The sequence below is a fragment of the Pseudorhizobium sp. NPDC055634 genome (assembly GCF_053618655.1).
The window spans coordinates 1-108697 of record NZ_JBSHHW010000010.1 but is presented as its reverse complement, the minus strand read 5'-3'; the positions used below and the strand labels follow the sequence as shown (position 1 = coordinate 108697).

Annotated in this window: 113 protein-coding genes and 2 pseudogenes (1 of these 115 cut by a window edge); 54 read left to right on the top strand and 61 right to left on the bottom strand. The window is 65.1% G+C overall.

What is annotated here, in order from left to right:
• On the top strand, positions 1-1264 hold the 3' portion of the coding sequence (gene bacA, locus ACWGPT_RS16495; protein WP_452606714.1) for a bacteroid development protein BacA. The gene continues 14 nt to the left of window position 1, outside the view; only the last 1264 of its 1278 coding nucleotides appear in the window; its start codon lies off the left edge, out of view; its stop codon occupies positions 1262-1264.
• Between the two features lie 345 nt (positions 1265-1609).
• Here bacA and ACWGPT_RS16490 read toward each other — a convergent pair whose 3' ends face one another.
• Positions 1610-2596, bottom strand: coding sequence for a polysaccharide deacetylase (locus ACWGPT_RS16490; RefSeq protein ID WP_452606713.1), 987 nt, complete (start codon positions 2594-2596; stop codon positions 1610-1612).
• 127 nt (positions 2597-2723) lie between these two features.
• On the opposite strand from ACWGPT_RS16490, the gene ACWGPT_RS16485 reads away from it, so the two are divergent.
• The 3 genes from ACWGPT_RS16485 (at position 2724) to der (ending at position 5542) form a co-directional block, all read left to right on the top strand.
• Positions 2724-3308: an NnrU family protein gene (locus ACWGPT_RS16485; protein WP_452606712.1), complete on the top strand. Its 585-nt coding sequence runs from the start codon at positions 2724-2726 to the stop codon at positions 3306-3308.
• Between the two features lie 98 nt (positions 3309-3406).
• Positions 3407-4078, top strand: a complete 672-nt coding sequence (locus tag ACWGPT_RS16480; protein WP_452606711.1) for a tetratricopeptide repeat protein — start codon at positions 3407-3409, stop codon at positions 4076-4078.
• A gap of 36 nt (positions 4079-4114) precedes the next feature.
• Entirely contained in the window at positions 4115-5542 is a 1428-nt protein-coding gene (gene der, locus ACWGPT_RS16475; RefSeq protein ID WP_452606710.1) for a ribosome biogenesis GTPase Der, read from the top strand.
• Positions 5543-5554: 12 nt separating this feature from the next.
• Here der and ACWGPT_RS16470 read toward each other — a convergent pair whose 3' ends face one another.
• The 3 genes from ACWGPT_RS16470 to ACWGPT_RS16460 form a co-directional block, all read right to left on the bottom strand.
• Positions 5555-6616: a glycosyltransferase family 4 protein gene (locus tag ACWGPT_RS16470; protein WP_452606709.1), complete on the bottom strand. Its 1062-nt coding sequence runs from the start codon at positions 6614-6616 to the stop codon at positions 5555-5557.
• Positions 6617-6799: 183 nt separating this feature from the next.
• Positions 6800-7117, bottom strand: a complete 318-nt coding sequence (locus ACWGPT_RS16465) for a hypothetical protein (RefSeq protein WP_452606708.1) — start codon at positions 7115-7117, stop codon at positions 6800-6802.
• 90 nt (positions 7118-7207) lie between these two features.
• Positions 7208-8119: a sugar kinase gene (locus ACWGPT_RS16460; protein WP_452606707.1), complete on the bottom strand. Its 912-nt coding sequence runs from the start codon at positions 8117-8119 to the stop codon at positions 7208-7210.
• Positions 8120-8280: 161 nt separating this feature from the next.
• Between ACWGPT_RS16460 and bglA the strand changes: the two genes are divergently transcribed.
• The 4 genes from bglA to ACWGPT_RS16440 all read left to right on the top strand — a co-directional run bounded on the left by bglA (position 8281) and on the right by ACWGPT_RS16440 (position 11571).
• A complete protein-coding gene (gene bglA / locus ACWGPT_RS16455) occupies positions 8281-9933 on the top strand; it encodes a beta-galactosidase BglA (protein ID WP_452606706.1) in 1653 nt (550 codons plus the stop codon).
• Between the two features lie 84 nt (positions 9934-10017).
• Positions 10018-10233 (top strand): tautomerase family protein, encoded by a 216-nt coding sequence (locus ACWGPT_RS16450; RefSeq protein WP_452606705.1) that lies wholly within the window; start codon positions 10018-10020, stop codon positions 10231-10233.
• A gap of 171 nt (positions 10234-10404) precedes the next feature.
• Complete coding sequence (locus ACWGPT_RS16445) at positions 10405-10800, top strand: (R)-mandelonitrile lyase (RefSeq protein ID WP_452606704.1); 396 nt, start codon at positions 10405-10407, stop codon at positions 10798-10800.
• A 27-nt stretch (positions 10801-10827) separates the two neighbouring features.
• Positions 10828-11571: an SDR family oxidoreductase gene (locus tag ACWGPT_RS16440; protein ID WP_452606703.1), complete on the top strand. Its 744-nt coding sequence runs from the start codon at positions 10828-10830 to the stop codon at positions 11569-11571.
• 15 nt (positions 11572-11586) lie between these two features.
• On the opposite strand, the gene ACWGPT_RS16435 is transcribed toward ACWGPT_RS16440, so the two are convergent.
• Entirely contained in the window at positions 11587-12186 is a 600-nt protein-coding gene (locus ACWGPT_RS16435; RefSeq protein WP_452606702.1) for a TetR/AcrR family transcriptional regulator, read from the bottom strand.
• A 73-nt stretch (positions 12187-12259) separates the two neighbouring features.
• Between ACWGPT_RS16435 and bdcA the strand changes: the two genes are divergently transcribed.
• The gene (bdcA, locus tag ACWGPT_RS16430; RefSeq protein ID WP_452606701.1) at positions 12260-12973 is read left to right on the top strand and encodes an SDR family oxidoreductase; all 714 of its coding nucleotides are present in this window, start codon (positions 12260-12262) and stop codon (positions 12971-12973) included.
• Positions 12974-13072: 99 nt separating this feature from the next.
• Here the strand turns inward: bdcA and ACWGPT_RS16425 are convergent, their stop codons facing one another.
• From ACWGPT_RS16425 to ade, 3 genes are read right to left on the bottom strand one after another with little or no spacing between them, the layout of a single operon-like run.
• On the bottom strand, positions 13073-13606 hold the full coding sequence (locus tag ACWGPT_RS16425; protein ID WP_452606700.1) for an SRPBCC family protein: 534 nt from the start codon (positions 13604-13606) through the stop codon (positions 13073-13075).
• The gene (locus tag ACWGPT_RS16420) at positions 13603-14013 is read right to left on the bottom strand and encodes an ArsR/SmtB family transcription factor (RefSeq protein WP_452606699.1); all 411 of its coding nucleotides are present in this window, start codon (positions 14011-14013) and stop codon (positions 13603-13605) included. Before ACWGPT_RS16420 ends, ACWGPT_RS16425 begins: the two co-directional genes overlap by 4 nt.
• 54 nt (positions 14014-14067) lie before the next feature.
• The gene (ade, locus tag ACWGPT_RS16415) at positions 14068-15762 is read right to left on the bottom strand and encodes an adenine deaminase (protein WP_452606698.1); all 1695 of its coding nucleotides are present in this window, start codon (positions 15760-15762) and stop codon (positions 14068-14070) included.
• Between the two features lie 129 nt (positions 15763-15891).
• On the opposite strand from ade, the gene ACWGPT_RS16410 reads away from it, so the two are divergent.
• Together ACWGPT_RS16410 and ACWGPT_RS16405 are read left to right on the top strand one after the other, a co-directional pair.
• Positions 15892-16137 carry a DUF982 domain-containing protein gene (locus ACWGPT_RS16410; protein WP_452606697.1) on the top strand — a complete coding sequence of 82 codons (246 nt, stop codon included), beginning with the start codon at positions 15892-15894 and terminating at the stop codon, positions 16135-16137.
• Between the two features lie 91 nt (positions 16138-16228).
• Complete coding sequence (locus ACWGPT_RS16405) at positions 16229-16906, top strand: SDR family oxidoreductase (protein ID WP_452606696.1); 678 nt, start codon at positions 16229-16231, stop codon at positions 16904-16906.
• Between the two features lie 118 nt (positions 16907-17024).
• Here the strand turns inward: ACWGPT_RS16405 and ACWGPT_RS16400 are convergent, their stop codons facing one another.
• Positions 17025-18131, bottom strand: coding sequence for a branched-chain amino acid ABC transporter substrate-binding protein (locus tag ACWGPT_RS16400; protein ID WP_452606695.1), 1107 nt, complete (start codon positions 18129-18131; stop codon positions 17025-17027).
• A 260-nt stretch (positions 18132-18391) separates the two neighbouring features.
• Entirely contained in the window at positions 18392-18832 is a 441-nt protein-coding gene (locus ACWGPT_RS16395; RefSeq protein WP_452606694.1) for a MarR family winged helix-turn-helix transcriptional regulator, read from the bottom strand.
• 238 nt (positions 18833-19070) lie between these two features.
• On the opposite strand from ACWGPT_RS16395, the gene ACWGPT_RS16390 reads away from it, so the two are divergent.
• Positions 19071-19910 carry an alpha/beta fold hydrolase gene (locus tag ACWGPT_RS16390; protein ID WP_452606693.1) on the top strand — a complete coding sequence of 280 codons (840 nt, stop codon included), beginning with the start codon at positions 19071-19073 and terminating at the stop codon, positions 19908-19910.
• A gap of 73 nt (positions 19911-19983) precedes the next feature.
• On the opposite strand, the gene ACWGPT_RS16385 is transcribed toward ACWGPT_RS16390, so the two are convergent.
• The 8 genes and pseudogenes from ACWGPT_RS16385 to ACWGPT_RS16350 all read right to left on the bottom strand — a co-directional run bounded on the left by ACWGPT_RS16385 (position 19984) and on the right by ACWGPT_RS16350 (position 27078).
• Entirely contained in the window at positions 19984-20400 is a 417-nt protein-coding gene (locus tag ACWGPT_RS16385; protein WP_452606692.1) for a carboxymuconolactone decarboxylase family protein, read from the bottom strand.
• A 12-nt stretch (positions 20401-20412) separates the two neighbouring features.
• A complete protein-coding gene (locus ACWGPT_RS16380) occupies positions 20413-21225 on the bottom strand; it encodes a cyclase family protein (protein WP_452606691.1) in 813 nt (270 codons plus the stop codon).
• A 209-nt stretch (positions 21226-21434) separates the two neighbouring features.
• Positions 21435-22763 (bottom strand): aminotransferase class III-fold pyridoxal phosphate-dependent enzyme, encoded by a 1329-nt coding sequence (locus ACWGPT_RS16375; protein ID WP_452606690.1) that lies wholly within the window; start codon positions 22761-22763, stop codon positions 21435-21437.
• Between the two features lie 166 nt (positions 22764-22929).
• The gene (locus ACWGPT_RS16370; protein WP_452606689.1) at positions 22930-23250 is read right to left on the bottom strand and encodes an ArsR/SmtB family transcription factor; all 321 of its coding nucleotides are present in this window, start codon (positions 23248-23250) and stop codon (positions 22930-22932) included.
• A 95-nt stretch (positions 23251-23345) separates the two neighbouring features.
• A pseudogene (locus ACWGPT_RS16365) lies at positions 23346-24115 on the bottom strand (HugZ family pyridoxamine 5'-phosphate oxidase).
• Positions 24112-25200: a choline ABC transporter ATP-binding protein gene (gene choV / locus ACWGPT_RS16360; RefSeq protein WP_452606688.1), complete on the bottom strand. Its 1089-nt coding sequence runs from the start codon at positions 25198-25200 to the stop codon at positions 24112-24114. Before choV ends, ACWGPT_RS16365 begins: the two are co-directional and overlap by 4 nt.
• The gene (gene choW / locus ACWGPT_RS16355) at positions 25197-26057 is read right to left on the bottom strand and encodes a choline ABC transporter permease subunit (RefSeq protein WP_452606687.1); all 861 of its coding nucleotides are present in this window, start codon (positions 26055-26057) and stop codon (positions 25197-25199) included. The genes choV and choW overlap by 4 nt, the downstream gene beginning before the upstream one ends.
• Before the next feature lie 73 nt (positions 26058-26130).
• Entirely contained in the window at positions 26131-27078 is a 948-nt protein-coding gene (locus tag ACWGPT_RS16350) for a choline ABC transporter substrate-binding protein (RefSeq protein WP_452606686.1), read from the bottom strand.
• A 191-nt stretch (positions 27079-27269) separates the two neighbouring features.
• On the opposite strand from ACWGPT_RS16350, the gene ACWGPT_RS16345 reads away from it, so the two are divergent.
• The 4 genes from ACWGPT_RS16345 to ACWGPT_RS16330 all read left to right on the top strand — a co-directional run bounded on the left by ACWGPT_RS16345 (position 27270) and on the right by ACWGPT_RS16330 (position 30493).
• Entirely contained in the window at positions 27270-27860 is a 591-nt protein-coding gene (locus ACWGPT_RS16345; RefSeq protein WP_452606685.1) for a thymidine kinase, read from the top strand.
• A 77-nt stretch (positions 27861-27937) separates the two neighbouring features.
• On the top strand, positions 27938-28390 hold the full coding sequence (locus ACWGPT_RS16340) for a pseudoazurin (protein WP_452606684.1): 453 nt from the start codon (positions 27938-27940) through the stop codon (positions 28388-28390).
• A 77-nt stretch (positions 28391-28467) separates the two neighbouring features.
• The gene (locus ACWGPT_RS16335; protein ID WP_452606683.1) at positions 28468-29361 is read left to right on the top strand and encodes a hypothetical protein; all 894 of its coding nucleotides are present in this window, start codon (positions 28468-28470) and stop codon (positions 29359-29361) included.
• Positions 29354-30493 (top strand): DUF2333 family protein, encoded by a 1140-nt coding sequence (locus ACWGPT_RS16330; RefSeq protein ID WP_452606682.1) that lies wholly within the window; start codon positions 29354-29356, stop codon positions 30491-30493. The genes ACWGPT_RS16335 and ACWGPT_RS16330 overlap by 8 nt, the downstream gene beginning before the upstream one ends.
• A gap of 39 nt (positions 30494-30532) precedes the next feature.
• Here ACWGPT_RS16330 and ACWGPT_RS16325 read toward each other — a convergent pair whose 3' ends face one another.
• Positions 30533-31258 carry a response regulator transcription factor gene (locus ACWGPT_RS16325; RefSeq protein ID WP_452606681.1) on the bottom strand — a complete coding sequence of 242 codons (726 nt, stop codon included), beginning with the start codon at positions 31256-31258 and terminating at the stop codon, positions 30533-30535.
• Positions 31259-31486: 228 nt separating this feature from the next.
• Here ACWGPT_RS16325 and ACWGPT_RS16320 point away from each other — a divergent pair.
• Positions 31487-32014 (top strand): annotated as a pseudogene (locus ACWGPT_RS16320) (TonB-dependent receptor plug domain-containing protein); the annotation flags it as partial.
• 110 nt (positions 32015-32124) lie between these two features.
• Positions 32125-33831, top strand: coding sequence for a TonB-dependent receptor domain-containing protein (locus ACWGPT_RS16315; RefSeq protein WP_452606793.1), 1707 nt, complete (start codon positions 32125-32127; stop codon positions 33829-33831).
• 66 nt (positions 33832-33897) lie between these two features.
• Here ACWGPT_RS16315 and ACWGPT_RS16310 read toward each other — a convergent pair whose 3' ends face one another.
• Complete coding sequence (locus ACWGPT_RS16310; RefSeq protein ID WP_452606680.1) at positions 33898-35448, bottom strand: DUF2235 domain-containing protein; 1551 nt, start codon at positions 35446-35448, stop codon at positions 33898-33900.
• A gap of 186 nt (positions 35449-35634) precedes the next feature.
• On the opposite strand from ACWGPT_RS16310, the gene ACWGPT_RS16305 reads away from it, so the two are divergent.
• Positions 35635-37305, top strand: a complete 1671-nt coding sequence (locus ACWGPT_RS16305) for a formate--tetrahydrofolate ligase (RefSeq protein ID WP_452606679.1) — start codon at positions 35635-35637, stop codon at positions 37303-37305.
• 835 nt (positions 37306-38140) lie between these two features.
• On the opposite strand, the gene ACWGPT_RS16300 is transcribed toward ACWGPT_RS16305, so the two are convergent.
• The 3 genes from ACWGPT_RS16300 to ACWGPT_RS16290 form a co-directional block, all read right to left on the bottom strand.
• On the bottom strand, positions 38141-38314 hold the full coding sequence (locus ACWGPT_RS16300; RefSeq protein WP_452606678.1) for a hypothetical protein: 174 nt from the start codon (positions 38312-38314) through the stop codon (positions 38141-38143).
• Between the two features lie 89 nt (positions 38315-38403).
• The gene (locus ACWGPT_RS16295; RefSeq protein ID WP_452606677.1) at positions 38404-38673 is read right to left on the bottom strand and encodes a hypothetical protein; all 270 of its coding nucleotides are present in this window, start codon (positions 38671-38673) and stop codon (positions 38404-38406) included.
• A 109-nt stretch (positions 38674-38782) separates the two neighbouring features.
• Positions 38783-39433, bottom strand: a complete 651-nt coding sequence (locus ACWGPT_RS16290; protein WP_452606676.1) for a hypothetical protein — start codon at positions 39431-39433, stop codon at positions 38783-38785.
• Positions 39434-39885: 452 nt separating this feature from the next.
• Between ACWGPT_RS16290 and ACWGPT_RS16285 the strand changes: the two genes are divergently transcribed.
• Positions 39886-40245 carry a hypothetical protein gene (locus tag ACWGPT_RS16285; RefSeq protein ID WP_452606675.1) on the top strand — a complete coding sequence of 120 codons (360 nt, stop codon included), beginning with the start codon at positions 39886-39888 and terminating at the stop codon, positions 40243-40245.
• Between the two features lie 41 nt (positions 40246-40286).
• Here the strand turns inward: ACWGPT_RS16285 and ACWGPT_RS16280 are convergent, their stop codons facing one another.
• Positions 40287-40799, bottom strand: a complete 513-nt coding sequence (locus tag ACWGPT_RS16280; RefSeq protein WP_452606674.1) for an AAA family ATPase — start codon at positions 40797-40799, stop codon at positions 40287-40289.
• A gap of 162 nt (positions 40800-40961) precedes the next feature.
• On the opposite strand from ACWGPT_RS16280, the gene ACWGPT_RS16275 reads away from it, so the two are divergent.
• A complete protein-coding gene (locus ACWGPT_RS16275; protein ID WP_452606673.1) occupies positions 40962-41474 on the top strand; it encodes a GNAT family N-acetyltransferase in 513 nt (170 codons plus the stop codon).
• Positions 41475-41662: 188 nt separating this feature from the next.
• Here the strand turns inward: ACWGPT_RS16275 and ACWGPT_RS16270 are convergent, their stop codons facing one another.
• Entirely contained in the window at positions 41663-42760 is a 1098-nt protein-coding gene (locus tag ACWGPT_RS16270) for an extensin-like domain-containing protein (RefSeq protein WP_452606672.1), read from the bottom strand.
• Between the two features lie 263 nt (positions 42761-43023).
• On the opposite strand from ACWGPT_RS16270, the gene ACWGPT_RS16265 reads away from it, so the two are divergent.
• The 5 genes from ACWGPT_RS16265 (at position 43024) to queF (ending at position 47404) form a co-directional block, all read left to right on the top strand.
• Positions 43024-45213 (top strand): anthranilate synthase, encoded by a 2190-nt coding sequence (locus ACWGPT_RS16265; RefSeq protein WP_452606671.1) that lies wholly within the window; start codon positions 43024-43026, stop codon positions 45211-45213.
• Positions 45214-45283: 70 nt separating this feature from the next.
• Entirely contained in the window at positions 45284-45430 is a 147-nt protein-coding gene (locus ACWGPT_RS16260; RefSeq protein ID WP_452606670.1) for a hypothetical protein, read from the top strand.
• A gap of 137 nt (positions 45431-45567) precedes the next feature.
• A complete protein-coding gene (locus ACWGPT_RS16255) occupies positions 45568-45870 on the top strand; it encodes a HigA family addiction module antitoxin (RefSeq protein WP_452606669.1) in 303 nt (100 codons plus the stop codon).
• Positions 45871-46025: 155 nt separating this feature from the next.
• Positions 46026-46943, top strand: a complete 918-nt coding sequence (locus ACWGPT_RS16250; RefSeq protein ID WP_452606668.1) for a cation diffusion facilitator family transporter — start codon at positions 46026-46028, stop codon at positions 46941-46943.
• Positions 46940-47404, top strand: coding sequence for a preQ(1) synthase (queF, locus tag ACWGPT_RS16245; RefSeq protein WP_452606667.1), 465 nt, complete (start codon positions 46940-46942; stop codon positions 47402-47404). The genes ACWGPT_RS16250 and queF overlap by 4 nt, the downstream gene beginning before the upstream one ends.
• Positions 47405-47470: 66 nt before the next feature.
• Here queF and ACWGPT_RS16240 read toward each other — a convergent pair whose 3' ends face one another.
• The gene (locus tag ACWGPT_RS16240) at positions 47471-48058 is read right to left on the bottom strand and encodes a HupE/UreJ family protein (protein WP_452606666.1); all 588 of its coding nucleotides are present in this window, start codon (positions 48056-48058) and stop codon (positions 47471-47473) included.
• 214 nt (positions 48059-48272) lie between these two features.
• Here ACWGPT_RS16240 and ACWGPT_RS16235 point away from each other — a divergent pair, with 214 nt between their 5' ends.
• The 6 genes from ACWGPT_RS16235 to ACWGPT_RS16210 all read left to right on the top strand — a co-directional run bounded on the left by ACWGPT_RS16235 (position 48273) and on the right by ACWGPT_RS16210 (position 53587).
• The gene (locus ACWGPT_RS16235) at positions 48273-48860 is read left to right on the top strand and encodes an ATP-dependent Clp protease proteolytic subunit (RefSeq protein ID WP_452606665.1); all 588 of its coding nucleotides are present in this window, start codon (positions 48273-48275) and stop codon (positions 48858-48860) included.
• Between the two features lie 206 nt (positions 48861-49066).
• The gene (locus tag ACWGPT_RS16230; RefSeq protein WP_452606664.1) at positions 49067-50260 is read left to right on the top strand and encodes a benzoate/H(+) symporter BenE family transporter; all 1194 of its coding nucleotides are present in this window, start codon (positions 49067-49069) and stop codon (positions 50258-50260) included.
• Between the two features lie 28 nt (positions 50261-50288).
• Positions 50289-50561, top strand: coding sequence for a BrnT family toxin (locus ACWGPT_RS16225; protein ID WP_452606663.1), 273 nt, complete (start codon positions 50289-50291; stop codon positions 50559-50561).
• Positions 50539-50778 (top strand): type II toxin-antitoxin system BrnA family antitoxin, encoded by a 240-nt coding sequence (brnA, locus tag ACWGPT_RS16220; protein ID WP_452606662.1) that lies wholly within the window; start codon positions 50539-50541, stop codon positions 50776-50778. Before ACWGPT_RS16225 ends, brnA begins: the two co-directional genes overlap by 23 nt.
• Before the next feature lie 311 nt (positions 50779-51089).
• A complete protein-coding gene (gene leuA, locus ACWGPT_RS16215; protein WP_452606661.1) occupies positions 51090-52808 on the top strand; it encodes a 2-isopropylmalate synthase in 1719 nt (572 codons plus the stop codon).
• A gap of 44 nt (positions 52809-52852) precedes the next feature.
• Complete coding sequence (locus ACWGPT_RS16210) at positions 52853-53587, top strand: alpha/beta fold hydrolase (protein WP_452606660.1); 735 nt, start codon at positions 52853-52855, stop codon at positions 53585-53587.
• Between the two features lie 7 nt (positions 53588-53594).
• Here ACWGPT_RS16210 and ACWGPT_RS16205 read toward each other — a convergent pair whose 3' ends face one another.
• The 3 genes from ACWGPT_RS16205 to ACWGPT_RS16195 all read right to left on the bottom strand — a co-directional run bounded on the left by ACWGPT_RS16205 (position 53595) and on the right by ACWGPT_RS16195 (position 55895).
• The gene (locus ACWGPT_RS16205) at positions 53595-54404 is read right to left on the bottom strand and encodes an anti-sigma factor family protein (RefSeq protein ID WP_452606659.1); all 810 of its coding nucleotides are present in this window, start codon (positions 54402-54404) and stop codon (positions 53595-53597) included.
• Complete coding sequence (locus ACWGPT_RS16200; RefSeq protein WP_452606658.1) at positions 54401-54856, bottom strand: sigma factor-like helix-turn-helix DNA-binding protein; 456 nt, start codon at positions 54854-54856, stop codon at positions 54401-54403. Before ACWGPT_RS16200 ends, ACWGPT_RS16205 begins: the two co-directional genes overlap by 4 nt.
• 85 nt (positions 54857-54941) lie before the next feature.
• The gene (locus ACWGPT_RS16195) at positions 54942-55895 is read right to left on the bottom strand and encodes a metallophosphoesterase family protein (protein ID WP_452606792.1); all 954 of its coding nucleotides are present in this window, start codon (positions 55893-55895) and stop codon (positions 54942-54944) included.
• A 64-nt stretch (positions 55896-55959) separates the two neighbouring features.
• On the opposite strand from ACWGPT_RS16195, the gene ACWGPT_RS16190 reads away from it, so the two are divergent.
• Positions 55960-56448 carry an NUDIX domain-containing protein gene (locus tag ACWGPT_RS16190; RefSeq protein WP_452606657.1) on the top strand — a complete coding sequence of 163 codons (489 nt, stop codon included), beginning with the start codon at positions 55960-55962 and terminating at the stop codon, positions 56446-56448.
• A 1-nt stretch (position 56449) separates the two neighbouring features.
• On the opposite strand, the gene ACWGPT_RS16185 is transcribed toward ACWGPT_RS16190, so the two are convergent.
• On the bottom strand, positions 56450-57442 hold the full coding sequence (locus tag ACWGPT_RS16185; RefSeq protein ID WP_452606656.1) for a glutathione S-transferase family protein: 993 nt from the start codon (positions 57440-57442) through the stop codon (positions 56450-56452).
• 242 nt (positions 57443-57684) lie between these two features.
• On the opposite strand from ACWGPT_RS16185, the gene ACWGPT_RS16180 reads away from it, so the two are divergent.
• The gene (locus tag ACWGPT_RS16180; protein WP_452606655.1) at positions 57685-58224 is read left to right on the top strand and encodes a GNAT family N-acetyltransferase; all 540 of its coding nucleotides are present in this window, start codon (positions 57685-57687) and stop codon (positions 58222-58224) included.
• A 45-nt stretch (positions 58225-58269) separates the two neighbouring features.
• Positions 58270-59583, top strand: coding sequence for an MFS transporter (locus ACWGPT_RS16175; RefSeq protein WP_452606654.1), 1314 nt, complete (start codon positions 58270-58272; stop codon positions 59581-59583).
• Positions 59584-59589: 6 nt separating this feature from the next.
• Here ACWGPT_RS16175 and ACWGPT_RS16170 read toward each other — a convergent pair whose 3' ends face one another.
• The 5 genes from ACWGPT_RS16170 to ACWGPT_RS16150 all read right to left on the bottom strand — a co-directional run bounded on the left by ACWGPT_RS16170 (position 59590) and on the right by ACWGPT_RS16150 (position 66931).
• Positions 59590-60009, bottom strand: a complete 420-nt coding sequence (locus ACWGPT_RS16170; protein WP_452606653.1) for a GNAT family N-acetyltransferase — start codon at positions 60007-60009, stop codon at positions 59590-59592.
• A 77-nt stretch (positions 60010-60086) separates the two neighbouring features.
• Positions 60087-62153 (bottom strand): hypothetical protein, encoded by a 2067-nt coding sequence (locus ACWGPT_RS16165; protein ID WP_452606652.1) that lies wholly within the window; start codon positions 62151-62153, stop codon positions 60087-60089.
• A 10-nt stretch (positions 62154-62163) separates the two neighbouring features.
• Positions 62164-64974 (bottom strand): DUF4159 domain-containing protein, encoded by a 2811-nt coding sequence (locus tag ACWGPT_RS16160; protein ID WP_452606651.1) that lies wholly within the window; start codon positions 64972-64974, stop codon positions 62164-62166.
• Complete coding sequence (locus ACWGPT_RS16155; RefSeq protein ID WP_452606650.1) at positions 64971-65891, bottom strand: DUF58 domain-containing protein; 921 nt, start codon at positions 65889-65891, stop codon at positions 64971-64973. Before ACWGPT_RS16155 ends, ACWGPT_RS16160 begins: the two co-directional genes overlap by 4 nt.
• A 26-nt stretch (positions 65892-65917) precedes the next feature.
• Positions 65918-66931, bottom strand: a complete 1014-nt coding sequence (locus ACWGPT_RS16150; protein ID WP_452606649.1) for an AAA family ATPase — start codon at positions 66929-66931, stop codon at positions 65918-65920.
• A 168-nt stretch (positions 66932-67099) separates the two neighbouring features.
• Between ACWGPT_RS16150 and ACWGPT_RS16145 the strand changes: the two genes are divergently transcribed.
• From ACWGPT_RS16145 to ACWGPT_RS16135, 3 genes are read left to right on the top strand one after another with little or no spacing between them, the layout of a single operon-like run.
• Positions 67100-67726 (top strand): DUF1285 domain-containing protein, encoded by a 627-nt coding sequence (locus ACWGPT_RS16145; RefSeq protein ID WP_452606648.1) that lies wholly within the window; start codon positions 67100-67102, stop codon positions 67724-67726.
• Complete coding sequence (locus tag ACWGPT_RS16140; protein ID WP_452606647.1) at positions 67719-68354, top strand: CoA pyrophosphatase; 636 nt, start codon at positions 67719-67721, stop codon at positions 68352-68354. The genes ACWGPT_RS16145 and ACWGPT_RS16140 overlap by 8 nt, the downstream gene beginning before the upstream one ends.
• The gene (locus ACWGPT_RS16135) at positions 68351-69613 is read left to right on the top strand and encodes a CCA tRNA nucleotidyltransferase (protein WP_452606646.1); all 1263 of its coding nucleotides are present in this window, start codon (positions 68351-68353) and stop codon (positions 69611-69613) included. The genes ACWGPT_RS16140 and ACWGPT_RS16135 overlap by 4 nt, the downstream gene beginning before the upstream one ends.
• Here the strand turns inward: ACWGPT_RS16135 and ACWGPT_RS16130 are convergent.
• The 3 genes from ACWGPT_RS16130 to hemF form a co-directional block, all read right to left on the bottom strand.
• Positions 69610-69807: a DUF1059 domain-containing protein gene (locus ACWGPT_RS16130; RefSeq protein WP_452606645.1), complete on the bottom strand. Its 198-nt coding sequence runs from the start codon at positions 69805-69807 to the stop codon at positions 69610-69612. The genes ACWGPT_RS16135 and ACWGPT_RS16130 overlap by 4 nt on opposite strands.
• A gap of 84 nt (positions 69808-69891) precedes the next feature.
• Positions 69892-70179 (bottom strand): hypothetical protein, encoded by a 288-nt coding sequence (locus tag ACWGPT_RS16125; RefSeq protein ID WP_452606644.1) that lies wholly within the window; start codon positions 70177-70179, stop codon positions 69892-69894.
• A gap of 136 nt (positions 70180-70315) precedes the next feature.
• Positions 70316-71230: an oxygen-dependent coproporphyrinogen oxidase gene (gene hemF / locus ACWGPT_RS16120; RefSeq protein WP_452606643.1), complete on the bottom strand. Its 915-nt coding sequence runs from the start codon at positions 71228-71230 to the stop codon at positions 70316-70318.
• Between the two features lie 151 nt (positions 71231-71381).
• Here hemF and ACWGPT_RS16115 point away from each other — a divergent pair, with 151 nt between their 5' ends.
• Positions 71382-71636 carry a hypothetical protein gene (locus tag ACWGPT_RS16115; protein WP_452606642.1) on the top strand — a complete coding sequence of 85 codons (255 nt, stop codon included), beginning with the start codon at positions 71382-71384 and terminating at the stop codon, positions 71634-71636.
• A 9-nt stretch (positions 71637-71645) separates the two neighbouring features.
• Here ACWGPT_RS16115 and ACWGPT_RS16110 read toward each other — a convergent pair whose 3' ends face one another.
• Positions 71646-73298 carry a Na/Pi cotransporter family protein gene (locus ACWGPT_RS16110; RefSeq protein ID WP_452606641.1) on the bottom strand — a complete coding sequence of 551 codons (1653 nt, stop codon included), beginning with the start codon at positions 73296-73298 and terminating at the stop codon, positions 71646-71648.
• Between the two features lie 116 nt (positions 73299-73414).
• On the bottom strand, positions 73415-73876 hold the full coding sequence (locus tag ACWGPT_RS16105) for a tRNA (cytidine(34)-2'-O)-methyltransferase (RefSeq protein WP_452606640.1): 462 nt from the start codon (positions 73874-73876) through the stop codon (positions 73415-73417).
• Between the two features lie 386 nt (positions 73877-74262).
• Here ACWGPT_RS16105 and ACWGPT_RS16100 point away from each other — a divergent pair, with 386 nt between their 5' ends.
• Together ACWGPT_RS16100 and ACWGPT_RS16095 are read left to right on the top strand one after the other, a co-directional pair.
• Positions 74263-76116, top strand: a complete 1854-nt coding sequence (locus ACWGPT_RS16100; RefSeq protein ID WP_452606639.1) for an ABC transporter ATP-binding protein — start codon at positions 74263-74265, stop codon at positions 76114-76116.
• A gap of 48 nt (positions 76117-76164) precedes the next feature.
• Entirely contained in the window at positions 76165-78036 is a 1872-nt protein-coding gene (locus ACWGPT_RS16095; RefSeq protein ID WP_452606638.1) for an ABC transporter ATP-binding protein, read from the top strand.
• A 6-nt stretch (positions 78037-78042) separates the two neighbouring features.
• Here the strand turns inward: ACWGPT_RS16095 and ACWGPT_RS16090 are convergent, their stop codons facing one another.
• The gene (locus ACWGPT_RS16090; RefSeq protein WP_452606637.1) at positions 78043-78978 is read right to left on the bottom strand and encodes an endonuclease/exonuclease/phosphatase family protein; all 936 of its coding nucleotides are present in this window, start codon (positions 78976-78978) and stop codon (positions 78043-78045) included.
• 345 nt (positions 78979-79323) lie between these two features.
• Between ACWGPT_RS16090 and petA the strand changes: the two genes are divergently transcribed.
• From petA to ACWGPT_RS16070, 4 genes are all read left to right on the top strand, one after another.
• Positions 79324-79902 carry a ubiquinol-cytochrome c reductase iron-sulfur subunit gene (petA, locus tag ACWGPT_RS16085; RefSeq protein WP_452606636.1) on the top strand — a complete coding sequence of 193 codons (579 nt, stop codon included), beginning with the start codon at positions 79324-79326 and terminating at the stop codon, positions 79900-79902.
• Positions 79903-79915: 13 nt separating this feature from the next.
• Complete coding sequence (locus ACWGPT_RS16080; RefSeq protein WP_452606635.1) at positions 79916-81208, top strand: cytochrome b; 1293 nt, start codon at positions 79916-79918, stop codon at positions 81206-81208.
• 26 nt (positions 81209-81234) lie between these two features.
• A complete protein-coding gene (locus tag ACWGPT_RS16075; RefSeq protein WP_452606634.1) occupies positions 81235-82092 on the top strand; it encodes a cytochrome c1 in 858 nt (285 codons plus the stop codon).
• 118 nt (positions 82093-82210) lie between these two features.
• Positions 82211-82750, top strand: a complete 540-nt coding sequence (locus ACWGPT_RS16070) for an adenine phosphoribosyltransferase (RefSeq protein WP_452606633.1) — start codon at positions 82211-82213, stop codon at positions 82748-82750.
• Between the two features lie 22 nt (positions 82751-82772).
• Here the strand turns inward: ACWGPT_RS16070 and ACWGPT_RS16065 are convergent, their stop codons facing one another.
• From ACWGPT_RS16065 to ychF, 3 genes are all read right to left on the bottom strand, one after another.
• Positions 82773-83240 carry a MaoC family dehydratase gene (locus tag ACWGPT_RS16065; RefSeq protein WP_452606632.1) on the bottom strand — a complete coding sequence of 156 codons (468 nt, stop codon included), beginning with the start codon at positions 83238-83240 and terminating at the stop codon, positions 82773-82775.
• A complete protein-coding gene (locus tag ACWGPT_RS16060) occupies positions 83237-83707 on the bottom strand; it encodes a MaoC family dehydratase (protein ID WP_452606631.1) in 471 nt (156 codons plus the stop codon). Before ACWGPT_RS16060 ends, ACWGPT_RS16065 begins: the two co-directional genes overlap by 4 nt.
• A 121-nt stretch (positions 83708-83828) precedes the next feature.
• The gene (gene ychF, locus ACWGPT_RS16055; protein WP_452606630.1) at positions 83829-84932 is read right to left on the bottom strand and encodes a redox-regulated ATPase YchF; all 1104 of its coding nucleotides are present in this window, start codon (positions 84930-84932) and stop codon (positions 83829-83831) included.
• A gap of 152 nt (positions 84933-85084) precedes the next feature.
• Here ychF and clpS point away from each other — a divergent pair, with 152 nt between their 5' ends.
• Positions 85085-85399, top strand: a complete 315-nt coding sequence (gene clpS / locus ACWGPT_RS16050; protein ID WP_452606629.1) for an ATP-dependent Clp protease adapter ClpS — start codon at positions 85085-85087, stop codon at positions 85397-85399.
• On the opposite strand, the gene ACWGPT_RS16045 is transcribed toward clpS, so the two are convergent.
• From ACWGPT_RS16045 to ACWGPT_RS16035, 3 genes are all read right to left on the bottom strand, one after another.
• Positions 85400-86323, bottom strand: coding sequence for an oxygenase MpaB family protein (locus tag ACWGPT_RS16045; protein WP_452606628.1), 924 nt, complete (start codon positions 86321-86323; stop codon positions 85400-85402). It lies immediately after the preceding gene.
• A 47-nt stretch (positions 86324-86370) separates the two neighbouring features.
• Positions 86371-87114 carry an aminoacyl-tRNA hydrolase gene (gene pth / locus ACWGPT_RS16040; protein WP_452606627.1) on the bottom strand — a complete coding sequence of 248 codons (744 nt, stop codon included), beginning with the start codon at positions 87112-87114 and terminating at the stop codon, positions 86371-86373.
• A 160-nt stretch (positions 87115-87274) separates the two neighbouring features.
• Positions 87275-87883, bottom strand: coding sequence for a 50S ribosomal protein L25/general stress protein Ctc (locus ACWGPT_RS16035; protein ID WP_452606626.1), 609 nt, complete (start codon positions 87881-87883; stop codon positions 87275-87277).
• Between the two features lie 261 nt (positions 87884-88144).
• Between ACWGPT_RS16035 and ACWGPT_RS16030 the strand changes: the two genes are divergently transcribed.
• Entirely contained in the window at positions 88145-90199 is a 2055-nt protein-coding gene (locus ACWGPT_RS16030) for a putative bifunctional diguanylate cyclase/phosphodiesterase (protein WP_452606625.1), read from the top strand.
• Between the two features lie 10 nt (positions 90200-90209).
• Here the strand turns inward: ACWGPT_RS16030 and ACWGPT_RS16025 are convergent, their stop codons facing one another.
• From ACWGPT_RS16025 to lgt, 8 genes are all read right to left on the bottom strand, one after another.
• The gene (locus ACWGPT_RS16025; protein ID WP_452606624.1) at positions 90210-90464 is read right to left on the bottom strand and encodes a hypothetical protein; all 255 of its coding nucleotides are present in this window, start codon (positions 90462-90464) and stop codon (positions 90210-90212) included.
• A 147-nt stretch (positions 90465-90611) separates the two neighbouring features.
• Entirely contained in the window at positions 90612-92885 is a 2274-nt protein-coding gene (locus ACWGPT_RS16020) for a methyl-accepting chemotaxis protein (RefSeq protein ID WP_452606623.1), read from the bottom strand.
• A gap of 110 nt (positions 92886-92995) precedes the next feature.
• Positions 92996-93928, bottom strand: a complete 933-nt coding sequence (locus ACWGPT_RS16015; protein ID WP_452606622.1) for a ribose-phosphate pyrophosphokinase — start codon at positions 93926-93928, stop codon at positions 92996-92998.
• A 110-nt stretch (positions 93929-94038) separates the two neighbouring features.
• Positions 94039-94791 (bottom strand): hypothetical protein, encoded by a 753-nt coding sequence (locus ACWGPT_RS16010; protein WP_452606621.1) that lies wholly within the window; start codon positions 94789-94791, stop codon positions 94039-94041.
• Positions 94792-94869: 78 nt separating this feature from the next.
• A complete protein-coding gene (locus ACWGPT_RS16005; protein WP_452606620.1) occupies positions 94870-96021 on the bottom strand; it encodes a M24 family metallopeptidase in 1152 nt (383 codons plus the stop codon).
• A 1-nt stretch (position 96022) separates the two neighbouring features.
• Positions 96023-96817 carry a peptidoglycan editing factor PgeF gene (gene pgeF, locus ACWGPT_RS16000; protein ID WP_452606619.1) on the bottom strand — a complete coding sequence of 265 codons (795 nt, stop codon included), beginning with the start codon at positions 96815-96817 and terminating at the stop codon, positions 96023-96025.
• Between the two features lie 171 nt (positions 96818-96988).
• The gene (locus ACWGPT_RS15995; protein ID WP_452606618.1) at positions 96989-98089 is read right to left on the bottom strand and encodes a class I SAM-dependent methyltransferase; all 1101 of its coding nucleotides are present in this window, start codon (positions 98087-98089) and stop codon (positions 96989-96991) included.
• Between the two features lie 18 nt (positions 98090-98107).
• Positions 98108-98914 carry a prolipoprotein diacylglyceryl transferase gene (gene lgt / locus ACWGPT_RS15990; RefSeq protein WP_452606791.1) on the bottom strand — a complete coding sequence of 269 codons (807 nt, stop codon included), beginning with the start codon at positions 98912-98914 and terminating at the stop codon, positions 98108-98110.
• Between the two features lie 184 nt (positions 98915-99098).
• Here lgt and ACWGPT_RS15985 point away from each other — a divergent pair, with 184 nt between their 5' ends.
• The 4 genes from ACWGPT_RS15985 (at position 99099) to ACWGPT_RS15970 (ending at position 101416) form a co-directional block, all read left to right on the top strand.
• On the top strand, positions 99099-99356 hold the full coding sequence (locus tag ACWGPT_RS15985) for an accessory factor UbiK family protein (RefSeq protein ID WP_452606617.1): 258 nt from the start codon (positions 99099-99101) through the stop codon (positions 99354-99356).
• A 391-nt stretch (positions 99357-99747) separates the two neighbouring features.
• A complete protein-coding gene (locus ACWGPT_RS15980) occupies positions 99748-100248 on the top strand; it encodes a YbjN domain-containing protein (protein WP_452606616.1) in 501 nt (166 codons plus the stop codon).
• Entirely contained in the window at positions 100245-101066 is an 822-nt protein-coding gene (gene proC / locus ACWGPT_RS15975) for a pyrroline-5-carboxylate reductase (protein ID WP_452606615.1), read from the top strand. The genes ACWGPT_RS15980 and proC overlap by 4 nt, the downstream gene beginning before the upstream one ends.
• An 8-nt stretch (positions 101067-101074) precedes the next feature.
• On the top strand, positions 101075-101416 hold the full coding sequence (locus tag ACWGPT_RS15970) for a tRNA-binding protein (protein ID WP_452606614.1): 342 nt from the start codon (positions 101075-101077) through the stop codon (positions 101414-101416).
• A gap of 48 nt (positions 101417-101464) precedes the next feature.
• On the opposite strand, the gene ACWGPT_RS15965 is transcribed toward ACWGPT_RS15970, so the two are convergent.
• From ACWGPT_RS15965 to ACWGPT_RS15955, 3 genes are read right to left on the bottom strand one after another with little or no spacing between them, the layout of a single operon-like run.
• Entirely contained in the window at positions 101465-102841 is a 1377-nt protein-coding gene (locus tag ACWGPT_RS15965; protein ID WP_452606790.1) for an ATP-binding protein, read from the bottom strand.
• Between the two features lie 33 nt (positions 102842-102874).
• Complete coding sequence (locus ACWGPT_RS15960) at positions 102875-103570, bottom strand: response regulator (RefSeq protein ID WP_452606613.1); 696 nt, start codon at positions 103568-103570, stop codon at positions 102875-102877.
• The gene (locus ACWGPT_RS15955; RefSeq protein ID WP_452606789.1) at positions 103570-104115 is read right to left on the bottom strand and encodes a MarR family winged helix-turn-helix transcriptional regulator; all 546 of its coding nucleotides are present in this window, start codon (positions 104113-104115) and stop codon (positions 103570-103572) included. The genes ACWGPT_RS15960 and ACWGPT_RS15955 overlap by 1 nt, the downstream gene beginning before the upstream one ends.
• A gap of 209 nt (positions 104116-104324) precedes the next feature.
• On the opposite strand from ACWGPT_RS15955, the gene ACWGPT_RS15950 reads away from it, so the two are divergent.
• Together ACWGPT_RS15950 and ACWGPT_RS15945 are read left to right on the top strand one after the other, a co-directional pair.
• Positions 104325-104510, top strand: coding sequence for a hypothetical protein (locus ACWGPT_RS15950; protein WP_452606612.1), 186 nt, complete (start codon positions 104325-104327; stop codon positions 104508-104510).
• Between the two features lie 64 nt (positions 104511-104574).
• Entirely contained in the window at positions 104575-105267 is a 693-nt protein-coding gene (locus ACWGPT_RS15945; protein WP_452606611.1) for an MBL fold metallo-hydrolase, read from the top strand.
• A 13-nt stretch (positions 105268-105280) separates the two neighbouring features.
• Here ACWGPT_RS15945 and ACWGPT_RS15940 read toward each other — a convergent pair whose 3' ends face one another.
• From ACWGPT_RS15940 to ACWGPT_RS15930, 3 genes are all read right to left on the bottom strand, one after another.
• Positions 105281-105496 (bottom strand): cold-shock protein, encoded by a 216-nt coding sequence (locus ACWGPT_RS15940; RefSeq protein WP_046633016.1) that lies wholly within the window; start codon positions 105494-105496, stop codon positions 105281-105283.
• Between the two features lie 426 nt (positions 105497-105922).
• Complete coding sequence (locus tag ACWGPT_RS15935; RefSeq protein WP_452606610.1) at positions 105923-106834, bottom strand: DMT family transporter; 912 nt, start codon at positions 106832-106834, stop codon at positions 105923-105925.
• A gap of 94 nt (positions 106835-106928) precedes the next feature.
• Positions 106929-107243 carry a hypothetical protein gene (locus ACWGPT_RS15930; protein WP_452606609.1) on the bottom strand — a complete coding sequence of 105 codons (315 nt, stop codon included), beginning with the start codon at positions 107241-107243 and terminating at the stop codon, positions 106929-106931.
• A 224-nt stretch (positions 107244-107467) separates the two neighbouring features.
• Between ACWGPT_RS15930 and ACWGPT_RS15925 the strand changes: the two genes are divergently transcribed.
• Positions 107468-108670, top strand: coding sequence for a pyridoxal phosphate-dependent aminotransferase (locus ACWGPT_RS15925; RefSeq protein ID WP_452606608.1), 1203 nt, complete (start codon positions 107468-107470; stop codon positions 108668-108670).
• The last annotated feature ends 27 nt before the right edge of the window (positions 108671-108697 follow it).

The window sequence follows — 108697 nt, the reverse complement described above, 5'->3', positions numbered from 1 at the left end:
CTTTCCGCAACCGAAGCTCTTCTTTCCTTCCGCGCTGATATGGGCAGGGATATGCATACTCCTCTGGTATGGAGGCGCGCGGGAGTTCGGCGCCATCATAGGGCTGCCGCCGCTGGGTCCCGACGAGCAGCCGACGGTCGGCGTCTCGGTCTTCTGGTCGGCGCCGTTCCTGTGGTTCTATCTCTATTATGCGGCGGCATCCGCGCTGTTCGTTGCCTTCTGGTTCGTGTTCAGCCCCCATCGCTGGCAGATGTGGTCGGTGCTCGGCAGCGCCATCATCATCTTCGCCACCTATTTCTCGGTGCAGGTGAGCGTCGCCATCAATGCGTGGTACGGCCCTTACTACGATCTCATCCAGCAGGCGCTCGCCCGGACGGCGCCGGTCACGGCGGATCAACTCTATCTCGGGATGCTCGGATTTGCCGGCATCGCCTTCGTGTCGATCACGGTCGGGGTCCTGAACCTCTTCTTCGTCAGCCACTATATCTTCCGGTGGCGCACGGCGATGAACGAGTACTACATGTCCCACTGGCCGAAGCTGCGCCACATCGAGGGCGCCTCGCAGCGTGTCCAGGAAGACACGATGCGGTTTTCCTCGACGGTCGAGGGGCTCGGCGTCGGCTTCGTGCGGGCCATCATGACCCTGATCGCCTTCCTGCCGGTGCTCTTCACCTTCTCCCAGACGATCACGGAACTGCCGATCATCGGCGAGATCCCGCATGCGCTGGTGTGGGCGGCGGTCGTCTGGTCGCTGTTCGGCACCGGTTTCCTGGCTCTCGTCGGGATCAAGCTGCCGGGGCTCGAATTCCGCAACCAGCGGGTGGAGGCGGCCTATCGAAAGGAACTGGTCTACGGCGAGGACCATGAGGACCGGGCCGAGCCGATCACGGTCGCGGAACTGTTCGACAACGTCCGGAAGAACTATTTCCGGCTCTATTTCCACTACCTCTATTTCAACATCGCGCGCATCTTCTACCTGCAGGCGGACAACATCTACGGCACGCTGGTGCTGATCCCGTCGATCGTCGCCGGAAAGGTGACGCTCGGGCTGATGAACCAGGTCCTCAACGTCTTCGAGCAGGTGCGCAGTTCCTTCCAGTACCTGATCAATTCGTGGACGACGATCGTCGAGCTGATGTCGATCTACAAGCGCCTGCGCGCCTTCGAGGCGGCGATCGACGACGAGCCTCTGCCGGTGATCGACCAGCACTACCTGGAGCGGGAGGCCGCCGGCGGCGAACTGGAGGCGGACCGGCCCTACTGACGGGATGAGCGCAGCACTTCTGCCCGCGCCGGGGAAATCCGGGCGGTGAGACGGGGAGAGGGCAGGCGGTGGCATCATGGGGTTGGTGTTTCAGGCGTTCCGCCTGCCCCGGCCCTGGTTCTGTCGGAAATCGTCCCTGCAATTCCGGCAGTGCCTCGGGCATCACCGGTGCCGAGTCTCGACCCAAGCGGGTGACCGGTTCGCGACCCGGCATCCCCTTCCGATGACGCAGCCATTATCGCAGCATTGACGCCCGCGGGGATGAACGGCAAGGCGGACGGGCGTCATGTCATTGAAAGTGCAGGGGCGAAAATTTCCGGAGCGGGAAAATCATCCCCGCTTCGGTCAGGGGCCCGAGCCCTCGGCCTCGCCGCGCAACTGGAGTTCGCGGATCGCCTCCGCATAGGTGACGCAGCCGACGTCGGCCCGGGTGCAGACCTCGGCGACGAGGCGCTCCATGGCGCGCCAGTAGGCGCCGCCGTTCATCTCTACGAAATGCAGGCCGATCTGGAGCGGGATGCGGTCGCCCTCGTACTGGCGGTCGAAGGCGGCGCGGAAGGCGGCATAGGCGCGTTCCTCGAATTCCGCCGAGCGACTCCTGTTCTCGACGCCGGCGGAATGGCGGATGAAGAGATTGTAGTCCATGGCGATGATCGGCCGGCTCTTCGGGCCCTCGGGAATGAGCGGCAGGCCGAAGGCGAGGACGCCTTGCCGTTCCGTCGGCATGAGAGGCCCCTTGGTGACGGTGCTCGCGTCATAGACGAAGCCGTGGCCGCGCTCGGCCGCAAACAGGCTGTCGGGGGCGGAGAGATAGGGCGCGCGGAAGCCCGTCATGCCGGCGACGAACTCCTTCCAGCCTTCCGGTTCCTCTGCCGCCGCGCCGTTGTCGGACCAGGCGTCGGCGAGGATGCGGCGGAAGCTCTTCATCTCGGCCTCCCAGTCGGAGACCGACCAGTCGGCGCCGTCGAAATGGCCGCAGGTATGGCTGGCGATCTCGTGGCCTTCGGCATGCGCCTCCCAGACATGGGCGAGACGCCGGCGTGCCTCCGCGCGGGTCTGGGCGAAGCCGATGTTCGAGCGTCCGGCCTTGTGGTGGGGCCCCTTGTAGCGGGCGGCGTCCTCGCGGGCGATCACCAGCGAACAGGAGAGGAAGTAGGTGAAGCGGACGTCGGAAGTGCGGGCGAAATCGCGGCTGCGCTGCCAGAGTCCGTTGTCGCCGCCGCCGTCGAAGGAGACGAGCAGGAGCTGGCGGGGCCGGTTCTCCTCGCCGGCGTTCGAAAGGGTGGAAAGGCCGACGAAAAGGACGAGGCAGGCGAAAAATCGATAAAGCATGGAGACCGCACTGGAAGGAAGGAATGCCCTTGTGTGGCGCGAATGCGGCGAAGCTTGGGAGAGGCTGGCAGGTTGTCGCTTTTGCGGTTAATTCGACGAAAGCGATTCATAGCAAAGGGGACGCCTCATGCTCCTGCTCGTCATCAGCCTCATCCTGTTCCTCGGCATCCACCTGACACGGGTGATCGCGCCGGGCTTCCGCGCCTCGGTCATCGCCGCCCGGGGCGAGCGTGCCTGGACACTCGGCTATACTGTCGCCAGCATCGCGACCCTCGTCCTGGTGATCTACGCCTTCGGCGAGGCGCGGCAGGAAACCGGCGTCCTCTACACGCCGCCGGTCTGGATGGCGCATCTAGCCTCCCTCCTCATGCTCGTCGCGATGATCTGTCTCGTGGCGAGCCTTCTGCCGCCCGGCCATATCGCTGCGAAGACCAAGCACCCGATGGTGCTGTCGGTGAAGATCTGGGCTTTCGCGCACCTGCTCGCCAATGGCGAGACCGCCTCGGTCATCCTGTTTTCGGCCTTTCTCGCCTGGGGCGTGGTGCTGAGGATCGCGCTGAAGCGGCGGGAACGGCGCGGCGAACTGGTGCGCCGGCCGTTCGTATCGGCGCGCTACGACGCGCTCGCGGTGGGGATCGGCGCGGTGGTCTACCTGCTCTTCATCTGGCGGTTGCATGTCTGGCTGATCGGCGTCCAGCCGCTGCCGATCTAGGAATCGCCGCCACACCCCTTACATCAAGCGGAAAATGCGCTAGAAGGCGCCTTTCCGCATGATGGACGAAGATGGGCCCTGCGGGGCCGGAGACTTTGATGGCGCACGACAACGACAGCTTTATCCGCGAGGTGAACGAGGAACTGCGATCCGACCAGTTCAGGATCGCCTGGGGCCGCTACGGCAGGATCGCCATCGGCGTGGCCGTCGTCATCGTGCTGGCGACCGCCGGCTATCGCGGCTACGAATACTGGCAGCACCACAATGCCTCGGAATCGGGCGACCGCTTCCTCGCGGCGCTGAACCTCGCCTCCGAGGGCAAGCATGACGAGGCGCTGGCGGCCTTCCAGTCGCTCGAGCAGGACGGCACCGGCGAATATCCCGTGCTGGCGCAGATGCGCGCGGCGGCCGTGCTTGCCGAGAAGGGCGATACGGCCGGCGCCGTCAAGGCGTTCCAGGACGTCGCTGCCCGCGGCTCCGCGCCGGACGCGCTGCGCGACGTCGCACGGCTGCGCGCCGCCTGGCTGATGATCGACACCGGCACCTATGAAGAGGTTTCCGCCCAGGCGGAAGTGCTGACCGGCGGCACCCACGCGCTGCGCAATTCCGCCCGCGAGGCGCTCGGACTGGCCGCCTACAAGGCGGACGACATGGTTCGGGCCAAGGAGTGGTTCCAGGCGATCGCCAACGATGCGACGGCGCCGCGCAACATCGCCAACCGGGCCCAGATCATGCTCGACAACATCGCCGCATCCGGCAAGGCGCCCTAAGTTCCCGCACGAGGGAAGGGCTGAAGGAAAATACGCATGAGCTTCACCGTCGCGATCGTCGGACGCCCGAATGTCGGCAAGTCCACGCTGTTCAACCGGCTGGTGGGCAAGAAACTCGCCCTGGTGGACGATACGCCCGGCGTGACGCGCGACCGCCGTCCGGGCGACGCCAAGCTCATCGACCTCAGGTTCACCATCATCGACACGGCGGGGCTCGAGGAGACCGGGCCCGACACGCTGGAGGGCCGGATGCGGGCCCAGACCGAAATGGCGATCGCCGAGGCGGACCTGACGCTCTTTGTGGTCGATGCCAAGATGGGCCTGACGCCGCTCGACAAGACGTTCGGGGAACTGCTGCGGCGCAGCGGCAAGCCGGTGGTGCTGGTCGCCAACAAGTCGGAGGCGCGCGGTTCGGACGGCGGCTTCTACGACGCCTTCACGCTCGGGCTCGGCGAGCCGGTGCCGATCTCGGCCGAACACGGCCAGGGGATGATCGACCTGCGCGACGCGATCGTCGAGGCGATCGGCGAGGAGCGAGCCTTCGGCGACGAGGACGACGAGGCGGTGACCAATGTCACCGTCGCGGCTTCCGACGTCGAGGGCGACGAGGACGAGGATGCCGTGCCGGCCTATGACGAGACGAAGCCGCTCCGGGTGGCGATCGTCGGCCGTCCCAACGCCGGCAAGTCGACGCTCATCAACCGCTTCCTGGGCGAAGACCGGCTCCTGACCGGGCCGGAAGCCGGGATCACCCGCGACAGCATTTCGGTCGAGTGGGACTGGCGCGGCCGCACCATCAAGATGTTCGACACGGCCGGCATGCGCCGCAAGGCGCGCGTGCAGGAGAAGCTCGAAAAGCTTTCCGTCGCCGACGCGCTGCGGGCGATCCGGTTCGCCGAGACGGTGGTCATCGTCTTCGACGCGACCATCCCCTTCGAGAAGCAGGACCTGCAGATCGTCGATCTCGTGCTGCGCGAGGGGCGCGCCGCCGTGCTCGCCTTCAACAAGTGGGACCTCGTCGAGGACACGCAGGCCGTGCTGGCGGACCTTCGCGAAAAGACCGAGCGGCTCCTGCCGCAGGCGCGCGGCATCCGCGCCGTGCCGATCTCCGGCCAGACGGGCTACGGTCTCGACAAGCTGATGCAGAACATCATCGACACCGACCGGATCTGGAATACGCGCATCTCGACGGCGAAGCTCAATCGCTGGCTCGAGGGTGTCCAGGTGCAGCATCCGCCGCCGGCGGTTTCCGGCCGTCGCCTCAAGCTCAAGTACATGACGCAGGTGAAGGCGCGCCCGCCGGCCTTCATGATCTCCTGCACGCGGCCCGACGCCGTGCCGGAACACTACCTCCGCTACCTCACGAACGGCCTGCGCGCCGATTTCCATATGCCGGGCGTGCCGATCCGAATCCATCTCAAGGCTTCGGAGAACCCGTTCGAATCCAGAAAGAAGCGCCGCTAGCGGGACATCCGTTCAGGCGCCCGAGGGGCCGATGCGGGCAGAGCGGCGAGCAAGCGCCGCCCGCCCGACATTGTCCAGGAACTGGCGGGTGGCGGCCTCCCAGGTGAAGGTCCGCGCCAGCGCGCGGGCGTTCTCCCGCGGGCATTCCAGCGCCGCGAGACAGGCTTCGCGAAGATCCTCGCGGAGAACGCCGGCCCTGCTTCCCTCCTCTATGATGTCCACCGGACCGGTCACCGGATAGGCGGCGACGGGAACGCCCGATGCCAGCGCCTCCAGGATGGTGTTGCCGAAGGTATCGGTCCTAGACGGGAAGACGAAGACGTCGGTCTGCGCATAGGCTTCGGCAAGCTCGGTGCCGGTCAGCATGCCGGTGAAGAGCACGTCCGGATAGCGCCGCTGCAACTCGGCGCGTGAAGGCCCGTCCCCGACGACCACTTTCGAGCCGGGCAGGTCGAGGCCGAGAAAAGCCGGCAGGTTCTTTTCCGGCGAGACCCGGCCGACGGTGAGGAAGATCGGCCGCGACAGGCCGAAGGGCCTGTTCGACATCAGCCGCGGATGGAACATGCCCTGGTCGATCCCCCGGCTCCAGCGCCGCTGGTTGCGGATGCCGAGACCAGCAAGCTCACGCTCCAGGCTCGCGGTCGCGACCATGCAGACGCTGCCGGCATTGTGGAACCAGCGCACGAAGGCCTGGACGCAGCGGATCGGAACGGGAAAGCGCGCCGCAACATATTCCGGAAACCGCGTGTGGTAGCTCGTCGAGAAGGAGATGCCGTTCTCCAGGCACCAGCGCCGTGCCAGGAGCCCGAGCGGACCTTCCGTGGCGATATGGACCGCATGGGGCGCCGAGGCCTCGATCTCGCGGGCGACCTGGCGGTAGGTCGCGACCGACAGGCGGATCTCCGGATAGGTGGGGCAGGGGATGTTGCGGAAGGTCTGCGGCGTGACCATGGTGACGTGAAGGCCCATGCGCCCCAGATGCAGCCGGGTATTCTGGAGCGAGCGGACGACGCCGTTCACCTGCGGATGCCAGGCATCGGTGACGATCGTGATCCTGTCCATGTCGGCCCCCATGGCGACGAGATGGCGACGGGACGGTGCGGGTGGCGGCGACCTATGCCGACTCAGCCGCAGCGGGGCGTCATGGACTGAATGGTTGCCGCGGGATTGTAACAGGGGGATGTCAGGGGCGAAGGGCGGGGAAGGAAGGATTGCCGGGAAGGCCGCGCGCGGCGATCTTCCCGGCCGATGGCGGGATCAGCAGTTGGCGGGCTTTTCGGCGTTCTGGGTACCGGCGGTGGTCGCCGTACCCGTGCCGGCCTCGTTGTCCGGCGCGCAGTTCGTCGTACCGGCGGCGTTGTCGCTGCCGCTGCCGACACCGGCTCCGCTGCCGCTGCCCGACCCGGTGTCGGTGCTTTTGCCGGCATCGGAGGTGGAGCCGGAGCCGGTGCCTGAGCTGGAACCGCTCTGGCCGCCGGCGCTGCCGGAACTGTCGCCGCTGCCGCTGGTCTGGGCCATGGCGCCGGTGGCGAGGCCGATGGAAAGGACCGCGACGGTCAAGAGCTTGCTGTTCATGAGATTTCCTCCGTTGGGGTCGGCGGATGCCGATTTTCGCGGAGATAGAACCCGGGCGGCGGCAATATGTTTCCGCGCGCCCGGAGGGTATCAGCCCGGCAGGAGCGCGGGGCTGATCAAAGCGCCGTGATGGCCGATTACGACGGAGGCGACTGCCGCGCCGTATGCGGCGGCCTCTTCCGGCGAGGCGCCGCGCACGAGGCCGGACAGGAAGCCGCCGTTGAAGCTGTCGCCGGCGCTCGTGGTGTCGACGACCTGCGGCGCCGTGACGGCGGGCACGTGGGTGGCGGGGCCGCCGAAGCTCAGCGTCGCGCCGTGTTCGCCGTTCTTGACGACGACGCCCTCGACGCCGAGGCCGTGATAGCGGGCGATGGTATCCTCCACCGAGGCGTCGCCGAAGTGGGCGGTCTCGTCGTCGAAGCTCGGCAGCACGAGATTGGCGGCGCGGGCGCCGTCGCTGATCGTCCTCAGCATGGTCTCGCGGTCGGACCAGAGCCGCGGGCGGATGTTGGGATCGAAGGCGACGCGCTTGCCGGCGGCCCTGGCGCGGCGAAGCTCCGCGAGCAGCGTGTCGTTGGCCTCGGGCGTCAGGATGCCGAGCGTGATGCCGGAGAAGTAGACGATGTCGGCGGCCTCGATGCAGCGGCGCAGGTGGTCGGCGTCATCGGCAAGCCGGCGGGCGGCTGCGGTATCGCGCCAGTAGCTGAAGGTGCGTTCGCCGTTCCGGAGCGTGATCAGGTAGAGGCCGGGGGTGCGGCCGGGGATGCGGCGGATCGCTTCGGTGCCGATCCCGGCGCTCTTCATGAAGGAGAGCATTTCCGACGACATCGGATCGTCGCCGAGGGCCGTGAAGTAATCGACGTTCCATTCGGCGGGCAGGCAGGCGCGGGCATACCAGGCGGCGTTGAAGGTGTCGCCCGCAAAGCCGCGGCGCAGCAGGCCTTCGCCCGCCTGCGACAGTTCGACCATGCATTCCCCGATCGATAACAGACGTCCCGCCACGCGCGTTCTCTCCCCTCAGTTGTGAGGTCCCCGCAATATTCCGAACTTCCGGCCAAGGCAAGCTGGCGGGCCCGCACTCAGGTACGCGTTGCGGCGAGGGGTTTGTCTTTTTGCACCATGGCTCTAGGTTGCGTTCGCGGATCAGGATCAGGAGGTTGACGATGGCAAGAGGCGCAAACCGGGTAAACGATGCCGACTGGTGGCGCGGCGCCGTGATCTACCAGGTCTATCCGCGCTCTTTCCAGGATACCAACGGCGACGGGATCGGCGACCTTGCGGGCATTACCGAGCGCCTTGCCTACATAGCCTCGCTCGGCGTCGACGCGATCTGGCTGTCGCCCTTCTTCACCTCGCCGATGGCCGACATGGGCTATGACGTCTCCAACTACTGCGACGTCGACCCGATGTTCGGCACGCTCGAAGACTTCGACAGGATGATGACGGAGGCGCACCGGCTGGGGCTGAAGGTGATCATCGACCAGGTGATCAGCCACACGTCCGACAAGCACCCGTGGTTCATCGAAAGCCGCGCAAGCCGCACCAACGGCCGAGCCGACTGGTATGTCTGGGCCGATCCCAAGCCGGACGGGACGGCGCCGAACAACTGGCTGTCGATCTTCGGCGGCCCGGGCTGGGAATGGGACGGGGTGCGCAAGCAATACTACATGCACAATTTCCTGAGCGCGCAGCCGGACCTCAACTTCCACAATCCGCAGGTGCAGCAGGCGGTGCTCGACGCCGTCCGCTTCTGGCTGGAACGCGGGGTGGACGGGTTCCGGCTCGACACGGTGAACTATTATTTCCATGACCAGCGGCTGCGCGACAACCCGCCGATCGTCTACGACGCGGAGACGGCCGGGCTGGAATCGGACACCAATCCCTATTCGATGCAGAACCACCTCTACGACAAGAGCCAGCCGGAGAACATCGAGTTCCTGAAGCGGCTGAGGGCGCTGATCGACAGCTATCCGGACCGCACGACCGTGGGCGAGGTGGGCGACGGGCCGCGTTCGCTGACGACGCTTGCGATCTATACCAGCGGCAAGGACAAGCTGCACATGTGCTACACGTTCGACCTTCTGGGGCCGGCGTTTTCCGCCCGCTTCATCCGCCGCGTGGTCTCGACCTTCCAGGATACGGTGGCGAACGGCTGGGTATGCTGGGCCTTTTCCAACCACGACGTCGTGCGGCACGTGACGCGGTTCGCCGAGACGCCGGAGGAGCGCGAGCGGGTGGCCAAGCTTGCGATCAGCGTCCTTTCGACGCTGCGTGGCTCGATCTGCCTCTACCAGGGCGAGGAACTGGGGCTGACGGAGGCGGAGCTTACCTTCGAGGACCTGAGGGACCCCTACGGCATCCGCTTCTGGCCGGCCTTCAAGGGACGCGACGGGTGCCGGACGCCGATGCCCTGGGAGGTCCAGAAGCCGCATGCCGGATTTACCGAGGCCGGACGTTCGTGGCTGCCGCTGCCGCCTGAGCATGTCTCCGCCTCGGTCGACGTGCAGGAACTCGACCAGGAATCGGTGCTGCACCACTACCGGCAGACGCTCGCCTTCCGAAAGGCGCACCCGCCGCTCTTCGACGGCGAGATGACGTTCGTCGACACCCACAATCTCGACCTTCTTGCCTTCATCCGGGAAAAGGACGGGGAGCGGCTGCTCTTCGTGTTCAACCTGACCCGCGAGGCGCAGGATTTCCCGCTTTCGCCGGCGATGCGCAACTGCCTGCCGATCGCCCTGCCGGGGTTTGCCCCGGAGGTGGAGGCGGGCGTCGTGAAGCTGGCGGCGCTCGACGCCTTTTGCGGGAGAATCTGACGGCGCGCCCCCGACAAGGCGGCGGCGTCCGCCGCCATGGCCGTCACCGCCAGCAAGCTTGACCTTTCAAAGGAGGAGACTGCCGTGCCGATCGTCAGAGTCGAAATCGCCAAGGGCATTGCAAGCGCCGACCAGAAGCGGGCGGTCATCCGGCGGATGACCGAGGTCCTGGTCGAGGAGCTGGGCCGCAATCCGGAATATATCTTCGTCGTGATCGACGAAGTGGAGACCGACAACTGGGGCCGCAAGGGACTGTCGCTCACCGACCTCTGGCAGCAGCGGCAGACCGAGACGCCCTAGGCGGGAACACGCCCGCGCAGGTGACGCCGGAAGTGGCCGGTTTCGCGGGCCTTCCGCCCTTGCCTTCGCGCCGTCATGCACCAGATATCTCCGCACCCGTCAGGGAGGCTGGCGGGGCTCTCTCCTCAGAGTGGCGTGTGTCGTCAGTCGCAGACCAGCAGGAGAACACCCATGGAAATCTTCAGGGCCGAGAGCCGGCATTCCGTTTCGGGACCGGCTGACTGGTTTACCGGGACCGTCCAGGTAGAGACCCTCTTCAATCCCGCCTTTCCCGACCGCGTCCAGGGCGCGAGCGTGACCTTCCAGCCGGGGGCACGCACCGCCTGGCACACGCACCCGCTCGGCCAGACGATCGTGGTGACGGCGGGATCTGGTCGCGTGCAGCGCTGGGGAGGGCCGGTCGAGGAGGTCGGTCCGGGCGATGTCGTCTTCTTCGCGCCGGGTGAAAAGCACTGGCACGGGGCCGGGCCGGACGCGGCCATGACCCATATCGCGATACAGGAGGTCGAGAACCGCAAGGTCGTCGACTGGATGGAAAAGGTGTCGGACGAAGAATACGGCGCCTGAATGTCTCAACCGGGAAGGAGGCATGACATGATCAAGGACAAGGTCGTGGTGATCACCGGCGCGTCGTCGGGGATCGGCGAGGCGACGGCGAAGCTTCTTGCAAGCAAGGGGGCGAAGGTCGTCCTCGGGGCGCGACGGGAGGACCGGCTGAAGGAGATCGCGGACGAGATCACGAAAGCGGGCGGAGAGGCGGCCTACCAGGAGCTGGACGTCACCAGGCCGGAAGAGAACGCCGCGATCGTGAAGCTTGCGAAGGAGCGCTTCGGGCGGATAGACGTCATCTTCCTCAACGCCGGGCTGATGCCGAGTTCCCTGCTGTCATCGCTCAAGACCGATGACTGGGACCGGATGGTGGACGTCAACATCAAGGGCGTGCTGCACGGCGTGGCGGCCGTGCTTCCCTCGTTCATCGAGCAGAAATCGGGCCACGTGATCGCGACGTCCTCCGTCGCGGGACTGAAGTTCTACGCCTCCAACGCCGTCTACGGCGGGACGAAATGGTTCGTGCGGAACTTCATGGAGGTGCTGCGCATGGAATCGGCCATGGAGGGCACGAACATACGCACCGCGACGCTTTATCCCGCGGCGATCAACACCGAGCTTCTCTCCACGATCAGCGAAGCGACCACCGCCAAGTCGATGCAGAACCTTTATAACCGCTACGGCATCTCGCCCGACCGGATCGCCGAGGTGGTGGCCTTCGCGATCGACGCGCCGGAGGACACGACGATCAGCGAATTCACGGTCGGCCCGGCCGCGCAGCCCTGGTAGGGGCGCGGGCGCAGGTCAGGAGGCCACGGCGAGTTCGCGTGCGGCCGTCTCTCCCGCGAGCCGGGCGACGGCAAGGAGCCGATCGAGGCCGAGCCCGTTGCGGGCCATCGCCGAAAGGCCGGCCGTCGTCGTGCAGACGAAGTCGGCCACGCGCTCCGCGTCTTCCGGAAATTCAACGGCGACATAGGCGCGGATCATTTCGCCGGCCGCTTCATGGACGGCGCGGGCGGCATGGCGCGCCTCCTCGTCGTTGCAGCGGGTGCCCTCGATGACGAGGCAGCCGGCCGCCGTCGGATCGGCCGCATAGCGGCGGGCGGCATCTTCCAGCACGGCGGCAACGCCTTCGGCCACCGGGCGGCCGGGCTTCAGGATATCGGCGAGCGGAATTGCATCGGTCACCGCATAGCGGTCGAGGACCCGCCGGTAGAGGCCCATCTTGCTGCCGAAGGCGGCGTAGAAGCTCGGCGGGTTTATCCCCAGCGCGGAAGTGATCTCGGCCACGCCGACGGCATCGTAGCCGCGTGCATGGAAGAGATGCTTGGCCGTGCCGACGGCCGCTTCCGGATCGAAGCAGCGGGGGCGGCCACGGGTGCGCGTATTTTTTGTAGTATCCACTATATAAAGCCTTGACCAAACGGCGACGGGTTATTTATGTATCGCCCATTACTTTAATTTCAAGGAAATACACATGTCTGATTTTCAAGGTAAATCCATTCTCGTCATCGGCGGCAGCCGCGGTATCGGGGCGTCCATCGTCAAGCGGTTCGCGGACGAGGGCGCCAAGGTCGCCTTTACCTACGGCGCATCCCGCGAAGCGGCCGAGGAACTGGCGAAGGAAACCGGCAGCACGGCGATCCAGGCCGACAGCGCCGACCGCGACGTCGTCATCAGGAGCGTGCGGGAGAGGGGCCCCCTCGACATCCTGATCGTCAATTCGGGCATCGGCGTCTTCGGCGACGCGCTGGAGCAGGACCCGGATGCTATCGACCGCCTCTTCCAGATCAACCTCAAGACCCCCTACCACGCATCGGTGGAAGCGGCGCGGCAGATGCCGGAAGGCGGCCGGATCATCGTCATCGGCTCGGTCAACGGCGACCGGATGCCGGTGCCGGGCATGGCGTCCTACGCGGTGAGCAAGTCGGCGCTGCAGGGTCTTGCGCGCGGTCTGGCACGCGACCTCGGCCCCCGCGGCATCACGATCAACGTCGTGCAGCCCGGTCCGATCGACACGGACGCAAATCCCGCCGACGGACCGATGAAGGACCTGCTCCACAGCTTCATGGCGATCAAGCGCCACGGGCGGCCGGAGGAAGTCGCGGGCATGGTGGCGTGGCTCGCCGGGCCGGAAGCGGGCTTCGTGACCGGGGCGATGCACACGATCGACGGCGCGTTCGGCGCCTGATCCGAAGCGTGCGCCGGGAGCTGGCGATCTCTGCCGCTCCCGGCGTGCAGGGATAAAGGCCCGGTGGGGGCCGAAGCCGGCCGGTGGGTTGGCCGGACGTCAGGAGGGAATGAGCCGGTCGTATTCTTCTCTGAGGCGGAGCCAGCCTTCCCAGAACGGGCCTGGCTGTTCGCCTCTCGCGCGCGCAGCCAGGATATCGAGATGCATGTGCCAGCCGGCCCCGACCATGAGCATGTTGCTGCGGTCGGAAATGCGGCGATGGGTGAGCGTCAGGAGCACATCCGCGCCTGCCTGCTGGAGCTCGAAGGAAACCTCGCCGTGCGGGGGCCATGAAAAGACAAGCCGGTGCGGAGGCTCGAAGGCGATGATCTCGCTCCGCATGCGCTGTTCCTCGGGAAAGCCGTCCGGCCGGCCCGATGGCGACGTCGAAAGCTCGTCATTGCGCCAGACGAGTTCGAAAGTGCCGCCGGGCTCGCCCGGCATAACGCCCGCGGCGAGCCACTGGCGTCGCAGGTCGCTGTCGGTCAGATAACCCCAGACCCGCTCGATCGGGCCGGGCAGGCGGCGCTGGATCGTCAGCGTCAGTGGTTCGGTCACCCTGCCGTACGGGTCAAACGCAGACATGTCGTTCATCGGTCTTCTCCAGTTCCGGTTTCGGTTGCGGGTGTGTCGGATGCGGGTGGTTCCTTCGGGCGTTCTCCGGCGGGGCTCCGGTCGTCCTCTTGAAGGAGGCGATCGAGGGTATCCAGGCGGTTCGTCCAGAAGTGCTCGTAGAAGGACAGCCATTCGTGCGCGGTCGCCAGCGGGCCGGGCTCGAGGCGGCAGACATGGGTGCGGCCCCGGATTTCGCGGCGGATCAGCCCGGCGCCTTCGAGGACCTTGATGTGCTTGGAGGCGGCCGCCAGCGACATGCGGTGCGGCTCGGCCAGCTGGCCGACGCTGCGTTCCCCGCTCGCGAGCTCCTGCAGCATCCGGCGACGGGTGGCGTCGCTCAGAGCGTGGAAGACGGTATCGATCCGGGGTGCGTATAATTCAACCATGTGGTTGAATGTCGCAGCAATCGGATCGAATGTCAACCGATCGGTTGAATGTCGTCAGATCAGTTCGAAGCGGTCGACGTCGACCATGCCCCGGTCGGAAATCTTCAGGTGCGGGATCACCGGCAGGGGAAGGAAGGCGACCTGGAGGAAGGGTTCCTCCAGCGTGGTGCCGAGTGCGTAGGCGGCCTTGCGCAGGTCGTGCAGGGTATCGCGCACCACCTCGTAGGGCTCGAGGCTCATCAGGCCGGCGACCGGAAGCGCGATCTCGCCCGCGATCCGTCCGTCCTCGACCACGACGAAGCCGCCGTTGATCTCGCCGAGGCGATTGGCGGCCAGCGCCATGTCGTCCTCCGAGACGCCGACGACGCAGATATTGTGGCTGTCGTGGCCGACGGTGGAGGCGATGGCGCCCTTCTTCAACCCGAACCCCTGGACGAAGCCGTTGGCATGGTTGCCGTTCTTGCCATGGCGCTCGATGACGGCGACCTTGATGATGTCGCGGTCGAGATCGACGCCGGTCTGGTTGCCGGCGGCCGGCAGGCGATAGCGGCGGTGTTCGGTGATGATCTTCCCGGGGATGACGCCGATGACCGGCGTTTCGCCCTCGCTGACGGGCACGCCGAAATGCATGGCCTGGACGGGGCGGGCCCTGACGCTGTCGAGGCCGACCGGCGCCACGGGCCGGCGGGTCGCGAAAAGGTCGTCGGTGACGCGGCGGCCGGCGGCGAAGACCATCGCGGCCCGGCAGTCTTCCAGCGTATCGACGACCACGAGATCGGCCCGCCAGCCGGGGGCGACGAGGCCGCGGTCGCGCAGTCCGAACGCCTTGGCGGCGGAGATGGAGGCTGCGCGATAGACGGCGAGCGGCTCGACGCCGTTTTCGATCGCCGTACGGATCATGTAGTCGAGATGGCCCTGTTCGGCGATGTCGAGCGGGTTGCGGTCGTCGGTGCAGAGCGCCAGGAAGGGCGACAGACGCTCGGTGAGGAGCGGCAACAGCGCCTCGAGGTCCTTGGAGACGGAGCCTTCGCGAACGAGGATGTGCATGCCCTTGCGGATCTTTTCCAGCGCCTCCTCGGCCGAGGTGCATTCGTGGTCGGTGCGGATGCCGGCGGAGAGGTAGCCGTTGAGGTCGTTGCCGCGCAGGAGCGGCGCGTGGCCGTCGATGTGGTCGCCCCAGAAGGCGTCGAGCTTGGCGAGGCAGACGGGATCCTTGTGGAGGACGCCGGGGAAGTTCATGAACTCCGCGAGGCCGATCACCTTCGGATGGTCGCGGAAGGGCAGGAGCTTCTCGATCGGCAGGTCGGCGCCGGCCGTTTCCAGATGGGTGGCGGGCACGCAGGAGGAAAGCTGGACGCGGATGTCCATGATCGTCTGCTCGGCCGAATCGAGGAAGAAGCGGATGCCTTCCTCGCCGAGCACGTTGGCGATCTCGTGCGGATCGCAGATCGCGGTGGTGACGCCATAGGGCAGAACGCAGCGGTCGAACTCGTGCGGGGTGACGAGCGAGCTTTCGATATGAAGGTGCGTATCGATGAAGCCGGGGACGACGATGCGGCCGGAGATGTCGATCTCGGTCCTGCCGGAATAGCTGCCGCAGGTACCGACGATGCGCTCCCCGCAGAGCGCGATGTCGGAGGCGACGAGCTCGCCGGTGACGAGGTCGAAGAAGCGCCCGCCCTTCAGCACGATGTCGGCCGGCTCGCGGCCGGTTCCCTGGTCGATCAGCCTTTCGAGGCGCTGGTTCATCCTGCTTCTCCGCAATCCGTTTTCTTCCGGAGGTTTTAAGGGCTGAGGCGCGCGGGGGAAAGTCCGCTTGGCGCGGCGGACGGCAAATGGTGCTGGAAGCGGGCGGGCGGATCGACTATGGGTCACGCCATGAGCAAATCGTGGAAAAAGCCCGTCGTGATCTCGATCGGCGAACCGCCCGCAGAAACGGCGATCGACACCGTGCAGGCCGCATCCTGGGCGATGATCGAGGACTGGCCGCTGGACGACGGGCCGGCGCTCGACCGCGCGCTTCTCGTCTGCGCCGGGGTGATCGAGGGCAAGCGCAAGGCCGACGACGCCCGGGCGGCCTTCGTGGCGGCGGCGACCGAGGCGGGTATCCTCGTGCAGGGCTGAGCCCGGGGTACGCGCATCGCTTCTCCCTCAGACACCTGAAAACTCCCGCCGCCGGCTCGACAGTCCGGTCGTCCTCCCTATCTTGGACAGGATGAAGAAAGCGATCGTTACCGGCGGGGCCGGCCTTATCGGTGCTGGAATTTGCGGCTCGCTGACGCAGGCGGGCTACGAGGTGGCGTCCTTCGACGTCGAGCCCGGGCCGGACGGCGTGCGGCACGTCTATTGCGACGTCTCCGACGAGACCTCGGTCGCCGGCGCGTTCGGGGAACTCGGCTGGGATGCGCTCGACCTTCTCGTCAACAATGCCGGGATCGCCTCGCCGAGCAATGCCACGATTTCCGACCTGACGCTTGCCGAATGGCGGCGGGTGACCGACAGCCACCTGACCGGCGCCTTCCTGATGACCCGCTCGGCCGTTCCGATGATGGGAGCGGGTGCATCCATCGTCAACATGGCCTCGACCCGCGCCTTCATGTCCGAGCCGCAGACGGAGGCCTATGCCGCGTCGAAGGGCGGGCTGGTGGCGCTCACCCATGCGCTCGCCATCAGCCTCGGCCCGAAGATCCGCGTCAACGCGATCGCGCCGGGCTGGATTTCAGGCGAGGACGAGCTGCGGCCGGTCGATCACGAGCAGCATCCCGTCGGCCGCGTGGGGCGCCCGCAGGACATTGCCGATGCCGTGATCTATCTCGCCTCTGCCGGCTTCGTGACCGGCCAGGTTCTGGTGGTGGACGGCGGCATGACGCGCAGGATGATCTATTCCGAGTGAGCCGGCCCGCGCTCCATCCGGGCGGACTGAAACCGTCGGGCCGTCTCCGCGGGAAGGCTTCGGCCAACGAAAAAAGCGGCCGTTGCGGGCCGCTTTCTCCTTGTCTCGTGGGCGCGGCTTACTCGGCCGGGACGATCTTGCCGTCTTCCCACTTGAAGAGCGAGAAGCTCTGCGAGGTGAGGTCGCCGGTGTCGCCGTAGGTGACTTCGCCGATGGCGGTCTGGATCGGCTGGCCGTCCTTGAGCGCGGCGGCGACCGCTTCGGTATCCTCGGCCGTGCCGGCCTTCTCGATGCCCGCCTTGATCACCTCGACGGCGGCATAGGCGTTCAGCGTGAAGGCTTCCGCCGGGATGTTCTTGGCGGCGAGCGCGTCGGCGGCAGCCTTGGAATCCGGGTTCTTGGTGGCGTCCGTGGCATTGGTGAAGACGGTGCCTGCGGCCTCGTCGGTCGCGATGGTCCAGTATTCGCTGTTGGACAGGCCATCGCCGCCGATGATCAGGGCGTCGACGCCCGCATCGGCGAGCTGGCGGGCGAGGAGGCCTGCTTCCGGATGGTAGCCGCCGAAATAGATGACCTCGACGCCATCCTGCTTCATGCGGGTGGTAAGGGCGCTGAAGTCCTTGTCGCCCGGCGTCAGGGCGTCGTTGAAGACTTCCGTCACGCCGCCGGCATTGAGGGTCGCCTTGAAGGCGTCGGCAAGGCCCTTGCCGTACTGACCCTTGTCGTTGACGATGGCGATCTTCTTGTCCTTCAGGTTGTCCAGCACGTAGCGGGCGGCGACTTCGGCCTGCTGGTCGTCACGGCCGCAGGTGCGCAGCACGTTGGCGAGGCCGCGGGCGGTCAGGTCCGGCGCGGTGGCCGTCGGGGTGACCATCAGGATGCCGTTCTCGGCAAGGACGTCGGAGGCCGGGATGGCGACGCCCGAGGTAACGGGGCCGACCACGAAGCGCACGCCTTCACCGACCAGCTGGTTGGCGGCGGAGACGCCCTGCTTGGGCTCGCCCGCATCGTCGGCGACCTTCAGGACGAGCTGTTCGCCGTTGATGCCGCCGGCCTTGTTGATCTCCTCGATCGCCACTTCGGCGCCGTTCTTGACCTGCTCGCCATAGGCGGCGACCGGGCCGGTGAGGGGAGCGATCAGTCCGATGAGGATTTCCGCATGGGCGAGGGGGGCAAAGGCCAGCGACGCGAGCATGGTCGCGCCAGCGAGAAATTTCCGGTTCATCTTCATACTCCTTGGTTGGGCGGTCCGCCCGACAGACGACTAACTGTCCCGCAGCGCGTCGATCTTGCGGTCGTGCCGGGACGCCGCGGGTGCCTGCTCGCGGCGCCATCTCCGGCTGCCCGGCGAGCTTGCGCCCTTGGTAGGACTTCCGGGCGGGCTTCGCAAGGATATTGCCGAAAATGCAGGCGATTGCGACGCGATCTGCCGAAGATTTGAGCGTGGAGACGCATTTCTTTCGGCAGAGGGGGCGTTTCCGCCGCCTAGTCCTCGCGGGAGAGAGACTGGAGCAGGGTCCGGACCTGTCGGTTGAAGGCCGCAAGCTCCGCCTTTGACATTCCCGACCGGGCCACCAGGGTTTCGCCCAGACAGCGGGCCTCGCCGATCAGCTTGCGCCCGGCGTCCGTCAGGAAGACATGCACCTGGCGCTCGTCGGTCTTGCTGCGCTCGCGCCTGACGAGCCCGGTCTGCTCCAGGCGCTTGACCGGCGGGGTGATCGTGCTCGACTCCAGCGCAAGCCGCTCGGCAATGGTGCCGATCGTCAGGCCGTCCTCCTCGACGAGAGTGCTGAGAACAAGGTATTGTGGATACGTTATACCCATGGCGTCGAGCATCGGCTTGTAGAGCCGGTTTACGGCGATGTGGGCGGAATAGAGTGAAAAGCAGAGCTGGTCGCTCAGCGGATGGATCGCGGTATCGTTCATTTCATCATCTCTTTCCCCCGGAATTCGGGGGTCTCAATGCCTTATAGCATAAAAATGATATCGCGATAAAGAAATTACTGGACAATGCCCCATGACTTTATTACAAGATGTTTATCGCGATAACAAATAGCGCGATATTTACCGACTGGACGCGTCGTCCTGCCGGTATGAAATGAGATCAGGCCCACGGCGGCTCGCGAAAAGCCCCGGAGCGGAAACCCTTTTGAAAGGACAGGACATGAGCAGCAATTTTTTCAAGACCAATGACGGCACGCAGATCTTCTACAAGGACTGGGGCCCGAAGGATGCCCAGCCCGTCGTCTTCCATCACGGATGGCCGCTGAGCTCGGACGACTGGGATGCGCAGATGCTCTTCTTCCTCGGCAAGGGATACCGGGTGATCGCCCATGACCGCCGCGGCCACGGGCGTTCCAGCCAGACCGATACCGGCAACGAGATGGACACCTATGCCGCCGACGTCGCGGCGCTGGTCGCCCACCTCGACCTCCGGAACGCGCTTCATGTCGGCCATTCGACGGGGGGCGGCGAAGTCGCCCGCTACGTGGCCAGGTACCGCAGGGATGGCCGTGTCGCCAAGGCGGTTCTCGTCGGCGCCGTCCCGCCGATCATGGTCAAGACGGAAAACTATCCGGGCGGACTGCCGCTGGAAGTCTTCGACGGCTTCCGCCAGTCGCTGACCGCAGACCGGGCGCAGTTCTTCCTGGACGTCGCATCCGGGCCCTTCTTCGGCTTCAACCGCGAGGGAGCGAAGGTTTCCGAGGGTGCGATCCGCAACTGGTGGCGGCAGGGCATGATGGGCGGCACCAAGGCCCATTACGACTGCATCAAGGCCTTCTCCGAGACCGACTTCACCGAGGACCTGAAGGCGATCGACGTTCCGGTTCTCGTCATGCATGGCGATGACGACCAGATCGTGCCGATCGAAAACTCGGCGCACCTGGCCATCAAGCTCCTGAAGAACGGGACGCTCAAGGTCTATGAAGGACTGCCGCACGGCATGGCGACGACGCATCCGGATATCATCAACGCGGACCTCCTGGCCTTCTTCCGGGCCTGATATCTTGCCAGATCAAGGAAAAGGCGGCTCCGGCCGCCTTTTTCTGTTTTATGGACGAGGCTTTTTCGGCGGGTCAGCCCGCCGGTTTCGCCTGTCCGCTGTCGAACCGTTCGTCGACCGGCACGCCAAGCGCGGTCGCCAGGGCATTGGTCCGGCTTGCAAGCGCAATGACCGCGAGCAGTTCCGCATGCATTTCCGGCGTCATGCCCTTCGACCTTGCGGAGGCCGTATGCGAGTGGACGCAGTAACCGCAGCCGTGAGCCGTGGAGACTGCGATATAGATGAGTTCCTTGACCAGCGGATCCAGCGCGCCCGGCGCCATGACCGAGCGGACGCTTCCCCAGACGGACCGGAGCTGGACCGGATCATGGGCCAGCGCACGCCAGAAATTGTTGACGTAGTCGGTGCCGCGAGCCTCGCGGATCTCGTCGTAGACGGCGAGCGCCTCGGCGCCCGCCTCCTCGTCATTCAAAAGGGGAACGACCGCCATGGGTGGCCCTCCTCAGACGAGCGCCAGGACCCGAGCGGGGCCGCCGGTGCCGCCGCGATGCTTCGGCGCGCCGACGACGATGGTCGCGCCGGTGACTGGCAGTTCCTCGAGGTTGGCAAGCGCCTCGATGCCGTAGCGGCCGGCCGGCAGCCAGGAATTGTGGACGGCGAAATCGGCGGAATTTCCGGGATCGAGCGAAAGCGAATCGACGCCGATCGCCACGACGTCGAGCGTCTGCAGGAGGTCGGTCGCCGACTTGCCGAAGCCCGGGAAGGCGAAGTTGCCGTTCGCGTCGTTGCGGAAGGAGGCGTCACCGGTCTTCTTGCCCCAGCCGGAGCGCAGGGCGACGACCGCACCGGCGGGGATTTCCCCGTTGGCGCTGACAAAGGCTTCGATATCGGCGGCCTCGAGCGTGGTATTGGGCTCCTCCCTGGCGCGGTCGGTAATGTCGACGATGACGAGCGGCGCCACGAGGTTTGCGGGCTCGAGCTCGTCGACGCTCGTGCCGTCGACGCTGAAATGGAGCGGCGCGTCGATATGGGTCCCCGTGTGCTCGAAAATGGTCAGCTTGTGCAGCTGGTAGCCGTTCTGGGCGAACTCGACGGCCCATTCGTACTCGATCCCCGGCTTGCCGTCGAAGGTCGGGAAACTGGAATCATAGGTATGGGTGAGGTCGACGACCCTGGCCGCCGGCTGGGCGAGGACCGCGCGCGGGGCGCTCGTCGCGACCACGGCGGCTGCCCCGGCGAAGGCGGCTCCCTTGAAGAGCGACCGGCGCGACAGCATGTTCCGCTTCACATTCTCGATGACGCAGTGATTGCACATTGGAATTCCCCTTGTCTGGTGGAGTTCAGGCACCCGGAGAGTAACCGAGAACCGGCCGCGGGCAAGGGCGCAGATCCGCCGGCGGACCTGCGTTTCGGGGAACAGAATGTCGAGGGATCGTCCCGACGCGAAAAGAGGCCCCTGAGGGCCCCCGTCGCAAAGCACGTCCGCCGCCATCCCGCCCGCATGCGGGGAGGCGGCGGGACTGCTCAGATGTTGGTCTTGAGGATCTCGCGGAGCTTGCCGAAGATCTCGTCGATATGGTGCTTCTCGGCGATCAGCGGCGGAGACATGGCGATGATGTCGCCGGTCGTGCGGATCAGCAGGCCGTCCTCGTAGGCCTTCAGGAAGGCGGAGAAGGCGCGCTTGGTGGGCTCGCCGGCGATCGGATCCAGCTCGATCGCACCGATCATGCCGATATTGCGGATGTCGATGACGTTCGGCAGGTCCTTCAGCGAGTGCAGGCCGTCCTCCCAGTAGGGCGCCATGTCGCGGGCGCGGTCGAACAGGCCTTCCTCCTTGTAGGTCTCCAGCGTGGCGAGGCCGGCGGCTGCGGCGATCGGGTTGCCGGAATAGGTATAGCCGTGGAAGAACTCGATCATGTGCTCCGGCCCGGTCATGAAGGCATCGTGGATCTCGGAGCTGACGAGGACGGCGCCCATCGGGATGACGCCGTTGGTGAGGCCCTTGGCGGTGGTCATGATGTCGGGCGTGACGCCGTAATATTGCGCGGCAAACGGCGTTCCCATGCGGCCGAAGCCGGTGATGACCTCGTCGAAGATCAACAGGATGCCGTGCTTGGTGCAGATGTCGCGGAGCTTCTGGAGGTAGCCCTTCGGCGGGATGAGTACGCCGGTGGAGCCGGCCACCGGCTCGACGATGACGGCGGCGATGGTCGAGGCGTCATGCAGGGTGACGATGCGCTCGAGTTCGGTGGCGATGTCGCCGCCATGCTCGGGCTCGCCGCGGGTGAAGGCGTTCTTGCCGGGGAAATGGGTGTGCGGCATGTGGTCGACGCCGGTGAGCAGCGTGCCGAACATCTTGCGGTTGGCGACGATACCGCCCACCGAGATGCCGCCGAAATTGACGCCGTGATAGCCGCGCTCGCGACCGATCAGGCGGAAGCGCGAGCCGTTGCCCTTCACGCGGTGATAGGCGAGCGCGACCTTCAGCGCCGTCTCCACCGATTCCGAGCCGGAATTGGTATAGAGGACGTGGTCAAGGCCTTCCGGGGCGATGTCGACGAGGCGGTTGGCGAGTTCGAACGCCTTCGGATGGCCGAGCTGGAAGGCGGGAGCGTAATCCAGTTCGCCTGCCTGTTCGCGGATCGCCTCGGTGATCTTCGGCCGGCAGTGGCCGGCATTCACGCACCAGAGGCCGGCGGTCGCGTCGAGGACCTGGCGGCCGTCATGCGTCGTATAGTGCATATCCTTTGCACCGACGAAGAGGCGCGGTTCCTTCTTGAACTGGCGGTTGGCCGTAAACGGCATCCAGAACGCCCGAAGGTCGTTGGGCGTGGTGTTGAGGCGGTTGGACATGAGATGCTCCCCGTCCGGCCGAGGCCGGCTTTTTTGACTACACGGTCAAACTATCAGGGGCCCTTGTGTCGTCAAGCGCAGCCGTGCGCCGTGGCGGGACGGTTGGCCGACGACGGGGAAACCGCAGCACCCCCAGCGCCGCAATTTCCCCATGTCAGCGCTGTCATCAGGCCGCGGCGAATTTCGCCTGAACCGGCTGACAGTAGATCTGGTCGAGGGATTCGAGGATCGTCAGTACTGCCGGAGAAGAGCAGGAATAGTAGATCGTCTGGGCGTCGCGGCGCGTCTTGACGAGCTTCTGCGCACGCAGCTTAGACAGGTGTTGCGAGAGAGCCGACTGGCTCAGTCCGACGCGAACCGCAAGTGCGCCGACCGCGACTTCTCCCTTTACCAAACAGCAAAGGATCAGAAGGCGCTTCGGGTTTGCCATGGCAGAAAGCAAACCGGCCGCGGCAAGCGAATGCTCGGAAAGTGGTAGAGTATCCATAAGTCTTTATTTCCCCCTCGAAGCGGGAACGCTTCAAAAATGCCCCTGAAATGGAAAGCCAAAGAATAACAATCCAAAACGAACCTTGTATATCCCTAAATTTCGGGTCGGGAACCCCCTCGCGGCCCGGATTCTGCAATTGTTGAAATCGTTGTAAACGCGGCTTCCGGCGAGGAAATCGGCGCCTGGAACTCGTATCTGACCTGAAAGTCCCCGAGACCAGGTCGAAACCGGCGGGGTCGGCCCCGGCAAAGCGCCATTTGGCCGATTTTGGCGCAGAAATGCGTTCTGCAACCTTTGCGGCAATTTCCGGAAGATCGCGCAGTTCTGCCTGCAGGGCGCGCCAGGCGGGGGCGTCGATCGGGCCGGCGGTGACGAGATCGCCGCCGGGAAGGGCATAGGCCCGGCCGAAGCCGCCGTTCAGCGAAGCCGTCTGCGGCTCCAGCCGGAAGAACCGGAAATCGGGGAAGTCGATATAGAGAGACGCCTTGGGATGGCGGTCGAGGAAGCGTTCACGCAGGCGTTCGTGGACCTCGTCGCCGCGCGCGACGGACACGGCACGGCACTGGAGCGTGATGCGCGGATGGGCCAGCGGGTCGCCCTTGCCGGGCTCTCCCGCAAGCAGCGAGCAGCGGTCGTCAGCAAGGAGGCCCTTGGTATGGGCCGAGAGTGCCGAGGCGAGGATGACCGGCGTTCCGTCCAGATCGGTCGCGGCCAGCGCCCGGCTGGCGGAAGGGAAGCCGGTTTGCGGATCGATGACCGCGAGCGCCATGTGGCGGGCGCCGCGGACGAGGGTGCGGGCGAGGCGGCGCGCCTCGTCGTCCGTCTCGCGCAGCACTGCCGGCTTGTCGGCCTTGTCCGTCATGGCGCTCCGTTCCCGAGCGGATCGCGATTCCTGTCCCTGTCCCTGTCCCGGTGCCGGGTCAGGCCGTGTATGACGTCGTCGGTCGAGATGGTGCCGATCACCGCGCCGTTCTCAATGACGCCGATCGTGCCCGGCTGGCGGGCAAGCGCATCGAGGATATCCACGAGTGGAGTGTCGCGCGTGGCGGTGGCGGTCACGCCGCTGCCGGACCGGTCGCGGGTCACCCCCGGTCGCATCACGTCGCCGGCCGAGAGCATGGCGATCGGGTTCATGTTCTGGACGAAATCGGCGACGTAGCGGTTGGCGGGATCGCGGACGATTTCCTGCGGCGTGCCGCACTGGATGATGCGGCCGCCATCCATGATGGCGATGCGGTTGCCGATGCGGAACGCCTCGTCGAGGTCGTGGCTGACGAAGAGGATCGTCTTCTTAAGCCGCCGCTGGAACTCCAGGAGCTCGTCCTGCAGGCGGGTGCGGATCAAGGGGTCTAGGGCGGAGAAGGGCTCGTCCATCAGCAGGATCGGTGCGCCGGTGGCAAAGGCGCGGGCGAGGCCGACGCGCTGCTGCATGCCGCCGGAAAGCTCGGCGACCCTTCGGTCGGCCCACTGGTTGAGGTTGACCAGTTCGAGCTGTTCGGCGACGCGCCGGCGGCGTTCGGCCTCAGGGACGCCCGCCAGCTCCAGCCCGAAGCCGACATTCTCCTCGACCGTGCGCCAGGGCAGGAGGCCGAACTGCTGGAAGACCATCGAGACGGTATGGGTCCTGAGCCTCCGGAGCGTCCTGGCATTCGCCTTGTAGGGGGCGATCGGCCCTTCGGCGGTCATGACGTGCACCTCGCCGCGGGCCACGGGGGCAAGCCCGTTGACGGCGCGCAGGAGGGTCGACTTGCCCGAGCCGGAAAGGCCCATGAGGACGAGGATCTCGCCCTCCTTCACCGACAGCGAGGCATCCGCCACGCCGACGACGATGCCCGTGCTCTCGCTGATCTCGTCGCGGCTCTTGCCCTGGTCGAGCAGGTGGAGGACGCTCCGCGGCTTTTCACCGAAGACGATGTCGATATTGCGGAAGACGACGGCTTCGCTCACGTGGCGTCTCCCGAAGCGGGACGGAACATCCGGTCGAGGATGATCGCCAGGATGACGATGCAGAGGCCCGCCTCGAAGCCGCGGGCGATGTTGACGGTATTGAGGGCACGCACGACGGGAACGCCGAGGCCGTTCGCGCCCACGAGGGCGGCGATCACCACCATGGAGAGCGACAGCATGATGGTCTGCGTGAGGCCGGCCATGATCTGCGGCATGGCATAGGGCAGTTCCACCTTGCGCAGCACCTGGCCGGGGGTGGCGCCGAAGGCCACCGCCGCTTCGGTGAGGGCGGCGGGCGTCGAGACGATGCCGAGCCGCGTCAGGCGGATGGGGGCGGGGATCGCGAAGATCACCGTCGCGATGAGGCCGGGCACCATGCCGAGCCCGAAGAGGATGAGCGCCGGGATCAGGTAGACGAAGGTCGGGATCGTCTGCATCAGGTCGAGGACCGGGCGCATGGCCTGGTAGATCCACTCACGGCGGGCGGCCGCGATGCCGAGCGGCACGCCGACCAGCATGCTGACCGTGGTCGCGGCGACGACCAGAGCCAGCGTCTCGGTCGTCTCCTTCCAGTAGCCCTGGTTGATGATGAGCAGCAGGCCGAGGGCGGTGAAGAGGGCGACACCGATCGAGCGCCGGAACCACCAGGAGAGCCCTGTCATCACCGCCACGATCACCAGCGGATGGGGGGACTGGAGCACGAAGAGCAGCCCGTCGATGGCACTTGCGAGGACGGACGAAAGCCAGTCGAAGAACCATGCGCCATTGTCGGTGAGCCAGTCGACGAACTGTTTCGCCCAGGCGCCAAGCCGCAACTGACCGTCGTCGTCCGCGAGCCATTCGGGAAGCCAGGTCACGCGATGCTTGCCTCTTTCCGTAAGTGTTGCGCGAGAAAGGAAAACGGGCCGCCGGAGCGACCCGAAAACGGTTTCAGAGGCCGAGCTTGTCCTTCACGGCAGCCAGGGCGTCACCGCCGTCGCGGGTCGTGACGCCGGCAAGCCAGGGCTCGACCGCGGCACCATTGGCCTTGAGCCACTTGGTGGCCGCATCCTCCGGATCGTCGCCGTCGTTGAGGATGGAGCCCATGATCTCGTTTTCCATCGGCAGCGAGAACTTCAGGTTCTTGATGAAGGTGCCGACATTGGGGCATTCCTCGGTATAGCCGGCGCGGACATTCGTGTAGACCTCGGCGCCGCCGAAGTTCGGCCCGAAGACGTCGTCGCCGCCCGACAGGTAAGTGAGGGCGAAATTGGCGTTCATCGGGTGCGGCTCCCAGCCGAGGAAGACCACCGGCTCGCCGGCCTTTTCGGCGCGCGCCACCTGCGCCAGCATGCCCTGTTCGGAGGATTCGACGACCTCGAAGCCCTTCAGGTCGAACTTGCCGTTCTCGACCATGTCGAGGATGAGGCGGTTGCCGTCATTGCCGGGCTCGATGCCGTAGATCTTGCCGCCGAGCGCATCCTTGTGGGTGGCGATATCCTTGAAGTCCTTGATGCCGAGCTCGGCGCCCTTGGCATTGGTGGCAAGCGTGTACTTGGCGCCCGTGAGGTTCGGACCGAAGGATTCCACCGACTTGTCGTCGATATAGGGCCGCACGTCGGCTTCCTGGGTCGGCATCCAGTTGCCGAGATAGATGTCGATGTCCTTGTTCTTCAGCGAGCTGTAGGTGACCGGAACCGACAGGACCTTGATGTCGGCGTCGTATCCGAGCGCCTCGAGCAGGACTGCCGCCGTGGCCGTCGTCGCCGTGATGTCGGTCCAGCCGACGTCGGAGAAGCGGACGGTCCCGCAGGATTCCGGTTCCGCCGCATGTGCGGCGCCGCCAAGGGCCAGCAGTGACACGGTTCCGGCAAGCAGGATCTTCTTCGGATGGTTCATGGTTGGCGCTCCCTGTCGTTGTTGCCGGTCATTTATCAATATATGCGAAGTCGAGGCAAGCTGGCGCGCCGGCGTGGAGGGCCAGTTCGGCGCGATCATCCGCATCAAGGCGCCCCGATCCCTGCTGTTTTCTGTGGTTTCAGCATTCTGTGGACTTTTCCCGGAAGCCGATGAGGAGGAGAAGGGCGAGCATGGCAAAGCTCTACTTTCACTATGCGTCGATGAACGCCGGCAAGTCCACGCTGCTCCTGCAGGCCTCCTACAATTACCAGGAGCGGGGCATGCGCACGCTCATCCTCACCGCCGCGCTGGACAGCCGGGCCGGGGTGGGGCGCGTCGCCTCCCGCATCGGGCTCGGGGCCGACGCCATTCCCTTCAACGGGGCGGACGACCTTTTCGGTCTGGTCGGCCGGATGCACGGCGAGGAGGCGGTCGCCTGCGTCTTCATCGACGAGGCGCAGTTCCTGGCGCCCGAACAGGTCTGGCAGCTGGCGCGGGTCTGCGACCGGCTGGGCATCCCGGTGATGGCCTACGGCTTGCGGACGGATTTCCAGGGCAAGCTCTTTCCGGGATCGCAGGAACTGCTGGCGATCGCCGACGAGCTGCGCGAGGTCCGCACGATCTGCTTTTGCGGTCGCAAGGCGACGATGGTGGCGCGGCTCGACGCCGACGGGCAGGTGGTGCGCGAGGGCGCCCAGGTGGATGTCGGCGGCAACGAGAAATACGTCTCCTTCTGCCGGCGGCACTGGGAGGACAAGATCCGCTGCGACAATGCGGCTTGATCTTCGTCAAAGATAGCGGTGCCGGATCGCCCTATGACGTCTCCCGTGCCTCCCATGGCTCGCATCAGGAGATTGAAATGTTCAAGACCGCAAAGACCGCCTTCGCTCTGGCCGCCGGCCTCGCCGTATTCACCTTTCCGGCATTCGGCGCAGAGATCGAAGTGAAGATGCTCAACAAGGGCACCGATGGTCAGGCAATGGTATTCGAACCGGCCGCCATCAAGGCCGCGCCGGGAGACACGATCCGCTTCGTGCCGACCGACAAGGGCCATGACGCCGCCGCCATGAAGGGCATGGTTCCGGAAGGCGCCGAGGTGTTCAAGGGCAAGATGAACCAGGAATTCACCGTCACGCTCGACAAGGAAGGCGCCTATGTCGTCAAGTGCACCCCGCATCTCGGCATGGGCATGGTCGCCGTGGTCGTCGTCGGCGAGGGCACGCCTGCAAACCTCGACGCCGTGAAGACCGGCAAGCTGCCGAAGAAGGCGCGCGAGCGGGTTGACGCCGCGCTGACCGAACTCGGCCTCTGACACGAGCCGCCGCTTTACATCGGGCCACCATGGTATAAGTCCGTGGTGGCCTTTTTTATAGACTGGCGGTGGACGGAATGGGCAGGGCGGATCGCGACCGCAACGAACTGGAAGCACTCCAGGACGCGCTGGCGGAACTGGACGGCATGATCGCAGAGGCGGCACGGGCCGTTTCGGCGGCGGCCCGGGACAAGGCCGTCGCTGCCTCGGGCGACGCCTGGACGGGCGCGGCCGGGAGGCTGGCTGAGGCCTGGTCACCGGCGGCTTCGCGTTTCGCCGCCAGGCTTAACGGCCTTTCGACGCGGATCGACGCGGCGATGGCGCCGCTGGAGGACAAGCCGCAGCCTTCGCTCCGCGAGCGGGTCCGGCTTTCCCTCGGCTCGGCGCTCTTCCGGTTGACGGCCGCAAAATCCCCGCTCGACCCGCTGGCCGCCGTGCTCGTCGAACTCGACGGGCTGCAATCGGTCCTGTCCGCCTACCGGCAGCAGCTTCTCGCGGCGCGGCATTCGGTCGAGGCCGACCTCATCGAACTCGGCGGCCACCGGCCCCTGCTGGTTGAAAGGCTGGCGGAGCGCGCGCTTGCCGAGGGAGAACCGACGGCGGCGCTGGCGGTCGCGGTGGAAGCGAACCTGCAGGAGATCCAGCACCTGACGGTGGAACTCAACCGCCAGGTCAGCGACGCCAACATCCTCATCAACAAGCTGGCGATCGAAGCGGAGCGGGCGATCCTCCTCAGGGACGTGCTCTCGCCCGACAATCCCGAACTCCTCGTCCGGCAGGAATGGCCGGACCTGCCGCATCTTGCACCGCTGACGGGACTTCGCGAGAGCGGCATGCTTTCGAGCATCGAGATCGACCGGCGACGGTCGAAGATCGACGCGCGGTTCCTGGAACGGTTTGACATGAACATGAACCCGCAGGACGGCGCCGGCTACCGGCGTTCCGCGGGCCCGGAGGTACACCATGCTTGACCCTATCCTGCGTTTCTTCCGGCGGGTCTTTTCCGCGATCGGCCGTGGCATCGGCCTGCTGGTCGCCTGGCTGGTCTGGCCGTTCAGGGCCGGGCGCGGCTGGTATTCGGGCCGCAGCTGGATCATCAAGGGGCCGCTTCTCGCGCTCGTTGTCCTCTTCGTCGGGCTCTACGGCTATTTCTTCTGGCAGACGCAGGTCTGGCGCGGCTTCGACCCGGACTTCGTGGAGAAGTACAGGTTCTCAGAGCGCACCGTGCCGGCGGGGCAGCAGATCCCGGCCGCGACGGCGCCGGCAGACGGGGCCGCGACCGGCCAGGCGCAATGCCAGCCGTCGGCCATCGTCGAGGTGGTCGCCGACCTGACGGATGCCAACGTCAACCAGAACGCATGGATTTCCTCCATGCTGCTTTACCGGCTCGGCCTGTTCGGGATCGACTGGGATCATACGCCGTTCCTGGACAACAAGGCGTCCTTCCAGCGCGGGGTCAACCAGGCGGTGCGCCGGACCGCGGTCGAACTCGTGGATTCGCTTGCCCGCGTGCGCGGCACGTCAGGCATCAACAACGACCTGCAGGATGCCCGCAACAACCTGCAGTTCGACGAATATTCCTGGTATTTCGGCCTCAGCCCGTTCGGCCCCAAGACGCCGACGCCGAGCTACTACCGGGAGGCGATCGAGAGCTTCGGCAAGTTCAACACCGACCTTGCCGCCTGCCGCTCCACCTTCGACAGCCGCGCCGACAACCTGGTGCAGTTCATCGACCGCATCGCCAACGACCTCGGCAGCACGTCGGCGATCCTGCGCGAGCGTTCCGAGAACTACAATGCCGGCTGGCTCGACACGCGGGCCGACGACCGCTTCTGGTTCGCCTATGGCCAGCTCTACGGCTATTACGCCATCCTGACGGCGGCGGGGGTCGACTTCTCTCAGGTGATCCGCGAGCGCAATCTCGGACCGCTCTGGAACGAGACGCTCGCGCAGTTCCGCTCGGCGCTGCGCATCCAGCCGGCGATCATCTCCAACGGCCGCGAGGACGGCTGGATCATGCCGACGCATCTGGCGACGATGGGCTTCTACATCCTGAGGGTGCGTTCCAACCTGATCGAAGTGCGATCCGTCCTCGACCGCTAGGGCGGCTCGAGGGGCCAGGGGCTCGAGGGGCTCAGGGGCTCAGGGGATCAGGCCAAGGCGGATCGCCTTGGCGACGAGCTGTGTGCGGTTGACGCAGTCGAGCTTCTTGATGGCGTTCGTCAGATGGGCGTTGATCGTGTGGTCGGACAGCGACAGGATGCGGGCGATCTCGACCGACGTCTTGCCCTGCGCCGTCCAGCGCACGACTTCGAGCTCCCGCATCGAGAGCGGGCGGGAGACCACGACCCGTTCGGTACGCCGGATCCTGTCGAACACCTCGAAGGCATGAAGCGCGATTACGGCGAACTCGTTGATCTCCGACTGGCGAAGGGGCGGGCGCTCGCCGTCGAGCCGCAGCAGGAAGCGGGCGCCGTCCAGCGTGTGGAGAGGCATCACCAGGGTCGTCAGCAGTCTGAAGCGACGCATCAGCCGGGTGATCGAGACGGGCACGTTTCCATCGCGCTCCAGGCTTTCCAGCGTCAGGGCGCGGGGCAGCATCGTGTCCAGCATCATCGGCGTAACCGGGCACTGGACGAGGAGACGCTTGCGATCGAACTCGCGCACGAAGCTTTCCGGCAGGGTGCTCTGGATGATCAGCGGCGACAGGTATTCGTCGTCGTCCTTCGGCTTCGACATCAGGGTGACGTGGGCGAAAGCGAAGGCCTCGGCGGCACCCTCCAGCGCGGTCAGGACTTCCGAGCGGGTGCTTGCAGCGTCCAACGTGCTGCTGAGCGCCGCCTGTCTCCCCATTGTCGCTGAGGGCACTGCCAAGATCCGTCCGGTTGGTTCCAATGCCGCTGACATTCCAGGGCGACCCTTCAACCCGTTTGACGAGAGTATCGTCGGATATCTTCTAATTAATCGATATGCCGGGCCGTGACAATCGAACTTTGGTCACGGAATACCGTGGACATCACGGTGGCGGCCTTCTCCATAAAACATGATAATGAAAATCCACTTTTTTATGTTGACTCCAGCAATCATGTTTTTTAGATGGCGGAGACACGGCAGAAACTGCCGCCCGCCAATGTGATCATCAGACCCGGACCGATCGAGGGCGGCGTGCCTGTGCGCGCCGGCGACGACGCGCGTCCGGCAGAAAGGGACAGGATGAGTATCCGCGCCACCAGAAGCCTCCTGCTGACATGCACCGCGATCGTGGTGCTCTCCACACTTCCCGTTGCCGCCCAGGACGCTTCGACGGACGGGACCGCGCTCGAGACGATCGTCCTGAAGGGCAAGCGCCTTAAGAACGGCGACATCGCCAACACGCCGCTCGCCACGGAGACGACCGAAGAGGAGATCGAGAAGAAGCAGGTGCAGAGCATCGAGGATCTCGGGCGAAGCCTGGAGCCCGGCGTCAACTTCAGCCGCGGCACGACCAACTCCCTCAACATCCGCGGGCTCGAAGGCAGCCGCGTGGCGACCCTCATCGACGGCGTGCCTCTCACCTACCTGCAGGATACCGCACGCAGCACCGCGGGCGGCGCGGAGAGTTTCGACTTCTTTGCCCTGACCTCCGTCGATGTGGTGCGCGGGGCGGATTCCAGCGGGATCGGCGACGGCGGCCTCGGCGGCGCCCTGTTGCTGCGCACGCTCGAGCCGGGAGACCTGATCGGCGAAGGCCGCAGCTGGGGCGGGAAGGTCGGGACCGGCTACGACACGACGGACGAAAGCTGGTACGGCGGCGCAGCCGTCGCCAAGCGGGTGGAAAACACGTCGGTCCTTCTTCTCGGAAGCTACAAGAAGGGGCACGAGCGCGACAACAAGGGCCATGTCGGCGGCTATGGCCCCACCCGTACCAAGGCCAATCCGGCCGATTACGACCAGTACAACCTGCTCTTCAAGCTGCGCCAGGACACCGGCCTCGGGCACGTCTTCGGACTGACGGCGGAGCGCTTCCGGTTCGACAAGGACACCGACCTCCGGCGCGACCAGACGCCGAGGGGCAACTACCGGCCGGGCGACCATTCTGTCGGCCAGCTGAACGAACGCGATCGCGTTTCGCTCGACTACTTCTACGAGGCGGAAGGCGACGGTCTGATCGACGCGGCGGAAGCCAAGCTCTACTGGCAGAAGCAGTTGCGCCAGGACAGTCAGGATTCGATCCGCTGGACGAGCGTGCCAGGCACGTACAAGCGCTGGAACGACATCGAGGAAAGCGGGGTCGGCTTCAACGGATTCTTCGACAGCGGCTTCCAGACGGGGAACGTCGGCCACGTGCTGACCTTCGGACGGACCTCTTCATCTCGCAGGCCGAGCAGTATTCCTCGGGGGTCGATTCATGCCCCGCTGCTCCTCCCTATACCGGCGTCTTCGGCGCCTGCGGCAACCTGCACACCAACCAGGCCGACATGCCTGACGTCGACAGCCGCCGGGCGAGCTTCTTCGTGAAGGACCGGATGAGCTTCGGCGACAGCGGCTTCTCGCTGACGCCGGCGCTGCGCTACGACTGGTTCGACCATGACCCGAAGGAGACGCCGGCCTATCTCAACAACGCGATGAGGCCGACGACGCCGCCCGGTTCCAGCGGCGACGCATGGTCTCCGAAGCTGCTTGCCGAATACGAGCTTTCCGACAACTTCACGCTGTTCGGGCAATGGGCGATGGGGTTCCGTTCGCCGACCGCGAGCGAACTCTACATGACGTTCGGTGCGCCCGGCACCTATCTTCGGACCGGCAATCCCGACCTGGAGCCGGAAACCAGCAACGGATTCGACATCGGCGCCCGCTTCGGGGACGACGACTTCGGCGGCAGCCTGACCTTCTTCCATACCCGCTACAAGAACTTCATCGAGAACCGGGACCTGACGGCGGCAGAGCAGATCGCCCGAGGGATCGATCCGAGCGCCGGCTATTCCTTCGTCCAGACGCCGGTCAACGTCGCGCGTGCCGAAATCTACGGGATAGAGCTTGCCGCCCACAAGCGGTTCGACAACGGGTTCAACATGCGTGCGGGCCTCGCCTATGCGCGGGGCACCAACCTCGAGACAGACAAGCTGCTGGCATCGGTTCCGCCGCTCAAGGCGATCGTCGGGCTTGGCTACGAGACCGAGGCATGGGGCGTGGACTTGCTGTGGACCGGCGTCGAAGGCGTCGACGACCAATCCGCAGCCAGCTTCAAGGCACCGGGCTACGGGATATTCGACCTGACCGGCTGGTGGGAGCCCGAGCAGGTGAAGGGCCTTCGCATCCAGGCGGGCGTCTTCAACGTCTTCGACGCGACCTATTACGATGCGCTGAACACCAAGGACTACACGACCATCACCGCGGCCAACAAGGAGTTCTATTCCGAACCCGGCCGGACGTTCCGGATCTCGCTGACGCAGCGGTTCTGAGCATTCCGCAAGCGAGCCGAAAAGGGGCGGTGCACCGTGCACCGCCCCTTTTCGTTTGCGGCCCCGTCAGGCCTTGCGGACCGAAAGCTGGACGGAGCCGCGGTTGTTCTCGTAGGCGTGCCAGACGTCGTTGGCGTAGCAATAGAGATAGCCGGAGCCCTTGGGCGTGAAGGTTATCCCGGTGCCGATCTTGAAGACCTCGTGCGGCAGGCGGTCGATCTTCTGGTCTTCGTCCGTGCGGGGTGGCGGCACGTCGTTGGCGACGAGGCCGACAAGGCAGAACCATTCCATGTCTTCCTCGCGCCGGGTCCACCAGAAATCGACCTGCTTGTTGCCGGTTATCTTCTTCCAGGCGGTTTCAAGGCCGCCCCAGACGGAGGAAGCGATGTGGGCGACCTCGGCCGCCTGCATCTTTCCGTCCTTGGTACCGCCCGGACCGCATTTGATGGAGGTGCCGTCCATCCATTCCCCGGTCGCCTGCAACCGGTACTCGGTGCCTTTTTCCAGGTAGATGCCGGTATTGTTCCAGTGCTGGCGGGCGAAGATGTCGACCGTGGCCGGCAGCAGGGTGCGGGGCCAGTAGCGCCCCTGCAAGAGAGGCGGATTTCCGTGCCGGTCCGCCGCGGACGCATGGACATCATGCGCCGGCTCGCCGGTGACGAGCGGGGTTGCGCGGGGCCTTGTCTTCAGCGCCTTGAAAAACCCCGTGACCGAATCGTGCAGCAGTCCGCGCGGATCGGGCTTCAGCTGGTTGATGGCGCGGGAGTTGAAGTAGAGCCCCTCGGCCTCCGCCTCCTGCATCATCCAGTAGAGCGCGCCGTCGGAGAGCCCGGCCTGGCCGTAGCCGCCGCCGACATCGCCATGGACGCCGGGAAACCAGACCTGCTTCAACGTGCCCTTCCAGCCCTTGGGCTCGATCGAGAGCGTCGGCAGGAAGCTCTGCCGGATCTCGTCCAGCGCGACGGCGTGGCGCGCATGACGGACGATCGGGCCGAGCGTGGTATTGTGGAACCGGTGGTTCTCCGGGTTGTCGAGCAGGTTGAGCAGCGCCATGTCATCGGGGATGCCGAGCGCGCCGACCGTATCCCAGACGCCGATGAAGTGGATGGGCGTGCGGCCGCCGGGTTGCTTGCCGGCCTCGGCATTGTGGAAGGGATGTTCTGCCGTTGCCTGGATGCGGTCCGGCTTTTCTTCCCGGTAGGCGTCGAAGATTGTCTCGACCATGTCCCAGGTCTCGCCGGGCTTGCCCTTGAACCTTTCGAGGTCGAGAAGGCCGCACATGGAGATCATGCCGCCGAGGCTTCGAACCGTGTATGCGCCGCGGCTGAAGCCGAAGAGCCAGATCCGGTCGCCCTCCCGGTAGGTGCGGGCCAGCCAGTGGTAGGCGCTCATGATGTTGAGGTCGAGGCCCTTGCCGGTGCTCCCGCCGAGCGCGCGGTTGAGCCGGGTGCCATCCGTGCCGACGCCCGGATGGTAGTAGAATGTCTGCCGCTGCCCGTCGGCATCGACAGGGGCCAGCGCATTGTAGAGCTTGACGACGTTGGTGGGGCTCGGAAGCCCGTCTTCCATCGCATCGGGTGTATTCCAGGTGCCGTCGCAGCAAACGATGATGTTCATCGATCCCCCTCGATTTCGCTTGAGGCCGCAATGGCAGACTAGTCGCATCCGGGAATAAAGATCAAGAAGAAAACACCATAAAGTAGAAATGTTGATTGCGATGCAACCCTTATGGCCGCTTGAAAGCGTCGCGGCTCTGTGGCCATGTCGGCGGCAAGGAACGTGACGGAGATCCGGACATTGGCAATGCAATCTGACATCGAGATCGCGCGGGTGGCGCGCAAGAAGCCGATCATGGAGATCGGCGCAGCGCTCGGCATAGCGCCCGGGCACCTGGCCCCTTACGGCCACGGCAAGGCGAAGGTTTCCGCGGGCTTCATCCATTCGCTGGCCGACAGGCCGGACGGCCGGCTGATCCTCGTGACCGCGATCAACCCGACACCGGCGGGGGAGGGCAAGACGACGACCACGGTCGGCCTCGTCGACGGGCTGAACCGGATCGGCCGTCGCGCGGTCGTCTGCGTCCGCGAGCCGTCGCTCGGCCCTTCCTTCGGGATGAAGGGGGGCGCGGCCGGCGGAGGCTATGCACAGGTGATCCCCATGGAGGACATCAACCTCCACTTCACCGGCGACTTCCATGCGATCACCTCGGCGCACAACCTGCTGGCGGCGATGATCGACAACCACGTCTACTGGGGAAACGCGCTGGACATCGACGTGCGGCGCATCACCTGGCGGCGGGCGATGGACATGAACGACCGGTCGCTGCGCCAGATGGTGGGCGCGCTCGGCGGCGTTACGAACGGCTTCCCGCGTGAATGCGGCTTCGACATCACGGTCGCCTCCGAGGTGATGGCGATCCTCTGCCTGGCGGAGGATTTCGCCGACCTTGAACGCCGGCTCGGATCGATCATCATCGGCTACCGCCGCGACAAGACGCCGGTCTTCGCCCGCGACCTGAAGGCCGACGGCGCCATGGCCGTGCTGCTCAAGGACGCCATGCAGCCGAACCTGGTGCAGACGCTGGAGAACAACCCGGCCTTCGTGCATGGCGGGCCCTTCGCCAACATCGCCCATGGCTGCAATTCGGTGATCGCCACGAGGACGGCGCTGAAGCTCGCCGACTATGTGGTGACCGAAGCGGGCTTCGGCGCCGATCTCGGCGCGGAGAAGTTCTTCGACATCAAGTGCCGCAAGGCGGGGCTCGCGCCCGACGCGGCGGTGATCGTTGCCACCGTGCGGGCGCTGAAGATGAACGGCGGCGTGAAGAAGGAGGATCTCGGCGCCGAGGACGTCGCCGCGCTGACCCGTGGCTGCGCCAATCTCGGCCGCCACATCGCCAATGTGCGGCGCTTCGGCGTGCCGGTCGTGGTGGCGATCAACCATTTCACCTCCGACACCGAAGCTGAGATCGCAGCACTCCAGGATTATGCCGGCCGGCACGGGGTGGACGCCATCGTCTGCCGCCACTGGGCGGAAGGGTCGGCCGGGATCGAGGAGCTTTCGGAACGGGTGGCGGAGCTTGCCGACAGCGGCCAGGCGGATTTCCGGCCGCTCTACCCGGACGACATGCCGCTGATGGAGAAGATCGAGACGGTGGCCGCGAAGATCTACCATGCCGGCGAGGTGACCGCCGACAAGGCGGTGCGCGACCAGCTGAAGGCCTGGGAGGAGGCGGGCTACGGCGATCTGCCCGTCTGCATGGCGAAGACGCAATATTCCTTCTCCACCGATCCCAACCTGCGCGGCGCGCCGGAAGGCCATGTCGTGCCCGTCCGCGAGGTGAGGCTTGCCGCCGGAGCCGGCTATGTCGTCGCCATCACCGGCGAGATCATGACCATGCCCGGCCTGCCGCGCTCCCCCGCCGCCGAACGCATTTTCCTCAATCCTGACGGGCACATAGAGGGACTGTTCTGAGACGGCGATTCAGGGAGTTCACGTGGTGATTCAAGGGGGCGGGAGCTTGGGGTGCTTCGCTTTGAGGCTGCCCCTCACCCCAAAAGCGTGCCCTCACCTAATGCTTGCCCCTCACCCTAGCCCTCTCCCCGCAGGCGGGGAGAGGGGACGCGGGCGACGGAGCGTTGCGCCGAGGCGGAAGGGGCGCGACGAGGGTCCTTCTCCCCGCAAGCGGGGAGAAGGTGCCGGCAGGCGGACGAGGGGCGGGATGATGGCGCGATGGAAGGGGCGGGGCGGTCTTCGCATTGGAGCTGCCACTCATTCTGGCGGCGTCAGAGCTACCGGCTGATGTCGATTTTGGCGCAAAGCGGGAATCACTTCCGCTTGCGGCCCGAAGCAGTCATTCCCTTATTACCATGCTCGGTCTGCGAACCACGCTCTGTTCAGCCGCTATAGTTTAACCCTAGTTGGATATTTTCCTGAAGATGTTCATAACTTCCGTTATCGATCATGGGAAACGGAGAGCGTCATGACCTCGAAAATAGTTTCAATACTTCGCCCAGTCTGTGTCGCAGCTACCATAGCCCTAGCAATAGTGTTGATCCTGTGCTTCTGGGGCTGGGAAATTGTTGCGTGGGAAACCTTCTGGAAGCTCTTTTTTTCATACGTTACGCTCGTCGTTGGCTCCACGTTGATTTGCTACATCGACGATCCGTCACGTATCACAGGCCGTCGCGATTAGTCGACCATGGGCGGAACCACCTAATTCGATGACCGCAATTGGCGCAAAGTAGTCATGACGCCTCTCGGCCCAAAGCGGACAGCTGAAGTCCGCCGACGGCCCCATCGATCATGATCAGGTAGGAACCTCCGAAAGCCTCTTTGGCGCATTGAAATGAATGGCAATCGCAATCCCGATGAAGGCCAGCGCGGCTATGACCCCGATGAGCGCGGTCAGCCAAATCGAACAAGTGATGCCTATGCCCGCGAAGGACACAGACATGGCGAGTGGCGCGACGGCGGAGGTCATCTGCTTTGCCGACGTTACCCAGCCGATGCGGCTCCCGTAGCCCTCCTTTCCGAACAGCTCTAGCGGGAGGGTGCCGCTGAAGATGCTGATCAGCCGGAGCCGAGGCCGAAGAAGATGGCAAACACGGCTGCACCGGAGATGGATGGTGTCGTCATCAGCAGGACTGCGAGGCCAAGCGGGATCAGCGATGCTGCAATGATTGCGAGCCACCTCTGCGGCAAGTCACGGCCGAAGACGAGGTTGATCAGGCGGCTCGCGACCTGCGAGGGCCCGAAGAGGAGCGCGACGACGAGCCCTGCGGCTCCCATGCCCAGCGCCTGTGTCAGCGGAACCATGTGTACCAGGATGGCCGACAGCATATATCCCCAATGGCGAAGCCGAACAGCATCAGCAGGAAGAGGCGGTTTCTGTACTCCCGGTTGTAGGCATCCCTCGAAAGGATAGCCATTAACAGTTTGCTTGAAACAGTCATTTGTAAAGCTCCGTAGAAAAAGTACTGGGAGTCAAATATTGAATATCAGGATCAGTCGCATTCTCGCGAAGACGGGGTGGATGTGGAATTAAAGTTGGACGCTTACGCCCTAAAGCTGCGAGCCACCCCAGCACTCCCTCGACCACGGCATTTGTCACCGGTTCGTCCGTGATCGAGATGTTGACTGCATTCAGCAGATAGCCGGGGCCGAAGCTGGCCGACATATTGCCGGGATCGACCCGGCGCACCGAGGCCGGCTCGTTGATGTCGTCGAACGTGACCAGGAGCGGATAGTGCTCAGGCGCAAGCTCACGCGAGCCGCGCATCTCCTCGAGCCGATCATAAACCGCGATGACTTCTGCTTTCGTCCGAGGCTGCTCTTCTTTCGGAATGAAAGTCTCGCGCGCGGTCTCGTGACTGTAATTCGTCAATAGCGCGAACAGATAGCGACCGTTGCCGAGATCGACCGTCACCGCCTCTCCGGACAGGCTGCTGCTGCCCGCACCCCTGAAATCACCGAGGCCCCACCAGCTTGGCGTGTCGTAAACACTTACACTGACCACCGAGCTACCGGACTTCATGCCTTCCGGCGTCATCACCGAGACCGTCAGCTTTTGATTCCAGTGCCAATCGTGAAAGCCGAACATGTCGCACCCAGGAAGAACGGCCACGGCCACGAAAGAGATCGCTATGGGCAGATGCCTTGGACTACGCCCCATGGAAACGCTCCGGCAAAGATATCCTTCCGGCCATGGCCTGCAGCAGCCCCCCCAGCGCTGCCGAACGGCGGGCTGTGGCTATCTGGCCTTGAAGTTCGGGTTTAGTAAGTGCGAGTCGGGCGCTGGCCCGGTTTACCGCAGGGCCCCAGCCTCCCGACGGCTCGACCAAAGGTAAGTTGGCGTCCAAAAACCTCACCACCGCCATCAGAGAAACTCGCATCGGGCAACCTCCCAAAGTGCCAGGTCAGTTTACTTGTTTTCCTGATTTTTGCGGCGGCCGCAATGTCCGGTGTTGGCGCGACGCCGAAGTCGCCTAGCGGCCCATTGCAGTCAACTGACAGTCAACTAGAATGCGCCCTCCAGTTCATGGGGTGTGTATCATGCGTCTTCTCCTTTCCTTGATTGCCATCGGAACCCTCGCAACACCAAGCTACGGGGAGGAGTCCGCCAAGCTTAGTCCGAACAGCAGCGAGCACTTATTCCAATGCGGCGCTGCCTTCGCAATCATGGCGAAGGTCTCTCAGGAAGCTGGACAGGCGGATCGCTCGGCCGGATATGAGGCAAAGTTCGAGAAGCTTGCAGCACAGGCTGAGGATTTGTTCGACCAGTCAAACCGTTCCAAGAGCGACGCGAAAGCTTACATGCAGAAACACGTCGATGATCTGATCGCCGTTTCTGCTAAGGACGCCAAGCTTGTGATCAACTTCTCTCGGGTCTGCGACCAGCGCTTCCCCATCTGATGTCTGCTGTTGGCGCTTTGTAGACAAGGCGGCAGTCGGCCCTATGACGCCATTGCCCGGATGGCTTCGACATATCCGATCACCTCCGAACGGCTCTTCAGAAGCGCCTTGGTTCCTCCGTAGGCATCAAACATCTTTTTATGCGACGCATAGCTGGTGGAAGAGTTTTTGCGCCAGTGATACTCGCGCACCCAGTCGATCAGTTCTCGGAAATTTTCCTCACTGCCTCCCCCTTGGATGCCCCTAGCCGTGATATTGGCCACGCAGTCCTCTTCGGGCAAATCGATCCAGATCAAACTTGTGGCCCTATGAAGAACAGCGTTGGCGAGCCAGCCATATACGCCCTCCATGAGCCAGCTCTCAGCCTTTCCGGCTTCGAGGACTTCACTGAAAACTAGTTCATTATCTCGCGCGATGCCGTATTGGCCAGGTATCCAGCGGATGTCGTCCAGATGGATGGCGGGGCGACTGAGGATGTCGCTGATCTCTCGCGCTAACCATGTCTTGCCCGTACCACCATTGCCGAAGATGAGTATCCGCTGGAGATGTTCCATCCGCATGTCTTCCTCTCAGAGGACCTACCCTTGAGAACAGAGCACAAGAGGTCAATGACCGTAAATGGCGCATTTGAGCCATGACGCTTGTCGGCGGAGGCGGACCATTGCGTTCAACCTATTCATCGCCTGTATAGAGCTTGGGGATTTTTCCGGAGCGAGATGAACCAGATGCTGATCAGGAGTGGAACGCGAAGTGACTTTGCGGGGCTTCAAAATGTAGAAGTGGCCGCTTTTGAAACCCTTCGAGAGGCTGGCGCAGTGAGCGGCCTCCCAACAGCTAGTAGTGACGAGGAGTTGCAGCGATTCCTCGATGAAGACCTGCTCTATGTAGCCTGCGACGTAGATGGTGCTGCAATCGCCTATTCCGGGGGGTATGTTGTAGACGGCTTACTCTACATCGCTGAGGTGGATGTTTTACCCGCTTGGCAACGAAGAGGTCTTGGGCGAAGCCTTGTTACCACCATGATCGATGCTGCTCGTCGTAAACGAGTTGCAGGCGCAATGCTGACCACGGATCGCCTCGCGCCATTCAACGCCCCGTTCTATAAGAGGCTGGGCTTTCAGGTCGTGGAAGGTGATGCCGTCCATCCGCACCTGAGGAGCAACCTCGACCGACAGGTTGCGAATGGGCTTGATCCTTCACGTCGAGTAGCGATGGTTCTGCTCTTCTAGGGTCGGGCGAGACGTCCGGTATTGGCGCGAAGCGGCCATAACAGCTTTCAACCGATCGCAAATGGGTGTTGCCAAGGATGAATATCCCCTGGGGGTGCCATCTGCACATGTCCAGGACGGCCATAGCTCTCGGAAAGCACAAACGCCGGCGCGCTCAGCCGACGCAAACCCGGCCTCCATTGCTCCCGTCAGCGGCAGTAGCGGTACCCGCTGTCGCGCTCCAGGACGTCGAGGTGGAGGTGGTCCTGGTGGGCGGCGTCGCTGCCGGGGGAGAGGACGGTGGTGAAGTGGAGGCAGGCGCCGGCGGTGGCTGTGCGCTGGAAGGCGCCCTCGAGCGTGCCGTCCTGGGCGCGCGGCTTCATGGTGATCTCCGAGCCGTCGTCGAGACGGAAGGCGGCGATGTCGATGGCGTTGCCGCGGGCGTGTTCGGAAATCTTGCCTTCCGAGGCGCCGTTGCGCAGCCGGCAGGCATAGGTGGAGCCGGTCGAAAGGCCCGCGATGCTGCGGCCCGGCATGGCGATCCGCAGCGCCGGGGTGACGGTATCCTTCAGCCAGCGGGCGAGCGAGCGGGCGGTTTCGCAGCGCATCTGCGCGCCGCCCGCATCGACGCCCGGCAGTACTTCGGCGACCTCCAGCGGCCGGTCGATGCCGCAGCCTTCGCCCTCGTCGATGCGGGCGGCGGCCTTGAACTTCGTGCCGAGTGCGGCGAGGTCGGCAAGGCAGGTCTTCAACGCTTCGGCGTCCTCGCTGGCGACCGGGGGCGCAGGCGGCGGGGGAGGTGTCGCGGGCTGCTTTTCCTCCTCGCTCTCCCCGGGGCTTTGCCCCGACCTATCCTCCCCGGGGCTTTGCCCCGACCTGTTCCCCGTGGGGCCTTGCCCCTCCTCGCTCTCTCCGTGGCCTTCACCCGGTTTGTTCTCCGCGGGACCTTGCCCGGGCTTGTTCTCCCCTTCCGGTTTTGCAGGCTCGGCCTTGCCGGGCGTTGCCTCCTGGCCGGCTTCTGGAGCGGGGGTGGGCGGAGTGTCGGCGGGATCGTCCGCACCGGTCGAGGGGCGTGGCCCGTCCTCCGGCCGGGGCTCGGGCGTCGGGACCGGGGGCGAGGCCTCTCCGGGTGTATCTTCGGAGGTTTCGTCCGGTGTCTCGGCAGGTTTAGGGGCTGGTTTCGCGACCGGTTGGGCCTCGTCTTCCTCGACGGCTGGCTTCGGTGCCGGCACGGGGCCGCTGCGGGGAAGGGCGGCGGCGGTCAGGACCGGCAGGGCCATCAGGAGGACGAGAGTGACACGCTGCATGGGGCGAACTCCGTGGATCGGCCATAGCCAACGCGCAAAACCGTCTTTGGTCGCATCGAAGAACAATCCGCTTGCGGAGGAGGCGGCGCCGCGTTATCTGTTTGGCCATGATCAATTCGATGAACATCGGTAACTGGTGGTGGGCACGCTGACGCGGCCTTGACCAGTCATGTCCATCGACAGGACCCCAAAGCCGCCCGAGACCCGAGGCGGCTTTTTTGTTGTCCGCTTCGGTTCCCGGCGGAGGGAAACGGAGAGCAGAAATGGTGACGATCATCCGGGACGACGGTTCGGAGACATACGAGACCAGGGGCGGCATCGCCGTTACCCGCGCGCGGCGGCCGACGTCCTATGCGGATGCGGTGTCCGGCTATGTGGACAGGCTGGACGAGCGCCGCGGCGCGGTCTTCTCCTCCAACTACGAGTATCCGGGCCGCTATACCCGCTGGGACACGGCGATCGTCGATCCGCCGCTCGGGATTTCCGCGCATGGCCGCAAGGTCTGGATCGAGGCCTATAACGAGCGCGGCGAGGTGCTGCTCTCCTTCGTCGCCGACAGGCTGGCGGGCGTCCCGGACCTGACGCTCGGCGAGAGGACGGCGCGCCGGCTCGACCTTGCGGTCAACGAGCCGACCCGCGCCTTCACCGAGGAGGAGCGCTCGAAGGTGCCGACGGTGTTCACCGTGCTGCGGGCGGTGGTGGACCTCTTCTATTCCGAGGCGGATTCGGCGATCGGCCTGTTCGGGGCCTTCGGCTACGACCTTGCCTTCCAGTTCGACGCGATCAAGCTCTCCATGCAGCGGCCGGAAGACCAGCGCGACATGGTTCTGTTCCTGCCGGACGAGATCCTCGTCGTCGATCACCATGCGGCAAAGGCCTGGATCGACCGCTACGACTTCGCGAAGGACGGGATGACGACCGCCGGCAGGTCCGGCGAGATTGCGCCCGAACCGTTCCAGCGCACGACCGTCACGCCGCCGAAGGGCGACCACCAGCCGGGGGAATATGCCGAGCTCGTGGTGAAGGCGAAGGAGAGCTTCCGGCGCGGCGACCTGTTCGAGGTGGTGCCGGGGCAGAAGTTCATGGAGCGCTGCGATTCAAAGCCGTCGGAGATTTCCAACCGCCTGAAGGCGATCAATCCGTCGCCCTATTCCTTCTTCATCAACCTCGGCCACCAGGAATACCTGATCGGTGCGTCTCCGGAAATGTTCGTGCGCGTCTCGGGACGGCGGATCGAGACCTGCCCGATCTCCGGCACGATCCGGCGCGGTGAGGACGCGATCGCCGACAGCGAGCAGATCCTCAAGCTCCTCAATTCCAAGAAGGACGAGTCGGAACTGACCATGTGCTCCGACGTCGACCGCAACGACAAGTCGAGGGTCTGCGAGCCCGGTTCCGTCAAGGTGATCGGCCGCCGCCAGATCGAGATGTATTCGCGGCTGATCCATACGGTCGACCATATCGAGGGGCGGCTGCGCGAGGACATGGATGCCTTCGACGGCTTCCTCTCCCATGCCTGGGCGGTCACCGTGACCGGGGCGCCGAAGCTCTGGGCGATGCGCTTCATCGAGAACCACGAGAAGAGCCCGCGCGCCTGGTATGGCGGGGCGATCGGCATGGTCGGCTTCAACGGCGACATGAACACGGGCCTGACGCTCAGGACGATCCGCATCAAGGACGGCATTGCCGAGGTGCGGGCAGGGGCGACGCTCCTGAACGACAGCGACCCGCACGAGGAGGAAGCCGAGACCGAACTGAAGGCATCGGCGATGATTTCGGCGATCCGTGATGCGCGCGCCGGCAATTCCGGCAAGGTGGCCCGCGACGTCGCCAAGGTGGGCAAGGGGGTGAGGATCCTTCTCGTCGACCACGAGGACAGTTTCGTCCACACACTCGCCAACTATTTCCGCCAGACCGGTGCGGAGGTCTCGACGGTGCGCACGCCGGTGCCGGAGGAAATCTTCGACCGGATCGACCCTGACCTCGTCGTGCTTTCGCCCGGACCCGGCAATCCCAGGGATTTCGACTGCAAGGCGACCATCCGGACGGCGCGCGCGAAGGGGCTGCCGATCTTCGGCGTCTGCCTCGGGCTGCAGGCGCTGGCGGAAGCCTATGGCGGGGAACTGCGCCACCTCGCCGTGCCGATGCACGGCAAGCCGTCGCGCATAAGGGTTCTGGAGCCGGGCGTCGTCTTCTCCGGGCTTTCGCACGAGGTCACCGTCGGCCGCTACCATTCGATCTTCGCCGATCCGAGGACGCTGCATCCGGACTTCACCATCACGGCGGAGAGCGAGGACGGGACGATCATGGGCATCGAGCACGTGAAGGAGCCGATCGCGGCGGTGCAGTTCCATCCGGAATCGATCATGACGCTCGGCCAGGACGCCGGCATGCGGATGATCGAGAACGTCGTGGCGCATCTTGCCCGCAGGCGCGAGGTCCAGGCGGCATAGGCCGCCGGCAACCTTTTGCGATGTTTCCGGTTTGGGAGATGGAACGCATCTCTCGAACCGGGAAAGACACATGAGCAGAAATCTGTTGATCGGAATTGTCGTCGTCCTCGTCCTCCTCGTGATGGGGCTGACGATGATCCCAGAGGCCGGCGACAACACGACCCCGCCGCCGGCGGTGGGGGATCGGCAACAGAACCCGGCCGCGCCGGCGGATTGAATAGACATCCGCGACGTCTCGTAAGATGATACCGGCAAAGGGCCTTTCGCCTGATATCGTGTGGCGAGTTGTTTCCTTCCAGTGACACCGGACGACGTCGGTCTCGTCCCGGCACCTGACGCGAGCAGAAGATTAAAATGGGTTCCAGTGAACTGCCTCCCGTCCATCCGGGGGAAATCCTTCGCGACCTCTATCTCGAACCGGTCGGCATGAGCCCCTACGCGCTTGCCAAGAAGCTGCACGTGCCGCGGACCCGTATCGAGAGGATCGTTGCGGAGAAGACCGGGGTGACGCCGGACACGGCCTTGCGCCTTGCCAAGTTCTTCAGGACCACACCCGAGTTCTGGATGAACCTCCAGAGCGGTTTCGACCTGAAGCGGGAAGGGGAGGCGCTCAAGCGCGAGCTGGAGGAGATCGAGGCTTTCGAAGCCGCGGCCTGAGAAGCGCAGGAGTGGAAACCGGCGCGGATGCTTTGACAATTCCGCCGACTTGAGCGATACGCCCACCATCGAAACCGTCCGGGTCCCGCCCGGGCGGTTTTGCCGTTCAGGGGCCGGGCTCCTGCAATTCGTTCGCATCCGCATGGGGATTTGAGGTGACCGCGAGAACCGATCCGATCGTCGAGAGACTGGCCTTCTGGAGCATTCCGCTCGCCTTCGGGGTGATGGGGCTGAAGCTCGCCGCCTGGTGGGTGACGGGGTCGGTGGCGCTGCTTTCCGACGGGCTGGAATCGACCGTCAACGTGGTCGCCGCCTTCATCGCCTATTTCCTGATCCGCTACGCCGCGAGGCCGGCGGACGAGGACCACCAGTTCGGCCACCACAAGGCGGAATATATCTCCGCGGTGGTGGAAGGGGTGCTGATCGTCGTCGCCGCGCTCCTGATCGTGCGGGAGGCGTGGGGCCAGCTTTATTCCCCGACCCTTCTCGACGCGCCGGTGCTGGGACTTTCGATCAATGCCGTCGCAGGCGTGATCAACCTCGTCTGGGCCCGGGCGCTGATCCGGGTCGGCCGCCGGCATGCCTCGCCGGCCCTTGCCGCGGACGGCCACCACATCATGTCAGACGTGATCACGTCGGCGGGGGTCATCGTCGGCCTGGTGCTGGCGGTCTGGACGGGCTACGCTATCCTCGACCCGCTTCTCGCCATCGTCGTGGCGGTCAACATCCTCTACCAGGGCTACAAGGTCATCTCCCATTCGCTGGGCGGCCTGATGGACCGCGCCGTGACGCCGGAAGAGGAGACTGCGATCCGCGAGGCAATCCAGTCGAACGCGGCCGGTTCGCTCGGCGTCCACGACCTGAGGACGCGGCGTGCGGGAGCGGCCGCCTTCATCGATTTCCACCTCGTCGTGCCGGCAGACATGCCGGTCGCCGAGGCCCACGACATCTGCGACCGCCTGGAGGATGCCATCAAGGCGGTCATTCCCGGCGCCAGTCTCGCCATCCACGTCGAACCCGAGGGCGAGCGCGCCCACGGCATCAAGGTCAAGGTAGAAGGAACCCATCGATGAGCATGACCGATACTTCGAGCCTGTCGCAACTCGGCCGGCCGGTCGATACACCCGACAGCCCCGAAGCGGCCGTCCTCGAGAAGGTGCCGAACGGCAATAGCGGAACGGATTACGTGGTGCGCTTCACAGCGCCGGAGTTCACCTCGCTCTGCCCGATGACCGGCCAGCCGGACTTCGCCCATATCGTCATCGACTACATCCCGGACCGGCACCTGGTGGAATCGAAGTCGCTGAAGCTCTTCCTGCAATCCTTCCGCAACCACGGGGCGTTCCACGAGGACTGCTCGATCTATATCGCCAGACGGCTGGTGGAACTGCTGGAGCCTCGCTGGCTGAGGATCGGCGCCTACTGGTATCCGCGCGGGGGAATTCCGATCGACGTCTTCTGGCAGACGGGCGAGGCGCCGAAGAACGTCTGGTTGCCCGACCAGGGCGTGCCGACCTATCGCGGCCGGGGGTGACCGGCGGCAACTTCCTACCTGAAAAAAAAGGGCACCTCACCGGGTGCCCTTTTCGCTGTCCTATGCTCAGCCGAGGGCGAGCGAGAGCCCGGCAAGCGCGGTGAGACCGCCGGCGACGCGCGCCGCCCAGGGGGCGAGGCGGCCGATGGCGAGGCCGGCGCCGATGCCCGCGGCGTGGAGAAGGGCGGTTGCCAGCATGAAGCCGAGGCCGAACCGGAGCGCGCCGGCGGCACCCAGTTCCCCGCCATGGGCATGGCCGTGGAAGAAGGCGAAGACGCCGACGACGGCCGCGGAGAGCGCGACCGGCATGCGGACCGCCATGGCGACGAGAAGGCCGAGCGCAATGACGGAGGCGAGGATCACCGGCTCCACGAAGGGCAGCGGAAAGGCTGCCACGGCCGCGGCGAAGCCCAGAACCATGGTCGCGACGAAGGCCGCCGGGATGGCGAAGAGCGCGCGGCGTTCTCCGCTCGCCGTCGCGACCTGGCTTGCCCAGAGGCCGACCGCCACCATGGCAAGCACATGGTCCGTTCCGAAGAGCGGATGCGAGACACCGGCCATGAAGGAGCCGTGCTCGGCGGGATCGAGATGGGCAAGGGCGGGAGCGGCGGCGGCGAGCGAAACGGTCGCGGCGATGGAAACACGTCTGAACATTATTGGACCCCTCTGGAAGACGCCACGCGCCCCGGCGGGCGCGAAGCAGCAATTTCGGCCGTCACGATAGGACAGGCCGAAGGGCGCTGTCCATCGTCGAACGGGGCCGGGCGCACGCTATACCTACGTCATTCACCTTAGTCGGTTTCGCGCATTGTTTTAGCGGCACGAACGCATTATGTCCGTGAAGACAAATCCCGTACTGGAGATGCTGATGAACGACGAAAACGACGACGACAAGGTCAAGGAATTGCCGCTCGGCAAGGAAACGGAAGCGAACCTCTTCAAGTCGCGTTCGATCTTCATCTACGGCCCGATCAACCAGGAACTGGCGCAGAAGGTGTGCACGCAGCTCGTGGCGCTCGCCGCCGCCAGCGACGAAGACATCCGCATCTACGTCAACTCGCCCGGCGGCCACGTGGAATCGGGTGATTCCATCCACGACATGATCAAGTTCATCAAGCCGAAGGTCTGGATGATCGGCACGGGCTGGGTCGCTTCCGCCGGCGCGCTGATCTATGTCGCGGCTCCGAAGGAACGGCGCATCTGCCTGCCGAACACCCGCTTCCTGCTCCATCAACCGTCGGGCGGCACGCGCGGCATGGCTTCCGACATCGAGATCCAGGCACGTGAAATCATCAAGATGAACGAGCGGCTGATCAAGATCTTCGCCAAGGCCACCGGCCAGAGCGAGGAGAAGATCGCCAAGGACATCGACCGCGACTACTGGCTGTCGGCCGAAGAGGGCGTGGCATACGGGCTCGCGTCCCGCGTCGTCGTGAACCAGTCCGAGATCGGCTGAACATTCCGCATTATCACGCAAAGCCCGCCGACGAATTCGGCGGGTTTTTTTGTCGCCGGGGCTGGTGATATCCCGCGAGCGAACGGCTGCCTCCCCGCGCCGGTATGGCGTCTTCCTTTTGGCCGTACCGTTTTTGGCATCGGTTGATCTTGCCATCTGGCGGTTCGCCATGTTCGATGGTGCCTCCCTTCGGCGAGTCCCGCACCATGCTCAAGGAATTTTCGATTCCGGCCCTGATGATGGGCCTGCTCACAGCCTTTGTCGGCTTCATCAGTTCATTTGCGGTCATCGTGCAGGGGCTCCAGGCCATGGCCGCGGACGCGCCGGAAGTGGCCTCGGCGCTGCTGGCGCTGTGCTTTGCGCAGGCGGTCCTTGCGATCTTCTTCTCGATCCGCCACCGGATGCCGATCATGATGGCGTGGTCGACGCCGGGCGGGGCGCTGCTGGCGACCACCGGCGCCATCGAGGGGGGCTTTCCTGCGGCAGTCGGGGCGTTCGTGATCTGCGGGGTGCTGATCACGCTGACGGGACTTCTGCGTCCGCTCGGGCGGGCGATCCGGGCGATTCCACCGGCCCTTGCGAATGCGATGCTGGCCGGCATCCTGCTCGGTCTCTGTCTTGCTCCCGTCAAGGCGATCGCGTTCGACGCGGCACTCGGCCTGCCGATCGTCCTCACATGGATCGTGGTCGTTTCCAGGTGGCGGCTCTGGGCGGTGCCGGCGGCGCTCGGCATGCTGGTCCTGGTCCTGATCGTCGGGGTCGACCTGCCGCCCGATGCCGTGGCGCAGATCGGCGGGGCGATCCGTCCCGACCTCACCTTCGTGGCACCGGTGTTTACCTGGCACGGCTTCGTTTCGGTGGCCGTGCCGCTGTTCATCGTGACCATGGCCTCCCAGAACATCCCCGGCATCGCGATCCTCAGGGCCCATGGTTATGAACCCCCGCCCGGACCGCTGTTTGCCGCAACGGGGATCTTTTCGGCGGTCTGCGCCTTCTTTGGCAGCCTGCCCGTCAACATGGCAGCGATCACCGCCGCGATGTGCGCCAGCGAGGATGCCCATCCGGATCCGGCTCGCCGCTACTGGGCGGCGGTCGTTGGCGGCGGGGCCTATATCGGCCTCGGCCTGATTGCCGGTGGAGTGATCGCCTTCGTCTCGCTCGCCCCGCCAATCCTCCTGCAGGCGGTTGCCGGCCTGGGGCTCATCAGCGCGTTCGCCAGTTCGGCCTTCGCCGCCTATCGGGACCCCGAAAGCCGGGAAGCCGCGGCCATCACCTTCCTGGTCACGTCCTCCGGCCTGTCATTCGGCGGCATATCAGGGGCCTTCTGGGGGCTCATCGCAGGCGGGCTGATGATGGGGCTGCAACAGATGGTGGCGCGCCGGGACGAGCCGGACTCGTAAAGCTGACCGCCGCGCGCTATCTTTGGGCATGGAGTTTGAGTTCGATCCTGAAAAAAGCGCCATCAACCAGGAAAAGCACGGGATTAATTTCGGCGAAGCCCAGGCTTTGTGGCTGGATCGGTTCTCGATTGCGTTGCCGGCACGGGACAAGGATGAACCACGGATGATGGTCATAGGCAGGATCGCGGACAAGCACTGGTCGGCGATCGTCGCTCGCCGAAACGGGCGCATCAGGATTATCTCGGTGCGCCGGTCCCGCAAGCAGGAGGTGGACCTCTATGAAAGCCAAAGATCTCGATGAACTCTTCGACAAGGGCGAAGAAGACGTGCTGCAGTATTTTGATGTGGCGCAGGTGCGCCGCGTCAACAGCGACCGCGAGCTGGTCGAACTGGATCTGACGGAAGAACGGCTTGCAGCTCTCGACGCCGAAGCCGCCCGATTGAAGATCAGCCGCGACCGGCTGATCTCCCAGTGGATACGCGAGAGGCTGGAGAAAGCGTCCACTGCCGCCGAATAACGGGCTTGCACCGGTTTCCGTCTACGGTTATCACTTCACCCATGACCATGACAGGCGCGATCATGTCCAGCCGTTTTGCCGCCCGCTGCACCGCAGCCGGGGCGACGGTTCTCGCGCCTCTCTCGCTTCTTAGCCTCGACCTTACGCGCGGTTGCCGGGTCCGTTGAGGAGCGCCCGGCGGCCGAAAAGCCATTGCCGGCGCAAGAGCTCCTCTCACACACCTCCAAGATGACACCAGGAAGACCCGAGAGGGTCCGCGCCTCCAGCGGCAGACGAGACCGCGGCGCGTGAAGCGAGAAGAGACGACGACCATGGATGCGAAGACCCCCATTTCACCCAAGGGCATGCCCGACGCGGCGATGAAGTACCGCCCGTACCCGCAGATCGACATGTCGGACCGCAGCTGGCCGGCAAAATCGATCACCAAGGCACCGATCTGGTGTTCCGTCGACCTTCGCGACGGCAACCAGTCGCTGGTCAACCCAATGGGCCATGACCGCAAGGCGCGCATGTTCAAGCTGCTGCTCGACATGGGCTTCAAGGAGATCGAGATCGGCTTTCCGTCCGCCTCGCAGACGGATTTCGACTTCGCCCGCTGGTGCGTCGAGGAAGGCAACGTGCCGGAGGACGTCTCCCTGCAGGTGCTGGTCCAGTGCCGGCCGGAGCTGATCACGCGGACGTTCGAGGCTCTCGAAGGCGCGCACCGGCCGATCATCCACTTCTACAATTCCACCTCCGAGCTGCAGCGTCGCGTCGTGTTCGGCAAGGACGTGGCGGGCATCCGCCAGATCGCCGTCGATGCGGCGAAGATGATCACCGACATGGCCGCCAAGGCCGGCGGCGGCTACCGGTTCGAGTATTCGCCCGAAAGCTTCACCGGCACCGAACTGGAGGTGGCGCTGGAGATCTGCAACGCCGTCATCGCCGAGATCAAGCCGACGGCCGAGAACAAGCTGATCCTCAACCTGCCGTCGACCGTCGAGATGTCGACGCCCAACATCTATGCCGACCAGATCGAATGGATGTGCCGCAATATCGACAACCGCGAGAACGTCATCGTGTCGCTGCATCCGCACAACGACCGCGGTACCGGCATCGCGGCGACGGAACTCGGCCTGATGGCGGGTGCCGACCGCGTCGAGGGGACGCTGTTCGGCAATGGCGAGCGCACCGGCAATGTCGACATCGTCACGCTGGCGCTCAACATGTACACGCAAGGCGTCGATCCGCAGCTGGACTGCACCGACATCGAGCGGATCAAGGCCGTCTACGAATACTCCAACGAGATGACCATTCCCGAGCGGCATCCCTATGTGGGCGAACTCGTCTATACGGCCTTCTCCGGCTCGCACCAGGACGCGATCAACAAGGGCATGAAGGCGATCCGCAAGGCCAATTCGCCGATCTGGGAAGTGCCCTACCTGCCGATCGACCCGCAGGATGTCGGCCGCTCCTACGAGGCGATCATCCGCATCAACTCGCAGTCCGGCAAGGGTGGCATCGCCTATATCCTGCAGGAGGACTACGGCCTGAACCTGCCGCGCAACCTGCAGGTGGAGTTCCGCGAGGACATCCAGCGCATCACCGACGAAGAGGGCGTGGAGCTTCCCTCCCGGCGCATCTACGACCGGTTCATCGAACGCTACGTGGAACAGCCCGACGCCCGGCTGAAATTCGTCGATCACCACACCTATCCGGCCGGCACCGACCACAGGGGCGTGCGGATCGTGGCGGCGGAGATCACCGACCGTGGCGAGACGAAGAGGATCGAAGGCACGGGAACGGGTCCGATCGACGGGTTCATCAACGCGCTCTCCACCTACCTGGGCATCGAGCTCACCGTGAACGACTATTCCGAGCACTCGCTGCAGCAGGGCTCGAACGCGTCGGCTATCGCCTATGTCGAGGTCCAGCATCCGGGCGGAAAGCTCTACGGCGCCGGCATCAACAAGAACATCGTCGCCGCTTCGCTCGAGGCGATCGTCTCGGCCGCCAACCGGGTGTTGGAAGAGCGGACGGCGAAGGGCTGACCGGCGTGCTTCACGGCGAAGTCCGGGGCGGGACGGCGGCGGGCATGCTTCCGCTGGTCCTGCTTCACGGCTTCGGCGGAAGTGCCGCGGCCTGGCGTCCGCTGGCTGCGGAGATGGCAGGGGAGAGGCGGGTTATCGCCCTCGACCTGCCCGGCCATGGCGGCTCGCTCGGGACGCGCGCCGGGGGCGCGGGCTCCATGGCGAAGGCCGTGGCATCCAGCCTCCAGGGGCAGGGGATCGACCGCTTCCACGTGGCGGGCCATTCCATGGGCGGCGCGGTGGCCGCACTCCTTGCCCTCAGGCAACCGGAGCGCGTTTCAAGCCTGACGCTTCTGGCGCCGGGCGGTTTCGGAACGGCGATCAACGGGCCCGCGCTGTATCGCTATGCGTCGGCGGATGACCGGGAAACCATGGCGGATGCGCTCCGGGCCATGTGCGGCCCAGGTCACGTGGTGAGCGAAGACGTCATTTCGGGCCTGCTGGAAGCCCGGGCACCTGCCGGGGCGGCCCAGGAGCTCCTCGCCATCCTCGACGTCATCCTGACCGATCCCGGCTCACGGGTGCAGGGTGTCCTGCCGGTCGAGGAATTGGGAGGGCTTCCCATGCCGGTTGCGGTCCTCTGGGGCGAGGCCGATCCCGTTTTGCCGGTCTCGCAGGCCGATGGCCTTCCGCCGAACGTCGAGGTGCGGCGATTGCAGGGGGCGGGGCATATGCTGATCGAGGAGCGGCCGCGGGAAGTGGCCGACGCCATTCTCGCCACGATGGCGCGGGCCAGTTGAACGGGCGTCAGATCAGGCCGGCTGCCTTGGCTGCGATTTCGTCGAGCGAGGCCGCGGAGGAGGGCCCGACCACGACATAGGTCGCCGTGGCGCTTTTCCACGATACCAGCGCGATATTGTCCCGGATCAGTTCGGAGAAGCCGTCCTCGTTGGGACGGTTCTTGCGGAAGAGGAGAGAGATCACCTCGCTGTCGGCGGACGTGTAGACCAGTTGCCCGACCGGCATTCCGCCGGCCACGAGCATGCGCGCGCCGATGAAGGTCAGGCCGTTTTCCGTGAGGTCGGGAATGCGGAAGTTCACGCCGGTATTGCCGAGCAGCCATTCGATGATGGCGGCGGGTTCTGACGCAGGCAGTTCGGCCAGCCGTCCCTCCATGCGCGAAAAGGTCCGGTAGTGGGCGACGACATCGTCCAGCCACGGATCGCCGGCATCGGCAATCAGCGGCGAAGGCGGTGCGGCGGGCTTGAGGGCGGCCATGTAGCCGAGCCCTCCGCCGATGACGAAGGTCAGGAGACAGGCCGCCGCGACGCGCGGGATGGTGAGCGCGACTTCCCAGCGCGGGGAGGGAATCCGGACCGCCTTGCGGGTCTGCGGTCCCGACCTGATGCGGCGAACGAGGTCGAGCGGTACCGGCTCCTTCAGGATGTCGTCAAAGATTTCGCGGCCGCGGAGATTTCCGAACGTCATCGTTTCGCGCGTCTCGTGCAGGTGGGCTTTCTTCAGTTCGACAATATCGTCGCCCGGATCGGCGATCTCGCCGTCGAGCTGGCGGCTGACGGCCAGGCGGAACGCACGGGTATCCCTCGACATCTTCACGCGCGACGCTCCTTCACGTCCGGGGCGAGGGTCGCAAAATAGAGGCGCGCCTCGCAGAGCCGCGACGCCACGTCCTCGACCGAGAGATCCAGGATGGAGGCTGCCTCGGCATATGACAGTCCTTCGACCTCGACGAGGAGGAAGCTTGCCGCAAGGCCCTCGGGGGCGCCCAGCACGAGCGACTGGCATGCCGATGGCTCGGAGGGCCGGCGTTCGGCCGGACCGCCGGCAGCATGTGCTGCGGCCAGCATGCGCATGGAGGCAAACAGATGGAGATCGAGCCGCTGCGCGCCGTCCGGCAGTTCCCCCGTCCGCAGCTTCGAGCAGGCGCCCAGCACCAGATCGTCGGCGCCGGCAAGGTCGGAGGCCAATGTCAGTGCGAAGCGCCGGAGGCGCGGGAGAAGGGAGACGAGTTCTCGTCTCGGATCAGCGTATGCGGATGGTTGCGCCATGCGACAGGGACAGCCTTGGGTTAGGTATGCGACGCGGTTAGGGGGAATTTATGAATCGAATGTGGCGATTCGACAACTTTCGCGCCTAAATCATCCGGGCGACCTGCGCCACCGCCAGGGGGCGGACGGATTCGCCGTAGAAGCGGTGGCTCTGGTCGAGCGCGATGGCGTCGCCGGTCTCGTTCAGCCCGTAGCGGTCGCAGACGAGGTTCCAGGCTCCCGGTTCGCCCGAAAGCGTGAAGAGATTGTAGGCCGCCGGGGGCTTGTGGCCGCCGGGCCCCTGCGAGGCGGAGGCGATGCCGACGACCGGCACCTGGCCTTTCGGGGTCCTCAGCCAGTAGACGGTGTTGAGGTGGGTATGGCCATGCAGCACGAGTTCGGCTCCGCCGGTCGAGATTGCGGCGGCAAAACGGCGGATGCCGATCATCCGCTTGTGGGAGGGGGCAGCCCCCCGGATCGGCGGATGGTGGATGAGGACGACCCGGAAGAGACCCTCGTCGCCGGCCTTCTTCAGGAGGTTCACGGTCTCGCGGGCCTGGCGGGGGCTGAAATAGCCCGATGCCGAGAAGGGCGGGGTTGCGACGGATGTCGAGCAGCCGATGATGGCGACCGGGCCGCGGCGGCGGATGGTCGGGAAGACCTTGGTCTCATCGTCCCAGCTGCGCGTCCCCTCGTCGCCGATGATATAGGGGTACCAGGCCTTGACGGCGCGATCGTGCGCGCCGCGCACATAGGCGTCGTGGTTTCCCGGCACCACCGTCGTATCGGCAGGATCGCCGATCATCTCGAGCCATTCGGCGGCCAGCCGGATTTCGATGCCGGTCGCGAGGTTGACGAGGTCGCCGGTGATCGCGAGATGGTCCGGTTCGCGGGTGCGCAGGTCGCTCAGCAGCAGATCGAGCGTATTGACGAAAAGGTGCTTGCGCCGGTTCCGGTGCCAGTTCACAAAACCGGTTATGCGTTTCGAGAACAGCTCACGCAGCGTGAGTTGCGGAAGCGGACCGAGATGGATGTCGGAGATATGGGCAAACTTGAACATGTCGCAGACATAACGCATGAGCGGCCAATTCGTTATCCCTTTTCTCCATACACGAGGGCGTGAGATGTCAGGGCAGGGGATCCCGGAACTGAGCGGCCTGAAGAGCCGTGTGGTTGTCTGGCTTTTCCACAACGTCTTCTTCCTCAGGAGGGGCATGACGCTCGGCGTGCGCGCCGCCTGCTTCGACCGGGACGGACGCATCTTCCTCGTGCGCCATACCTATGTTCCGGGATGGTACCTGCCGGGCGGCGGGGTCGAGCGGCACGAGACGGCGATGCAGGCCCTGGAAAAGGAACTCCGCGAGGAGGGAAACCTGATGATGACGGCGCCGCCGGTGCTCTTCCACGTCTACTATAACCGGGGGGTCAGCAAGCGCGACCATGTCCTGTTCTACCGGGTGGAGGTCGAGCAGACGGCGCCCAGGAAGCCGGACCGCGAGATCGCCGAAAGCGGCTTCTTTGCCCTCGACAACCTGCCGGAGAACGTCACGTCCGCCACCCTTCGGCGCGTCCGGGAAGTGGCGGGGCAGGAGCCGCCATCCGACATCTGGTAGATCAGGCGGCCGAAGCCCCGAGGCCAGCCCGCCCGTGGGGAGCATCGAGGTCGAGGACCGGACCGAGCGGCACGATGCCAGTCGGATTGATCGTCTTGTGGCTGCGGTAGTAGTGGCCCTTGATATGATCGAAGTGCACCGTCTCGGCGACGCCCGGCACCTGGTAGAGATCGCGAAGATAGCCGTCGAGATTGGGGTAGTCGGCGATGCGGCGGATATTGCACTTGAAGTGCCCGACATAGACGGCGTCGAAGCGGACGAGCGTCGTGAAGAGCCGCCAGTCCGCCTCGGTGATCCTGTCGCCGAGGAGGTAGCGGCTGGTCGCGAGGCGCCTGTCCAGCATGTCGAGCGTCTCGAACAGGCGGACGACGCTTTCCTCATAGGCGTCCTGAGTGGTCGCAAAGCCCGCCTTGTAGACGCCGTTGTTTACGGTGTCGTAGACGATGGCATTAAGGTCATCGATCTCCCGGCGCAGGTGCTCCGGGTAGAAATCGTCGGTCGAGCCGGTCAGGTCGTCGAAGGCGCTGTTGAACATGCGGATGATCTCGGCGCTCTCGTTGGAGACGATCGTTTCCCGCTCCCTGTCCCAAAGCACCGGAACGGTGACCCGGCCCGAGTAGTGCGGATCGGCCCTGAGATAGACCTGATAGAGGAAATCCGAATCGAACAGGGCGTCGCCGGTCGAGCCGCTGCCGCGCTTGAACTCCCAGCCGTTCTCCAGCATCACATAGTCGACGACGGAGACCGAGATGAGGTCCTCGAGCCGCTTCAACTTGCGGAAGATCAGCGTGCGGTGGGCCCAGGGACAGGCGTAGGAAACGTAGAGGTGGTAGCGCCCGGGCTCTGCCTTGAAGCCTCCGTCGCCGCTCGGGCCGGGCGCGCCGTCCCGGGTGATCCAGTTGCGGAACCGGGAGCGCGAGCGCTTGAAACGTCCCTTCGTGGATTTCGTGTCGTACCAGACGTCCTGCCATTCACCGTCGACCAGCCTGCCCATGGAATTCTCCTCTTACCCAGGACATAATTGCGCCAGCCGGCACGAATTGCGAGAGCCGGACGATGAACAGTGCGTTTTTGCCTTGGCGGGGAAATTATTTGCTGCTATTGCGCTTGCCACAATTCAGGGACCCTCCATGACCGAAGCACGGGCACTGCGACGACGCTGATCCTCCGACGTGACGCTCCACGAGCGCCGCCGCCGATCACTCGTTTCCTGCATCCCAAGGCTTCCGGTTCACCATGGCTCCGCAACTCTCGCCCAAGCACGATCTTGTCTACCTCACCGAGGACGCTTCGCATGACGACGTCATCGAGCTGATCAACGCCGAGGCGTTCGGGCCCGGGCGCCATGCGCGTGCGGCAGCCCGAATCCGCGAGCAGGGCCCCCATGACAGGTCGCTCTCCTTTGTCTGCGCCGACGACGGGGAGACGATCGCATCGGTGCGGATGACGCCCGTGACCGCGGGCTCGGTGAAGGGCCATCTTCTCGGGCCGCTTGCCGTGCGCCCCTCCCACAAGAACAGGGGGATCGGCCGCGAACTGGTGCGGATCGCCATCGAGGCTGCGCGCCGCGCCGGCTCCGAAGGCGTGATCCTGGTGGGCGATCCTCCCTATTACATGCCGCTCGGTTTCGAGAAGGTCGCCTATGGCGCGCTCGCCTTTCCGGGCCCGGTCGATCCGGCACGGGTGCTCATCGTGCCGATGGGTCCCGATGCCCATGAGCGCCTCAAGGGAACAATTTGCTGGCGGGACCAGACCACATCCTCTATGGGGGCTTGAGACCGCGGGATATCCGGCGCGTTCGTCGACACAGGGGATGGTGGCATGACGACAGTGACCATAGACGAGGCGCTCGACCGCGCCGGTGCAGGGACCTACCAGAAGCGACTGATCGGAATATTCGGCCTGGTCTGGACAGCCGACGCCATGCAGGTGCTGGCGGTCGGCTTCACGGCGGCCTCGATCGCCGCGACCTTCGGGCTCACGGTTCCCCAGGCGCTCCAGACCGGAACGCTGTTCTTTCTCGGCATGCTGGTCGGAGCGATCGGGTTCGGCAGGCTTGCCGACCGGATCGGCCGGCGGAACGTGCTGATCATCACCGTTCTCGCCGATGCCGTCTTCGGCACGCTCTCCATCTTCGCGCCGGACTTCACCATCCTGCTTCTCCTTCGCTTCCTGACGGGGGTGGCCGTCGGCGGCACGCTGCCCGTCGACTACGCGATGATGGCGGAGTTCCTGCCGGCGCGAAACCGCGGGAGGTGGCTCGTGCTGCTGGAGGGCTTCTGGGCGCTCGGCACCCTGATCGTCGCGCTCGCGGCCTGGGTGACGAGCCTTATCGGCGTCGAGGATGCCTGGCGCTACATCTTCGCGGTGACGGCGCTTCCGGCGCTGATCGGCTTCGGCCTGCGCTTCCTGGTGCCCGAATCGCCGCTCTACCTGATGCGGACAGGACGAGCCGACGAGGCGAAGTCGATCATCGACCAGATCCTGGTGACGAACGGCAAGCAGACGCTGCCGGCGAGCCAGCAGCTCGCCCAGCCGGCGCCGGTGCGTGAGGTGAAGATCTTTTCCGGCGAACTTCGCCGGCGCAGCATCCTGATCCTCGCCGTGTGGTTCCTGGTGTCGATTTCCTATTACGGGGTCTTCGTGTGGATGCCCCCGAAACTGGCGGGGGAGGGCTTCGGATTTGTCCGCGGCTACGGCTTCCTCGTGCTGATCGCGCTCGCCCAGCTTCCCGGCTATGCGCTGGCGGCCTACGGGGTCGAGAAGTGGGGACGGCGGCCGACGCTCGTCGGCTTCTGCCTGCTCTCGGCGGCGGGATGCTTCCTCTTCGTCGTGGCGAGCGGCAGCATCGTGGTCGGGGCGTCGCTGCTGATCATGAGCTTCGCGCTGCTCGGCACATGGGGCGCCCTCTACGCGTTCACGCCGGAACTCTTTCCGACGGCGTCGCGGGCGACGGGCATGGGAGCGGCCGGCGCGATGGCCCGTTTCGGCGGACTGATCGCGCCCTCGGCGATGGCCTTCGTGGTGGCGCAGAGCTTCGGGCTGGCAATCGCCGTCTTCGCGGGCCTGCTGGTGATCGCGGCTGTCGCGGCCTACATGATCGATGCGGAAACCCGCGAGCTTTCGCTCGCCTGACGCCGTTCAGAGACGCTTCTTGAGCCAGGTGACGGAATGGCCTCCGCCGAGGCCGTCCAGCCGGCCGATCGGCTCGTAGCCCTGCTTCAGGTAGAAGGACAGGGCCGAAGGGTTCATGGTGTCGAGATAGGCGCCGACGCAGCTGCGGTCGCGGGCCTCGTCCTCTGCCATCGCAAGCAGTCTCTTCGCCACTCCCCGGCCGCGAAGGTATTCGGGAATGAACAGCAGCTGCACATAGAGCCAGCCACGCCCGGTTCTGCCGAGAAGCCCGCCTTCCGGCTCGCCCGCCTCGTCGCGCAGGATGATGGCGAGATCCCTGCGGTCCATCGGCCCGAAATTCTCGATATTGTAGGCCTGCAGGCGGTCGAGGATCGCCTGTTCCTCCTCGGGCGTGAAGTGGTCGGTAATCGTCAGTTCGGGCAACATGGGACAGCCGATCGGTTCGGGAGGCGTGCGCAATAGCAGCCGCGACCGCGTGGCGGAAGCCCGAAAGGGCGATATCGCTAGCGGCCTTCGCGCCACCACATGGCGGCGATGGCGAAGAGCAGGATCGACAGTCCGCCGAAGCCTGCAAACAGCGGGATCGTGTTGATGCCGCGCAGCACCGTCTCGTCGGTGAGGCGGATGACCATGCGGTTGCGATCCTGCACGCGAACCGCGCCGCGCACCGGAAGGATGTCCGGCACGGACAGGCTTTCTCCATCGGAGACGCGCGTCACGAGGCCCCTGGTCTTCTCGGCATAGGGGGCAAGGGTCTCCTCCGTCGAGATCATCGCCTTGAACTCGGGCGCATCGACGGTGCCGACGTGGACGAGGGCGGAGATGTCGCCGTTCCTCACCTCGAACAGGCCCGTTTCCTCCATCCGTCGTTCGAACCGGTAGAGACCGGGGCCGGTCTCGGTGAGGGGGACGGTTTCGCTGCGGCCGGAGGGGTAGGTGATCGTCGCGGGACCCGGGTCGTCGCCGATCGTCTGCCGGGTCACTTCCAGGCTGCGTCCGATCGCGCGCGCGGTAAGCGCCTCCTCCTCGAGGTCCGGTTCCTTCATCAGCCAGTGGGCGATGCGGCGATAGAGCGAGGCGTGCGGGCCGCCGCCTTCGAAGCCGCGGGCCCAGAGCCAGCCGTGGTCGGAGAGGAGCATGGCCACGCGGCCCTCCGCCTCGCGGTTGAGGACGAGAAGCGGCCGGCCCTGGTCGGCGAGCATGACCGTTTCTCCCTGGGGCGCAGCCACATCGATCGACCGGAACCAGCGGCCCCACGCGGGCGGCTCGTCGCCGGAGCCGTCGAGGCCGCGGGTCACCGGGTGCTTCTGGCCCTCTTCGGACAGGCGAGGATAGAAGCCGGCATTGTGGATGTTTCCGGTCGGTTCGGCCGGGAGGACCTGTGAGAGCGGGGTGGCCGCGATGGAACTCTCGCCGGCATGCTCGGGGCCGGCGGCGATCAGGAGCGCGCCGCCGTTCTGCACATATTGGGCGATGTAGTCGTAGTAGAGGATCGGCAGCACATTGCGGTGCGTGTAGCGGTCGAAGATGATGAGGTCGAAGTCCTCGATCTTCTCGACGAAGAGTTCACGCGTGGGGAAAGCAATCAGCGACAACTCGTTGATCGGTGTGCCATCCTGCTTTTCCGGCGGCCGCAGGATGGTGAAGTGAACGAGATCGACGGCGGTGTCGGATTTCAGGAGGTTCCGCCAGGCGCGCTCGCCCGCATGCGGCTCTCCGGAGACCAGGAGCACGCGCAGGTTCTGGCGAATGCCGTCGATCAGATGGACGGCCCGGTTGTTGACCGCTGTCACTTCGCCGGGGACTTCGGCGACCGAGAATTCCATGACATTGGTGCCGCCGCGCGGGACGGTGAAGGATAACGGAATGTCGGCGCCCGGTGCTCCCTGGAGCGTGGCGATCTCCTCGCCGTTCATCCGCACCGTGACATCGGCCGGAGCGCCGGTGCCGCGGCCATCGTCGAAGACCCGGAGGGTCATTTCCTGCTCTTCGCCGACAATGCCGAAACGGGGCGCGCGCGTCACGGCCACCCGACGGTCGAATTCGTCGGGGTGACCGGTGATCAGCCCGTGCAGCGGCGCATCCATTCCCAGTTGCTGGTCGCCCTCGGGGAGGTCGTGGATCTGTCCATCGGTGAGGAATACGGCGCCGCCGAGACGGGCGGGGGGAACGTCGGACGTCGCCGATGCGAGGGCGGAGAAGAGGCGCGTCGACGGCGTCTCGGTGTCCGGGTCGTCGGAGACGTCGACGATCCGCGTCTCGATGCGCGGAAAGCGGGCGAAGCGTTCCTGCAGGACGGCGAGCGCCGCATCGGTCTGATCGTGCCGGGCGGGCATGGCCTGGCTCTGCGACCGGTCGACGACGATCGGGACGACGGTCGAAAGCTGTTCGCGGTCTTCCTGCATCAAGATGGGATTGGCCAGCGCCATGAGCAGTGCCGCAAGCGCCACGGCGCGCAGGCTTGCGCCGCGAATGCCGCGCCACAGGCTGAGCACCGACAGGAGGACGGCGACGACGGCGAGTGCCGCGAGGACCGGCCAGGGGAAGAATGGTGCAAATCCGATGTTCACGATGCCACTCCTACTGGCCCAGCCGTTCCAGGAGGTCCGGGACGTGGACCTGGTCGGACTTGTAGTTGCCGGTCAGCATGTACATCATGATGTTGACGCCTGCCCGGTAGGCATATTCGCGCTGCATGCCGTCCGCAGGGACGGTCGGGAGCACGGAATTGCCCTGCATGTCGACCGCCCAGGCGCCGGCGAAATCGTTGGCGGTGATCAGCAGCGGCGTCACGCCGTCGCCCGTGGACGACAGTTCGCTGTTGGTCTGGGCCGCCTCCTGGCGTGCCTCCACCCAGAGCGGGCTGCCGGAATAGCGGCCGGGAAAGTCGTTCAGCAGGTAGAAGGCGCGGGCCAGCACATGGTCTTCGGGCGTCGGCTCCAGCGGCGGGATGTCGATATTGGCGAGGATCGCCTGTAGGCGCTCGCCGTTCGGCGTGGTCGCGCCGTAGCTGTCGAGGCCGGAGAACTGGTCGCGCGTATCGAAGAGGACCGTTCCGCCGTTGCGCATATAGGCATCGATCCGCGATATGGCGGCCGGGGAGGGCATGGGCGCATTGGCGGAAACCGGCCAGTAGATGATCGGGTAGAAGGAGAGTTCGTCGGTGGCGATGTCGAGACCCACCGGCTCCCCAGGTTCCAGGGTGGTGCGATAGGTGAGGAACTGGGTAAGCCCTTCCAGTCCCTGTTCCGACAGGCGGTCCACCTCTGCTTCGCCGGTCACGACATAGGCGAGATGCGTCGTGTCGAGGCGTTGCATCACGAGGTCATCGCCGGGCCTTGCATCCTGCGCGTGTCCGGCCTCGGGCGCGGAGAGGAGCCAGAGTGCTGCCAGAGCCGCAACGGCGGGAGCAGCCCGGCGCGAGAAGCGCGGCAGGCGGGAAAACGCGCCGTTGATGAAGAGGACCGCGAGGCTGTCCAGAAGGATCAGGGCAAAGGCGATGGCGAAGAGGAGCGGCCGCAGCGAGGTCGCTTCCTCGCCGATCAGCGTTTCCCGGACCACCGGTCGGCCCGAGAGCACGGGATCGAACGGGGAAAGCTCGGTGCCGGCGGCCAGCAGGTTGACGGCGGTGAACCCGTCCTCGCTGCCGTAGAGACCCGGCGGATGGTCGAAGCTCGCGACCGGGACCTCGCCCGTCGCGACGGAGATCGGCTTGGCGGTGCCCGTCTCGCTCGACAGGATGCCGTCGGCGCCGAGGAGCCGGTAGGGGGGAAGGCTGACCCCGGCTTCGGTTCCGCCGGTCGTCGTCGCGCCGCCGGCCCGCGCCATCTGCACGAGGCGGCGCAGCATTTCCACGAAGTTTCCGGAGAGCGGCAGGTTCGACCACGTGGCCTCGGCGCTCGTGTGGAAGAGGACGATGCGGCCTGCCTCCTGGTCCCGGGTGGTCACCAGCGGCGTCCCGTCGGCGAGGCTCGCCCAGGTGCGCTCGGCGAGGTCAGGCGAGGGTTCGGCCAGCACCTGTCGGCTGATCGTGATGTCGGAGGCGCGGGGCATTCCGGCGAAGGGGCCGAAGTCGGGGAAGTCGGCGAGCGGCTGGGGTTCCGACCAGGACAGGGCGCCGCCGAGCGTGCGTTCGCCCTGGCGCAGCATGACGGGCACCAGCGGATCGTCGGCGGGGGCGGCGGCCAGGCGGGGGCCGGCGAAACGGATCAGCGTCCCGCCGCGCGAGATCCACTCCATGATCGGGTCGTAGGTACCAGCCGGAAGGCGTCCGATATCGGCCATGATGATTGCCGAGGGATTGAGCGCGAGGACCTGCGGAATGGAGGTCGAAAGGTCGGCCGTGGCCGGCTCGATCAGGTCCGCATAGGGCTCCAGCGCCCGGCTAATATAATAGAGCGGCTGAAGCAGCGGCTGGAAATCGTCGCCGACCTCGCCCGACAGCAACGCGACCCGGCGGCGCTTGAAGCCGTCGTCGAGGAGATGGGCGGCACCCGCTGTGGCGATGCCGTCGATCCCGAGACGGGCAAAATCGTTGCGCAATTCGAACGGCGCCTCGATCTCGGCCGTGGCCGTCGCCGCACCCGATGCGAACCGCAGCGTTCCGGAGGCGAGCGGCCGGCCCTTGATGTCCAGGGCATTGATCGTAACGTCGCGGGGAGCGGGCACCGGCAGTCGCGTCGCGTTCACGGTCATGGCCGTGGCGCTGTTGATGGCCGAGGTCAGGGCGACGGCGCTTTCGCCCTCGCCCTCGATCAGCCGCAGTTCCGCGGGGGAAAGCGCGCCGAGCGCAGTGAGCGCAGCCTCGTCGACTTCGGTCGCGATCCCGTCGGAGATGAAGGCGAGCGTTCCGGGCGTCGTGCCGTTCAGCGCCTCGCCGATCGCGGCGGCCGCTCTCTCCCGGTCCGGGACGAGTGGTTTGGGTCGTGCGGCGGCAAGCTTCTCGCGCGCCGTCAGCGCAGTGCCGGGAACCGCATCATGGGTGGCATCGGCGGTGAAGGAGATCGAAACCGGGATGTCCTCGCGTTCGGCATCCTCGATCAGTCCCTCGGCCGTCTCGACGCGCCGTTCCCAGTCGGTCGAGGTGGACCAGCCATTGTCCATGACGAGGACAAGCGGGCCGTCGCCGCTCAGTGATCCGGTGCGGGGGTTGAGGACCGGATTGGCGATCGCCAGGATGAGGGCGGCAGCCAGCATCATGCGCAATAGCGTCAGCCACCACGGGCTCTTGGAGGGCGTTTCCTCCCGCTTGAGGACCCCGGCGAGGATGCGCAGCGGCGGGAAGACTTCCGCCTTCGGACGCGGCGGCGTCAGCCTGAGCAGCCACCAGATGAGCGGCAGCGCCAGGAGGCCGAGCAGGATCGCGGGACTGGCGAAGGCGAAGGCGCTCATGGGCGACCTCCGACCATGCCGCCCGCCGGCATGCCGGAGAGATGGCCGTGCACCGCCACCAGCGCCTCGGAGGCGAGATGGTCGGTGCGGTGGAAGGCGAAGCTCCAGCCCAGCCGCCGCAGGGCCTCGCCCATCAGTTCCCGGCGCAGGAGATAGGCCTGGCGGTAGTCGTCGCGGATCGTCTCGGCGCGGCCGGCCACGAGCTTTTCGCCCGTTTCGGGATCCCGGAATTCGGTGCGGCCCGCATAGGGGAAACTCTCCTCGGCGGGATCGGCGATCTCGACGACATGGCCGCGCAGGCCGCGCCGGGCAAGCGGCGAGAGCCGGGCCATGATCAGGTCCGGGTCATCGAGAAAGTCGCCGATCAGCACGAGGTCGCTGTGTCCGCGGACCATTGCCGTATCCGGCAGGCCGCTGGTCGGCGGCGCGTGCATGATGGCGGTGGCGAGCCGTTCGGCGGCGTTGCGGGCGGAGACGGGCTCCATGACGCCGGGGCAGCCGATCCGCTCGCCAGAGCGAGCGAGGATTTCCGCAAGCGCCAGCATGAGGACCAGGGCCCGGCTTTCCTTGGAGACCGTCCCGAAGGTCGACTTGTACATCATCGACGGGGAGAGGTCGCACCAGAGCCAGACCGTATGGGCGGCCTCCCACTCGCGGTCGCGGACATAGGTATGGTCGTCGCGGGCGGAGCGGCGCCAGTCGATGCGCGACAGGCTTTCGCCTTCCGAATAGGGCCGGAACTGCCAGAAATTCTCGCCGATCCCGCGCTTGCGGCGCCCGTGCCAGCCGGCGATGACCGTGTTGGCGATGCGTTTGGCCTCGACCATGCAGTCCGGCACGAGGGCCGCGCGCGCCCGGGCGCGCGACAGGACCTGGCTGCCGGAAGTCTGCTGGACGATCTCGCCGATGGGTGCCACGCGCGATCCCTTCTATGGCCGCAGGTTCAGCCGCGGGCCTGCCGCACGAGGCCGGCGACGACATCGCGGACGGACATGCCTTCGGCACGTGCCGCAAAGGTCAGCGCCATGCGATGCTGGAGGACGGGTTCGGCAAGCGCATAGACGTCATCGAGCGATGGCGCGAGGCGGCCCTGGTAGAGGGCGCGGGCGCGCGCGGTGAGCATCAGCGCCTGGCCGGCGCGGGGACCCGGTCCCCAGGCGACGTTCTTGTCGGTGGTGGCATTGCCATGGCCGGGGCGTGCCGAGCGCACGAGTTGCAGGATCGCGTCCACCACCTTGTCGCTCACCGGCATCTGGCGGATCAGCGACTGGATTTCCTGGAGGCGGGCGGAATCGATGACGCCGCGGGGACGGGCTTCGCCCGTGCCGGTGGTCTCCAGCAGGATCTGGCGCTCGGCGTCGAGCTCGGGATAGAGGACGTCCACCTGCAGGAGGAAACGGTCGAGCTGCGCTTCCGGCAGCGGGTAGGTGCCTTCCTGCTCCAGCGGGTTCTGCGTGGCGAGCACGTGGAAGGGCGAGGGCAGGTCATAGCGCTGCCCGGCGACGGTGATATGATATTCCTGCATGGACTGCAGAAGCGCCGACTGGGTGCGCGGCGAGGCGCGGTTGATCTCGTCGGCCATCAGCAGCTGCGCGAAGACCGGGCCCTTCACGAAGCGGAAGGAGCGGCGTCCGGTCTCGTCCTGGTCCATCACTTCGGAGCCGAGGATATCCGACGGCATCAGGTCGGGGGTGAACTGGATGCGGCTGGAATCGAGGCCGACAACGGCGCCGAGGGTGGTGACGAGCTTGGTCTTGGCGAGGCCCGGGACGCCGACCAGCAGGGCATGGCCGCCGGAGAGGAGGGCGAGCAGGGTGTTTTCCACCACGCGTTCCTGGCCGAAGATCACCTTGGCCACCTCGTCACGAACGGCGGCGATGTCGGCGAGCGCCTGTTCGGCGGCGGCGATCACGGCCTTTTCGTCGGCAATGGTCTCGGTGGAATTCATCAGACCCATATCGCTCTCCTTGAGGCCCTACAGGATATGCCCTGGCGGCGGACGAATCATTGCGCAGGGGCAACCAGTTCCTGTGGAACAACTTATTACCGCATAAACGGCTGACAAGAACGCCTCGAATGACTATCTCGTGACAGAGATTGCTTAGAGCGGAACCGGGACTGAAAAATGGCAGGCGAGACCATTCAGACAGCGAGTGACGCCGCCGGCCTGGCCGCCATGATCTCCCGCGCGGCCGACCAGAAGGCAGGCGGGAAGCCTGGCCTGCCGCCCGTCGAGCGGTGGAACCCGCCGTTCTGCGGCGACCTCGATATGGAAATCCGGGCCGACGGCACCTGGTTCTACATGGGAACCCCGATCGGCCGCCAGCCGCTGGTCAGGCTGTTCTCGACGGTACTGCGCAAGGACGAGGACGGCAGGACCTACCTGGTCACGCCGGTCGAGAAGGTGGGCATCCGCGTCGAGGATGCGCCGTTCCTGGCGGTCGAGATGAACGTATCCACGCGCGACGGCGAGCAGGTGCTGACGTTCCGGACCAATGTCGGAGACGTGGTGGAGGCCGGCGGCGAACACCCGCTGCGGTTCGTGATCGAGGGCGAGAACAGCGAGCTCAAGCCCTATCTCCTGGTGCGCGGACGGCTGGAGGCGCTCGTCTCCCGTCCCGTCATGTATGACCTCGTCGAACTCGGCGAAACGGTCGAGGCGGACGGAAGGGCGATGTTTGCGGTCCGCTCGGCGGGAGAGGTCTTTACGGTCATGCCCGCCTCGGAACTGGAAGCCCTTTCGCATGAGTGATGCACCGCTTTATTCGGCGGCCGGTTTCAGGGCGCGGGCGCTGAACCAGAACGGCGGGCCGGTCGAACAGGCCTGGCGCGACCACGGCGACCACCTGCTCAATCCCGACCTCCTGCCGCTGATCGAGGGCCTTCGCCTGAAGGATGCGGCGGTTCTCGTGCCGGTCGTCGACGACGGCGACGAGGCGAAGGTCATCTTCACCCAGCGGACCGCGACCCTTCGCAAGCATTCAGGCCAGGTCGCCTTTCCGGGCGGGGCGATCGATCCGGAAGATGCCTCGCCGGAGACGGCGGCGGTGCGGGAGGCGGAAGAGGAGATCGGCCTGTCGCCGGCCTTCGTGGAGCCCGTCGGGCGGCTGCCTGTCTATCTGGCGGCGACAGGGTTCCGGATCACTCCGGTGCTCTCGGTGGTGCGCCGCGGCTTCCATCTCAAGCTCAATCCGCAGGAGGTGGACGAGGTCTTCGAGGTGCCGCTGTCCTTCCTGATGGACCCGGAAAACCATCGCCGCGGCAGTCGCGTCTGGGATGGCCGCGAGCGGCATTTCTACGAACTGCCCTATGAGGGACACTACATCTGGGGCATTACCGCCAGCATTGTCCGCACGCTCTACGAAAGGCTCTACGCATGACATCGGTGGCAGGCGAGGCATGGTTCCGCGACCCGGGGCTGCGCCGTATCATGGATCTGCTGAACGCCGCCGACGGGGAGGCGCGCGTGGCGGGCGGCGCGGTGCGCAACGCCCTGATGGGCCTGCCGGTCGGCGACATCGACATCGCCACGACGCTTCGCCCCGAGGAGGTCGTCGAGCGCGCCAAAGCGGCGGGGATCAAGGCGGTGCCGACCGGGATCGACCACGGGACGGTGACGCTCGTGCTTGACGGGCAAGGCTTCGAGGTGACGACGCTTCGCCGCGACGTGGAGACGGACGGCCGCCATGCGCAGGTCGCCTACGGCACCGACTGGCAGGTGGACGCCGAGCGGCGCGACCTGACGGTCAATGCCCTTTATGCGGATGCGGCGGGCGAGGTGATCGACCTCGTCGGCGGCCTTGCGGATATCGAGACGCGCAACGTCCGCTTCATCGGCGACGCGGAGGCGAGGATCGCCGAGGACTATCTTCGCGTCCTGCGCTTCTTCCGCTTCTTCGCCTATTACGGCAAGGGCCGCCCGGATGCGGAGGGACTGCGCGCCTGCGCACGGGCGAAGGACAAGCTGGGAATGCTCTCGGCCGAACGGATCTGGAGCGAGACGAAGAAGCTTCTTGCCGCGCCCGATCCGTCGCGGGCGCTCCTGTGGATGCGCCAGACCGGCGTCTTGACGGCCATACTGCCGGAGACGGAGAAGTGGGGCATCGACGCCGTGCATGCGCTCGTCGCCGCCGAGCAGGCGATGTCATGGACGCCCGATCCAATCCTGCGTCTTGCGGCGATCGTTCCCGACGTGCCTGAACGGCTGGAGGCGATGGCAAGGCGCCTGCGCATGTCGAACGCGGAAGCCGCGCGGCTGCAGGCATGGGCAATGACGCCGCCTCTGCCGGACGAGGTAACCGATGTCGGCTTCGACCGGATACTCTATCGCCACGGCGTGGACGGGGTTCGCATGCGACTGAGGCTGGCACTCGCCAAGGCGCGCGCCTCGGCGCAGGAAAACCCTATCGCGATGCGCAAGAGCGCCCGGTTGAGCGTTCTCTCGGTGCGTTGCGACGCCTACAGGAGGCCGGTCTTTCCGCTCTCGGGGGCTGATGTCCTTGCCGCAGGTGTCCCCGCCGGCAAGCGTGTCGGCGAGGTCCTGGGCGCGCTGGAGGCGCTCTGGGTGGAGCGCAATTTTGCGCTCGACCGGGATGAACTTGCCGCCCGGTTGGAGCAGATGGTCAGCGAAAAGCGCTAGGGACGCGCCCGGGCTGCCTGCGCCTCGTCGCGAATACGGGCCTTGATGTTCTCGACCATGCTCTCGCGAATGATGTCCTCGCCGTGGGCGGTGCGCATGTGTTCAACCGTACGGCGGACGACTTCCGCGTCGCTATCGGCCCGGGTCTGCCAGGAGCATCCGGGAACGAGCGTTCCGCATTCGAACAGTCTCATTGCGTCCTCCTTTGCGATAACGGCGATCACCGTCGGGGTGCGCCGCCCGAACTAACCGGAGAGATCGGCTCGGGTTCCCGCGCCCTAGTCGCGAAGAGCCCAGGCGTGGAATACGGAGGCAGACTGCAGGGGAATGTTGCGCCGTCCGAACAGCTGTTCCCTTGCCGACGCGTCCCTCAGCCCCGTGCGCCCTGCCAGCTGGCGCCTTACCTGCTCGCGATAGTATTCCATCGGCAGGTCTGGGTCGCTGCGCGAACGAAGCTCCTCTGCGAGGTGCTCGATCAATTCGGCAGAATCCAGGAGACGCGCCCTTTCCGAACTCCTTTCGGACAGGGCCTGTTGCGGCACGGGCATGCTGTTTGACGCATTCATCGCGTTCCTCCTCCGGTGCAACCGAAGGCAAGACTAGCACCAATGAATTTGCCTGAACATGTCAAATGTTAGCAATCGGACATGTTCCATGGCCGCGCGAGATACCCGGTCGAAACCGCGCCCGGCGCGCCGGCCCTTAGGGCCAGCGGACGACGGGGGGCAGGGACGAGAGGATCGAATCGACGTTTCCGCCGGTCTTCAGGCCGAACAGCGTGCCGCGGTCGTAGAGCAGGTTGAACTCCACGTAGCGGCCGCGGCGGACCAGCTGTTCGTCGCGATCCTCTTCCGTCCACGGATCATTGAAATTCGCCTCGACGATCTTCGGGTAGACGAGGGCGAAGGCGCGCCCAACGTCGCGCACGAAGGAGAAGTCGGCTTCCCAGCCGCCCTGGTCCTCTCCCGAATGCAGCCAGTCGAAGAAGATCCCGCCGATGCCGCGCGGTTCGTTGCGGTGCTTGAGGAAGAAGTATTCGTCGCACCACTGCTTGTAGCGCTCGTAGTCGGCGACCGCTTCGTGGCGCCGGCAGGTGATCTCCATGGCGCGGTGGAAGAGCGCCGAATCCGGATCGGTCTGCGTCCGCCGCCGTTCGAGGACGGGTGTGAGGTCGGCGCCGCCGCCGAACCACTGGCTGGTGGTCACCACCATGCGGGTGTTCATGTGAACGGCCGGGACATTGGGATTGACCGGGTGGGCGATGAGGGAAATGCCGGAAGCCCAGAAGCTCGGGTCTTCCTCGGCACCCGGCATCTGGGCCCGAAAATCGGGCGAGAATTCGCCGTAGACGGTGGACGTATGGACGCCCACCTTCTCGAACACGCGCCCTTCCATCATCGACATGCGACCGCCGCCGCCCCGGCCTTCCTCGCGCTGCCAGTCCCTGGCGACGAAGCGTCCCGCCGGCTGGTCCGACAGAGGGCCCGCCAGCTTGTCTTCGAGCGCCTCGAAGGATGCGCAGATCGTGTCGCGCAGGCTCTCGAACCATTCGCGCGCGGCCGCCTTCTTCTCTTCGATGTCTTCCGGCAGACCCTTCGGCAATTCTGGCCGTTCCATAAGCTTATTCCTGCTCGACGATTCCATTTTCAGCTGCGTTCCTTAGCAGCAGCGGCTCCGCGCGGCCAATGTGCCAGTCAATTCACCGGGTATTTTCCGACTCGCAAAGGGCGAGACGCCGCATTATCTTTAGCCCAGAGAGGTATACCGCATGGCGAAGTTCACGCCGCCGCCGCTCGACGGCCTGAAGCGGAGAATCGACCGGCACCGGCAGGAAAAAGCCGGCCGCACGTCGATGTTCGTGCGCGAAACCTTCTGCATGTCCCGCGAGGAAGCCCGCCAGAAGGCGCGCGAATGGTTCGACGAATTCCCCAAGGCCGCCTACTGGACGGAAGTCGAAAGCTGGCGCCAGCTCGACGGCGACCGTATCGAGTTCACCATGCGCAGGCTGCCGAGCGCGGACTGATCACCAGCCTCAGCTTCCGGGCTCCGCCTGGCGCAGCCGGCTCTCCCGCAGGAGGCCGCCGTCGTCGAGGATCGGATGGGCGACGGAGACGATGTGGGCGTTGATGCGCTTCAGGTCGCGAAGGATGTCCAGATGAAGGGAGCTCGTCTGGAGGCTTTCCATCCGGCCGTCGCGGAGCCTCTCCAGATGGCGCTCCGCCGACAGTTTCTCGGCCTTGCGGACATCCACCTTCATCTCCATCAGGCGCAGGGCGAGGTTTGAATCGCCGGTCACGAAAATCGTCTGGGCGATCCGCAGGTTCTCGATGGTCAGGTCGAAGAGCGACTTCAGCTCCTGGTAGCCATCCTCGGAGAACTTGAGGCTGCTCGAGATCTTCTTGCGAACCTGTTCGCCGAGGCCCTTCTCGATGATGTCACCCGTATGCTCCAGGTTGATGACGTAGTCCATCACCGCGATGGAGCGGCGGAGGTTCTCGCCCTGAAGCCCGTCGCGGCCGAGCTTGGAGAGGTAGACCTTGACCTCCTGCTGCAGGCTGTCGACGCGTTTCTCCATCGCCTCGATCTCGGCAAGCGGCGCGAGGTCATTGTTGCGGAAGGCATTCTCGACACGGATCAGCATGCGTTCGATCAGGTCGCCGACGCGCAGCGCCTCCCGCGTCGCGTTGGCGAGTGCCACCACGGGGGTCGCGAGGGCCTGTGCATCGAGGAATTTCGGTCCGGTATCGGGATCTTCCGTCGACGGGATGAAGCGCTTCATCGTGTCGGAGATGAGGCCGGAGAAGGGCCAGGCGAGCAGCGCCAGAACGACGTTGAAGGCGAGATGCGCATCGACCGGCAACTTTTCGGGCGAAAGCGGCAGCGTCTCGAGAAGCTCCGCCGCGAAGGGGACAAGGGGCAGGGCGATGGCACAGCCGATAGCGCGGACGACGAGGTTGCCGGTGGTGATGCGGCGGGCGGAGGCCGGGCCGGAGAGAGTGGCCAGTACCGGCGGAATGGCGCCGCCGAGGTTGGCGCCGAGGATCAGGACGATGACGAGTTCCGTCGACAGCGCTCCCGTGGAGGCGAGCGAAAGAACGAGGACGACGGCGGCAAGGCTGGAAGAGGAGATGACCGCCAGGAAAGCGGTGAGGACCAGCGCGACCGGCCATGCCCCGTCGAGCAGGCGCACGAAGGCTGCCAGCGCCGGCGATTCCCGCATGGGTTCGGTGGCCATCGACAGGAGATGAAGCGAGAGCAGCATGAGGCCGATGCCGATCAGCGCCGTGCCGCCGCCCTTGCGGGCACCGGAGCCGCCCCGGGACATGATGACGCCAGCGAGGATCAGCAGCGGCGACAACCATTCTATCCCCGTCGCCACGATCCAGGCCGTGACGGCGGTGCCCACATTGGCGCCGAGCAGGACGATCTGCCCCATGCGCGGGCGAATGAGGTCGCGCTCGACGAAGGACGCGACGGTGAGGGCGGTCGCGGTCGAGCTCTGCAGCGCGACCGTGGCCACGAAGCCGGAAATGAAGGAGCGGAAGCCGCTCTGGGTGCCGGTGGCGAGACCGGTGCGCAGCCGCGTGCCGAATGCACGGGTGACGCCATCCTTCACCTGCGCGAGGCCGAAGAGCAGCAAGGCCACCGCGCCGAAGAGATTGATGATGACGATCGTCGATTCCATGCCGAATTCCGAAGTGCCCTTGGCGGACAAGGTAGTCCATTGCCGGCTAAAGAAAATATGCAGGACGACCGGTTAAGGAAGATGTTCCGGCGCAAGTTTTGCGCGAGGCCCGGTTTTCAGGCCCAGTCGGTCTGACGAAGCGCCTCTCCGGCGATCATGGCCGCCGACATGGCGACGTTGATCGACCGCTGGCCCTCGACCATCGGGATGAGGATGCGGGCGTCGGCGCTGTCGTGGACATGGTCGGGCACCCCGGCGCTCTCGCGGCCGAAGAGGAGCACGTCGTCGGGACGGAAGCCGAAGTCCACATAGGGCAGGGCGGCCTTGGTGGAGGCGAGGACGAGCCGTCGCCCGGAGGACTGCCGCCAGTCCTCGAACGCCTGCCAGTTGACGTGCCGGGTGAGCGAGGCGCTGGCGAGATAGTCCATCCCGGCCCGCTTGAGGTTGCGGTCGGAGATGTCGAAACCGGCCGGCTCGATGATGTGCACCTTCAGCCCGAGGCAGGCCGAGAGCCGCAGGATGGTTCCCGTATTGCCCGGAATATCAGGCTGGTAGAGGGCGATGTGAAGGTCCGACATGATCTGCCCATAGGCGATCGCTCATCCGCAGTCAAAGTCGGACGCTGCGGTGGAGCGCTGCCGCGGGCCCGCGGAAGGCGGCAGTGATCGGTGGCGCGGTCGCTCGGGCGGGGCGATTGTCCCTTCCAAATTCCCGCAAACGGCGCTACAAGACCCCGTCTGCAACGCCAGCCCGAGGAGGGCCGCATGGATATTGCCGTGAATACCCGCCTTCTGCCACGGGCAATCCGCTTTCCGGCCTAGGCGTATCGCGGTCTTCCGCCTTCCTCTCCGCTCCTGATCTCCTCGCGGCCGTACGCGGCCTCGTTTTCCGTTCCGCCCGTTCCGCTTCCCGCGCAAAAGACGCCCGAAGCCCGGACCGGGCCTGTCGTTTCTGGAGAATGACGATGTTTTCGTGGTTCGAACGTCGCGTCGACCCCTATCCGCAGGACCCGCCCGGCCTTCCGCCGAAGGGTCTGTTCGCCTTCTGCTGGTACTATACGAAGCCGACGGCGCCCTGGCTCCTGGTGCTCGGGATCTGCTCGATGGTGATCGCCATCGCGGAAGTCTTCCTCTACCAGTTCCTCGGCAACATCATCGACTGGCTGTCGGACGCCGACCGCGCCACCTTCCTGGAGCAGGAGGGCGGTCGGCTCTTCTGGATGGGTTTCGTGCTGCTGGTGGTCCTGCCGCTCGCCGGCGCCCTGCACACGATGACGATGCACCAGGTTCTGGCGGGCAACTTCCCGATGATCGCCCGCTGGCAGATGCACCGCTTCCTGCTTCGCCACTCCATGACCTTCTTCGCCAACGAATTCGCCGGCCGCGTCTCGACCAAGGTCATGCAGACCTCGCTTGCGATCCGCGAGACGGTCATGAAGATCATCGACGTCTTCGTCTATGCGATCAGCTTCTTCGTCTCGATGCTGGCGCTGGTGATCGTCGTCGACTGGCGGCTGGTCGTGCCCCTCGTGCTGTGGTTCGTCTTCTACAGCCTCATCCTGTGGCATTTCATTCCGAAGCTCCGGAAGCTTTCCAGCGAGCAGGCCGACGCGCGCTCGCTGATGACGGGCCGCATCGTCGACAGCTACACGAATATCGGCACGGTGAAGCTCTTCTCCCATGCGGGGCGGGAGGAAACCTGTGCCCGCGAAGGCATGGACCAGTTCCTCGGCACCGTCCACCGGCAGATGCGGCAGATCTCGCTCCTCAACATCTGGGTCGACATCAACAATGCCGTGACGATCTTCGCGGTGGCGGCGGCAAGCATCGCCTTCTGGCTGACGGGCGAGGTGTCGGTCGGATCGGTCGCCGTCGCGGTCGGCCTTGCCATGCGCATCAACGGCATGTCGCAGTGGATCATGTGGGAAGTCTCGGCGCTCTTCGAGGCGGTTGGCACCGTCTATGACGGCATGTCGATGATGACGAAGCCGCACGAGGTGACGGACAAGCCGAACGCCCCGGAACTCCAGGCGAAGAAGGGCCATATCCGCTACGAGAACGTACGCTTCCACTACGGCAAGAAGAACGGCGTGATCGACAACCTTAACCTCGACATCGCGGCGGGCGAGAAGGTCGGCCTGGTGGGACGTTCCGGCGCCGGCAAGACGACGCTGATGAACCTGCTGCTGCGCTTCTACGACCTCGAGGCCGGCCGTATCACGATCGACGGCCAGGATATCTCGCAGGTCTCGCAGGAGAGCCTGCGCTCGATGATCGGCGTCGTGACGCAGGACACCTCGCTCCTGCACCGTTCGATCCGCGACAACATCGCCTACGGCAAGCCGGAGGCGACCGATGCCGAAATCATCGAGGCGGCAAAGCGGGCCAACGCCTGGGAGTTCATCCAGGGCCTGTCCGACATGCAGGGCAGGAGGGGACTGGACGCCCATGTCGGCGAACGCGGCGTCAAGCTCTCCGGCGGACAGCGGCAGCGCATCGCGATCGCCCGCGTCTTCCTGAAGGATGCGCCCATCCTGATCCTCGACGAGGCGACATCGGCGCTCGATTCGGAGGTCGAGGCGGCGATCCAGGAGAACCTCTTCGCGCTGATGCAGGGCAAGACGGTCATCGCGATCGCCCACCGACTTTCGACGCTAACGGAGATGGACCGGCTGATCGTGCTCGACAAGGGCCGCATCGTCGAGATGGGAACGCATCAGGAGCTTGCAGCCTCGGGCGGGATCTATGCCGATCTCTGGAGCCGCCAGTCGGGAGGCTTTCTTGCGGAGCAGGAAGCCGAGGAGGCGGCGGCGGAATAGAGGGCTCTCTCCCGCCCGCGACTTTTCCTGCCGGGCGGGGGAGACTATATGGCGGCCATGATCACCTCCATCCTCCGCTATTTCGAGAACTGGATCCGGCCCTTCGAACGCCGGGAGGAGCTTGCGCCACCCTCCGGGCTCGTGGGTTTCATCTGGTTCTACGTCCGCCAGGCCAAGCTGCCGTTCCTCGCCATGCTCGTGCTCGGCGGCGCGGCGGCCGGCGTCGAGGCGGCGATGTTCTGGTTCGTCGGGCGCATCGTCGACATCCTCGCCGGGGTCGAACGGTCGGGCGGCTGGTCCGGGCTGATGGCGGCGCACGGAGGCGAACTGCTGCTGATGGTGGCGGTCATCGGTCTCGCACGCTTCGTCATCGCGGCGCTGACGGCGCTCGTCGATCAGCAGATCATCACGCCAGGCTTCTACAACCTCGTCCGCTGGCAGTCCTATGTCCACGTGTCGCGGCAGTCGCTTTCGTTCTTCCAGAACGACTTTTCCGGCCGGATCGTCACCAAGGTATGGTCGGCGGGGCAGGCGACGGGCGACGTCCTGACGACGATGATGGAAAGCCTCTGGTTCGTGCTGATCTATTCGGTCTCGACACTGGTGCTGGTGGCGCAGCTGGACCTGAGGCTCGCCGCAGTCGTGCTCGCCTGGCTCGTCCTCTTCGGCTTCCTGGCGCGATATTTCATCCCGCGCATCCGGGAGAACGCGAAACTTTCGGCCGAGGCGGGATCGATGATCAGCGGGCGCATGGTCGATTCCTTTTCCAACATCCAGACGCTCCGCCTGTTCGGCAGCGACGAGGCCAACGACCGCTACATGCGTTCCGGCTTCGAGAGCTTCCAGGCGACGATCCTGCGCTTCACGCGGCTCCTGACCGGCGTTCGCGCCTCCATGGCGCTGCTGTCGAGCACGATGATCGTGATGACGGGGGCGCTCACCATCCACTTGTGGCTCGGCGGACTGATCAGTTCCGGAGCCGTGGCCTTCACCATGGCGCTGATCCTGCGCCTGAACTTCCTTCTCGGCCGGCTGATGACGCAGCTGAACGGGGTGATGCGCAATCTGGGGACCATCCAGAATTCTGCCGAACTCATCTCACAGCCGACCGGCCTCGTCGACAGGCCGGACGCCGGGACGCTGACCGTCCGCGCGCCGGAGATCCGCTTCGAGCATGTCGGCTTCCACTACGGCAACGGCAGGGGCGTCATCAACGACCTGTCGCTGACGGTCCGGCCGGGCGAGAAGCTCGGCATCGTCGGGCGGTCGGGAGCCGGAAAATCGACGCTGGTCAACCTGCTGCTGCGCTTCTACGAGGTCGACAAGGGCCGCATCCTGATCGATGGCCAGGATATCTCGCAGGTGACGCAGGAATCGCTGCGGGCGCAGATCGGCATGGTCACGCAGGATACGTCGCTGCTGCACCGGTCGATCCGCGACAATATCCTGTTCGGCAAGCCGGATGCGAGCGAGGAGCAGCTGCGCGAGGCCGCGCGACGCGCCGAGGCCGACGGCTTCATCGCCGATCTGGAGGACCAGCGCGGCCGCAAGGGATATGACGCGCATGTGGGCGAGCGGGGCGTCAAGCTTTCCGGCGGCCAGCGACAGCGCATCGCAATTGCCCGCGTCATGCTGAAGAACGCACCGATCCTGGTGCTCGACGAGGCGACCTCGGCGCTCGATTCCGAAGCGGAAGCCGCCATCCAGTCCAATCTCGAGCGGCTGATGCAGGGAAAGACCGTGCTCGCCATCGCCCATCGCCTTTCGACGATCGCCGCGCTCGACCGCCTGATCGTCATGGACGAGGGACGCATCGTCGAGCAGGGGACGCATGCCGAGCTCGTGGCGGCGAACGGCATCTATGCGGATCTGTGGGCGCGCCAGTCGGGCGGGTTCCTCGCCGCTGATGCGGCGCAGTAGAAGCCGTCAGCGGGCAAGCACGATTTCCGCCATCAGCCCGTAGTGGTTGGAGCCCATGGCGGACGGGAGCCGCTCCAGCGAGCGTATGCGGAGCGGTTCACGCACGTAGACATGGTCGATCGGGACGCCGAACCAGCCGGCCCAGGAGGGCCAGGTCGGCGGTTCGAAGGGCGCGGTGCGAAGCCCGTTCCAGCGCAGGAAGGTGCGGACGTTCGGCGCGATGCTCGACGCGTTGAAGTCGCCCGCGACGAGAAGCGGGCCCTCGATCCGCTGGAGGAGCCTTGCGGCATTGGTCAGCTCGAAGGTCTGGAAGTCGTCGAAATAGGGCTTGGTGGTATGGATGGCCGCCATGTGGATGGTCTGCCCGTGCCAGGAGATGTCCGAGAGGATCATCCGCTGTTCGAAAAGGCTGCTGAGCGAGTGGACGGAGGGCCGGCGGAGGGGAGTCTTGGAGAGCACCATGAGGTCGCAGGTGGTCGTCATCTCGCCGCAGCCGATGCGGTAGGGATAGACCCGCGACAGGGCGGCCAGTTCGCCGAGCAGCGGCTCGGCCTCGAGCACGTTCACCACGTCTGCTCCGGACGCCAGGATCATGTCGCGGATCGCGCCGGCATTCTCGTAATTATCCCACAGGACGTTGAAGGACATCAGCCTGAGCGGTGGCAGTCCGGCACTCTCGTCGAACGGACGCTGAACCATCTCGCCGGTCATCCACAGGGCATGGAGCCCGAGCGCGAGCGATGCCGCGAGCAGCAGGCCGCCATAGAGGCTGCGGTCGAGGAGGAGGGCGAGAAGGGTCGCCAGGGCGCAGAGGATCGCCAGGTGAAACTGCAGGCTGTGGACGGTCGCGAAAACCCAGGCGCCGCCGAGGTAGCGGGCGGCAATCGCCAAGAGCACGAGCGACACGATGACGCATATCGCCACCGACAGAAAATACCTCATCCTGCCCGTTCCCACTCTTGCTCCCGCCCTGCGGACCTAGCATGGCGATTGCTGCGCCGCAACGAGACCGCGCCATCCGGGCCAACGACGGGAGGCGGCGGCAGGGATGTCGGGAAAGTGGGCGAGGAGGGGTATCGCCGCACATGCAACAGGCCCGGAAAACCTGCGGAAAGGCCGCGACAAACTGGCTTCTATGCACTTGCCAAGACTGGACATAATTTGCGATCAGGCATAGAAGGCGCCGGATTGCCGGGGAATCTGTGTCCGAATTGTGACCAGATCCACATCCCTGGCTTGGGGGCATATGCGGGTTTTCGCGAAATGCGTGAGAAGGATGTTTGAGCCGTGAGCGAGCACGAGACACACAGCGAAACACTGGGCGAGCCCACTCGCCGTGATTTCCTTTACCTGACCACCGGGGTGGCGGGCGTCGTCGGCGCCGCAGCCGTGGCCTGGCCGTTCATTGATCAGATGCGGCCGGACGCTTCCACGCTGGCGCTCGCCTCGATTGAGGTCGACGTCTCGGCCGTCGAGCCGGGCATGTCGCTGACGGTCAAGTGGCGCGGCAAGCCGGTCTTCATCCGCAACCGTACCGAGCAGGAAATCGAAGCCGCGAATGCCGTGGCCCTCGAGGAACTGAAGGACCCGATTGCACGCAACGACAACCTTCCCGCCGACGCGCAGGCAACGGACATCGACCGTTCGGCCGGCGAGGGCAAGGAGAACTGGATCGTCATGATCGGCTCCTGCACCCACCTCGGCTGCGTCCCGCTGGGCCAGGCCGGCGATTTCGGTGGATGGTTCTGTCCTTGCCACGGTTCGCACTACGACACCGCAGGGCGCATCCGTAAGGGTCCCGCGCCGACCAACCTGCCGGTGCCGACTTTCACGTTTACGTCCGACACAGTGATCCAGATCGGGTGAGGGGTTCTTATTAATGAGCGGTCATTCCACATACCAGCCGTCTACCGGCATCGAGAAATGGATCGACTCGCGGCTTCCGCTGCCGCGCATGATCCATGACAGCTTCGTTTCATACCCGGTTCCCCGCAACCTGAACTATGCCTACACCTTCGGCGCCATGCTGTCGGTGATGCTCATCGTCCAGATCCTGACGGGCATCGTGCTGGCCATGCACTATGCCGCCGAAACGACCGTCGCCTTCAACTCGGTCGAGAAGATCATGCGCGACGTCAACCACGGTTGGCTGCTGCGCTACATGCACGCCAATGGCGCGTCCTTCTTCTTCATCGCCGTCTACCTGCACATCGCCCGCGGCCTCTACTACGGCTCGTACAAGGCTCCGCGCGAAATCCTCTGGATCCTCGGCGTGGTCATCTACCTGCTGATGATGGCAACAGGCTTCATGGGCTACGTCCTTCCCTGGGGGCAGATGTCCTTCTGGGGCGCGACCGTCATCACCGGCTTCTTCTCGGCCTTCCCGCTGGTGGGCGAATGGATCCAGCAGTTCCTGCTCGGCGGCTTCGCCGTCGACCAGCCGACGCTGAACCGCTTCTTCTCGCTGCACTACCTGCTGCCGTTCATGATCGCCGGCGTCGTCATCCTGCACATCTGGGCGCTGCACGTCACCGGCCAGACGAATCCGACCGGCGTCGAGGTGAAGACCAAGACGGACACCGTCCCCTTCACCCCCTACGCGACGCTGAAGGATGCGCTCGGCGTGTCGGTCTTCCTGATCGTCTACGCATGGTTCGTCTTCTACATGCCGAACTATCTCGGCCACCCGGACAACTACATTCCGGCGGATGCCCTGAAGACCCCGGCCCACATCGTTCCGGAATGGTACTACCTGCCGTTCTACGCGATGCTGCGCGCCATCACCTTCAACATCGGCCCGATCGACTCCAAGCTCGGCGGCGTGCTCGTCATGTTCGGCTCGATCATCGTGCTGTTCTTCCTGCCCTGGCTCGATACTTCCAAGGTTCGCTCGGCCGTCTATCGTCCGTGGTACAAGCTGTTCTTCTGGATCTTCGTCGCGGACTGCATTCTTCTCGGCTGGCTCGGCGCCATGCCCGCGGAAGGCATCTACGTCATCCTGTCGCAGCTCGGCACCCTGTACTACTTCGGCTTCTTCCTGGTGATCATGCCGCTGCTCGGCCTGTTCGAAACGCCGCGCCGCATTCCGAACTCCATCACGGAAGCGGTACTGGCGAAGCAGAACAAGTCCGACATGGAAAAGCTCGCCCCTGGCGAAGCGAGCGTTCGATAGCCGAGACCGATAGGGAAAAAACAGTCATGAAAAAGCTTGTTACAAGCATCCTTTCGCTGGCCTTCGTCGCAGGTCTCGGTTTCTCCGCCGTAGCGGCAGAGGGCGAGCACGCGGAAGGCGCAACTCCCCACTACCCGCTGGTCAAGCCGCGGGAAGTGGACTGGAGCTTCGCCGGTCCGTTCGGCCAGTACGACAAGGGACAGCTGCAGCGCGGCCTGAAGATCTACACGGAAGTCTGCGCCGCCTGCCACTCCATGTCGCTGGTATCCTTCCGTACGCTGGAAGACCTCGGCTACTCCGAAGAGCAGGTTAAGGCCTTCGCGGCCAACTACCAGGTCACCGACGGCCCCAACGACGATGGCGACATGTTCGAACGGACCGCGGTTCCGTCGGACTACTTCCCGCCGCCGTTCGCCAACCCGCAGGCTGCCGCCGCATCCAACAACGGCGCAGCCCCGCCGGACTTCTCGCTGATCGCCAAGGCGCGCGGCGTGACCCGCGGCTTCCCGCTGTTCGTCTCCGACATCTTCACCCAGTACCAGGAAGGCGGCGCGGACTACATCTACTCGCTGCTGACCGGTTACCAGGAACCGCCGGAAGGCGTGGAAGTGCCGGAAGGCACCTACTACAACCCGTACTTCATCGCGTCCGCCTCGCTTGCCATGGCGCCGCCGCTGTCGGACGGACAGGTCACCTACGACGACGGTTCGCCGGAAACGCTCGACCAGTACTCCAAGGACGTCTCGGCGTTCCTGATGTGGGCCGCCGAGCCGCATCTGGAAGACCGCAAGCGGACGGGCTTCATGGTCATGGTCTTCCTGGTGATCTTCACCGGCCTGATCTACCTGACGAAGAAGTCGGTCTACGCGAACAAGGAACACTGAGGGCCCGGCCCCGGCAATCCATCAAAGGCGGCCCTGGGGCCGCCTTTTTCTGTTGGGGGCGGCCCGATAAATCGCTAGGCTTCCTCCAGCCAAACCTTTCCAGCAAGCCCGGAACACCATGACAAAGCCCATAGACCTCGCCGCCTGCGTCCGCTCGATCGTGGACTATCCGAAACCGGGCGTGATCTTCCGAGACATCACGACCCTGCTCGGTGACGCGCGCGCCTTTCGCCAGACGGTGGACGAGCTCGTGCGGCCCTATGCGGGGCAGGGCGTCGACAAGATTGCCGGCATCGAGGCGCGCGGCTTCATCCTCGGCGGCGCGCTCGCCCACCAGCTCTCGGCCGGCTTCGTGCCGATCCGCAAGAAGGGCAAGCTGCCGCACGACACTGTACGGGTCTCCTACAGCCTGGAATACGGCACCGACGAGATGGAGATGCACGTGGATGCGGTGAAGCCGGGCGAGAAGGTGATCCTGACGGACGACCTGATCGCCACGGGCGGGACCGCGGAAGGCGCCGTGAAGCTGTTGCGCCAGCAGGGAGCGGAGATCGTCTCGGCCTGCTTCGTCATCGACCTGCCGGATCTCGGCGGACGCCGCAAGCTCGAGGCGCTCGGCGTCGAGGTGCGGACGCTGGTGGAGTTCGAGGGGCACTGACGCCCCCCGAAAGGATCAGAAGCTATTCGAACTCGAGCACGGTGCCGTCGTAGCGCATGACGACGTCGCCGTTCTGGTTGACGCCGTCATTGATCGTCAGGTTGAGCCACGTGCCCGGGCGTGACGCGAGCGGGCGGCTGCTCACCAGTTCGATCGAATAGGTGATGCTGTCGCCCGCATAGACGGGCGTCAGCCACTGCAGCTTCTTGAAGCCTGCCGAGGGGCCAAGCTTCGGAGGCGTGAGGCCCTCGGCCTCAAGCCTCGCCATCTCGGCGTCCCGGTAGGCGATATAGGTCTTCATCCAGCCGGCGCAGGTGTGCCAGCCGGACGCGCAGAGCCCGCCGAAGACGGAATGCCGGGCAGCCTCCGGATCGGTATGGAAGGGTTGCGGGTCGTACTTGCGGGCAAAGCGGACGATGTCCTCGGCTGCGAAGGTCATCGTGCCGGTGATCACCTTCCTGCCCGGCGGGCTGAGTTCGATCAGTCTCATTCCAGTCCTCCGAGCGGAGCGCGAAGGCGCATCATGATCGGGTTCTCGCCCCGCATCACGATCTCGCCGCGCTGGTTCTCCACGACGTGGAGGAAGGTGACGATGCCGATCCCGGGCCGGGAGCGGAGTTCACGGCTCGCGACCACCGTCGAGTGGCCGGAGAGCGTATCGCCGGCGAGGACGGGCTTCTTCCAGTCCATGAACTCGACGCCGGGCGAGCCTTCCGAGGACGAGCGCGACAGCCATCCGTCGTACATCATGCGCATGAACATGCTGCCGGTGTGCCAGCCTGAGGCCGAGAGCCCGCCCAGGACGCTCGCCTTGCCGGCTTCCTCGTCGAGATGCATGGGCTGGGGGTCGAACTCGGAGGCGAATTCGACGATCTCCTCGGCACTGACGATGCGTTCGGCCAGGGGCAAGACCCGGCCCTGGGTAAAGTCTTCGAAATGAAATTCTGGTTCCGGCATCCGGTTTCCTCTTGGCGATTGCGCAGGGCACAATGGCGGGGGCGGAGGCCAAGTTCAAGAAGCGCGGAGGGCCTTGGGGGAAGGCAGGCGCCGGCGAAGCGACGGCGCCTGCGGGATCTGCTCAGGTGTTGAAGCGGAAGTGGATCACGTCGCCGTCGTGGACGACGTATTCCTTGCCTTCGTCGCGGCCCTTGCCGGCTTCCTTGGCGCCCACTTCGCCCTTGTAGGCGATGTAGTCGTCATAGCTGATGGTGAAGGCACGGATGAAGCCGCGCTCGAAATCCGTATGGATGACGCCTGCAGCCTGCGGCGCCTTGGTACCGCGCACGATCGTCCAGGCGCGCGTTTCCTTGGGGCCGACGGTGAAGTAGGTGATCAGGTCGAGCAGGTGGTAACCGGCGCGAATGAGGCGGTCGAGGCCGGCCTCCTCGAGGCCGAGCGCCGACAGGAATTCCTTGGCCTCGTCTTCGGGAAGCTGGGCGACCTCGGCTTCGATGGCCGCGGAGATGATGACGCGTTCGGCGCCCTGTTCCTTGGCCATGGCGGCGACGGCTTCGGTGTAGGCATTGCCGGTGGCGGCGTCGGCCTCCGCGACGTTGCACACGTAAAGCACCGGGTGGGAGGTGAGGAGGTTGAGGCCCTTGAGGACCTCGATCTCTTCCGCGCTGAGGGTCTTGAGCAGGAGCCGGGCGGGCTTTCCGTCCTGCAGGAGCTTGATGACCGCTTCCATGACGGGAAGCTGGGCAAGCGATTCCTTGTCCTTGCCGGTAGCGCGCTTGCGGGTCTGCTCGACGCGGCGCTCCAGACTTTCGAGATCGGCGAGCATCAGCTCGGTCTCGATCGTCTCCGCGTCGCCGACGGGGTCGATGCGACCTTCGACGTGGGTGATGTCGGTATCCTCGAAGCAGCGCAGGACGTGGATGATTGCGTCGACTTCGCGGATGTTGGCGAGGAACTTGTTGCCGAGGCCTTCACCCTTCGAGGCGCCGCGGACAAGGCCGGCGATATCGACGAAGGAGATGCGGGTCGGGATGATTTCCTTCGACCCGGCGATGGCCGCGAGCTTCTGCATGCGCGGATCCGGCACGGCCACTTCCCCGGTGTTCGGCTCGATGGTGCAGAAGGGATAGTTGGCCGCCTGTGCGGCAGCCGTCTTGGTCAGAGCATTGAAGAGCGTCGACTTGCCGACATTCGGCAGGCCAACGATGCCGCACTTGAAACCCATCGGTAGATATACCTGTTGCTGGAGACGATCTTTGGGTTGGCTATGGGATAAACGGCCCGGGGGGTCAAGGGCCGAGACCGCCCGGCGGTTGAATGCCGCGGGCGCCGGTGCCATACTTCAAGGCGTTCATCCTATGTCACTGCGAGGTGCAGATGCCGACGAAGGACGACACGATTCTCCTGCCAAAGCCGAAGACGACGCCGAAGCTGGAGCGCCCGAAGCTCTACAAGGTCATCCTGGTCAACGACGACTACACGCCGCGCGAATTCGTGGTGATGGTCCTCAAGGCCGTCTTCCGCATGGGCGAGGAGACCGGCTACCGGGTGATGCTGACAGCTCACCGGATGGGGACGGCCGTGGTGGTCGTCTGCGCCAGGGACATTGCCGAGACGAAGGCGAAGGAAGCCGTCGATCTCGCCAAGGAGGCCGGCTTCCCGCTGATGTTCACGACGGAGCCCGAAGAGTGATCAGTGCGATGGCCGGTAGAGGTAATCGTCCGGCAGCCCGAGCCGACGGCAGGCCTGGACCGGCGGCGAGGATTTCAGGAGAAGCCGGTCCGCGGCGCTCGCGGCGAGCCGGACGGCGATCCGCTCCCGGCCCGACAGACGGTATGCGGCATCGATGCCGAGCCTTGCCGGGACCCAGGGCGGCAGGATTTCGACGGCCGCCTTCACCAGCGCGACCTGCATCGGGTTTGCGATGCGCGGCAGGGCATCGACACGCTTCATGATGTCGAGGAACTCGAAGACGATCAGGGAGGGGGTGATGCGATCGCGCATGCCCTCCAGCATCCGGTTCCAATCGGCCTCCGACGCGGGCGATCCGACGGCCCCGTAGAGGCGGGCGGCCGGTCCGGCTTCGCGGAAAAGGTCGTCGCGCTCGGCTTGCGTCAGCGGGCGCACGTAGCGGTGGTAGGCCTCCATGAAGCCGAAGCCCGCAGTCGCCTGCACCCAGTCGAGAAGGACCGGATCGTTGGCGTGATAGGCTTCGCCTTCCGCGGTGGTGCCGGTCACCCGGTCATGGGCGCGGACGACACCGCCGATCATCGCTTCGGCCCGGCTCCTGGCGCCGTAGACCGTCACCATGGCGGCGAGGCCGGTGCGCTGCAGGCGCTTCAGAGGTTCGGTGCGGAACGTGGTGTGATGCCAGACGCCGTCACGGACCTTCGGCTCGCCCAGTTCGAGCAGGACGGCCGCCACGCCTCCGATGAAGAGCGCGACCTGGTTCTTGAAGATCCGCCAGGAAACGGAATCGGCAGGCACGAGCGCAGGCTCGCCGGGGGGCGTCGCAAAGTCGAAGCGCGGGCCGGCATCGGCGAAGAAGCCCTGCACCACATTGTCCAGCCTGTCATGGACCGGCGCCGGAAGCGGAAGGACCGAGAAATCGAGCATTGAAGTCTCCTTTCGGAGAAAAAGCATGCCCGTCCGGATTGTTCCAGCTAGTCGCCCTTGGCCCCGAACATCTTCTTCAGCATGTCGGCCATCGGCCCGGTCGCCGGCACGGTGGTCTTCTGGTTTCTCGCCTGGTGGATGTGCGACTGCTGGGCCGGCTTCTTCGGGGCGGGGGAAGCATCAGCGCTGGCCGGCTTGGCGGGCTTGGCTGATGGGGAGGGCTTGTCGCCGACGGCCAGCGCGAGCTTGTTCAGGAACTGCGGGTCCTCGCCCTTCACCAGCATGGCGGCATTGTCCGCAATCGCGTCGAGAAGCGGCTCCAGCCAGGTGCGGTCGGACTTGGCGAAATCGCCGAGCACGTGGTTGTGCACGAGTTCCTTGGCGCCCGGATGGCCGATCCCGAGGCGCAGGCGGCGGTATTCGCGCCCGCAGTGGGCGTCGAGGGACTTGACGCCATTGTGCCCGCCATGGCCTCCGCCGGTCTTGAGGCGCGCCTTGCCGGGGAGAAGGTCCAGTTCGTCGTAGATGGCGAGGATATCGCCGGGCGCGAGCTTGTAGAAACGCATTGCCTCGCCCACGGCTTCGCCGGAGAGGTTCATGAAGGTCATCGGCTTCATCAGCAGGACCTTCTCGCCGGCCAGTTCGCCTTCGGAGATCTCCGCCTTGAACTTCTTCGACCAGGGCGCAAACCCGGGCAGACGCTGGATGGCGTCGACGGCCATGAAGCCGATATTGTGCCGGTTGCCGGAATATCTGGGGCCGGGATTGCCGAGGCCTGCGATGATCTTCATGTGCAATAAGCCCGTGTTCAGCGGTTGTCGCCTTCTCCACCCGAACGCGGCCGGAAGTCAACCGGTTTCCTCCCTTCGCGCCTTGCGGGGTGATCGCTGCGGAAAGCGGAAACAAAAAACCCGCCACGCGGGCGGGTTCTTCGTCGGAATGTGCCGAAGCTTATTCGGAAGCTTCGCCTTCTGCCTGTTCTTCCTCGACGCCGCCTGCCGGTGCGACGATGGTCGCGATCGTGAAGTCGCGGTCGGTGATGACCGGCTTGACGCCCTTCGGCAGGGTGACGTGCGAGATGTGAAGGCTGGCGCCGATCTTGTGGCCGGCAAGGTCAACCGTGATGAATTCCGGGATCGCATTGGCCGGGCAATTGAATTCGACCGTGTGGCGAACGACGTTCAGGACGCCGCCGATCTTGATGCCGGACTTTTCTTCGTTGATGAAGTGGACCGGCACTTCGACGGTGACCGCGGTGTCCTTGGACACGCGCAGGAAGTCGACGTGCATGGTGAAGTCGCGCACGGGATCCAGCTGGTAGTCCTTCGGCAGGACCTGGTACTTCTTGCCATCGACATTGATCGTCGCGATCGTGGTCATGAAACCACCGGCATGGATGCGCTTCGTGACTTCGTTGGTCGACAGTGCGATGGAAACGGGGGGCTGCTTGTCACCATAGATGACTGCAGGAATGAAACCGTTGCGGCGAAGTTCACGGGCGGACCCCTTACCTACCCGTTCGCGCGCCTCGGCCTTGAGCTCGTAAGTTTCCTGGCTCATGGCATGTCCTTTCGAGGTTATTTGGAGAGTCCGACAATGCACCTTGTGCATGGTAGAGACTGGGAGGACACCTCGCGATGCGCTCCATCCGCGTTGCCTCCAAGGGTGTCTACGCGGACGGGCGGGCTATAATACAAAGCCCGCCGGATGGCAAGCGAAGCGGCGCGAGGCCGGCATTCGTCATCTCTTTACCATCCGCGCGAACGGATAGGACACCAATGGGATGTTAGTGCCTCGTGATATTCCCCTTGGGCCAGTCACATGTCACGCATTCTCTCCTGCCTTTTCGTCGAACATGACCTCCGCTACGTGGCGGCGTCCGTCCTCGTGCTTGTCATGGGCGCGACGCTCACCATTCGCCTGTTTTCAAGGGTCATCCGCCGCCGGGGGCTGGAAAAGGGCGTGTGGCTCTTCCTCGCCGGCTTCATCGGCGGAGCAAGCACCTGGGCGACGCACTTCCTGGCCATGCTCGGATATACGACAGGCGGGATTGCCGGCTACGAGCCCGGCCTGACGCTCGTGTCGCTTGCGGTGTCGATCGGCAGCTTTACGCTCGGACTTGCAATATCGGCCTATGCGGGCCGGACCCTTCTGGTGGAGGCAGGCGGCGTGGTGCTCGGGCTCGGCATCGCCGCCATGCACTATCTCGGGATGGCGGCATACGAGGTCCAGGGCGCGATCACCTGGCGGTTCGACTACGTCGTGCTGTCGCTGGTCACCGGGGCGGTCTTCTGCGCGGTCGCGATGAACCGGGCCGCCCGCCCGGTCACGCGCTTCTGCCGCTACGGCTCGATCGCGGCGCTGATCCTGTGTGTCGCATCCATCCATTTCATCGGCATGGCGGCTATCGACCTTGTCCCGGACCAGGCTCTGCTGGTGCCGCGGTCCGTCATGTCTTCGGCCGTGCTGGGGCTCGGAGTGCTCAGCCTGATGATGGTGCTCCTGGCGCTCGCGGCGGCGAGCTACCTCATCGATGCAAGCACCATGCGCGAAGCGGTGGAACGCTACCGCCAGCTTTCTCTTCAGGATCCGCTGACCGGCCTTCCGAACCGGGCCGCCTTCCGGGAGGAACTCTCGAACGCGGCGATCCACGCGGCCGGGTCGGGAGCCGGGGTCGCTATCCTCTCCTTCGATCTCGACCGCTTCAAGGAGGTGAACGACGTGCACGGCCATCTCGCCGGAGATGCGGTGCTGCGTGCGATCGGCGACCGATTTGCGGCCGCGATCGGCGACGGCGAATTCGTCGCACGGATCGGCGGCGACGAATTCATCGCGCTGACCCGCCGTTATTATGTGCGTGCCGATGCCTCGCGGCTGGCGGCCCGGCTGATGGCCGAGATCGTCAAGCCGATCGAATGGAACGGCAACACCCTCAATGTCGGGACGAGCGTCGGGGTCGCGATACTGGACGACGAAGTCGCAGTGGACGACCTGCCGGCGCGCGCCGATGTCGCCATGTATCGAGCCAAGGAAACCGGCTCCAATTCCGTCTGCTTCTACGACGCCTCGATGGATCGTGCCGCGCGCGAGCGTAACGTCCTGGCGATGGACATGCGGGCCGGGCTGCGGAGGGGCGAGTTCCAGCTCTACTACCAGCGCCAGAACGACACGTTCACCGGCGCCGTGATCGGCTTCGAGGCGCTGCTTCGGTGGAACCATCCGGTGCGCGGCATCGTCTCTCCGGCCGAATTCATTCCGATTGCCGAAAGTAGCGGCTTCATCATTGAACTCGGCGAGTGGGTGCTACGGGAGGCCTGCCGGGAAGCTGCGAGCTGGCGAAATCCGCTACCGATCGCCGTCAACGTGGCAACGCAGCAGCTTGCCGACCACCGGTTCCCGGGGCTCGTGCAGGCCATCCTGCAGGAAACGGGTCTGGAGCCGGGGCGCCTCGAACTGGAAATCACCGAGACCGGGATCATCGCCGATCACCAGCGCGCCCTGCAGGCGATACGCCACCTGAAGAGCCTCGGGGTGAGGATCGCGATGGACGATTACGGGACCGGATACTCGTCGCTCTCGATGCTGCTGGCGTTTCCGTTCGACAAGATCAAGATCGACCGCCAGTTCGTCGACGGCGTGGCGACCAGCGCGCAGTCGGCGGCGATCGTGCGGTCGACGCTCATTCTCGCCTCGAGCCTCGAAATCCCGGTCCTGGCCGAGGGTGTGGAGACCGACGAACATGTCAACTTCCTGCGGGAGGAGGGCTGCGTGCAGGTCCAGGGCTATTTCTTCGGCAGGCCGGTGCCGCGCGCCGAGATCGACGAGATCGTCAACCCGCCGGCCGACCACGGGCCCGAACGGGTGAAGGTCGCCTGAGGCGACCCGCTTATCGGCGGGGCTCGCCGCCCGGCGGATAGGCCGTCTTCTGCTCGAAACGGAACTTGTGGCCGCACTGGCAGCGGACCATGTACTTGCTCGGGTCCTGGGACGGAAATTCCGCAGCAAAGCCAGCGGGCATCTCGTCGATCCGGAAGTCACGGTTGCCGGCGCGTCTCTCGTCGCTTTCGGAGACTTCCGCAAAACCGGTGTGGCCGCATTGCGAACATTCCAGCTTCCTCGAATACCGATCGCGCGCAGTCATGATTGCTCCTGGGGAAATTTCCGTCTTCGGCGGATACACCTAGAAGCTTTGCCGCCGGATGCAAACCGGAGCGATTGCCGCGCCCACAAAAGAAAGCGCCGGCTCCCTCAGGGAACCGGCGCTTCGGTCGTGACGTGATGCTCCGGATCAGGCAGCGCGGCGGTCGTGGTCGCCTGCGGCCGCGTTGCCGATGGAGAAGTGGCTGATCTGCTCGTTCAGCACTTCCGCCTCGTTGGCCAGGGAGTGGGCCGAGGCCGAGGTTTCCTCGACCATGGCGGCGTTCTGCTGGGTGACCTGATCGAGACCGCTAACGGCGGAATTGATCTCCGTCAGGCGGGCCGACTGTTCGCGGGACGAGCCGACGATCGCGCCGATGTGCTCGTTGATCGACTGGATGTTGCCCTGAATGTGCTCCAGGCTTTCTCCGGTCTTGAGCACGAGGGCGACGCCGTTCTCGACATCGGAGGCCGATGCGGTGATCAGGGCGCCGATGTCGCGCGCCGCGGTGGCGGACTTCTGCGCGAGTTCGCGGACTTCCTGGGCGACGACCGCGAAGCCCTTGCCGGCTTCACCGGCACGCGCCGCCTCGACGCCCGCGTTGAGCGCCAGCAGGTTCGTCTGGAAGGCGATCTGGTCGATGACGTCGATGATCTGACGGATCTTGGCGGAGGAGCTTTCGATGCGCTCCATGGCGTCGATCGCGTCACGCACGACGGTGGTGGAGGTGTGGGCACCCGTCAGGGTATCTGCCGCAACGCCGACCGCCGTTTCGCAACGGGCGAGCGCGCCGTTGACCGCACCGGTCATGTCGGCGAGCGCAGCGGCTGCTTCTTCCAGCGCCGCCGCCTGGCGTTCGGTCCGGCGCGACAGGTCGTCGGACGCCATCTTCAGTTCGCCGGAGCCGGCGCGGATCGTGGTGACGCTGCTGCCGATGGAGGCAATCGTCGCTTCGAGGCCGGCCAGCGAGTTGTTGAAGTCGTGGCGCAGGTGGTCCAGCGAGGGTGCGAAGGCCGTGGTGATGCGCTGGTCGAGCTTGCCGCGGGAGAGGGCGGCGAGACCGGTCGCGAGCGCGGAGACGGCTTCCTCGATTTCGCGGGCGCTCGCGGCCTTCTCGGCCTCACGCTGCTGACGCTCCTCGTCGATCTCCTCGTTCTTGCGGTGCGACTCTTCCTCCATGCGCTCCTTGTCGAGCGCGCCCTGCCGGAAGGTTTCCAGTGCGCGGGCCATTGTGCCCACCTCGTCGCCGCGGCCGACATAGCCGACGACGATCGACTTGTCGCCGGAGTTGAGGCGGTTCATCAGGGTGGCGAGTTCCGTCAGCGGACGGGTCAAGCGGGCCGAGATGTAGGTGCCGATGCCGCCCATGACCACGAGGACCGTGAGCGTGGCCAGGATGGCCCACCAGGCGAGGTCATTGGCCGATGCGAGCACGGCCGCCTCGTTCTGTGCCATGGCCAGCAGATGCTTTTCACCGAAGATGGAGACCGGCTGGTAGGCGAAGAAGAGCGGCTGGTCCGCGACCGTCGCGAAGGCCGATCCGGCCGACTGTGCGACAGCCGCCTCGATCAATTCCGCCGGGATGTCGTGCGGCTGGCCGCCGACGAAGGAACCGCTGCGGAAGCCGCCCTTGGCGTCGAGGAGGAGAGCCTCGTCGATCGACTTGCCGTATTCGTCCGGGGTCACGGCGCGGGTCAGTTGCTCGGCCGAGAGGCGGAAGATCACCGCGCCCTTGACGACGGTCTGTCCCCAGGAGGAGACAGCCAGCTGCTTGCCGATGAGAGCCGAGGACTTGCCGCCGTCGAACTCGTAGGGTGCGAAGGGTGAGTTGTGGACCTGATCGGGGGAGCCGGCATTGATGCGGGTAAGGATGTCGTTGATCGGCGCAACTGCGGAGGCCTGCTCGAGCAGTTCCTTGCCCTTGGTGACCGAGTAGACGATCTGGCCCTTGAGGTCGACGATATAGATGTCGCTGACGCCGGCGTTCTTCCAGCTGCTTGCGATCGTGCCGTGGATTGCGCTGTGGTGGATGGCGTAGAGGAGCTTCAGGCCGTTGCCTTCGTTCGCGGCGCGTTCGTCCGCCGAAAGGTCGAGCTTCTGATAGGCTTCCTTGATGGAGCTGCCCTCGCTCGGGATGACATTGGTCATCGTCTCGATGGCCTGGCCGATCGCGGTATTCTGGCCGAGGTCGTTGAGCGACTGGGAAATGCGCTCCTCGTAGGCGTCCAGTCCCTTCGACTGGTTGCCGGCGACGGATTCAAGGCGAAGCTGGCTTGCCTCGATGAGGCCGCCCTTGCCGACCTGATAGCTCAGGAGCCCGACGGAAAGGCAGGAAATGAACGTGGCCCCGACGACAAGGCCTGCAAACTTTGCCTTGATGGACCAAGACTTTCCTGCGCCGGCAGACTTCAATGACTGCGACATAACAATAATATCCCCCACACACGGTAAAATGGTGGGGAATCTTTGTCAGCAATTCGTTGCCGCAGTATTAATGTGGAACCGCGTTATACTGCCATTGCCGGCAGCATAGTTCAGTCGAAGAGACTGGAGACCGATTCCTCGGATGCCGTGCGGTTGATCGCCTCGCCGAGGAGGTTCGCCGTCGTGACGACGCGGATATTGTGGGCCGACTGGACGGCCGTCGTCGGCTGGATGGAGTCGGTGATCACGAGCTCGCGCAGCTTGGAGGAGGTGATGCGGGCAACCGCGCCTCCCGACAGGACGCCATGGGTGATGTAGGCGGTGACGCTGGTCGCGCCCTTGTTCAGAAGCGCCTCGGCGGCGTTGCAGAGCGTGCCGCCGGAATCGACGATGTCGTCCACCAGCAGGCAGTCCTTGCCGGCCACTTCACCGATCACGTTCATGACCTCGGACTCGCCGGCGCGCTCGCGGCGCTTGTCGACGATGGCAAGCGGACAATCGATCCGCTTGGCGAGCGAGCGTGCGCGCACGACGCCGCCGACGTCGGGAGAGACGACCATGACGTTGCGGACGTCGTAGTTTTCCTTGACGTCACGGGCGAGGATCGGAACCGCGAACAGGTTGTCGGTCGGGATGTCGAAGAAGCCCTGGATCTGCCCGGCATGCAGGTCGAGCGTCAGGACGCGGTCGGCACCGGCTTCGGTGATCAGGTTGGCGACGAGCTTGGCCGAGATCGGCGTGCGCGGGCCGGCCTTGCGGTCCTGCCGGGCGTAGCCGAAATAGGGAAGGACGGCCGTGATGCGCTTTGCCGAGGACCGACGGAAGGCGTCGATCATGATCAGCAGTTCCATCAGGTGGTCGTTGGCGGGAAACGACGTGGACTGGATGACGAAGACATCCTCACCGCGCACGTTTTCCTGTATCTCGACGAAAATTTCCTGGTCTGCGAAGCGTCTGACGCTGGCTTTTCCGACTGGTACATTGAGATAGCTGCATATCGCATCGGCAAGCTGCCGGTTCGAATTGCCTGCGAAAACCTTCATTTCGGTCCGCCCGTTCTGACGCTGGATGGGCGCCTTTTACCGCCGCATAAGGCGAATGCAAGAGCGTTTGGCCCCGGTCCCGCAATTTTATGAATAATCCATGAAATTCGTCATCCGGAACGCCCGTTCTTCCAGGCCAGATATTCGTTGATCGTCTTCGTGGCGATCGTCTCCATGGTGGCGGCGGGCACCGCCGTCCACGGGTCGCCGCGAGGGGTGGCGGCGATCCGTTCCTGGCCCTGGACACGGTGCAGCCGGCCGCCGCTGTTGTCGAGGATATCCCAGACATAGACCACGGTCACCGACTCGCCGTCGGCGAAGGCGGAGAAATAGCCCTTGAGGATGTGATCGGTGCTGCTGTCGCCCGAGGCGCGGATCGTCAGCCCGCCGGCGCGTGCCTGTGCGCCGAGCTGGCGCGAGAGCGGCGTCACCGCCTGCACGGGCGCACCGATGATGGGCAGGAAGCGGATGGAACCCTGCGCAGCGGTTGACTGCGACGCCTGCTGCGGCTGTGCCGGCGGGGAGGAGGCCGAGGGGGAGGACGGCGGGGAGGCAGGAGAGGCAGGCGGAGAGGCGGCAGGAGGCGGGGAGGGCGGGGCGGCGTTCCCGGACTGCAGCGCCTGTGCCTGCGCCTCCAGCGTGTTCTGCGGAGGATACTGTCGGTCCGGCTGGCCGCCCGCGGAGGACCAGCCGTCCTGCGGATCGGGCGCGCGGGCGAGCCGGTCGGCTTCGGCCTGCGTCACGGGCGAAGACGGCCGCAATCCGCCGCCGACATTGGCCGGCGGCGTCAGGGCGTCCGTCGTGCAGCCGGCGAACACTGCCGTGGCCGAAGCCACCGCCAGTCCCACTACCACTCTGCGCATGCCGCCTCCGTCGTCCAGCCCGTCCGCGGCAAGCCTAGTTGTTCGCTTTCGGAACTGTCAAATCAGCCTGTGGATGCATCACCGAATGATCAGGTCCAGGCCGTGGCGCGACAAGGGCTGCGGTGCCTCTTCGGTGGTCAGGTAGGTGTGGCCGAGGGTCATCGCCGCGCCGGTATCGGAATCCATGATGATCATGTGCGTGAAGAGCGTCATGTTCGGCAGGATCTCCTGCGGATTGCCGACATGGAACATCTGGTGCTCCATCCAGGACGGGGAGAAGCGGGCCCCGAGCGAATAGCCGCAGGCGTTGAGCCGGTGGCGCGTCAGGCTGCGCTCGTCGAGGATGCGCGCATGGACGTCGAAGACATCGCCGAACGTGTTGCCCGGGCGAAGCACGTCCTCGATCGCGGTGATCGCCTCGAGGCAGGCCTTGTAGAGTTCACGGTGGCGGGCGCTCGGCTCGCCGATCACGACGGTGCGCATCATCGCGGCGTGGTAGTGGGCGCTCACGCCCGCCCATTCGAGCGTGAGCTGGTCGCTCGCTGCAAGCGTCCGCCGTCCGGACTTGTAGCGGCAGAGGAGGGCATCCTCCCCCGAGCCGATGATGAATTCGTTGGCCGGATAGTCGCCGCCGCCGCTGAGAATGGCGCCCTGCATGGCGGCCAGGATGTCGGCTTCGCTGCCGCCGGCGCGGATGAGGGGCAGCGCCGCATCGAGCGCATCGTCGGCGAGTTCAGCCGCGCGCCTGGCATGGGCGACCTCGGCCGGGCTTTTGACCAGGCGAAGCCCGCTGACGATGTAGGAGGCGTCGATGATCTGCCCGAACGACGCCAGCTGGTTGTCCAGCAGGCGCGCTACCCGTCCCGTCATGCCATGCGTGTCGAACTCGACGCCGATGCGGGCGCCGAGCAGGTCGAAGTCGCTCAGAAGGTTCTTCAGGTCGAGCGTCGGGTCGGCGTTGACGCGGTCGACCCAGACGACGACGTTGTCGATGACCGAGGTATGGCGGGCCTGGCGCAGGTCAGCCGAGCGGGTCAGCAGCGCCATCGTGCCGTCCGCCTTGACCACGAGGGTCTGGAAGAAGCAGTAGCCGAACGTGTCGTAGCCGGTCAGCCAGTACATGCTTTCCTGGGCGAAGAGCAGCATGGCCTCCAGCTTCTCCTCGCGCATCCTCTCCAGAAAGCGCTCGAGCCGGGCGGCGTATTCGGTCCTTTCGAAATGCAGCGCCATCTTACTCCTCCGTGATTGCAATTGCAGAGATCTGCCGGCCGTAGTCCGGCTCGCCGCGATGGGTGGTGCGGCGATAGGAATAGAACCGCGCCTCGTCGGCATAGGTATCCAGCCCGAGCTGGTCGGCGCCAACACCGGCTTGCTGCAGGCGGTGCAGGGTAAGGGCCTGCAGGTCGAAATAGGAATGCCCGGGCTTTTCCGAGGGCGTGAAGAACCTCTCGTAGCCATCGTCGTACTGGAGGAAACGGTCGAGGAATTCAGGGCCGACCTCGTAGCTTTGCGCCGCAATCGACGGGCCGAGGCAGGCTCTGATCGAACCGCGGTCGGCGCCGAGGCTGACCATCGCCTCGATGGTATTCTCCAGGATGCCCTCCAGCGCACCCTTCCAGCCGGCATGGGCTGCGCCGATGACGCCGTTGTCGCCGTCGCAGAACAGGATCGGGCCGCAGTCCGCCGTCAGGACCCCGAGTATGACGCCGGGCGTCGAGGTCACGAGCGCGTCCGCCTTCGGCCGTTCTCCGGAATAGGCGGCGTCCACGACGACCACGTCCGGGGAGTGGACCTGATGCACGGTGGCAAGCCGCTCGAAGGGTAGTCCAAACCAGCCCGCCACCCGGCCGCGGTTTTCCCGTACCCGGTCCGCCTCGTCCGCGGAGCCAACGCCGACATTCAGCCCGGCATAGATCCCTTCCGAAACGCCTCCCTGCCGGGTGAAGTAGCCATGGCGCAGGCGGCTGCCGCAATTTTCGCTGAGGAACGGGCTTTCGATGGGCGTCGGCAAGGACTTTTCCGTCATGGGCAGGCGGTCTCTCTCAAGGTCTGGAGGGGGCTGAAGGCCAAGCGGCGGATGCACTGGATGTGCTGCTTCGTCGGCGGGGATGTTGGCGCGGCGGTGGCTTGGCTGTCAATCGTCATGTTTTACGCCGCGTCTTCAAGCGACATCTTCAACCCGCTTCACCCGGCTCATTCAGGCAACCGGGCGAAACGGCGCAAGATCCACGGCGGGAGACGAAACGGCGATGACCTTGAAGAGCTCGCCCATCTTGCCCGCGCCCTCGCCGGCGAGCCTGTCGACGGCGGCGGCGATGAGCTTGCCATCGGCCGCATCCTTGCCGCTGGCGAGTGCCGCGGCGCGCTCGGAAAGGCCGAGCCCGCGCAGGAAATCTCCCTGCCTCAAGCCGCCGTTGAGATGAACGCCGCTACCGATCGCGACCCGTGCAAGGTCCTCGAAATCGACGTGGCTCGTCAGATCGGCTTCGCCGGGATGGGCGAGCGGCGGGTCGTAGGCGTGGTTGCGAATGGCCTGCAGCGTATCGCCGAACCCGGTGACCATGTGGCCGTAGTCGATGATGAGGGCGGTGCCGCCCGTGGTCTTCAGCCGGTCGCACAAGGTCGACATCACCGCCTGGCGGGCAGGGGCGACCTCGAAGATCGTGCCGTCAGGCACCGACGCGACCGGCGAGGGGAGAAGGGCCGGGTCGAGCCCGCCGACGCCCAGCGAGAAGGACAGGTTGTCGTCCTCGTCGAGCGCGACGACCCGCTCCCGGAAGCCCGACGGGGTCTTGACGAACTGGCGGATCGGGATGGCGTCGAAGAGTTCGTTCGCCACGACCAGGACAGGGCCGGGGGGCACGTCCTTGAAATCCCCGTGCCAGGAAATCTTTCGCGAATGGCTTTCGAGCGTGACCCGCTGCACGCCGCGCAGCCGCTCGCTGGTCTCGACGAGATTGACGTTCATGGTCTCGGACAGGCCCGGAGCCAGGCGGTCGATGACGCGCAGCATGTCCGCCATCATCGTGCCTCTGCCCGGACCGATCTCCACCAGGCGGACGCCGTCGGGCGATCCGTGCTGCTGCCAGGCATGAACCATGAAGATGCCGAGGATCTCGCCGAAGAGCTGGCTGATCTCGGGCGCGGTTATGAAGTCCCCCGCCGTGCCGAAGGGTTCGCGGGTGCGGTAGTAGCCATGCTCCGGATCAGCCAGGCACATGGCGAAGTAATCGCTCACGCTGATCGGCCCGGTGGTCCGGATCAGCCTGGCGATCTTGGCTGCGAGCGGTGTGCTCATGGTTCAGGAGGTCTCCGTTCAGGCAGCGCTCTTGCGGGCGCGCAGCATGAGCCAGAGCCCGAAAGCCACCATCGGCAGCGACAGCACCATTCCCATCGTCAGCCAGTCGAACGCGAGATAGCCGAGCTGCGGGTCCGGTTCACGGAAGAACTCCACGAAAATACGCGAGAGGCCGTAGCCGCAGAGGAAGGTCCCGGCGACGAAGCCCGGCCATTTCAGCGCCTTCAGCCGCAGGACAAGGAAGCCGAGAACCAGGAGGAGCAGCAGGCCTTCGAGGGCCGCCTCGTACAACTGGCTCGGATGACGGGAGAAAGGTCCGCCGGTCGGGAAGACCACCGCCCACGGGACGTCGCTGATGCGGCCCCACAGTTCGCCGTTGATGAAGTTGGCGATGCGGCCGAAGAGCAGTCCGAATGGAACGACCGTGGCGATGATGTCGAACATGCTGAGAACGGGGATGCCGTTGCGGCGGGCAAAGAGGATCATCGCAAGCGTGGCGCCAAGGAAGCCGCCGTGGAAGGACATGCCGCCGTTCCAGATCTCGAAGGCGCGCATCGGATTCTGCGAGATGGAGGCCATGTCGTAGAAGAGGATGTAGCCGATGCGACCGCCAAGGACGATGCCGACGGCGACCCAGAGCAGGAAATCGTCGAGATGGGCGGCGGTCATCGGAGCGCGGTCGTTCGGCCAAAGGGAGGCCTTGGCGACCAGGCGCCGGGCATAGAGCCATCCGCAGAGAATGCCGGCGACATAGGCCAGGCCGTACCAGTGTACCGCGACCGGTCCGATCGCGAAGGCAACCGGATCGATGTCCGGAAACGGCATGACGGCGAATGTGTTCAGGATTTCCAACAAGACGTGCCTTCCCAAGATGAGACAGGCCGGAACATGGCGACCGCCCTGACGGTGGTCAAGACCAATCTCCGGGCTCCCTTCCGGCTTGCAAGAGAACGCGCAAAACCCTACTTCACCAGCACGGCGCTGGCCGCAACCACGGGAGCTCATGACCATGTCCAACGGCACGAACCGAATCCTAGACGATTTCGCCAAGTTGATGACCGACGCGGCCGGTGCGGCGCAGGGCCTGCGGCGAGAGGCGGAAACCGCCTTCCAGTCCCAGGCGGAGCGCTTCCTCAACAGCATGGACGTGGTCAAGCGGGAGGAATTCGAGGCTGTGCGCGAAATGGCGGCGCGGGCGCGCGACGAGAACGAGGCGCTGAAGGCGCGCATCGAGGCTCTCGAGACAAAGCTTGCCGCCCAGGGATGATGCATTCGGCATGGCCGGGTGAGCATTCGAACATCGGAGGCCGCGGAATGCCGCGGCTGCTATATCGTTAAAAAACTAAGAATATTTCGATCCTGTGGACAGGTCGAAAAAAGGCAATCGGCAGAGTCGCTTATGACTCTCGGCTGAAGCCATGCAGCAACCGGCCCGGCGCTTCTCCACTCCTAATTCGCGCCCGGGGGCTGGCGGCCGGAGTCGGCAACTATACACTGATTTTACATGATGATTCGAAACGGCCCGTAAGCTCCGGGCAGGTTCGCGGCGCTATATCCATCGGGGTCGGGCGATCATCAGAAATGTTGTTTCCGGTGGTGCGTCCTGCGTCTCGCGTCCTTCACGAACGTCAGATCCACTCCGGTCGAAAAGGTGCTGCATGAGCCTCATGGAATTTGAATTCGGTCGCCAGTCCAATCCCGTCGACATGATCGAGGTCGTGGCCGCGTCGAATGACTGGACGTTCGAGCGCTCCGGCGAAGACGAAATCGCCATGACCGTCGAGGGCCACTGGGCGAACTATCATGTCTCCTTTTCCTGGATGGAAGAGTTCGAAGCTCTCCATCTTGCCTGCGCCTTCGACATCCGGATCCCGGACGTGAGGGTCAACGAGGTGATCCGCCTGCTGTCGCACGTCAACGGGCAGGTGCTGATGGGGCACTTCGACCTGTGGCGCCAGGAAGACGTCGTCATCTTCCGCCAGTCGCTGCTGCTTGCGGGCGGCGCCGAGCCGACGAGCCAGCAGGTGGAAGTGCTGCTGTCCAGCGCGCTCGACGCCTGCGAGAGCTACTTCCAGGCCTTCCAGTTTGTCGTATGGTCCGGGATGGACGCCAAGAGCGCGATGGAGGCCGTACTGTTCGAGACCGTGGGGGAGGCATGAACGGCATATCTCCGGCCGGCTCGATTGTTCTCGTCGGGGCCGGCAACATGGGCGGCGCCCTCATGGCGGGCTGGATCGATGCCGGCGTTCCCGGACAGGCGATCACCGTAATCGATCCGGCGCCGTCTCCCGAAATGCAGCAGCGGATCGCCGCTGCCGGGGCGCTTCATGCGATCTCGCCGCCGCAGGGCATTTCTCCCGAAATCGTCTTCCTGGCGGTCAAGCCGCAGGTGATGGACGCCGTGCTGCCCTCCCTGAAGGGGATCGTTTCCGCCGATACGGTGATCGTCTCGATTGCCGCGGGGAAGACGCTCGCCTCCATCCACGCGCATCTCGGGGAGGGCGCGATGGTGCGCGCCATGCCCAATACGCCCGCGATGATCGGCCGGGGAGTGACGGGCGCCTATGCCAACGCCCGGGTGAGCGCGGCTCAGCGGGCCCAGGTGGATGCATTGCTGAATGTCAGCGGGCCGGTGGAATGGGTGGCGAGCGAGCAGGATATAGACGCCGTCACGGCCGTATCCGGAAGCGGACCCGCCTACGTCTTCTATCTCGTCGAGTGCATGGCGGAGGCAGGCCGCAAAGCGGGCCTGCCGGCGGACCTCGCCATGCGTCTCGCACGGGAAACCGTCTCGGGAGCCGGTGAACTCTTGCACCGGTCTCCCGAGACCCCTTCGCGGCTTCGCCAGAACGTGACCTCTCCGGGGGGGACGACGGCGGCGGCGCTTTCGGTCCTCATGGCAGAGGATGGCATGCAGCCGCTGTTCGACAAGGCAATCGCAGCCGCGCGGCAGCGCGCGGAAGAACTGGGCACCTGAGGCGGCGAATGGCAGACGAAATTTCCTACGGCGACTTCGAGAAGGTCGATATCCGGGTCGGCACGATCGTGGAGGTCGCGCCCTTTCCCGAAGCGCGCAAGCCCGCATGGAAGCTGAAGATCGACTTCGGCGGCGAGGTCGGCATCAAGAAATCCTCGGCGCAGATCACCGTCCATTATGACGAGCAGGCGCTCGTCGGTCGCCAGGTGCTTGCGGTGGTCAACTTCCCGCCACGGCAGATCGGCCCGTTCCGTTCCGAAGTGCTGACCCTCGGGTTCGAGGACGAGGCCGGGGCGATCGTGCTTGCGGCCGTCGAGCGGCCGGTCCCGAACGGCCGAAAGCTGATGTAGCGCCACCCCGCCCTGTAGCCGGGCGGGCCGAAGGCGATTGTCCAATGATCAGGCGGGAATGCGGACGATGGCCCTCAGGCCGCCCTTCGGGCTGTCGGCCAGCGTGACGTTGCCGCCATGGGCATGGGCGATGTCGCGGACGATGGACAGTCCGAGGCCCGTGCCCGACTTGTCGATGTTGCGCGCCTCGTCCAGCCGGAAGAAGGGCTTGAACACGTCCTCGCGGGAGGCGGCGGGAATGCCCGGGCCGTTATCGTCGAAAATGAGCGTCAGCCAGCGGGCGGTGTGCCGTGCATCGACATGCAGCGTGTCGCTGTAGCGCTCGCTGTTGGCGGCGAGGTTGCTGACCAGGCGGCTGAAGGCGTTCGGCCGAACGACGATATCGTCGTCGCCCTCGATCTCGTAGGTCATCTTCTTGCCCTTCAGGCGGAAGTCCTCCTTGATCTTCTCCAGGAGTTCGCTCAGGCGCAGGTGGCCGACGTCCTCCTCGGCCTCGCCCTTGGCGAATGCGAGATAGCCTTCCAGCATGTTCTGCATGTCGTCGACATCCTGCGCCATGCCCTTCAGCTCGGGCTTGTCGCCGGCAAGCGCCAGCTGCAGCTTGAAGCGGGTGAGGATGGTTCGAAGGTCGTGGCTGACGCCCGAGAGCATGGCCGTCCGCTGCTCTATCTGCCGCTCGATGCGTTCGCGCATGAGAATGAACGCGGACCCTGCAAGGCGGATCTCGTCTGCACCGCGCGGGGTGAAGTCGGGTATCCGCTGGCCCTTGCCGAAGGCCTCGGCGGCGCGTGCGAGCATGAGGATCGGGCGGATCTGGCCGCGCAGGAAGAGGACGGAGATCGCGATGAGCCCGAGCGCCGTGCCGGCCATCCAGACCAGGAAGATATGGGTATTGGAGGCGTAGGTCTGGCTGCGGCGGGCGAATACGCGCAGGATCTCGTCATCCAGCTTGATGCGGATTTCGACAAGGTTGCTATCGCCGACCGTATCGATCCAGAACGGCCGCTGGATCCGGTCGCGGATCTGGTCCGCCAGGATGCCGTCGAGGATGGAGAAGAAGGGCTTGGGACGGGGAGGCGGCAGTTCTCCTCCCGGCTCGATCGCAACCGTCAGGTCCAGTTCGTTGGCGATGCGGGAGATGTTGCCCTGGCCGGCGCTGTCCGGATAGGTCTCGATCATGGTGATCAAGGCCGAGATGTCGCGCGTCACACCTTCCGACAGGCGTTCGGTGACCAGGCGCCAGTGGCGCTCCATGAAGACGGCCGCGACCACGGTCTGCAGCAGAAGCATCGGGATGATCACGATCATCACCGAGCGCGTATAGAGCCGCGTCGGGAGCAGCCGCTTCACCCGGCGCTTAAACCGACGCAGGCCGGGAACCTGGATATTGCGCAGGTCCCGCCGCAGGGTGCCGAACGCCGCCATGGCCCTGGTGAGCGCCTCCGCCATCCGGCTCGCTCAGTCGATGCTCAGGCGGTAGCCGATGCCTCGGACCGTCTGGAGATATATTGGGTTTGCGGGATCTTCCTCGATCTTGCGGCGCAGGCGGTTGATCTGCACGTCGATGGTCCGTTCGCCGACCTCGGCATCGTCGCCGATCAGTTCGTGGCGGGGAATGGTGTCTCCGGCGCGGAGCGCGAAGAGCAGCATGATCTCCTGTTCCCGGTCGGTAAGCCGGATATGCTCGGAGGCCTTGCGGAGTTCCTTGCGGACGATGGAAAAGGTGAAGGGGCCGAACATGATCTGCTCGATCTTCGGCGCGTCGGGCGTGGCGTTGCGCTTGAGGATATTGTTGATCCTCAGCACCAGTTCGCGGGGGTCGAAGGGTTTGGAGAGATAGTCGTCCGCGCCTGCCTCCAGTCCGGCGATCCGCGATTCCGCCTCGGCCTTCGCCGTCAGCAGGATGACGGGCGTCGTCCTGTCCTCGTAGAGCGACTGGGTCAGGGACAGGCCGGATTCTCCCGGCATCATGACGTCGAGGATAATGAGGTCGTACTGGAGCCCGTCGAGCTTGCGCCTTGCCTCGGCGGCGTCGCCCGCAACCGTGACGCGGAAACCCTGCTCCGCGAGATAGCGGCTCAGAAGATCGCGAATGCGGGTGTCGTCGTCGACGACGAGAAGGTGGGGGGCGTCATCGGAGAGAAGTACCGTCATCAATCCAGCTCGCTTTCAATAACCTGCAGACTGGGATCGCGCCCGCGCATCTTGCCAAGGAAGCTTATAACCGCATCGCGACCCTCGGGAGAGAGCGCGTTCATTGCATCGGTGATGCGGCGCGACTGTGGCTCGGAGAGGGCAAGTGCAAGTTCGCGCCCGGCAAGCGTCGGATAAAGCCGCCGCTGGCGCCGGTCCTTCGCACCTGCCATCTGCCGGATATAGCCCATCTCGATCAATTGCTTGAGCACGCGGGCAAGGCTCTGCTTGGTGATCTGGAGAATGTCGAGAAGGTCGGTGACCATCATGCCGGGATGGCGCGAGACGAAGTAGACGACGCGATGGTGGGCCCGCCCCATGCCGATCTTGGCAAGGATGGCATCGGGATCGGACACGAAATCGCGATAGGCAAAGAACAGAAGTTCAATGGTCTCGAAATCGATCTTCGCCTCGTCGACCGCCGGGAGTACCGGCCGTTCCTTCTTCACTGCTTTCGCTGCCGGTGCGCGCGACACCCTGTCCTTCCCGTCGCCTGCCGCAGCCATGGGCAGGACGCTCTTCTCTTTCACCATATACGTTCCGATAAAGCGCGAACCAACCGAACAATCAACTGCAATCGTGAGATGGCGGGGGCGAAAGGTTCGTTGAGAGCGACGGAACGGGGCGACGGCCTGGCGTCATCAATATGCGGGGCCGAGCGGAACCGAAACACGGGGATTGCCGTTGCCATGGTCATACGGATCGGAGAAACAAAATGACCCCCGAACTCACCCACGCGGAAGCCGAGGCTTCCGACAAAAACTCGCCCTCGAACTCGCTTCGACCGCTGCTGATCACTGTGTTCACGGCGAAGCTCGCCGTTTCGGTGCTGCTGCTGGCCACGGCATCCTTCGCGCCGCCGGTTTCGGCCGACGTCTCCTACATGCTGGCTGCGAACTAGCCGGACAAGCCTTGCCACGTTTGCCGTCCGCATTGTAGATCGGCCCGAGACACGGGAGTTTCTCATGGGCAGATTGCAGGCCGGCATTATCCCGGTGACACCTTTCCAGCAGAATTGCACCATCCTCTTCGATACCGATACGAAAGCCGGCGTGGTCGTGGACCCGGGCGGCGACGTCGACCGGATCAGCGAAACGATAGAAGCGAACAGGCTGGCCATCCGCGAGATCTGGCTGACGCATGGGCACATAGACCATGCGGGAGGTGCCGACGAACTGCGCGAGGCGCTCGGCGTCAAGGTGATCGGTCCCCATGAGGCCGACCGGCCGCTCCTGCAGGGGCTCGAAGCCCAGGCGCAGATGTTCGGCGTCCCGATGAAGGTTCGCAACCTCGAGCCCGACCGGTTTCTTGCGGAGGGCGAGCAGGTCTCGTTCGAAGGGCACGTGTTCGAGGTCTATCATTGCCCGGGGCATGCGCCCGGCCACGTGATCTTCTTCAACAGGGAGCAGCGCTTCGCGCATCTCGGCGACGTGCTCTTCAACGGCTCGATCGGAAGGACCGACCTGCCCGGCGGGGACCACGACACGCTGCTGCGCTCCATCCGGGACAAGGTCCTGCCGCTCGGCGACGACGTCGGCTTCCTCTGCGGCCACGGGCCCAGCGGCCGCATCGGAGACGAGCGGAGGACCAATCCGTTCCTGCAGGGGATTGAGGCAATAAAAAAACCCGGCATGACTGCCGGGCCTCAACTCGAATAGAAAGCCTTCAGGCTTAACCGGAGATCTGCAGGTTGACCGCCTTGGGCCCCTTGCCACGACGATCCGGTTCCGTGTCGAAGCTTACTTTCTGGTTCTCTGAGAGACCGGACAGGCCGGAAGCCTGTACGGCGGAGATATGAACAAAGATGTCGGCGCCACCATTGTCTGGCTTAATGAAGCCGAAGCCCTTGTCGGTATTGAAGAATTTTACAGTGCCAGTCTCGGCCATGCATCAGGTCCTTTACTTCCTGTCCGTGTTCAGCGGCGGACAGCATAACAGAAACGCCCCGAAGGGCGGGCGGCAGGCAGCTTTAAGAAAGGGTCCCTGTCGTTACCGCGGGTTTTCTGGCCGGTGTTTCTACTCCCGTCGCCCAGAAGTCCGCCCGAAGTTTTGACGCCTTCGGAGCGCATGTTTATAGGTCTTCCCATCGCTCGAAAATTGCCCGAACTTGCACAGAGTGCTGTGTTTCTCGGGAATTGGCAAGAAAAAGTTTCGCGTCGTCGGGCAGGGGCCGTAAGGCACTTTGTATACTTTCGACGAAGTTACTCGCGGGAAGTCGAATAACAGTACAGACCCGTGATTGTTCTGCCGCATCAATGGTAAGTCGGACAAATCCATCCTGCCGCGCCGCGGTCGACAAAAGTATTATACCGCTCAACCGACCGAAGTTTTGTCCGCCGGAGCCCTGGAGCCGCGCCGGGCGATTTCGGGTACGAGTTCGACCAGCAGCATGGCGGTGAAGATGATCGCGCATCCGACATAGCCGATCGGCGGCAGCATTTCGCCCAGCAGGAGTGCGGCGAGGAAGCTTCCGAACAGGGCTTCGCTGGAGAGGAAGATCGCCGCCTGGGGTGCGGTCGTGTAGCGCTGACCGATCACCTGCAGCACGAAGGCGAGGCCGGAGGAGATCAGCCCGACATAGAGGATTTCGGCAGCCGATGCCCGGATGACGTCCCAACTGATGCTTTCGGTCGGGATCGCGAAGGAGAGGGCGAGCACGGAGCACGTGGCGAACTGAACGAAGGACAGTGCCAGCGGCCGCCCGGTCGAGGTCACGAAAAGCCCCGCGAGAAGGATCTGGACGGCCCAGAAGAAGGCGCAGACGATCGTCAGGTAATCGCCCGGCGTCAGGTTCGTCAGCTGGCCGCCGCTCATCAGGAAGATGCCGGTGAGCGACATGGCCGCTGCCGGCCAGATGATCCAGTGCGGGTAGCGGCGCAGGACGAGGACCGAAATCAGCGGGACGAAGACGACGTATAGCCCGGTGAGGAAGCTGGAATTGGTGACGGTGGTGGTCAGAAGTCCGATCTGCTGGGTGATGGCGCCGCCGAAGAGGGCGAGGCCGACCAGCACGAACCCGAGCCAGTCCCGGCGGACCAGGCTGTTGTCCGCCTTGCGGCTCTCCAGGAAGGCGAAGGGCAGGACGGCCAGCGCGGCGATGGCGAAGCGCAGGCCGACGAACCAGAAGGGCTCGATCGTCTCCATTGCGGTGGACTGGGCAACAAAGCCTCCGCCCCAGATGGCGGCTGCTAGCAACAGGATGAGGTTCGCTTGGACGCGTGTCATGGATGCCTGGCTGGCTGGATTTGGGTGCGCCGGAGGGGCGGAGGCGATGCCTAGCAGCGGTGCTGCTCTGCATCAAGGGCAGGGACGGCGAAACTCAGCGCCGTTTGCGCTCGTTTTCGGCCTTCAGGGCAGCGCGGAAGCTGCGACGCGAGAGGACAAAGCCTCCGCCGGCCGTCAGCATGAAGCCGCCAATGACGACGGCGAGGGCTAGATGCTGGTCGGGAAAGAGGATGGCGGGCTGGAAGGCCAGCGCGGTGGGGGATTCGGCCGGCGTCCGGCTGTCGGCCATCGGGCTCTCCACCAGGACGAGCATCATGATGACGCAGGCCGCAAGCGCCGCGACGGCGATCGACAACGGCGAACGCAGGAGGGGAAATCTCCGGGACCGTTTCTTTTCGTCGATGAACATCGCTCGCCTCCAACGCATTCCGTTGCCAGGACAGGTGGCGATGGAAGAAGGGCGGATTTTGGGCACGGGCGGCTTTTCGGCCGGTCGGGGAGAATGCCCGTCGATGGTGCAGGCCGTCCGGCCTCGCTTTCGGCTTGAAACGCGTTCATACATTCGACATACAGCTTGCGGCGGTTCCGGCGCGCGGTTCCGCATTGTTCAACCGACCTGCAGGACCCGAAATCATGGCCTTTCTTGCCGACGCACTTTCCCGCGTAAAGCCATCCGCCACCATCGCCGTCTCCCAGAAGGCCCGCGAGTTGAAGGCCAAGGGCCGCGACGTCATCGGGCTGGGTGCAGGCGAGCCGGATTTCGACACGCCCGACAACGTCAAGGAGGCGGCGATCGACGCGATCAACCGGGGCGAGACGAAGTACACGCCGGTCTCCGGCATCCCGGAACTGCGCAAGGCCATTTCCGAGAAGTTCAAGCGCGAGAACGGCCTGGAATACAAGCCGGAACAGACGATCGTCGGAACGGGCGGAAAGCAGATTCTTTTCAACGCTTTCATGGCGACGCTTAATCCCGGCGATGAAGTGGTCATCCCCGCTCCCTACTGGGTTTCCTATCCGGAAATGGTGGCGCTCTGCGGCGGCACGCCGGTCTTCGTGACCACCAAGCAGGAAAACAATTTCAAGCTGACCGCCGAAGAACTCGAGCAGGTCATCACGCCGAAGACCAAGTGGTTCCTCTTCAACTCGCCATCGAACCCGTCGGGTGCCGCCTATAGCGCCGACGAACTGAAGGCGCTGACGGACGTGCTCCTGAAGCACCCGCATGTCTGGGTCCTGACCGACGACATGTACGAGCACCTGACCTTCGGCGACTTCAAGTTCGCCACCCCGGTCGAGGTGGAGCCGAAGCTCTACGACCGGACGCTGACGATGAACGGCGTCTCGAAGGCTTATGCCATGACCGGCTGGCGCATCGGCTATGCCGCAGGCCCGCTGGAACTCATCAAGGCGATGGACATGATCCAGGGCCAGCAGACCTCCGGCGCCTGCTCGATCGCGCAATGGGCAGCGGTCGAGGCACTCAACGGCCCGCAGGACTTCGTGGCGAAGAACAAGAAGATCTTCGAAGCCCGCCGCGACCTCGTCGTGTCGATGCTCAACCAGGCGACGGGCATCAAGTGCCCGACCCCGGAAGGCGCCTTCTACGTCTACCCGTCCTGCGCGGGGCTGATCGGCAAGACCGCTCCGTCCGGCAAGGTGATCGAGACCGACGAGGACTTCGTCTCCGAGCTTCTGGAAGCCGAAGGCGTCGCGGTTGTGCATGGTTCGGCCTTCGGCCTCGGCCCGAACTTCCGCATCTCCTACGCGACCTCCGAGGAAGAGCTCGAGGAGGCCTGCAAGCGCATCCAGCGCTTCTGCGCCGCCTGCCGCTAAGCTCGATACCCATTCAAGAAAAAAGGC

Coding starts and splice junctions, on each gene's coding strand:
- ychF (WP_452606630.1), bottom strand. CDS start 84,932: ATGGGTTTCAAGTGCGGCATCGTTGGCCTGCCGAATGTCGGCAAGTCG.
- ACWGPT_RS16060 (WP_452606631.1), bottom strand. CDS start 83,707: ATGCCGGAACCAGAATTTCATTTCGAAGACTTTACCCAGGGCCGGGTC.
- ACWGPT_RS15935 (WP_452606610.1), bottom strand. CDS start 106,834: ATGACACGCGTCCAAGCGAACCTCATCCTGTTGCTAGCAGCCGCCATC.
- ACWGPT_RS15985 (WP_452606617.1), top strand. CDS start 99,099: ATGTCCAACGGCACGAACCGAATCCTAGACGATTTCGCCAAGTTGATG.
- pth (WP_452606627.1), bottom strand. CDS start 87,114: ATGAAGATCATCGCAGGCCTCGGCAATCCCGGCCCCAGATATTCCGGC.
- ACWGPT_RS16160 (WP_452606651.1), bottom strand. CDS start 64,974: ATGAGCGCCTTCGCCTTCGCCAGTCCCGCGATCCTGCTCGGCCTCCTG.
- ACWGPT_RS15945 (WP_452606611.1), top strand. CDS start 104,575: ATGGGCAGATTGCAGGCCGGCATTATCCCGGTGACACCTTTCCAGCAG.
- ACWGPT_RS15995 (WP_452606618.1), bottom strand. CDS start 98,089: ATGAGCACACCGCTCGCAGCCAAGATCGCCAGGCTGATCCGGACCACC.
- bglA (WP_452606706.1), top strand. CDS start 8,281: ATGGCAAGAGGCGCAAACCGGGTAAACGATGCCGACTGGTGGCGCGGC.
- clpS (WP_452606629.1), top strand. CDS start 85,085: ATGCCGACGAAGGACGACACGATTCTCCTGCCAAAGCCGAAGACGACG.
- ACWGPT_RS16300 (WP_452606678.1), bottom strand. CDS start 38,314: ATGACCTCCGCCGTCGCGCCACTCGCCATGTCTGTGTCCTTCGCGGGC.
- ACWGPT_RS16075 (WP_452606634.1), top strand. CDS start 81,235: ATGAAAAAGCTTGTTACAAGCATCCTTTCGCTGGCCTTCGTCGCAGGT.
- ACWGPT_RS16350 (WP_452606686.1), bottom strand. CDS start 27,078: ATGAACCATCCGAAGAAGATCCTGCTTGCCGGAACCGTGTCACTGCTG.
- ACWGPT_RS16330 (WP_452606682.1), top strand. CDS start 29,354: ATGCTTGACCCTATCCTGCGTTTCTTCCGGCGGGTCTTTTCCGCGATC.
- ACWGPT_RS16150 (WP_452606649.1), bottom strand. CDS start 66,931: ATGGGTCTGATGAATTCCACCGAGACCATTGCCGACGAAAAGGCCGTG.
- ACWGPT_RS16035 (WP_452606626.1), bottom strand. CDS start 87,883: ATGAGCCAGGAAACTTACGAGCTCAAGGCCGAGGCGCGCGAACGGGTA.
- ACWGPT_RS16340 (WP_452606684.1), top strand. CDS start 27,938: ATGTTCAAGACCGCAAAGACCGCCTTCGCTCTGGCCGCCGGCCTCGCC.
- ACWGPT_RS16090 (WP_452606637.1), bottom strand. CDS start 78,978: ATGAGGTATTTTCTGTCGGTGGCGATATGCGTCATCGTGTCGCTCGTG.
- ACWGPT_RS15955 (WP_452606789.1), bottom strand. CDS start 104,115: ATGGCTGCGGCAGGCGACGGGAAGGACAGGGTGTCGCGCGCACCGGCA.
- ACWGPT_RS16015 (WP_452606622.1), bottom strand. CDS start 93,928: ATGAAGGTTTTCGCAGGCAATTCGAACCGGCAGCTTGCCGATGCGATA.
- ACWGPT_RS16405 (WP_452606696.1), top strand. CDS start 16,229: ATGAAGAAAGCGATCGTTACCGGCGGGGCCGGCCTTATCGGTGCTGGA.
- ACWGPT_RS16380 (WP_452606691.1), bottom strand. CDS start 21,225: ATGTGCAATCACTGCGTCATCGAGAATGTGAAGCGGAACATGCTGTCG.
- queF (WP_452606667.1), top strand. CDS start 46,940: ATGAGCATGACCGATACTTCGAGCCTGTCGCAACTCGGCCGGCCGGTC.
- lgt (WP_452606791.1), bottom strand. CDS start 98,914: ATGCCGTTTCCGGACATCGATCCGGTTGCCTTCGCGATCGGACCGGTC.
- ACWGPT_RS16385 (WP_452606692.1), bottom strand. CDS start 20,400: ATGGCGGTCGTTCCCCTTTTGAATGACGAGGAGGCGGGCGCCGAGGCG.
- ACWGPT_RS16125 (WP_452606644.1), bottom strand. CDS start 70,179: ATGAATGCGTCAAACAGCATGCCCGTGCCGCAACAGGCCCTGTCCGAA.
- ACWGPT_RS16080 (WP_452606635.1), top strand. CDS start 79,916: ATGAGCGGTCATTCCACATACCAGCCGTCTACCGGCATCGAGAAATGG.
- ACWGPT_RS16260 (WP_452606670.1), top strand. CDS start 45,284: ATGAGCAGAAATCTGTTGATCGGAATTGTCGTCGTCCTCGTCCTCCTC.
- ACWGPT_RS16285 (WP_452606675.1), top strand. CDS start 39,886: ATGCGTCTTCTCCTTTCCTTGATTGCCATCGGAACCCTCGCAACACCA.
- ACWGPT_RS16275 (WP_452606673.1), top strand. CDS start 40,962: ATGAACCAGATGCTGATCAGGAGTGGAACGCGAAGTGACTTTGCGGGG.
- ACWGPT_RS15965 (WP_452606790.1), bottom strand. CDS start 102,841: ATGGCGGCGTTCGGCACCCTGCGGCGGGACCTGCGCAATATCCAGGTT.
- ACWGPT_RS16175 (WP_452606654.1), top strand. CDS start 58,270: ATGACGACAGTGACCATAGACGAGGCGCTCGACCGCGCCGGTGCAGGG.
- ACWGPT_RS16335 (WP_452606683.1), top strand. CDS start 28,468: ATGGGCAGGGCGGATCGCGACCGCAACGAACTGGAAGCACTCCAGGAC.
- ACWGPT_RS16390 (WP_452606693.1), top strand. CDS start 19,071: ATGAGCAGCAATTTTTTCAAGACCAATGACGGCACGCAGATCTTCTAC.
- ACWGPT_RS16410 (WP_452606697.1), top strand. CDS start 15,892: ATGAGCAAATCGTGGAAAAAGCCCGTCGTGATCTCGATCGGCGAACCG.
- ACWGPT_RS16110 (WP_452606641.1), bottom strand. CDS start 73,298: ATGGAATCGACGATCGTCATCATCAATCTCTTCGGCGCGGTGGCCTTG.
- ACWGPT_RS16470 (WP_452606709.1), bottom strand. CDS start 6,616: ATGGGGGCCGACATGGACAGGATCACGATCGTCACCGATGCCTGGCAT.
- proC (WP_452606615.1), top strand. CDS start 100,245: ATGAACGGCATATCTCCGGCCGGCTCGATTGTTCTCGTCGGGGCCGGC.
- ACWGPT_RS15970 (WP_452606614.1), top strand. CDS start 101,075: ATGGCAGACGAAATTTCCTACGGCGACTTCGAGAAGGTCGATATCCGG.
- bdcA (WP_452606701.1), top strand. CDS start 12,260: ATGTCTGATTTTCAAGGTAAATCCATTCTCGTCATCGGCGGCAGCCGC.
- ACWGPT_RS16180 (WP_452606655.1), top strand. CDS start 57,685: ATGGCTCCGCAACTCTCGCCCAAGCACGATCTTGTCTACCTCACCGAG.
- ACWGPT_RS16485 (WP_452606712.1), top strand. CDS start 2,724: ATGCTCCTGCTCGTCATCAGCCTCATCCTGTTCCTCGGCATCCACCTG.
- ACWGPT_RS16230 (WP_452606664.1), top strand. CDS start 49,067: ATGCTCAAGGAATTTTCGATTCCGGCCCTGATGATGGGCCTGCTCACA.
- ACWGPT_RS16225 (WP_452606663.1), top strand. CDS start 50,289: ATGGAGTTTGAGTTCGATCCTGAAAAAAGCGCCATCAACCAGGAAAAG.
- ACWGPT_RS16290 (WP_452606676.1), bottom strand. CDS start 39,433: ATGTTCGGCTTTCACGATTGGCACTGGAATCAAAAGCTGACGGTCTCG.
- ACWGPT_RS16305 (WP_452606679.1), top strand. CDS start 35,635: ATGCAATCTGACATCGAGATCGCGCGGGTGGCGCGCAAGAAGCCGATC.
- ACWGPT_RS16100 (WP_452606639.1), top strand. CDS start 74,263: ATGTTTTCGTGGTTCGAACGTCGCGTCGACCCCTATCCGCAGGACCCG.
- ACWGPT_RS16395 (WP_452606694.1), bottom strand. CDS start 18,832: ATGAACGATACCGCGATCCATCCGCTGAGCGACCAGCTCTGCTTTTCA.
- ACWGPT_RS16170 (WP_452606653.1), bottom strand. CDS start 60,009: ATGTTGCCCGAACTGACGATTACCGACCACTTCACGCCCGAGGAGGAA.
- ACWGPT_RS16375 (WP_452606690.1), bottom strand. CDS start 22,763: ATGTCCAACCGCCTCAACACCACGCCCAACGACCTTCGGGCGTTCTGG.
- ACWGPT_RS16190 (WP_452606657.1), top strand. CDS start 55,960: ATGTCAGGGCAGGGGATCCCGGAACTGAGCGGCCTGAAGAGCCGTGTG.
- ACWGPT_RS16440 (WP_452606703.1), top strand. CDS start 10,828: ATGATCAAGGACAAGGTCGTGGTGATCACCGGCGCGTCGTCGGGGATC.
- ACWGPT_RS16140 (WP_452606647.1), top strand. CDS start 67,719: ATGAGTGATGCACCGCTTTATTCGGCGGCCGGTTTCAGGGCGCGGGCG.
- ACWGPT_RS16445 (WP_452606704.1), top strand. CDS start 10,405: ATGGAAATCTTCAGGGCCGAGAGCCGGCATTCCGTTTCGGGACCGGCT.
- ACWGPT_RS15960 (WP_452606613.1), bottom strand. CDS start 103,570: ATGACGGTACTTCTCTCCGATGACGCCCCCCACCTTCTCGTCGTCGAC.
- ACWGPT_RS16240 (WP_452606666.1), bottom strand. CDS start 48,058: ATGTTCAGACGTGTTTCCATCGCCGCGACCGTTTCGCTCGCCGCCGCC.
- ACWGPT_RS16185 (WP_452606656.1), bottom strand. CDS start 57,442: ATGGGCAGGCTGGTCGACGGTGAATGGCAGGACGTCTGGTACGACACG.
- ACWGPT_RS16020 (WP_452606623.1), bottom strand. CDS start 92,885: ATGTCGCAGTCATTGAAGTCTGCCGGCGCAGGAAAGTCTTGGTCCATC.
- ade (WP_452606698.1), bottom strand. CDS start 15,762: ATGAACCAGCGCCTCGAAAGGCTGATCGACCAGGGAACCGGCCGCGAG.
- ACWGPT_RS16295 (WP_452606677.1), bottom strand. CDS start 38,673: ATGCTGTCGGCCATCCTGGTACACATGGTTCCGCTGACACAGGCGCTG.
- ACWGPT_RS16105 (WP_452606640.1), bottom strand. CDS start 73,876: ATGTCGGACCTTCACATCGCCCTCTACCAGCCTGATATTCCGGGCAAT.
- ACWGPT_RS16480 (WP_452606711.1), top strand. CDS start 3,407: ATGGCGCACGACAACGACAGCTTTATCCGCGAGGTGAACGAGGAACTG.
- ACWGPT_RS16235 (WP_452606665.1), top strand. CDS start 48,273: ATGAACGACGAAAACGACGACGACAAGGTCAAGGAATTGCCGCTCGGC.
- ACWGPT_RS16345 (WP_452606685.1), top strand. CDS start 27,270: ATGGCAAAGCTCTACTTTCACTATGCGTCGATGAACGCCGGCAAGTCC.
- ACWGPT_RS16135 (WP_452606646.1), top strand. CDS start 68,351: ATGACATCGGTGGCAGGCGAGGCATGGTTCCGCGACCCGGGGCTGCGC.
- ACWGPT_RS16420 (WP_452606699.1), bottom strand. CDS start 14,013: ATGGTTGAATTATACGCACCCCGGATCGATACCGTCTTCCACGCTCTG.
- ACWGPT_RS16270 (WP_452606672.1), bottom strand. CDS start 42,760: ATGCAGCGTGTCACTCTCGTCCTCCTGATGGCCCTGCCGGTCCTGACC.
- ACWGPT_RS16425 (WP_452606700.1), bottom strand. CDS start 13,606: ATGAACGACATGTCTGCGTTTGACCCGTACGGCAGGGTGACCGAACCA.
- ACWGPT_RS16265 (WP_452606671.1), top strand. CDS start 43,024: ATGGTGACGATCATCCGGGACGACGGTTCGGAGACATACGAGACCAGG.
- der (WP_452606710.1), top strand. CDS start 4,115: ATGAGCTTCACCGTCGCGATCGTCGGACGCCCGAATGTCGGCAAGTCC.
- ACWGPT_RS16070 (WP_452606633.1), top strand. CDS start 82,211: ATGACAAAGCCCATAGACCTCGCCGCCTGCGTCCGCTCGATCGTGGAC.
- ACWGPT_RS16200 (WP_452606658.1), bottom strand. CDS start 54,856: ATGGCGCAACCATCCGCATACGCTGATCCGAGACGAGAACTCGTCTCC.
- ACWGPT_RS16115 (WP_452606642.1), top strand. CDS start 71,382: ATGGCGAAGTTCACGCCGCCGCCGCTCGACGGCCTGAAGCGGAGAATC.
- ACWGPT_RS16145 (WP_452606648.1), top strand. CDS start 67,100: ATGGCAGGCGAGACCATTCAGACAGCGAGTGACGCCGCCGGCCTGGCC.
- ACWGPT_RS16045 (WP_452606628.1), bottom strand. CDS start 86,323: ATGCTCGATTTCTCGGTCCTTCCGCTTCCGGCGCCGGTCCATGACAGG.
- ACWGPT_RS16025 (WP_452606624.1), bottom strand. CDS start 90,464: ATGACTGCGCGCGATCGGTATTCGAGGAAGCTGGAATGTTCGCAATGC.
- ACWGPT_RS16490 (WP_452606713.1), bottom strand. CDS start 2,596: ATGCTTTATCGATTTTTCGCCTGCCTCGTCCTTTTCGTCGGCCTTTCC.
- ACWGPT_RS16310 (WP_452606680.1), bottom strand. CDS start 35,448: ATGAACATCATCGTTTGCTGCGACGGCACCTGGAATACACCCGATGCG.
- ACWGPT_RS15980 (WP_452606616.1), top strand. CDS start 99,748: ATGAGCCTCATGGAATTTGAATTCGGTCGCCAGTCCAATCCCGTCGAC.
- hemF (WP_452606643.1), bottom strand. CDS start 71,230: ATGGAACGGCCAGAATTGCCGAAGGGTCTGCCGGAAGACATCGAAGAG.
- ACWGPT_RS16465 (WP_452606708.1), bottom strand. CDS start 7,117: ATGAACAGCAAGCTCTTGACCGTCGCGGTCCTTTCCATCGGCCTCGCC.
- ACWGPT_RS16095 (WP_452606638.1), top strand. CDS start 76,165: ATGGCGGCCATGATCACCTCCATCCTCCGCTATTTCGAGAACTGGATC.
- ACWGPT_RS16130 (WP_452606645.1), bottom strand. CDS start 69,807: ATGAGACTGTTCGAATGCGGAACGCTCGTTCCCGGATGCTCCTGGCAG.
- ACWGPT_RS16010 (WP_452606621.1), bottom strand. CDS start 94,791: ATGCGCAGAGTGGTAGTGGGACTGGCGGTGGCTTCGGCCACGGCAGTG.
- ACWGPT_RS15940 (WP_046633016.1), bottom strand. CDS start 105,496: ATGGCCGAGACTGGCACTGTAAAATTCTTCAATACCGACAAGGGCTTC.
- pgeF (WP_452606619.1), bottom strand. CDS start 96,817: ATGACGGAAAAGTCCTTGCCGACGCCCATCGAAAGCCCGTTCCTCAGC.
- ACWGPT_RS15930 (WP_452606609.1), bottom strand. CDS start 107,243: ATGTTCATCGACGAAAAGAAACGGTCCCGGAGATTTCCCCTCCTGCGT.
- ACWGPT_RS16280 (WP_452606674.1), bottom strand. CDS start 40,799: ATGGAACATCTCCAGCGGATACTCATCTTCGGCAATGGTGGTACGGGC.
- brnA (WP_452606662.1), top strand. CDS start 50,539: ATGAAAGCCAAAGATCTCGATGAACTCTTCGACAAGGGCGAAGAAGAC.
- ACWGPT_RS16005 (WP_452606620.1), bottom strand. CDS start 96,021: ATGGCGCTGCATTTCGAAAGGACCGAATACGCCGCCCGGCTCGAGCGC.
- ACWGPT_RS15925 (WP_452606608.1), top strand. CDS start 107,468: ATGGCCTTTCTTGCCGACGCACTTTCCCGCGTAAAGCCATCCGCCACC.
- ACWGPT_RS16065 (WP_452606632.1), bottom strand. CDS start 83,240: ATGAGACTGATCGAACTCAGCCCGCCGGGCAGGAAGGTGATCACCGGC.
- ACWGPT_RS16210 (WP_452606660.1), top strand. CDS start 52,853: ATGCTTCCGCTGGTCCTGCTTCACGGCTTCGGCGGAAGTGCCGCGGCC.
- ACWGPT_RS16255 (WP_452606669.1), top strand. CDS start 45,568: ATGGGTTCCAGTGAACTGCCTCCCGTCCATCCGGGGGAAATCCTTCGC.
- ACWGPT_RS16030 (WP_452606625.1), top strand. CDS start 88,145: ATGTCACGCATTCTCTCCTGCCTTTTCGTCGAACATGACCTCCGCTAC.
- ACWGPT_RS15950 (WP_452606612.1), top strand. CDS start 104,325: ATGACCCCCGAACTCACCCACGCGGAAGCCGAGGCTTCCGACAAAAAC.
- ACWGPT_RS16370 (WP_452606689.1), bottom strand. CDS start 23,250: ATGGATACTCTACCACTTTCCGAGCATTCGCTTGCCGCGGCCGGTTTG.
- ACWGPT_RS16195 (WP_452606792.1), bottom strand. CDS start 55,895: ATGTTCAAGTTTGCCCATATCTCCGACATCCATCTCGGTCCGCTTCCG.
- ACWGPT_RS16400 (WP_452606695.1), bottom strand. CDS start 18,131: ATGAACCGGAAATTTCTCGCTGGCGCGACCATGCTCGCGTCGCTGGCC.
- leuA (WP_452606661.1), top strand. CDS start 51,090: ATGGATGCGAAGACCCCCATTTCACCCAAGGGCATGCCCGACGCGGCG.